Source organism: Agrobacterium sp. a22-2 (assembly GCF_012276985.1).
Lineage (GTDB): Bacteria > Pseudomonadota > Alphaproteobacteria > Rhizobiales > Rhizobiaceae > Allorhizobium.
On record NZ_JAAXMM010000009.1, the window covers coordinates 110,812 to 224,611 of the forward strand.

Below are 113,800 nucleotides of genomic sequence, written 5' to 3' on the forward strand. Positions count from 1 at the left end.
GCGAGATCGGCATCCGGCTGGCAATCGGCGCCGTCGAACAACAGGTGCTGATGCAGTTCCTGGTCGAGGCGGTGACGCTGTCGGTGTTCGGCGGCGTGGTCGGCATCCTGCTCGGCCTCGGCCTTGCCTATACGGCCGTCACCCTTCTGAGCGTGCCCTTCGTGGCAAGCCCCTCGGTCATCCTGCTGGCCTTTGCCTTCTCGGCGGCGATCGGCATGATCTTCGGCTATTTCCCGGCCCGGCGGGCGGCACAACTCAACCCGATCGAGGCTCTGCGGCACGAATAAGCCATTGGGTTTTCTGTTTCGTCTGCAACTTATCGAGGCGCGCTGTGATGGCGCGAACCATCTGTCTCCTGTGGTCCATGGCTTCAGATATATCAGTGAAGTTTGCTATCCTAAACCCGCCATGCGATAATGTGATATATTAGAAACGGGAGGCGACATGGCCGGTCCGCACCAATCGCAGAGCCACCTGGCCTATCGGGCCCTGGAGCACCTGATCGTCACCCTGAAGCTTGCGCCGGGCGCCCTTGTGAATGAACGCGAGTTGATCGAGCGGTCCGGCCACGGACGAACGCCGGTGCGCGAAGCGATCCAGAAGTTGGAATGGCAGGGTTTGATCCTGATCCGGCCGCGCGTCGGGCTGCAGATCGCCGAGATCCATGCGGAAGACCACCAGCAGATCATGGCGGTCCGCAGCAAGCTGGAACCCCTGGCTGCCGGCCTTGCAGCCGCCTCCGCGACGGGGGAACAACGGGCGGCGCTCGTCGAGTGCGCCAAGGCCATGACGGGGGCTGCGGCCGGCGGTGATATCGACGGGTTCCTGGCCGCCGACAAGCTGTTCGACGAGATCCTGGAATGCGCCTGTCCCAATGCATTCCTGATCGCCGCCCTGCAGCCGCTACAGACCCATTCGCGCCGGCTGTGGTATGCGCAGGCGACGCTGGAGAAGATGGATCGTTCCGTGGCGCTGCATGTCGGCGTCATCCGCGCCATCCAGCAAGGCGACGCGAGCCTGGCGCAATCGGCCATGGAAAACCTGATCGGCTATCTCTCGGAGGCGTAAGGGGGTGAGCGTTTGCTGATACACCGAACACCCCTCGCTCCAGACGAGAAAGGGACGGCATTTCGTCACCCTCGGGCTTGTCCCGAGGGTCTGCTGCCGAGCGTCATGAATTGAACTTGGCTGTGAAATCCGACGGTTGCAGATGCTCGGCACAAGGCCGAGCATGACGTCGCAGAACAACAGCGGCCTGCCATCAAACCAAGCCCGGCTTTTCCGCCGGGCTCGCCTCGCTTACATCCTGGACCGATGACGCTTAGCCGACGAAGGCGCGTTCGATGACGAATTCGGCGGGCTTGTTGTTGGCGCCTTCGGTCAGCCCGGCCTTTTCAAGGGCTGCCTTGGTGTCCTTCAGCATGGCGGTCGAGCCGCAGATCATGCCACGGTCGACGGTGGGGTCGAGCGGCGGCAGGCCGAGATCGGCAAACAGCTTGCCATTGGCGATCAGGTCGGTGATGCGACCCTTGAACGGATAATCCTCGCGGGTCACCGTCGCATAGTGCTTGAGCTTGTCGCCGACGATTTCGCTGAGCATCTCGTCGGCCTTGATTTCCTCGATGAGGTCGAAGCCGTATTTCAGTTCCGCCACCTCACGGCAGGTGTGGGTCAGGATGACCTCTTCGAATTTCTCATAGGTTTCCGGATCGCGGATCAGGCTGGCAAACGGCGCGATGCCGGTGCCGGTCGAGAACATATAGAGGCGCCTGCCCGGCGTCAGGGCGTCCAGCACCAGCGTGCCGGTCGGCTTCTTGCGCATCAGCACCCGGTCGCCCGGCTGGATGCGTTGCAGATGCTGGGTCAGCGGGCCGTTCGGCACCTTGATCGAGAAGAATTCCAACTCCTCGTCCCAGGACGGGCTGGCGATCGAATAGGCGCGATAGATCGGCTTACCCTCGACCATCAGCCCGATCATGGCGAACTCGCCGGAGCGGAAGCGGAAACCGGCCGGTCTGGTCATGCGGAAGCGGAACAGATGGTCGGTATAATGGGTGACGCTGAGCACGGTTTCGGCGTAGACGCCTTCCGGCACGATCAGTTCGGCTGTCTCGGTCTTGGCTGGAGCATTCATGCGCGGTCAGTTCCTCAAACGTATGGCTTGCATCTTGGGGGCACGGCGGAATGTTGAACCCTTGCCGAAAGTTTCCCGATGCTTCAAGAGGGCAATTGCAGGATCATGGCCCGTTTGCCGGATCCTGATCTAATTTTGCAGGGCAACATGCCCGAAAGGCGGCCGCTGCTCTTTGACTTCCGTCAACGGCCGCCATTTACATAGCGATATTTTAATATTTTATACAGCCGCCCGCCGGCGCCAGCTATAGGCACCTGCCTCGCCATCACCGCGGGCAGCGGGCTGATAGTGCTCGGCAATGCCGGTCAGGTGGCGGTCGGCCAGACGCTTCAGCGCCGTGGCATTGGTCACGGCGAAACTGTCGAAACCGGTGCGCTGCATCAGCGGGATCTGGTCGATCAGCACGTCGCCGACGGCGCGCAACTCGCCCTGATAGCCGAGACGGTCACGCAACAGCGAGGCCTGGCTGAAGCCGCGGCCGTCGTTGAAGGCGGGAAAGGCGACGGCCACCAGCGCCAGGCGGTCCAGATGCGGCGCCAGGCGCCTGACATCGTCGGCCGGCTTCAGCAGCACGCCGAAATCGCCGTCATTGGTGTCGCTGGCTGCTGCCAGGAAAGCCTCAAGGTCCAGCAGCGGGCGCTGCCCCTCGCCGGCCTTCTGCTCGTCGGTCTCGACAATCCAGGCATCGCTGTCGGCAAAGCCGTTTTCGGTCCAGATACGGGTCATGTCAGGCTCCTCACGCGGCTTCGGCCGCTTCGCCGTAAAGCGCGTCCTTGAAGGGTTGCGGACCCACCCGGCGATAGGCGGCCAGGAAGGTCTCCTTCGGGTCAAGCCGCAGGCCAAGATAGGTGTCGACGATGGTTTCCACCGCATCGGTCACCTTTTCCGGCTCGAAGCCGCGACCGATAATCTCGCCGATCGAGGTGTTCTCGTCACCGGAACCGCCAAGGGTGATCTGGTAGAGTTCGGCGCCCTTCTTTTCGACACCCAGCAGGCCGATATGGCCGACATGGTGATGGCCGCAGGCATTGATGCAGCCGGAGATCTTGATCTTCAGCTCGCCGATTTCCGCCTGACGTGCGGCCGAACCGAAGCGTGTCGAGATTTCCTGCGCGACGGGAATGGAGCGGGCATTGGCCAGCGCGCAGTAATCCAGCCCCGGACAGACGATCATGTCGGTGATCAGTCCGGCATTGGCGGTGGCAAGGCCCGCGGCCTCCAGCAGCGAATAGACCGCGTAGAGATCGGCGCGGGCGACATGCGGCAGGATCAGGTTCTGCTCATGGCTGACGCGGACTTCGTCGAAGGCGAAACGTTCGGCAATGTCGGCGACGGCATCCATCTGGCTGTCGCTGGCATCGCCGGGAATGCCGCCGATCGGCTTCAGCGAAATCGTCACCATGCCGTAGTCGGGATGCTTGTGGGCCGCGACGTTCTGGTTGACCCAGGCCGCAAAGCCGGCATCGGCCTTCTTGGCACGGGCCAGATCGGCCCAGCCTTCCGGCCGGTCGTTGAGTGCTGGCGGCGCAAAATAGGCCTCGATGCTGCGGATATCGCTGTCCGGAAGCTTCAATTCGCCGTGGCGCAGCGCATCGAACTCCGCCTCGATTTCGCGCGTCAGTTCCTCGACGCCGGTTTCGTGCACCAGGATCTTGATTCGCGCCTTGTACTTGTTGTCGCGGCGGCCATGCAGGTTATAGACCCGGACAATGGCCGTCACATAAGACAGCAGATCTTCTTCAGGCAGGAAATCGCGCACCAGCTTGGCGATCATCGGAGTGCGCCCCTGCCCGCCGCCGACATAGACGGCAAAGCCGAGATTGCCGGCCTCGTCCTTCTTCAGATGCAGGCCGATATCGTGGACCTGGATGGCGGCGCGGTCGCTCGGCGCGCCGGTGACAGCGATCTTGAACTTGCGCGGCAGGAAGGAAAACTCCGGATGCACCGACGACCACTGCCGCAGGATTTCGGCATAAGGGCGCGGATCAGCCATTTCGTCGGCGGCCGCACCGGCGAAATGATCGGCCGTGACGTTGCGAATGCAATTGCCCGAGGTCTGGATGGCATGCATCTCGACGCTTGCCAGCTCATCGAGGATATCCGGCGTGTCGGAAAGCTTGGGCCAATTGTACTGGATGTTCTGGCGCGTGGTGAAATGGCCGTAGCCGCGGTCGTAACGGCGGGCGATATGGGCCAGCATGCGCATCTGGCGGCCGTTCAGCGTACCGTAGGGGATCGCGACGCGCAGCATATAGGCGTGCAATTGCAGATAGACGCCGTTCATCAGCCGCAGGGGCTTGAAGGCGTCCTCGGACAGTTCCCCCGACAGCCGGCGTGCCACCTGGTCGCGAAATTGCTCAACGCGCGCAGACACGAAGGCGTGGTCGAATTCATCGTAACGGTACATGATGTTCCTCAGGCAGCGATAAAGTCGGGATCGGCAAAGCCGTGTCCCTCGGCATAGGCCATGGTCGGCCCTTCGGCGCGAATGCGTTCCCGCAGCCGCAGCGGATGCAGACGGCCATTGCGTTCTTCCACATCGATGACATTGACGTCGACGACGAGATTGTCGGCCAGCGCCTGCTTGCCGGTTGCCTCAAGGGCCGCCACGGCTTCCGGATGGCGGGCGACCAGGGCATCCTGCAGCTTCTCATTCCACTGGCCAGCGGCATCGAGCCAGACGGCGATACCGTCGGTCAGGCGATTTGCGGTCAGGACTTTCTCTGCCATCTTCAATAATTCCTCAACACTACAGGCGCGTTTGACGCGGCGCCATTCAACGGCTGCGAGCGGCTGAAATCGGCACCTGCCACCGCATCGCCGATAATCACCATGACCGGGCCGGTCAGTTCAACCCGGGCTTCAAGACCCGGCAGTTCCTTCAACGTACCATGCAGCAGGCGCTTGTCCTGCCGGCCGGCATTCTCGACGATCGCCACCGTGGTGTCTTCGGCAAGACCTGCCGCCATCAGCCGCTCGGCGACCGAGGCCGCAACGGTGCGGCCCATATAGACGGCAACCGTTGCGCCCGAAAGAGCAAGGCTGGCCCAATCTGGAAGAATGTCGCCGGTCAGATCATGGCCCGTGGTGAAGACCAGCGAGGAGGCAACACCGCGCAGGGTCAGCGGCAGTTCGAAATCCGCAGCGGCAGCCAGCGCCGAGGTGATGCCCGGCACGATCTCGTAAGGGATCTCGGCATCGCGCAATGCCGTCATTTCTTCCGCCGCCCGGCCGAAGACCAGCGGATCACCTGACTTCAGCCGCACGACGCGCTTGCCTTCGCGGCCGAGTTCAACGAGCAGATCGTTGATCTCATCCTGCGATTTCGAATGGCAGCCCTTGCGCTTGCCAACCGGAATGCGGGTCGCATCGCGGCGGCCCATGTCAACGACGGCCTGCGGCACCAGCGCGTCATAGACGATGACATCGGCCTCCATCAGCAGGCGATGGGCGCGCAGCGTCAGCAGGTCTTCGGCACCCGGTCCGGCGCCGACCAGGAAGACCCGGCCGATCGGCCGACGCGCGCCGGCCAGCATCAGCATGGTGGCGCCACGACGGGCTTCCGCGATGTCGCCTTTTTCGACGGCATCGGCAATATCGCCCTTGAAGAACGAGCGCCAGAACAGACGGCGGCCGACGCCACGGGGGATGAGGCGGTCGACGGCGGAGCGATAGTCTTCCGCCAACCGGCCGAGGCGACCGAGCGAGCGCGGCAGGCGACGATCGATCTCGGCACGGATCATCTGCGCCAGAACCGGTCCCGCACCTTCGGTGCCGATGGCAATGGCGATCGGGGCGCGATTGACCAGTGCGGGCGTGTAGAAATCGCAATAATCCGGCTGGTCGACGGCATTGGCCGGAATGCGCTCAGAGCGGGCTGCCAAAACGATCTCGCGATCGGCCTCAGCATCGCCGGTCGCGGCAAATACCAAGCTGGCGCCCTGCACCTGTTCGGGTGAAAAGTCGCGGTTGTCGATCTCGATGTCGTGGCGTGTCAGAAGGGCCGCGTAGGAGGCGATCGGATTTTGCGTGAAGGCGACGATGCGTGCCGAGGTATTGCGCAGCAGCCGCGCCTTGGCATAGGCCTCGTCGCCATCGCCGAACACCGCCGCCACCTGGCCGGCGATGCGGAAGAAGGCCGGGAACACGGCAAGCTGATGATCGGATGCGGACACGGGCTCAATCCTTTAGCGATTGGCAGGATAATGGCTAATTCTTGGGATAAATTGAAGAAACAGAAATTCCCCCACCTCTACCGCGGGATATTTCTTTGCTCCGCATTCGCGGATGCTGAGCAAATATCACCGATGCGCGAAACTTGCGAAAATCCGGCCCGTGACGACGCTCCCTGTATCGGGGAAAAATCCGTGCAATGTTCACTTTTCGGTTTTCGCATGGCGAGAGATGCGCATAGGATCGCCGCACATCTTGAAAAAGGACAATTACCTTGACCCAAACGGCCCTCGCCCGTCGCCTGCTCGATGTCATCGAACACGATATCCTGCCGCTGACGGCCAAGGGGGTGGAGGCCGGCAACAAGGTTTTCGGCGCGGCGATCCTCAGGAAATCCGATCTGTCGCTGGTGCTGGCCGAGACCAACAACGAGCTGGAAAATCCGCTCTGGCATGGCGAGGTGCACACGCTGAAACGCTTCTACGAACTGGGCGAGCGGCCCGACACAAAGGACCTGATCTTCCTGTCGACCCATGAGCCCTGCACCATGTGCATGTCGGCGATCACCTGGGCCGGATTCGACAATTTCTATTATTTTTTCAGCCATGAAGACAGCCGCGACGCCTTTGCCATCCCGCATGACCTGAAGATCCTGAAAGAGGTTTTCGGCCTGGAGCCCGGCGGCTATCGCAGGCAGAATGCCTTCTGGCATTGCCATGCCATGGCGGATCTGGTCGCCGTTGAGGAAGCGCCGCTGCGCGAAACGCTGTCGGAGCAGTCGCGCCGCATCCGGCAGACCTATGCCGAGCTCTCGGAGCGCTACCAATCGACCAAGGCCGACAACCACATTCCCCTGAACTAAAAGACTGGCCCCTGAACTAAGAGGCCGGCCGCAAGGCATCGGAGCAAAAGACCATGGACGCATCCCAGGATATTTCACGGCTGATCGAGATCATGGCAGCCCTTCGCCAGCCCGAGACCGGCTGCCCCTGGGACCTGGTCCAGACATTCGAGACGATCAAGCCCTATACGATCGAGGAGGCCTATGAGGTGGCGGACGCGATCGAGCGCAACGATCCCGACGATCTCTGCGACGAGTTGGGCGACCTGCTGCTGCAGGTGGTGTTTCATGCCCGCATCGCCGAGGAAGCCGGGCTGTTCTCTTTCGGCGACGTGGTCGAGGCGATCACCAGGAAGATGATCCGCCGCCATCCGCATGTCTTTGCGGTCTCGGATGCCGACACGCCGCAAGCGGTGAAGCTGCAGTGGGACGAGATCAAACGGGAGGAGAAGCAGGAACGCGCCGAACGCCACGCGGCCCGCGCCAGGGCTTCCGGAAAGCCCGCGCCCGACGATCCGAAGGCCGGATTCCTCGGCTCGGTCCAGCGCAGCTTCCCGGCCCTGACCGAAGCCCTCAAACTCCAGGAGCAGGCTGCCAAGGTCGGCTTCGACTGGTCGGAGGCAGCTCCGATCCTCGACAAGATCGAGGAGGAAATCGGCGAGCTGCGCGAGGCGCTGGCCGAGGGGCATCCCGACAAGGTCAAGGATGAGCTGGGCGACCTGATCTTCGCGCTGGTCAATATCGGTCGGCATGTGGACGCTGAACCGGAACAGGCGCTGCGCGGTACGAATACAAAATTCCGGCGTCGTTTCAGGTTTATAGAGGAAAATCTTAAAGCATCAGGTGAGACGCTGGAAGAGGCAAGCCTGGAGCGCATGGAAGAGTTGTGGCAGGCGGCGAAGCAGCCCAGTTGAGTTGGTCACGGATGGACGGCCGAACAAACGACCATCACCGCCGGTGGTCAAACGGGCAACGCGTTTGATTCTGTTACCTTCGTTTTGAGGATCAGGCAAAAATACCCGCCCTTTTCCAGCCTCTTGCGCGTGTCCTCTCTGGACATCGGCTGATCGCTATCCGTGCATACGTCAAATTTTTGAAGGCTCTCCAGGATAGCCATGGTCGTCTTCTTCGCGTCCCGCCAGAGAGGCACGTGGATGGAAAACAGCACGGCAATGTCCTTGAAGCCTGCTATGAAATCGAGGCTGTCCACGACATCCTGCTCGGCGCCCTCAATGTCGATCTTGATGATGCTGACCTCATTCAGATCCTGGGACCGAATGAATTCCATCATCGACGTGGTCCTGACCTTGGTCTGCCCGCCGCCGATGTGCTTGGTCGACGACCCCTTCTTCTTCGATGCCGCTCCAAAGCTGACGATATCGCCGGAACGTTCGGAGAGGCATAGATTGTAGAGAAGCACGCGGTCTTCGAGGAAGTTCTTCCTGACGTTATTTTTCAACACTTGAAAATTGGCCGGATCCGCCTCTATCACGCTGATCCTGCGCGCGTTGAAGGCGTAGGCAAACAACATGGTGGGACCGATCCAGCCGCCCATGTCGATGACGTCCTTGACGGGCGAAACATATTTTTTATAGAAATCAAAGGCTTCCGGCTCCCACGTGCCCTTGTTGAATTTATACCAAAATTCACTTGGCTCCACCTCGAATGACATGTCATTGACGGTGGCCCTGCGGGTGGACAGAAGTCTTTTTCGAGCGCCTTGCCGGAGTCTGTGGGTGGGGAGACACGAAATCAGAATTTCAGAGAATAACTTTGTCGACAACTGGAAACTCCCCCGAGTTTGCTCCGTTGTTCTTTTAGAGTGTATTTCGCCGCCGTCCGCAAGACACTATCCGATGCTCCGGGCCACTCCATTCCGCCTGCAGCGCATTGACTGGACGCCAGGGTGGCTTCGCCTGGTCGGAGGCAGCTCCGATCCTCGACAAGGTGGAAGAGGAAATCGGCGAGCTTCGTCAGGCGCTGGCCGAAAGCCGTCCGGACAGAGAGCGGACTCTTGAAGCAAATAGTGAGACCCCGCAAGTTGCGAAGCTAGAGCGGGCGAAGGCGCTCTGGCAGGCGGCGAAGAAAGGGGAACCTCGTGCGGATTAGGCGTCTGGAGCGGCCGCGGGACCGTTCAGCCGCTAGTCGAGTCCTGTCCACGCCGCGGATGAGTATGCCTTTGCATCCTCTGGCTCCTCGGGCGCCGGCGAAGGGCTGAACCGGCGGCAGTATGCGTTCATTAGATCCAGCAAGGCGGCATTGCTCAACGTCGCGCCGGTATCTTCGTCGACCAAAAGCCTCATATCGACGGACATGATCGTGCCAGACCCGTTGTTCATTTTGACGACCTTGGAGCGATCCTCATCGTCGAGATCGTCGCGAAACACGACAAAGACACGTCTCGTCAAACTACGGGGACCAGGGGTTTCGAGGATGATGCGCGCGACCCACGGCCAGGGCAGAGGCCTGTCGTCGGCCCGCAGTGGGCGCAATATCCCTTCAGGGGATATCACCAATTGCGTGCGCTTCATGGGGTGGCTGCGCGACAGCCAAGGGGCTAACGAAACGAGCGGCACGAGAAGACTGATCTGTACGAGAACACGGGCCGAAGGCGAAACATCGTCGCCCGTCACGAGTTCGAGCAATCCGAGCGACGCTTGGCACACGACAATCGCCACCACTATCGCCACCAGATAGGCCGCTTTGGAGGAATAGCGGAACCGGATTTCCTTGAACTGCTGAAGATCACCATCCGCCATCAGATACCAAGCCCGGTTTTGTCAGCAGCAGAAAAACCTACCGCTCCCACTCTTCGCGATCAGACTTCTGCCCCGTGCCGAGCTTTCGCTCAAGCTCGTCCGCCTGGCGGGCGGTCAGGCGCAGGTCGAGGCTGACGGAACCGTCTTCGTGGTCTTCGCGGCCGTCGACCACGGCATTTTCATAGGCCCAGGAAATCAGCGCCTGCTTGTCGGCGGGAATGGAGATCGTCGCCTCCGTCAGCACGCCCGACAGGCGCTGCGAGATCACGTCGAGCAATGTGTCGACGCCCTCGCCGCTGACGGCGGAGACCGGGATGACGTTGTCGCGGGTGGCCGCCTTCTGCAGCAGCGCATCGTGCATCTCCGGATCGAGCCGGTCGATCTTGTTCCAGACCTCGATGATGCGCTCGCCGGCTTCTTTATCGTCGATGCCGAGATCGCCGAGAATGCGCATGACATCGCCGGCCTGCGCTGCGTTGTCCGGATCGGCCATGTCGCGCACATGCAGCACCAGATCGGCTTCCAGCACCTCTTCCAGCGTGGCGCGGAAGGCGGCGACCAGATGGGTCGGCAGATCGGAAATGAAGCCGACGGTGTCCGACATGATGACGGTGCGGCCATGGGGCAGCTTCATGCGGCGCAGCGTCGGGTCGAGCGTGGCAAACAGCATGTCCTCGGCCAGCACGCCGGCGCCGGTGATGCGGTTGAACAGCGTCGATTTGCCGGCATTGGTATAGCCGACCAGGGCAACGATCGGATGCGGCACCTTGCGGCGCTTGGCGCGGTGCAATTGCCGGGTGCGCACCACCTGCTCGAGCTCCTTTTCGAGCTTGATGATCTTGTCCTGCAGCATGCGCCGGTCGGCCTCGATCTGGGTTTCACCCGGGCCACCCATGAAGCCGGCACCGCCGCGCTGGCGTTCAAGGTGGGTCCAGCTGCGGACCAGACGGCCCTTCTGATAGTTCAGATGGGCCAGATCGACCTGCAGCGTGCCTTCCTTGGTGGAGGCGCGGCGGCCGAAGATTTCCAGAATGAGGCCGGTGCGGTCGATGACCTTGGCGTTCCATTCCTTTTCCAGATTGCGCTGCTGCACGGGCGTCAAGGGATGATCGACGATGATCAGGCCGGCATCGTGCTCATCGAGCAGCGCCTTGATCTCGGCAATCTTGCCGCTGCCAAGCAGCGTACCCGGACGTGGCTGGCTGACCGGCACGACAAGGCCCTGCACCACGACCAGGTCGATGGCGCGGGCCAAACCCATGGCCTCCTCAAGCCGCGCCTCGCTGGAGCGCGTCGGCGCCGGCGGTGCATCGGACTGGCTCTGGGCGGCGGATCGCGATTGCTTCAAGACCGGTACGATGACCACGGCGCGCATGTCGTCGCGGTGCTTTTCGAGCTCCGGAATAATCGAATCGCTAGTTGTGTCTCTGGTGGCGATAGCCTTGATTCCCGTTACGAAGCGGCTTCTTCGCTTTCAAACATCTGCATCGGCTGGCCCGGCATGATCGTCGAGATCGCGTGCTTGTAAACCAGCTGCGAATGGCCGTCGCGGCGCAGCAGAACGCAGAAATTGTCGAAAGATGTCACGACGCCGGTCAGCTTGACGCCGTTAATCAGGAAAATTGTCAATGAAATCTTTTGTTTGCGAACCGTATTGAGAAATAGATCCTGCAAATTCTGAGAACGTTCCGCCATCGCGCCGCTTCTTTCTTTCTTGCCGGCCCTTCGACCGGTGAATTATCGTATCAAGTCTTTTTGGATCACTGTGGCCCCAAAATGCCCCGTAACGACAAGTTGGTATCAAATCGCAGTCTTTTCCGCAATGTCGAAAAAGGCGCGGGGAATTTTCGGCGAAACCAGGCCTGGGTGGCCGTTATGACGCCATCAGGGGCCTTCCGCACCGCGTCGCGCCAAGCACAAGGCGATGCGCTCTTCGGCTAGAAATATTGAATCGAAACCCGGAACATCTGCTCCACCACGCGCACTGCCCCGGCGGTGGCAAACAGCACCACGCGGTCCTTCGCCTTGATCTTCGTATCGCCATCCGGCCGGATGACGCGGCGATCGCGATAAAGCGCGCCGATGCGGATACCGGCCGGTAGTTCGAGATCGCGAAACGGCCGGCCGACCAGCGGCGAGGTCTCCAGCGCCTCCGCCTCGATCACTTCGGCAGCACCCTTCTGGACGGCATAGACCGAGCGAATGCGGCCCTTGCGCACATGCTGCAGCACGCGCGAGATGGTGACGGCGCGCGGGTTGATATAGGCATCGATGCCCAGCGACGTGGTCAGTTCCTGGAAGGACGGGTTGTTGATCAGCACCATGCCGGAGCGGCAGCCGAGCCGCTTGGCCATGGCAGCGCACAGCATATTGGTCTGGTCGCTGTTGGTCAGGGTGACGACCAGGTCGGCATCCTGGATATCGGCCTGCGACAGGACGTTCTGGTCGAGCGCCGAGCCATGCAGCACGATGGTATGGCGCAACTGGTCGGAAACCACGACGGCACGGTCGCGGTCGCTCTCGATGATCTTCACCTTGGTTTTCGGCTGAAGGTCCTCGATGGTGCGGGCCACGTAATAACCGATATTGCCGCCGCCGGCGATGACGATGCGGCCGGCTTCCTGTTCCTCATGGCCGAACAGGCCGAGGGTACGCCTTGTGTGGCCGCGCTCGCAGATCACATAGGCGAGATCGCCGACCAGCAGCTGATCGGTGGAGCGCGCCACGATCAGCTGTCCGTTGCGATAGATACCGACAACCGTTGCCATCAGGTCGGGAAACAGCTGGCTCAACTGCTGCAGCGGCGTGTTGACGACAGGGCATTCCTCCATGCACTCGATCGCCACCATGGCGATATTGTCTTCGGCAAAGCGGGCCACGTCGGTGGCACCGGGAAAGGAAATGCGCCGCAGCACCATCTTGCCGACCTCGATCTCCGGCGAAATGGTCACGTCGATCGGCATATGGTCGCGGGAAAACAGGTCGGAATATTCCGGCCGCAGATAGTTCTGGGCGCGGATACGGGCAATCTTGGTCGGCACGTTGAACAGGGAATGGGCGACCTGGCAGGCCACCATGTTGATCTCGTCGTAGAGGGTGACGGCGATGATCATGTCGGCCTGGTCGGCACCGGCCTTTGCCAGCACATCGGGATGGGCGCCGTGGCCGACATAGCCGCGCACATCGAGCGTCTGGGTGATATGAGCGACGAGAGAGGCCGAGGTATCGATAACGGAGACGTCATTGTCCTCCTGGGACAGACGCTCGGCAATGCCGTAACCGACCTGCCCCGCACCGCAAATGATGACTTTCATGACGTTTCTTTCATCGAGATGACCGGCATCGGCGCCGCCGCTGCTCGCCTGCTGCGGGACATTCTATACGCCAAGCGATTTCAGTTTGCGATGCAAGGCTGAGCGCTCCATGCCGACGAATTCCGCCGTGCGCGAGATATTGCCGCCGAAGCGGTTGATCTGGGCAATCAGATAGTCGCGCTCGAACATTTCGCGGGCCTCGCGCAGCGGCAGCGTCATGATGTGATAGTCGCTCTTGCCGGACATTTTCGGCAGCATGTCGCCGAGATCGGTCGGCAGCATGTCGGCGGTGATCGGCGCTTCCGGGCTGTCGCTCTGGGCGAGAATCATCAGCCGCTCGATATTGTTGCGCAGCTGGCGGATATTGCCCGGCCAATCATGGGCCTGCAGCACGGCCATGGCGTCCTCGCCAATCTTGCGCTGGCGAATGCCGGCCTGCTCGGAGATCTGGCGGACGAACATGTCGACCAGGAAGGGAATATCCTCGCGGCGCTCGGCCAGCGCCGGCACCCTCACGGGCACCACGGCCAAGCGATGGAACAGATCCTCGCGGAACCGCGCCTCGGCGATCAGGCCTTCCAGATTATAGGCGCTGGACGAGATGATGCGCACATCGACCTTGACGCGCTTCGATCCGCCGACGCGCTCGAATTGCTGGTCGACCAGCACGCGGAGAATCTTGTTCTGGGTCTCCCGCGGCATTTCGCCGATTTCGTCGAGATAGAGAATGCCGCGATGGGCTTCCTCCAGGGCGCCGATGCGGCGTGCCTGGCCCGGTGCGCCCTCGGTGCCGAACAGAGCCACCTCCATGCGGTCCGGCGTGATCGCCGCGGCATTGAGCGTGACGAACGGACCGCCGGCGCGCGCCGACCGCTTGTGGATCATGCGGGCGACCAGTTCCTTGCCGGCACCGGACGGGCCGACGATCATGATGCGGCTGTTGGTCGGAGCGACCTTCTCGATCGTCTGGCGCAATTGCGACACGGCAACAGACGTGCCGATCAACTCGACGGCATCGCCGGTGCGGCGCTTCAGGTCCGAGACCTCGCGCTTCAACTTGGAATTTTCAAGCGCCCGCTCGGCGATCAGGATCAGTCGATCGGTCTTGAACGGCTTCTCGATGAAATCGAAGGCGCCGCGCTTGATGGCCGACACCGCGGTCTCGACATTGCCGTGGCCGGAGATCATCACGACAGGCAAGTCGGGGTGACGCGTCTTGATTTCATCGAGCAGCGACAGACCGTCGAGCCGGCTGCCCTGCATCCAGATGTCGAGAAAGATCAGCCGCGGCACGCGGTCGGAAATGGCCGCGAGCGCACTGTCAGCATCATGCGCCGTGCGGGTTTCATGGCCCTCGTCGCTCAGGATGCCCGAGACGATTTCGCGAATATCTTCCTCGTCATCCACTACGAGAATATCAGAGGCCATATGCTGCTTCCTTGTCAATGTCAGTATCGGCGGCCGACTGCACGGGCTGGCGCGGCAGGATGATGCGGATCATCGCACCTCGGCCATGATCGAATTCCGCCGGTGCATCATGCAGTTCGAGCTGTCCGCCATGCTCTTCAATAATCTTCTTGACGATGGCCAGGCCAAGCCCGGTGCCCTTGTCGCGCATCGTCATATAGGGCTCGAGAATGCGGTGACGGTTCTCGATCGGCAGGCCCTTGCCGTTGTCGATCACGTCGACCACGAAGCGATCCTGCGCCTCGTCGCGCTGCGCCCGGACCAGCACCTTGCCCTGCTGGCGCGGCTGATCGCCGGGCACGGCCTCGATCGCCTCGACGGCGTTCTTGATCAGGTTGCCGACGGCCTGCGACAGCATGCGCGCATCGAACATGCCCTCCAGCGGCTCGTCGCCAAACTCGCGCAGGAACTGGCAGTCGGTATTGCCCATCTCGCGCAGGAAGACCGCGTCGCGCAGAATATCGCGCAGGTCGGACTTCTGCTTGGTCGGCTTGGGCATGCGGGCAAAGGACGAGAACTCGTCGACCATGCGGCCGATGTCCTCGACCTGCCGGACGATGGTGTCGGTGCACTGGTCGAAGACGGCGCGGTCGCTCTCGTCGATCTGCTTGCCGTAGCGGCGTTTCAGCCGTTCGGCAGAGAGCTGGATCGGGGTCAGCGGGTTCTTGATTTCGTGGGCGATGCGCCGCGCCACATCGGCCCAGGCGGTGGAGCGCTGGGCAATCACCAGGTCGGTGATGTCATCCAGGGTGATCACGTAGGAATCGACCGAATTACGGGTCTCCTCACGGGTGACCTGCACGCTCAAGGTCCGTTCCTTGCCGCCACGCATCAGGTTGATCTGCTTGCGGAAATTGCCGCGATGGCGGATCGAGGCCTCGGACAGGACGGCATTGATCTCCGGCGCCACGCGTTCCAGTTTCTCGCCGATCAACTGCTCGGTGCATTGGGCGAGGAACAGTTCCGCCGAAGGATTGACGATGGTGATGACGCCGTCGTCCTCGACGCCGATGACGGCGGCCGTCACGCCCGACAGAACGGCCTCGATGAAGCGGCGCCGGTCGTCCACCTCGTCCTTGGCCTCCAGGATCTCGTCGCGCTGGGTGCGGATCTGGGAAATCATCTTGTTGAAGGTGCGCGACAGGCTGCCGACATCGCCATCGGCGACGCGCACCGGCACGATGACGTTCATGTTGCCGGAGGCGACGTTGTCGGCGGCACTGATCAACAGACGGATCGGCCGGACGATCCGGTCAGCCACCGCGATCGCCGTCCAGATGGCGGCCAGAAGCACGATCAGCGCAAAGCCGAGATAGAGCACGGCAAAGGCAATCTGCAGGGTCGTGCGCCCGGCCTCCATCGACTGGTACTCGGCGGTGTTTTCCTCCATCTCGCGCATCGCCGACATGACCTTCGGATCGACGGCGCGGATCGTGTAGAGGAAGGCGCCGGTGATCGAATCCAGCTTGATGATCGCGCCGACCAGGTTGGTCACGCCAGGGGGAATGAGAGTCGGCTGGCCGGCTGCAGCCTTTTCAAGCGCGTCGGTCGGAATGGCGGGCAGCGGCTTTTCGGTCGGAATGTCGGCTTGCGCCATGGCCGAGCCGTCCTGGCGCACCAGAAAGGCGCCGAGAAGGCCGCGGCCCTTGGCCTGACGGGTCATCAACTGCACGAATCCGGTGCGATCGAGATAATAGAGCGCCCGGTTGCGCTCCAGATCGTTGGCCATCGAAATGGTCTGGCCCTGCAGATAGCTGGCGTTTTCCAGCATATAGGCCTGCGCGACATTCATCGACGAACTGACGATCGACTGGGTTCGGAGCGAAAACCAACGATCGAGCCCGACATTCAGTGTGATACTGGCAAAGATCGCAACAAGAATGGCAGGCGTGATCGCGACGATGGAAAACAGCACGACGATGCGCACATGCAGGCGGGCGGCGGCCCGTCCGCGGGTGCGTGCCTTCAATAGGCGCCCGACCTCGCGGCCGATCAGAAACATCAGGCCGACCACGAACAGCGCATTGAGGACGGCCGAGGCGATCAGCACCTTGGAGGTCGGCTCGATGGGTGTCAGGCCGAGCAGAACGGGCAGTGTGAAGATCGCGCAGAGCAGCGCGCCGCCGGCCAGCAGCAGGCCAGGCAAAGCGAAGGATGCCCGGCGATCCTGCGCGACGGCCAACGCTTCCTCGTCGGCGCTGCTTACGATCTGGCGCTTCGCCATGAAAATTCCACTCCCCGCCCCGAACGATCGTCCGGGGTATCGCCGACATCATTATGGTCAGAAAGCCGGTCAGCCCGGCACACGACCTTTATCGCGATCTCCGCCCGCGCGCTCCCGTCCGGACAACCGGGCAAAGGCGAGTGCGGTCACGGATTATCACGACTGCGTTGCCATTGAGCAACGCAATGTGGCGAAATTGCAACGCAGCTCCGTCGATTGTCAAGCGCCGCGAGAGCTTCTGTAGACCGAAACGCCGAGTTCCCGGATTTTCTTGCGCAAGGTATTTCGATTGAGGCCAAGCAGATCGGCCGCCTTGATCTGGTTGCCGCGTGTGGCCGTCAGGGCGGCCAGAATCAGCGGGTATTCCATTTCGGTCAGAACACGGTCGTAAAGGCCGGACGGCGGCAGGGCATCGCCGAAGCTGGCGAAATAGGTGCGCATGTTTTCCTCGACCGCCTGGGCAATCGACATGGAGCCGCCGCCATTGCCGGTCTTGGCGATCGGGCTGTCGGTGATATCGGAGCGCAATTCCGATTCGATGATCTCCCGGGACATGACATCCTGGGGATAAAGCGCCATCAGCCGGCGGACGAGGTTTTCCAGTTCGCGCACGTTGCCGGGCCAGGCATAGGACTTCATGACCTCAATGGCCTCGGTGTCGAAACGCTTGGAATCCAGGCCTTCCTTCTCACCCTGCTGGATGAAATGGCGGACGAGGTCGGGGATATCCTCGGCGCGATCCCGCAAAGGCGGCAAGCGCAGCGGAACGACGTTCAGGCGATAATAAAGGTCTTCGCGGAACAGGCCCTGATTGATCGAATGCTTGAGGTCCTTGTTAGTGGCCGCAACGATGCGCACGTCGGTGCGGATCGGGGTGCGGCCGCCGACGGTCGTGTATTCGCCCTGCTGCAGCACGCGCAGCAACCGGGTCTGAGCATCCATCGGCATGTCGCCGATCTCGTCGAGAAACAGCGTACCGCCCTCGGCCTGCTCGAAACGGCCGGTGGAGCGGTTCTGCGCGCCGGTGAAGGCACCCTTCTCGTGGCCGAACAGTTCCGATTCGATCAGATCGCGCGGAATGGCGGCCATGTTGATGGCGACGAAGGGACCGTTGCGGCGCTTGCCGTAGTCATGCAGGGCGCGGGCCACCAGTTCCTTGCCGGTGCCCGATTCGCCGGTGATCATCAGCGTCAAATCCGTCTGCATCAGCCGGGCTAGAACGCGGTAGATTTCCTGCATGGCAGCGGAGCGACCGACCAGCGGCATGCCGTCCTGCATGTCGTCATCGAGCCGCGCCGGCTTTCGTTTCGGCTCAGAGAGCGCCCGACCGATGATGGCGATCAGTTCGGTCAGGTCGAACGGCTTCGGCAGATAATCGTATGCGCCCTTTTCCGAGGCCTTGATCGCCGTCATGAAGGTGTTCTGGGCGCTCATCACCAGAACCGGCAGTTCGGGCCGCGCCTTCTTGATGCGTGGCAGCAGGTCGAAGGCGTTCTCGTCCGGCATGATGACATCGGTCACCACGAGATCGCCCTCCCCGGCGGAAATCCAGCGCCAGAGGGTAGCGGCATTGGAGGTGATGCGAACATCGTATCCGGCCCGGGTCAGCGCCTGGTTCAGCACGGTACGAATGGCTGCATCATCATCGGCGACAAGAATCGTGGCAGTCATCAGCGTTTTCCTGTGGATTTCGCAGGGGTGAAGTCGTCAATCACGTCGGCCTTTGAGACCGGCATGAGAACCCGAAATGTCGTGCGGCTGGCCTGGCTGTCGCATTCGACGATACCGCCATGGCCCCCGATAATCTTGGCGACCAGCGCCAGGCCAAGCCCGGATCCGTTGGTCTTGGTGGTGATGAACGGATCGAACAGATGCGGCAGCAGGTCCTCGGGCACGCCGGGACCATTGTCATGCACGCAGAATTCCAGCGGCAGGGAGATCTTCTCGCGCGATCCGGCAACCGACAGGCGGATGCCCGGTCGGTAGGCTGTGGTCAGTTGGATCTCGCCATCCGGCTTGTCGCCGACCGCTTCCGAGGCATTCTTGATCAGGTTGAGGAAGACCTGCACCAATTGGTCGCGATTGGCATAGACCGGCGGCAGGGACGGATCGTAGCTCTCGGTGATCTTGATATTGCGGGCAAAGCCGGCCTTGGCGATGGCTTTGACATGGTCGAGGACCGAATGAATGTTGATCGACATGCGATCGACCGGCCGTTCGTCGGAAAAGATCTCCATGCGATCGACCAGCGAGACAATCCGGTCGGTCTCGTCGCAGATCAGCCGGGTCAGCGCCCGATCGTCGTCCGGCACGGACATTTCCAGTAATTGCGCAGCGCCCCTGATGCCGGACAGCGGATTCTTGATTTCATGCGCCAGCATGGAGGCGAGACCCGTTACCGAGCGGGCGGCGGCGCGATGGGTCAGTTGCCGGTCGATCTTGTCGGCCATGGAACGTTCCTGGAAGACCACGACCACGGCGCCCGGCTCGCTCATCACGGGGGCGACATAGAGGTCCACGAGCTTGTCCTGCCCCAATCGTGGCGAACTGAGATCCACCCGGTATTCGTTGACCGGGGCGCGGCGCTCGCGCACCTGGTCGATCAAGGCCAGCAGCGGACTGCCGAACGGAATGAAGGTGGAGACGCGGTAGCGCGCCAGATGGCTGGCGCTGGCTCCGAAAAAGGCCTCCGCCTCCCAATTGGCAAAGGCGATATGGCCGTTGGCATCGACCAGTATCACCGGGTTCTGGATGGCGTTCAGAACCGCCATGGCCAGCCCGTTGCCGCTTCCCGAGATCACGCCGTCCGCGCTCATGCGGCCTCCTGACACTGTTCGACCGCGCGGCCATCAAGGGCGCGATACAGGCTTTTCTCGACGAAATCCGCATCCCTCGAGGTCATGATCTCGGCCTTCTGCTGCGGATCGAGATCGGCCGCGAAGCGCTCGAGATACCAGCCGAGATGTTTGCGGGCATGGCGAACGCCGACCGCCGCACCATAGTGCTCCAGCATCATGCGGTAATGCTCGACAACGATATCGGCAATCCTATCAGGCGGCGGCGGCGCACCGCCTGCCAGCACGCCGGCATGCCAGGGCCGGCCCTGACAGGCGCGGCCGACCATGACGGCATCGGCGCCCGACCGTTCCAGAATATCAAGCGCGTCCTGACGGCTATCGACATCGCCATTGGCAATCAGCGGGATGGTGACGGCCTGCCGGACGGCGGCAATCGCATCCCAATCGGCGCGGCCTTCGTAAAACTGCATGCGAGTGCGGCCGTGGATGGTGACGGCCTGGATGCCGGCCTGCTCGGCGCGCCGGGCGATATCCGGGGCATTGATCGAATTTTCGTCCCAGCCGAGCCGCATTTTCAGCGTGACCGGCACGCTCACTGCCTTGACCGTGGCTTCGACGATGGCGAGCGCATGATCCGGCTCGCGCATCAGCGCCGAACCCGCATAACCGCCGATCACCTTCTTGGCAGGGCAGCCCATGTTGATATCGATGATATCGGCGCCATTGGCCTCGGCGATTTTTGCGGCTTCAGCCATCCAGTGAGGGTCACGGCCAGCAAGCTGCACCATATGCGGCTTCAGGCCGGCACCTTTCAGGCGGACCCAGGACTCCTCGGCATTATGAACCAGTTCGCGGCTTGCCACCATCTCGGTCACCACAAGTCCGGCACCATATCGCCAGGCAAGGCTTCGGAACGGCAGATCGCTGACGCCCGACATCGGCGCAAGCACGACGCGGTTGCGGATGGCAATGGGCCCGATCTGGAAAGGCGCCTCAAGTTTTTCGGAACACAAATGACTATCTTTCGGGCACGTCACATTTCTGCACGATTTTTAGACAAAGAATAAGCCTTTGCCAAGCGAAATCGCGGCGGGGCGATAATAATCCGGGCAGATGCTGGAATCTTCGCGCCGGAGCCGATAGAGGACTGTCGGGCTCCACCAGCAATTCGGGATTTGCTGTGCATATGCAACATGACAAGGCAAGGTCAACCGGAATCGTCATCGTCGCGGCCGGTCGCGGTGAAAGAGCCGGCGCTTCCGTCGAGGGACCCAAGCAATACAGGATGATCGGCGGCAAGCCTGTTATTACCCACACAATCCAGCATTTCCAGAGCTTTGCCGCTGATATGCCTGTCGTCGTGGTGATCCATCCCGACGACAGAGCGCTGCTCGACAAGGCCCTGACGTTTTTGCCGCAGTGCGAAGGGGATATCAGGATCGTGTCGGGCGGGCAGACTCGACAGGCCTCCGTTCTGGCCGGCCTGCGGGCGCTGCGCGACGTCAGGATCGATACCGTGCTGATCCACGATGGCGTCCGGCCGTTTGTCGAGGCGGATCTGATCGCACGGGTGATATCAGCCCTGGCGGACGGGGCGGACGGCGCGCTGCCTGTCATGCCGGTCACCGATACGCTGAAGCGCGGCACGCCGGACGGGTTGAGCGACGGAACCGTATCACGGGCTAACCTGTTTGCCGCGCAGACGCCGCAGGGCTTTGCCTATGAGGCGATCCTTGCCGCCCACCAACGGGCCGAGACGGATGGCCGGACCGACTTCACCGACGATGCCGCGATTGCCGAATGGGCCGGCCTTACAGTCCGGCTTGTCGAGGGCTCGCCGGATAATGTAAAACTGACCGTCCAGAGGGATATCGCCATGGCCGATGCCAAACTGTCCGCACCTGCCCTGCCCGATGTGCGAACCGGCAACGGCTATGACGTACACCAGTTGGAACCCGGCGATGGGGTGACACTCTGTGGCATCTTCATAAGGCATGACCAGAAGCTCAAGGGCCACTCGGACGCCGACGTGGCGCTGCATGCGCTAACCGACGCGCTGCTGGCAACCTGCGGGGCCGGTGATATCGGCGACCACTTCCCGCCGTCCGACATGCAGTGGAAAGGGGCTGCGTCACGCATCTTCCTGGAGCATGCCGCCAAGATCGTCCGCGACCATGGCGGCACGATCATGAATGCCGATATTTCGCTGATTGCCGAAGCCCCGAAGATCGGCCCGCATCGGCAGGAGATGCGCGAGAAGCTCAGCGAAATCCTCGGCATTTCGCTGGAGCGCTGTTCGGTCAAGGCGACGACCAATGAGACCATCGGCTTTGTCGGCCGGCGCGAGGGCATAGCCGCCATCGCCACGGCGACGGTCGTTTTTGCAGGACAGCCGTCATGAGCCTGTTTCCGGGCGATATCGAAGCGCAGGCAAGGCTGCTCATTGGCCTTTACACCGAACGTCGCCTGACGATCGCCACGGCCGAATCCTGCACCGGTGGCCTGATCGCTGCTGCGCTCACCGAGATTGCCGGATCGTCCGCCGTGGTCGACCGGGGTTTCGTCACCTATTCAAACCAGGCCAAGACGGACCTGCTGGGCGTCAGAGCCGCAACGCTCGACAGCTTTGGTGCGGTCTCGAAGGAAACCGCGCTGCAGATGGCAAAAGGCGCCCTGATGCGGTCCGGCGCGTCAGCCGCCGTTGCCGTCACCGGCATTGCCGGGCCTGGCGGCGGATCGGCGGACAAGCCGGTCGGCCTGGTGCACCTGGCAGCCGTCAGCAGAGGCGGCCAGACGATGCATCGGGAAATGCGCTATGGCGATCTCGGTCGCAACGGCATCCGGCTGGCGACCGTCAGAACGGCTCTCGAACTGTTACGCGAACTCGGTCAGGACTCCGAGTAGATCTTGTCGGCGCGGGCCTCGAAGGCCTCGCTGAACATGCGGAAGGCGCGGTCGAACATCGACCCCATCAAGGCGCCCAGCAGGCGGTTCTTGAACTCGTAGTCGATGAAGAAATGAACGGAACAGCCGCCCTCGCCGGCCGGCTCGAAACGCCAGCGGTTTTCGAGATAGCGAAACGGCCCGTCGATATATTTGACGTCGATGGCGCGCTCGGCGGCGTTCAGCAGCACCTGCGTGGTAAAGGTCTCGCGGATCGCCTTGTAGCCGACCGTCATGTCGGCCACCATCAGCACCTTGCCATCGCGCTCCTTGCGCGACCGGACGACCAGGGCCTCGCAGAGCGGCAGGAATTGTGGATAGCGCTCGATATCGGCGACGAGATCGTACATCCGTTCGGGAGAATGCTTGACGGGACGGCGGGTTTCGAATTGCGGCATGAAACTGAGCTAATGACCGCGATCGAGAATGGCAAGTAGCCGACGGCTCTCCGCATGGGATTTCAACACCAGAACGGGAATTTCAACCGGGAATGCGGCCAACTGCGCCTCGATCCGCGGCGCTGCACTGTTTTCGAAGTTCCAGACGTAGCGCAGAAACTCAAGCGACACGCGCTCTGGGCAACCCTCCGCCATCTCCGGGCGGGACAGGCCTCGGTAGCGGATGGCACGAGAAAAGACACCATACAGCGACACCCAACGCGGCGGCCGCATCCAGATGACAAGGTCGGTGCGTGGCAGACGCAGAGGCAGCGTGCTCGGGTTGGTGCCGTCCATGATCCAACGCAGCCTCGCCACAATCTCCGAAATGCGTTGAACCATCTCCTCGCGCGGCCTCTGTTGCCAGCCGGGCAGCCAGAAGACCTCGCGGTCCATCGACACGTAAGGCAATTCGAGCCTGCCGGCGAGCGCCTGTGACAGTGTGCTCTTGCCGCTGCCCGAGCAACCGATCACGAGGATCCGGTTGGAGGAGCGCAGGTGTTCGGCAGCATCAGTGATTGATATCAAGCGCGCCATCGCCTGGTCGTCTCACGCGGCGCGGACCGGCGATATCTTGTCCAGCCCCTGTGCGGATTTCAGGGCAAGCGATAGGTCATAGGTTCGCTGCAGATTGAGCCAGAATTCTGGGCTGTTGGAGAAATAGCGTGACAACCGCAACGCCATTTCCGCGCTCACAGGCGCGGCGCTGTTATCAACAGCAGTGAGCTCGTGGAGGTCAATCCCGGTATCGGCCGCAACCCTGTCAAGGGTCAGCCCGTAGTCCGCCAGAAACTCTTCTCGCAGTATCTGTCCGGGATGAATGGGGTCCTGGGGAATGTGCAACATGCGTCTCCTCAGTGATAGTCGCAAATTTCGACATCAAGCGCATCGCCATCCAGCCACCGGAAGCAAATCCGCCACTGGTCATTGATACGGATCGAATACTGGCCGGCGCGGTCGCCCTTCAGCAATTCCAGTCTGTTACTCGGTGGCACCCGTAAATCGTCCGGCGAGTTCGCTGCGTTTAGCATCATCAACTTGCGCCGGGCGCGATCAATAATTTCCGTCGACAGTCCTCGGGCCTTGCTGGTGAGGAACAGTTGCTCCGTCCGCTTGTCCTTGAACCCCTTTATCATGAATTACAAGTCGCAGACAGAGCCTCGTGCATCACCGCCCCGCTTGCAGCTTTTCCCGATTGGCCTTCAGCCGGGCAAAGTCGTCGCCGGCGTGGTGCGAGGAGCGGGTCAGCGGGCTGGAGGCGACCATCAGGAAGCCCTTGGTATAGGCGATATCCTCATAGGACTTGAACTCTTCCGGCGTGACGAAACGCTCGACCTTGTGGTGCTTGCGGGTCGGCTGCAGATACTGGCCGATGGTCATAAAGTCGACATCGGCGGTGCGCAGATCGTCCATCAGCTGCAGGACCTGGTTCCGCTCTTCACCAAGACCGACCATGATGCCGGATTTGGTGAACATGGTCGGATCGAGTTCCTTGACCCGCTGCAGGAGACGGATCGAGTGGAAATAGCGGGCGCCCGGGCGAACGGTCAGGTAATTGCCCGGCACGGTTTCCAGATTGTGATTGAAGACATCCGGCTTGGCGGCAACGACGCGCTCCAGCGCACCGGGCTTCTTCAGGAAGTCGGGCGTCAGGATTTCGATGGTGGTTTCCGGCGAGGCGGCGCGGATCGCCCAGATCACCTTTTCGAAATGCTCGGCGCCGCCGTCCGGCAGATCGTCGCGGTCGACCGAGGTGATGACGACATGCATCAGGCCCATCTGCTTGACGGCCTTAGCGACATTCTCCGGCTCGGCCATGTCAAGCGCATTCGGCTTGCCGGTGGCGACATTGCAGAAGGCGCAGGCGCGGGTACAGATCTCGCCCATGATCATGAAGGTGGCGTGCTTCTTGTCCCAGCACTCGCCGATATTCGGGCAGCCGGCCTCTTCGCAGACGGTGACCAGCTTGTGGCTGCGCACCAGATCGCGGGTCTCGGCATAACCCTTGGAGGTCGGCGCTCGCACCCGGATCCATTCCGGCTTGCGCAGCACTTCGGTATCGGGCTTGTGGGCCTTTTCCGGATGGCGCACGCGCTTTTCGTCGAGATTGGTCCTGTCGAGGATGGTCACCATGGTAGCAAAACCCGTCTATCCGCTGTCAGAGAGCGGATCCTTATTCTAGCGCCGCACCAGCTTGACGACGAACAGCAGAATGCTGGCGCCCACGAAGCTGGTGATCAGATAACCGAGCCAGTCGCCTTCGACGCCGATGCCCAGGCGACGGAAGATGGCCGACGCGACGACCGCGCCGACGATGCCGATGAGAATGTTCATCAGGATGCCGAAGCGCACATTCATGAACTTGCCGGCGAGCCAGCCCGCCAGGCCGCCGACGATGATCGTCAGAAACCAGCCAATTTGAAATCCCGTCATAGTCCACTCCTTTGTTGAGGACTCCCGCCGCCTATATAGGCTGCGGAAGCTAGCGTCACAACCAGCCTTTAGGCGTTGAGCGCCCTTCCATAGGCGTCCAGAACGCTTTCCTTCAGGGTCTCGGAAATCGTCGGGTGCGGGAAGATGGTGTGCATCAACTCTTCTTCCGTCGTCTCGAGGTTCATGGCGACCACGAAGCCCTGGATCAGTTCGGTGACTTCCGCGCCCACCAGATGGGCGCCGAGCAGTTCGCCGGTCTTTTTGTCGAAGATCGTCTTGACCATGCCCTGGTCTTCGCCAAGCGCGATCGCCTTGCCGTTGGCGACGAAGGGGAAACGGCCGACGCGGATGTCGCGGCCCTGTTCCTTGGCCTTGGCCTCGGTCAGGCCGACGGAGGCGACCTGGGGATGGCAATAGGTGCAGCCGGGGATCTTTGCCTTGTCCATCGGATGGACATTCGGCAGGCCGGCCAGCTTCTCGACGCAGATGACGGCTTCGTGCTCGGCCTTGTGGGCCAGCATCGGCGGACCGGCGACATCGCCGATCGCATAGATGCCGGGCACGTTGGTCTTGCCATAGCCATCGATGGCGATGAAGCCGCGGTCGGTCTTCACGCCCAATGCCTCAAGGCCGATATTCTCGATATTGGCCTGGACGCCGACGGCGGAAATCATCCGGTCGGCGGTGATCTGTTGAATGGTGCCATCTTTCAGCTCGACATGGGCGGTGATGGAATTGGCGCCCTTTTCGACCTTGGACACCTTGGCTTCGAGCAGGATCTTCATGCCCTGCTTGTCGAACTGCTTCTTGGCGAAAGCCGAGATTTCGGCATCCTCGACCGGCATGACCTGTTTCATCACTTCGACCACGGTCACATCGACGCCCATGGTGCGATAGAAGGAGGCAAACTCGATGCCGATGGCGCCGGAGCCCATGACCAGCAGGGATTTCGGCATCTCTTCGGGCTTCATCGCCTCGAAATAGGTCCAGATCAGCTTGCCATCCGGCTCGATGCCGGGCAGTGCGCGCGGACGGGCGCCGGTGGCGACGATAATGTGCTTGGCGGTATAGGTGCCCTCGCCCAGCGTGTTCTTCGGGATCGGCCCCTGCGGCTCGACGATCTTCTTGGTGGTCTTGGACACAACGATCTCGCCGGGCTTGGAAAGTTTTGCCTCGCCCCAGATGATATCAACCTTGTTCTTCTTCATCAGAAACCCGACGCCGCCGTTCATGCGCTCGGCAATGCCGCGCGAACGCTTGACGATCGCCTTCAGATCCGGCGTCACCGCGCCTTCGATCTTGATGCCGTAATCGCCGGGATGCTGGGCATAATGCAGGATTTCGGCCGAGCGCAGCAGCGCCTTGGTCGGGATGCAGCCCCAGTTCGAGCAAATGCCGGCCAGATGCTCGCGCTCGACGATCGCGGTTTTCAGGCCAAGCTGGGCGGCACGAATGGCGGCAATGTAACCGCCGGGGCCGGAACCGATAATGATGACGTCATAAGCGTTGGACACTGCCTTCATCTCCTCTTGGTCAGGTTCGGGGCCTCACCTTGCGGCCAGACCCCTTGCCCTCGGGATGAAGCAGAAGCCGTCAGGCCTTTGTCAGCATCCCGTAGATTTCGTCCTTCAGAACCACTCTCTGCTTGCGCATCGTTTCCATATGCGTGTCGCCGACCGGTTCCACATCCGTTTCCGCGCGGTGAATGGCGCGGTTGACGTCGTGATATTCCTCAAACAGCTTGGCGAAATGGGTGTCGCTCATTTTCAGGGCGTGCATCCTGGCCGCATGTTCGGGGAATTCTTCCGCCAGTTGGTGCGGGGTGTTCGACATATCGTATCTCCTCTTTCATGACGGTCGATACGATGAGCCTAACCACTCGAACCCTTTACTCCTTGATCTCAATCAATTTTTCTCGTCGTCAGTGCGGTTTGCGCACTGTATTTCCTCAGACGTCAGCGGCCGTCGGCGACCATCAGGACCCAGGCATAACGCCTTGCCTTTTCGAAAAGCGGCACGGCATCCAGACGTGCCCTTTCCGAAAAACCATGGCGCCGATAGAGCGCCTGAGCCACCTCGTTATGGCTCTCGGTGATCAGGCTGACCGGTCGACCGTCGGCCCGTCTCATCTGGTCCAGCAGCAGGCAACGCCCCACACCCTTGCCCCGTTGCTGGCGATAGACGGCCAACGTACTGATGAACCAGCTGCCGACCGCCTGCTTCTGCAACGCCATGACCGGTTCCAGCCTGGCGTGTGCCGCCTCCATATCACGCACTGCTTCCGTCAACCGGTACCCTATCGCCGCCCCGGCAATCTCGCCCTCCAGTTCGGCAACCGTCGCATCCTGCCATGCGCCAATGCCGCCATCCTCGGCCAGCTTCGACCGGCCCTGCTCCAGGGGCGTATCGGCTGTGCCCGTCACCACCGCGCCATGCCAGAGCCAGGAGGCAAAGCCATGGGAGGCGATATCGACCAGCAGCGCCAGATCCGCAGCGTCGCCCCGGGTCGCGTCCCGCAGCGAAACGCGCGACGCGACACAAGGCGCCGTCACATCAAAGCCCCAGCATCATGCGCACCACCGGCTCCACACCACGACCGAGAGCCCTGGTATTGTCCGCATCGAGATGAATGCCATCAAGCGGCGTGGTGCTGGCAACAGATCCGGCATCGAAAAAGCCGCAGCCCGTCTCGTCGGCCAGATCGCGGTAGAGGCTCGCCAGCATGGCCGACTCTTCGAGGCTCCCCTTGAACATCGCGGCAAACGGCGCATTGGCGGTTTCGCAAATGGCCGGCGGCGCAACGATCAGGATTTCCGGCGCATCGTAGTCAAAACCCCATTCATGATGGCGAACGAGCTTGACCAGACGCCCCATGCCCTTGGCCGCGGCAATTGCCGTGCCGGCGATGCCGCGCTTCATGTCGTTGGTGCCGAGCAGCAGGATGACCAGATCGACCGGCGCGTGGGTTTCCAGCACGCTCGGCAACAGTTTCACGCCATTGCGTTCGCAATCGGCGAGATGGTCATCATAGGCGGTAGTGCGGCCGTTCAGCCCCTCGGCAATCACCCTGACGCCGTGTCCGAGCGCCTTTTGCAAGACGCTCGTCCAGCGGTCCTCATAGGCATGACGACCCGGATTGACCGGATCGTATCCCCAGGTGAGGCTGTCGCCGTAGCAGAGAACGGACTTCATGCCGCGCTCACCATCGCGCGACCATGCCTGTTCACGGCGCTGATCTTGAAAAACGACCAGTGCGCGACAATCATGATCAAACCAGGAACAAGCGCCCCAATAAGATAGATCTTTTCAGAGGCGGAGGACGGATCCGCATAATTGTAATACACGTTCAGCACTCCGGCCAAAAACAGCGCCGCCAAACATAGCATCACCAAATCCATAACGTATGGCCTCGCCGCCAATTGCGCAAAAAACGACACGATTCCCAAAGCGATCGACACCGGCGGTACGTTGAAGATCACCATAAAGAAATCCTGATCCACGCTAAGTTTGTCGGTACCATCCGGCGCAAAAAGACCCGCTACAATCCCGAATGCCAGCAAACCGCCAATGCCAGAGAGCACCGATGCAGAAAACGACATCCAGAGTGTACGCTTCAGGCGCATTCCCAAGGATACCGTGTTCTGCAGTTCGGTCATCTTAGCCTCCGGATCAGACCAGCATGCCCAACGGGTTTTCGATCAGGCGCTTGAAGGCACCGAGCAGTTCGGCACCCAGAGCGCCATCGACGCAGCGATGGTCGGTCGACAGGGTCACGCTCATGACATTGGCGATCTTCATCTCGCCGTTCTTGACGACCACCCGCTCCTCGCCGGCGCCGACCGCCAGGATCGTGGCATGGGGAGGATTGATGACGGCGGCGAACTGCTTGACGCCCATCATGCCCATGTTCGACACGGAGGTCGTGCCGCCCTGGTATTCCTCGGGCTTCAGCTTGCGGTCCTTGGCGCGCTTGCCGAGATCCTTCATCTCGTTGGAGATCGCCGACAGGCTCTTGGTCTCGGCCTTGCGGATGATCGGCGTGATCAGGCCGCCCGGAATGGACACGGCCACGCCGACATCGGCATGCTTGTGCTTGACCATGTTGGTCTCGGTCCAGGACACATTGGCATCCGGCACTTCCGTCAGCGCCAGGGCCATCGCCTTGATGATCATGTCGTTGACCGAAAGCTTGTAGGCCGGAGCGCCTTCCTTGCGGGGGGCGGCAGAATTCAGCTGGGCACGCAGCGCCAGCAGCGCATCCAGTTCGCAATCGACCGTCACATAGAAATGCGGAATGGTCTGCTTGGATTCCACCAGGCGCTTGGCAATGGTCTTGCGCATGCCGTCGTGCGGCACGAGTTCGTAGGAACCGGCCTCGAACAGCTTGAGCACGGCCTCGTCCGATGCGCCCTTGGCCATTGCCGGGGCGGCAGCGGCCGGTGTCGCGGCAGACGCCGGCGCCGGAGCGGCCTTGGCAACGCCGCCGGAAACCGCCTTTTCGACATCGCTTTTCACGACGCGACCATGCGGACCGGAGCCGGCGACAGCGGAAATATCCACGCCGGCATCCTTGGCCAGACGACGGGCCAGCGGCGAAGCGAAAATACGTTCGCCAGCGGCCTTGGCCGGTGCTGCCGGAGCCGCAGGTGCCGCGGCTGCAACCGGTGCCGCCGCCGGCGCCGGGGCGCTTGCCGGGGTGGCCGGTGCCGGAGCGGCATCAGCCTTGGCGGGAGCCGGAGCAGCGCTACCGCTGCCGGATGCCGCTGCCGCCACGTCCTCACCGTCGACCGCCAGGATGGCGATCAGGGCATTGACCTTGACGCCTTCGGTGCCGGCCGGAACGACCAGCTTGGCGACGATCCCCTCGTCCACGGCTTCCACTTCCATGGTCGCCTTGTCGGTCTCGATTTCGGCAATCACATCGCCAGACTTGACGGTGTCGCCTTCCTTGACCAGCCACTTGGCCAGATTGCCCTCTTCCATGGTCGGGGAGAGTGCCGGCATCGTGATGTTGATCGGCATGTGCAAACCCTCCCGTTACTTGTAGCAGACGGTTTTGACCGCCTCGACCACTTCGCCGACATTCGGCAGAGCGAGCTTTTCGAGGTTCGCGGCGTAGGGCATCGGAACGTCCTTGCCGGCGACCGTCAGGATCGGCGCATCGAGATAGTCGAAGGCCTGCTGCATGACGCGGGTGGCGATTTCGGTGCCCACCGACGACTGCGGATAGCCTTCTTCCACGGTGACCAGACGGCCGGTCTTCTTGACCGATTCGATCACCGTCGGCAGGTCCATCGGACGGATGGTGCGCAGATCGATGATCTCGACGTCGATGCCGATCTTGGCAAGCTCTTCGGCCGCCTTGACGGAATAGTTCATGCCGATGCCGAAGGAGACGATCGTCGCGTCCTTGCCGACTTTATGGATGCGCGCCTTGCCGATCGGCAGGACGAAATCATCCAGTTTCGGCACGTCGAACGAATGACCGTAAAGGATTTCGTTTTCCAGGAAGATGACCGGGTTCGGATCGCGGATCGCCGCCTTCAGCAGGCCCTTGGCGTCGGCTGCCGTGTAGGGCATGACGACCTTGAGGCCCGGGATCTGGCTGTACCAGGCCGCATAGTCCTGGCTGTGCTGGGCACCAACGCGGGCCGCGGCCCCGTTCGGACCGCGAAACACGATCGGCGCGCCCATCTGGCCGCCCGACATGTAGAGCGTCTTGGCGGCCGAATTGATGATCTGGTCGATCGCCTGCATGGCGAAGTTGAACGTCATGAATTCGACGATCGGCCGAAGACCGGCCATCGCCGCACCGACGCCGACGCCGGCAAAGCCGTGTTCGGTGATCGGCGTGTCGACGACACGGCGCGGACCGAACTCGGCCAAAAGGCCTTGGGTGATCTTGTAGGCGCCCTGATATTCGGCGACTTCCTCACCCATGATGAAGACGTCGGGATTGGCGCGCATTTCCTCGGCCATGGCCTCGCGAAGGGCTTCGCGAACGGTCATCGACACCATTTCGGTGCCGGCCGGGATATCCGGATCGGAGGCGACTTCGAGCTTGGGTGCGGCCGGAACGGTTGCCGGCTTGGTGGCGGTCGGCTCGTCGGTCGCTTCGCGGGCCTTGCCGCCTGCGGCATCCGAGGCAGCAGGCGCTGCGGCTTCTGCCGCCTTCGGCGCGGCGGCGTCAGAGGCGCTTTCGCCGTCCTGCAGCAGGATGGCGATCGGCGTATTGACCTTGACGCCTTCGGTGCCGGCTTCGATCAGCAGCTTGCCGATCACGCCCTCATCGACGGCCTCCACTTCCATGGTGGCCTTGTCGGTTTCGATTTCGGCAATGATGTCGCCGGAGACGACCTTGTCGCCTTCCTTTTTCAGCCATTTCGACAGGGTGCCCTCTTCCATCGTCGGAGACAGGGCGGGCATCAGAATTTGAACGGACATGGGCTAATGCTCCCCAATCACAACAGGATATCGGTGTAGAGCTCGGATACATCCGGCTCCGGATCGGCCTGGGCAAAATCGGCGCTGTCGGCGACGATATCGCGGACATCCTTGTCGATCGCCTTCAACTCGTCCTCGGTTGCCCAGCCCTTTTCAAGGAGCCGCAGCCGCACCTGCTCGATCGGATCATGCTCGGAGCGCATCTTCTGCACTTCGTCCTTGGACCGGTATTTTGCCGGATCCGACATGGAATGGCCGCGATAGCGATAGGTCATCATCTCGATGATGACGGGACCCTTGCCGGCCCGGCAGAATTCGGCCGCCTGTTCGCCCGCCGCCCGCACAGCCCGGACATCCATGCCGTCGACCTGCAGGCCCGGAATGTTGAAGGATGCGCCGCGCTGCGAGAAATTGGTCTGGGCCGAGGCACGCGACACCGAGGTGCCCATGGCGTAGCGGTTGTTCTCGATCACATAGATGACCGGCAACTTCCACAGCTCGGCCATGTTGAAGCTTTCGTAGACCTGGCCCTGGTTGGACGCGCCATCGCCAAAGTAGGCAACCGAAATGCTGTCATTGCCGCGATAGCGGTTGGCGAAGGCCAGACCCGTGCCGAGCGACACCTGAGCGCCGACGATGCCGTGGCCGCCGTAAAAGTTCTTTTCCTTGGAGAACATGTGCATCGAGCCGCCCTTCCCCTTGGAATAGCCGCCCTTGCGCCCCGTCAGTTCCGCCATGACGCCGCGGGCGCTCATGCCGGTGGCCAGCATATGGCCGTGGTCGCGGTAACCGGTGATTACCTGGTCGCCTTCCTTCAGCGCCATCTGCATGCCGACGACGACAGCTTCCTGGCCGATATAGAGGTGACAGAAGCCGCCGATGAAGCCCATGCCGTAGAGCTGGCCGGCCTTTTCCTCGAAGCGCCGGATCAGCAGCATTTCGCGGTAGGCCTTCAATTCGGTGTCCCGATCGAATTCAGCGATCAGACCATCGACGAAATCCTTCTTGGCAGGCTTGGCCGTGGGCTTGCGGCTGGAAGCAGTCGCGGATTTTCGCGGCGCCATATATCCCTCCCTGATATTTGAGATCAAACTCTTTTGTTGCCGACACCATATGCAAGAATAGACCGGTCGGCAATGCAATAAATGCATAGCATCCATTCAGGCTATATTGTTGAAAATAAACGATTTAATAGGATTAACCGAATTTCGGTTAATTAGAAGTAGCTATTAAAGATAACAATCTCGTCGGGGCGAGACACATTCAGCTGGTAGCGCGCCTTCTCATCGATCATATCGCGCTCAAGCGAACCGTCGCTGAGCAATTCGACCTGCTTTTCCAACATCTTGCGGCGGGAAACCAGGGAGGCGAGCTCGGCGCTGCGGGCGCTGCGCAACTGCTCGAACGTCTCGGCGGCGCGCAGACCGTAATCGCCATGCACGGAGTGATAGCCGAAATAGCCGAGAAAGGCCGTGGTGACTGCGGGGAGAATAAGGCGACCGAATTTTCTCTTTTTATGGTGCCGAGTCCACATGCTTGAGATGCCCTGATACGCAAAACTATGAGTACACCGTAGCGTCGATTGTTTAACCGATCGTTGACCACGACGAAGGCGACACGAAAAAGCCCGCGCCTCGATGAAGAGGCGCGGGCTGGTCAAAGCGGTATTTGGGGCGATTATCAGCCGCGCAGGATGGAGGTGCCGGCGTAGCGGGCCTGGGGCCCAAGCATTTCCTCGATGCGGATCAGCTGGTTGTATTTGGCCAGGCGGTCGGAGCGCGACAGCGAGCCAGTCTTGATCTGACCGCAATTGGTGGCGACCGCGAGATCGGCGATGATCGAGTCCTCGGTCTCGCCCGAGCGGTGCGACATGACGGCGGTATAGGCCGCCTTGTGCGCCGTTTCGACGGCATCGAGCGTTTCCGTCAGGGTGCCGATCTGGTTGACCTTGACGAGGATGGAGTTGGCAACGCCCATCTTGATGCCGTCGCGAAGGCGGGCCGAATTGGTGACGAACAGATCGTCGCCCACCAGCTGGCAGGTATCGCCGATCAGATCGGTCAGAGCCTTCCAACCGTCCCAATCGTCTTCGGCCATGCCGTCTTCGATCGAGATGATCGGATATTTGCCGGCGAGTTCCGCAAGGTACTCGGCCATGGCGCCTGATTCGAGCGTACGGCCCTCACCTTCCATGACGTATTTGCCGCCCTTGAAGAATTCGGTCGAGGCGCAATCGAGCGCCAGGCAAACGTCGTCACCCGGCTTGTAGCCGGCCTTCTCCACCGACTTCATGATAAAATCAAGCGCTTCCGGCGCGCTCTTCAGGCCGGGCGCAAAACCACCCTCGTCGCCGACGTTGGTGTTGTGGCCCTGGGCTGCCAGTTCCTTCTTCAGGACATGGAAGATCTCCGAGCCCATGCGCACGGCGTCGCGCAGCGTATCGGCGCCGACCGGCATGATCATGAATTCCTGGAAGTCGATCGGATTGTCGGCATGGGCGCCGCCGTTGATGATGTTCATCATCGGCACCGGCAGGACATGGGCGTTCGGGCCGCCGACATAACGGTAGAGCGGCAGGCCGGAGGCTTCGGCAGCAGCCTTGGCGACGGCCAGCGACACGCCGAGAATGGCGTTGGCGCCGAGTCGCGACTTGTTCGGCGTACCGTCCAGTTCCATCATGATATTGTCGATCTGGATCTGGTTTTCAGCATCCAGGCCACCGATGGCGTCGAACAGTTCGGTATTGACCGCCTCGACGGCCTTTTCGACGCCCTTGCCGTGATAGCGCTTGCCGCCATCGCGAAGCTCGACGGCTTCATGGGCGCCGGTCGAGGCGCCCGAGGGAACAGCGGCACGGCCCATGCTGCCGTCTTCCAGATAGACGTCGACCTCGACGGTCGGGTTGCCGCGGCTGTCGAGAATTTCTCGGCCGATGATGTCGGTGATTGCAGTCATGGGGGGCCTCCCTGCTTCTGTGGGACTTGAGGATGGCCTGTCTTAATCGAAGATGCGGAAAATACAATGGCGGCAATATGACAGAAGCGAACGGCATTTGACGCATCAAAAAACCGCCTACCAACCGAACGCATCCAAACTTCGCCATGCCCATACATATTCCGAAACCCAGATATCGGCTATAAGCCGTCCTTACACATGGCCAGTTCGAAGGGCACACGCCCAATCGACACGCTGCCGCTGCTCGGCAAGCATGGCCTGCCCTTCCCAATCATAGGCAACGGATCTGAATTCGCTATGCCAGCGATCGGACCGCTTTTCGACGATGGCATAGCGGGCATAGGGTGAGCCCGCTTCATTGCGATGCATATAGGGGTGCGCTTCTTGATAAGCCGGCAGCCCGACACTTCCAGGGTTGACGACAAGACGTCCATCGGCCAGGCGCATCTCGCGCGCCAGATGGGTGTGTCCGCACAAGACGACCGCCGCATCGACGCCGGAAAGCCGGTCTTCGACTTCCGCGGGCGTGGCCGCACGACAGCCCTCAGGTTCGACAGTTTCCAGGAGATAGGCAAGATCATTCGACGGCGTCCCGTGAACAAGGAGAACGCCCTGACTGAGGACCAACCGCTCCGGCATGGCTTGGATCCAAGCCAGGTGCTCGCCAGTCAGGACATCCATCGCGAACGTATCGGACAGCCCCAGGTCCGGCACGGCAAATGTCAGGAGCTGACGCTCGTGGTTGCCGCGCACGGTGGGGAAACCGAGCGGCATCAGCCGCTCAGCCGTCTCGCGCGGATGGAGCGGGCCGGAAACGATATCGCCAAGGTTGACAGTCGTGTCGCAATTCTGCCCGGCGATATCCGCCAGGACGGCTTCGAGAGCCGCAACGTTGCTATGAATGTCGGCGATCACCGCTATTCTGTACAGATCTGTCGTCACAATCCTGACCTCGAATGACTTGGAGGGACCGTGACAGTTGCCTGCCGCACCGCCGGTGACAAGCCTTGACGTCGCGTGCTTCGCCGATTGCAGCAAGAAACGTAAACTGGCCCGAATGCGCGATGGCTGCAATGGGACATATCTGTTTATGATCGACACGGTGTGGTCCGGTAACAGGTTGCGAGGAAGGCGATGACGACATTCGTGCTGGTGCACGCCGCGTTTCACGGCGACTGGATCTGGAGCCGCGTGTCGGATCGTCTTCGCCAGATGGGGCACAGGGCGATTGCTCCCTCCTTCGCCGCCGAGCATGCGGGAAACGGAGCAACCTTGTCGTCGCATGTGGCCGAGCTTTTGGACCTACTTTCGCATTTCACGCCGACCCAAGTGGTCCTTGTCGCGCAGAGTTACGGAGGCATCGTTGCAACTGCCGCGGCCGCACGCGTGCCTGCCCAGATCGCGGCGCTGGTCTATATCGATGCTATTCTTCCCGAGCACGGCAAATCCATGCTGGAGACGATTCCCATGGCGTTCACCGATGCGTATCGCGCCCGCCGCGCAGCACATGGCGGCCTGCCTGTTATCCTGCCGGCACCGGGACCCATGTCGGATTTGCGGAATGCCGGTGATCGATCCCTGGTGGCAGGCCGGATATCGCCACAGCCGCTCGCCAGCTTCGACCAACCCGCCGACCTCGTCACGCGAAGTGATGTGCTCGCGGCCATTCCGCGTCACTATATTCACTGCTCGGCACATTCAATTGCGCCATCGGCGTCCCTCTATACCGATTTCGCGCGCCGTGCGGCGACACGCCGAGGCTGGTTCCGTCGGGATCTGCCGGTGGGATTTTATGGGGTACTGAGTTCTCCAGGCAGCGTCGCAGAAGCCATTGTCGAGGCTGTTCACGGCGTCAGCGGCGGATTGTCGGGTCGTTGCTTGCAGCGCGTCCTGGAGGCGGTGGAGGATGGTGCCGGACACCAGATCTCGGTGGCGCAACTCGCGCGCATCGCCGGCTTGAGCCCCTGGCATTTTACCCGTTGTTTCAAGCAGAGCATGGGCGTTCCGCCGCACGCCTATCTGGTGACGCGGCGAATGGAGACGGCGGCGCGGCTGCTTCGACAAGGAGACCTGGCACTCAGGGATATTGCGCGGCAAAGCGGGTTTGGCAGCGCAAGCCGGTTTGCGACTGCCTTCCGCCAGGCAACCGGCATGGCGCCGCACATCTTTCGAAAGCTCCAAATGCGTTGAGCGCGTTGGCGCATCATTCCAAGCGGTGTGCATGATGGTTCAAGGCCGTTAACGGGTTTGTCGCAGGGCGCCGAGGGTGACGACTGGCGTCTGCGACAAACGGGACCCCTATTCCAACGGGTCATGGCCACCACGGCCGAAACTATAGTTTCGGCTGTGGGCTGGCTGGTATTACGCTGCCTTGGCGATCGCGTCGAACGCCAGCAGCTTTTCGAGCAGACGTGGCATGTCCTTCAATGCCACCATGTTCGGACCGTCCGAAGGGGCATTGTCGGGATCCTGGTGGGATTCGATGAAGAGGCCGGCGACACCGACCGCCACGGCCGCACGCGACAGGGTTTCGACGAATTCGCGCTGGCCGCCCGTCGAGCCGCCCTGGCCACCCGGCTGCTGCACGGAATGGGTGGCATCGAAGATCACCGGCGCGCCCATGGCGGCCATGATCGGCAGGGAGCGCATGTCGGAGACCAGCGTGTTATAGCCGAAGCACGCGCCACGCTCGCACAGCATGACGTTCGGATTGCCGCTGGCGACGATCTTGTGCAGCACGTTCTTCATGTCCCAGGGCGCCAGGAACTGGCCCTTCTTGACATTGATGGCGCGGCCCGTCTTGGCGGCGGCGATCAACAGGTCGGTCTGGCGGCACAGAAAGGCCGGGATCTGCAGAACATCCACAACCGGCGCCACGGCGGCGCAATGTTCTTCGGTATGCACGTCCGTCAGGACGGGGAAGCCGAATTCCGTCTTCAGATCGGCAAAGACTTCCAGCGCCTTTTCAAGGCCGATGCCGCGCCCGGCCGACAGCGAGGTGCGGTTGGCCTTGTCGAAGGACGATTTGTAGACCAGGCCGATGCCGAGCTTGTCGCAGATTTCCTTAAGAGCGCCAGCCATCATGAAGGCATGGTCGCGGCTTTCCATCTGGCACGGACCGGCAATCAGCGAGAAGCGGGCACTGTTGGAAAAAGCGACCTGGGTGGCCCCGTCGCCGACGGTGACGGTGGAATTGGTCGAATTGCTCATGGAACCTCCTGGAATAGATAGGGCACGCCCTGCCCGGCTTCGTGCGGCACGACCAGGCGGTTTTGCCGGCTTACAGAGGCCACGCCATTATCAGTCAGCACACGCTCTGTCACTAGCAGATCTGCAACCGAAAACACGATCGCGGCCCCGGCCAACCCCTCGGCAGCCTCCCCTTGCGGCAGGCCCGTCATCTCCATGAGCCCGGCCGGGTCGACGATCTCGATCTGGGCCGCGGCAGTCGAAAAGCTGACGCCGTTCGGTCGGGCTTCGGCCCATCCCTCGCCCAGCGCCACCCGCAGCCAGGGAAGGTAGGAGGCCGGATCCTTCGCCGTCAGAACCACCGAGGCAATGGCCAGCGCACCATTGCCGTGGCGCTCCAGAGCCGCTTTATCAAAGGCAAGCGGCCTGACCCGCTGGCAGGTGAACAGGCAAAAATCCGGCGATCGCGGATCGGCCGAAAAGGCCAGCTTGAAGCCGGCGCGGGCGATCCGGCCGTCTGGCTGCAGAACCGGCCGTTCGAAGGCCAGCATCTCGCCGCCGGACAAACCGTGCTCCAGGAAGCGGGCGTGATCGATTGCCGCATCGGCCGTCGCGCCGACGATCGCCGACAGGCCTTCGGAGTGGCGTCGGCGAAAGTCCTGGTCCCGCGCCACGAAGACATTGCCATGGTCGACAGCCGCCTGGCACTCATCGACGCTTGCGATGGCCAAAGGCTCCAGATAGCTGCCGCTTTTCAGAAAGACGCAGGCATTCTGGGTTCCGAAGGGATGACGGGCATCCGGCGCCACGGTAAAGCCCAGCAGGGTCAATCGCCCCCTCGCCTCTTCCAGCGAGGCCACCGGCAACACCAGATGGTCAATGGCGCGCACCATCTCTGTGGAACCTGTCATATTTGAACTCCGGACCTGAGCGCGACTATCAGCCGCGTCATCGTTGATGGCAACCTTTCAAAAAAAAGTCGAAACGGTCAACGGGATTCACCGCAAATTAGGGACTTGCGGAACACAAATGGAACATATAGTGTATGTTCTGGATTTGTTTCACAAAATTCGGGGATTTGGCCAGATGCTGACGCGCAAACAACAGGAACTGCTTCTGTTCATTCATGAGCGGATGAAGGAGTCAGGCGTGCCTCCGTCCTTCGACGAAATGAAGGATGCGCTGGACCTGGCGTCGAAATCTGGCATTCACCGGCTGATCACGGCTTTGGAAGAACGCGGCTTCATCCGCCGGCTGCCGAACCGGGCCCGGGCACTTGAGGTCATCCGCCTGCCGGAAGCCTATACGCCTAGCCTCCAGCCGCGCCGCGGCTTCTCGCCCAGCGTCATCGAAGGCAGCCTCGGCAAGAACCCGCCGGTTGCCGCCGTGCCGCAAAAGAGTTCCGCCGACGAGGCGTCCCGCTCGACATCGGTACCGATGATGGGCCGCATCGCTGCCGGTGTGCCGATCTCGGCGATCCAGAACAATACCCACGATATTTCGGTGCCGGCGGAAATGCTGGGATCCGGCGAACATTACGCGCTGGAGGTCAAGGGCGATTCGATGATCGAGGCCGGCATTCTCGACGGCGATACCGTGATCATCCGCAATGCCAGCAATGCCAATCCCGGCGACATCGTCGTGGCCCTGGTCGATGACGAGGAAGCCACGCTGAAGCGCTTCCGCCGCCGCGGCGCGTCGATTGCGCTTGAAGCGGCAAACCCGGCCTATGAGACCCGGATTTTCGGCCCCGACCGGGTGAAGATCCAGGGCAAGCTGGTCGGCCTCATCCGCCGTTATCACTGACTGTTCTTGGGCGATAGGGCGGCGCGACGTCGAGATAGGCGTCGGCGCGCCAGTCATAGCGACGATGGACTGACCAGGGTCGATCGGTGGCGCTGAGGGCTGCCCGCTGGACAAGCTCGCGCTTCGACGGGTCGCCAAGGGCGAGTTCGAGTGAGCCGGTGCGGCGCAGCGTTTCAACCGTGATCAGCTGCGCGCCGGAGCGGCATTGAGTGAAACTTGGCCGTTGCGTCGTGACGACGAGGTCGGCCATGTCGCAGGCCATTCCGGCATAGGCATAATGTTCAACCACAATGATGCGCCAGTCGGTTGCGGTTCGCGCCACGCACCAGGCTTTGTCGATGCAGGAAAACTGTCCGGTCGGGGTCTGCCGGACCATTTCGCCCATGGCGGCGCGTGCGGCTTTCAGGGCGGCGTCCTGGTCCTCTTGCCTTGCGGGCTGTGCTTTGATGCGTTCATCGACCGAGGCCTTTCCGGTTGATGGCTCACCGGCCGGGTGCTCTCGGGTCGTGGATTGGCTGGTCGCGGGCTCGGCAGCCGAGCGCAGACCGGCCGGCACGAATCCCTTCGGCTCGACGGAAACCGGCCCGACATGCTTGGCGATGCGCAGGGCGGTCTGCCATTGATGATAGACGAAGTCCGGCGGGCGGCGGCGGTTGGTGGCCATCGCCCCGTCCTGCAAGAGGCCGACGAGTTGGCCATCCTCGGCAATGACGAGATCGGCCGGGCGGGCCGGTGGGACCAGAATCTCGATGGCAACTGCCAGCAGCAGGCAGGCCGTGCCGATGTGGCGGAGATTTGAGCCGAGCAACGTCAAGGCAATGAGGCCGGCGGAGGCCAGCGGCAGGAAGCCGGGAGAGAGCCGGCCGGTTGCCACTTCGCCGCCCCAGCCGGCGACATGCTCGGCAATGACGATCACCAGATCGAGGCCAAATCCCATGACTTTCAAGGGGATGGCATCAAGGCCGAAGGGCATGAGGATCATGCCGATCAGGCCGGCCGGCATGACCAGCAGCGACATGATCGGCATGGCAGCGAGATTGGCCTCGATGCTGTGGGCACCGAGCCTGTGAAAATGCGACAGCGCGAAGATCGACGTCGACAGGCCCCCGATCAACGATGTCAGGAAGATCCCGCCAAACACGGTTGCCACGAGCTTTGCCAGGCGGGCTCCGGGAAGGTTTGCCAGAGCGGTTTCGTATCGCGGCCGCCGGCGCCAGGCCGCATAGCCGGCAATCAGCGCCACGGTGGCGGCAAAGGACATCTGGAAACTGGGTCCGAGGATCTGCGAAGGCGCAATGGCAATCACGACGATGGCGGCGACGGCGGCATTGCGCATGCTGATGACGGGGCGGTCGACGAAGGCGGCGCAGAGCATGATGGCCATCATCAGAAAGGCGCGCTGGGCGGTCACTTGGTAGCCGGAGATCAGAAAATAACCGGTCGTCGTCAGCAGTGCACCGGCTGCCGCGATCTTCTTGATCGGATAGGCCTCCGCCAGCGCGCCGGAAAGGCTGAGGAGAAACCGCAGGCCGACGAAGAACAGGCCGCCGGCCAAAGCCATGTGAAGGCCGGAAATGGAAATGATATGGAAGAGACCCGCCATGCGCAGCGCTTCGTTGGCGTCCTCGGACAAAGCCCGCCGCTCGCCGGTGACGATGGCGGCAGCAAAGGCGCCCGCATCGCCGGGGATCTGACTGCGAATGCGCAGCGTCACCGCGCCGCGTAGCGTCGACAGGCGCGCCTCCGCTTGCGACAGCCAGCCGTTCCCGGCTGGCGCGGCCGTGACCGCAACCGCCTGCGGCGGCCCTAGAAATAGCCGATCGCGCCGATGCCTGAAAAATAGGATGCGAAGGCGAAATCGGTGAGGCCCGGCAGGGCCGGACCGGAGGGCGGCTGCAGCCGGGCCCTGCCGGATATACCCTGCCCCAACAATAAGGGCTGGTGGGCGCTTCGGGCCAACAGGGCAACGCGGGTCGGTGGGCGTTTCAGCACCGGGTCTTTGGTCCCCTCAAGTCGCACGACATAACGCCAGCGCCCGGCGCCGTCCGATTCCCGCGCCTCGATGCTGCCGGTGATCCAGGTGGTGACCGGCGTGTCGATGAGAACCGTGCGCCGCCGCCAGGTCTCAAAATCGGCGAGCAGCATGCCGAGCGCCATCAGCGCCAGGGCGGCAAGCCCGTGGCAGAGGGCACGGTTGCGGCTCCAGGCATAAATCGCAGACGGCACAAGGACCGCAAGGGCGAGGATGACGGCCAGAAAATGCGGTGACGTCCGCGCTGTGAACCAGACGACAGCGCCCAGGCCGAGGCAGACGGGCACAAACAGGAAGGCATGGCCAAAGGCGACTTCCCTGTCCCAGGCGATAGCTGCCCGCCGGGCAAGCCGGCTGATCGGGGAGAGTGCAAGCTCGGACCTTGCGTCATCGGACAGAACGGCAAGCGGACCGGGATCATCATCATCGCCAGGGTCTCCCGACCGCACCAGCAGCGCCTCCAGGCGGGCGGTCATGCCCACCGGAGCTCGCCTGGCTTCGGTCACGAACGGCTCCTGCATGATGCATCGCCCTGTCGACTATCGCGCCGATCTCACGGCCGCTCTGAAAGATAATGGTAACAAGCAACGAGAGCCGAGGAAAGCGGCGGCGGAGAATCGGCAATTGCCCCAAAACGCGAAAATAGTGATCCATAACGATTATATCGCGATGCACAATTTGCCCTTCGGATAGCTTGGCATTAACCTCCGGATCATATAGCTAATTCGAACGCTTAAAACCTGTGGCGCCTCGGGCGCCTTCCCGCCACTTCCGGAGGATTCGCATGACGGACAAAAGCGCTGCACTAAAACTTGGAGACAAATCGGTCGAGCTGACCGTCAAGGGCGGGACCATCGGCCCTGACGTCATCGACATCGGCGCGCTTTACAAGCACACCGGCGCGTTTACCTATGATCCGGGTTTCACCTCGACCGCATCCTGCGAGTCCAAGATCACCTATATCGACGGCGACGAAGGCGTTCTGCTGCACCGCGGCTACCCGATCGAACAGCTGGCCGAAAAGGGCGATTTCCTCGAAGTCTGCTATCTGCTGCTCTACGGCGAACTGCCGACCGCTGCCCAGAAGAAGGATTTCGACCATCGCGTCACGCATCACACCATGGTGCATGAACAGATGAGCAAATTCTTTACCGGCTTCCGCCGCGACGCCCATCCGATGGCCGTCATGGTCGGCACCGTCGGTGCGCTCTCGGCCTTCTATCATGACAGCACCGACATCACCGATCCGCACCAGCGTATGGTGGCTTCGCTGCGCATGATCGCCAAGATGCCGACAATCGCCGCCATGGCCTACAAGTATCATATCGGCCAGCCCTTCGTGTATCCCAAGAACGATCTCGACTATGCCTCGAACTTCCTGCGCATGTGCTTTGCCGTGCCTTGCGAGGAATATACGGTCAATCCGGTTCTGGCCCGCGCCATGGACCGCATCTTCATCCTGCATGCCGATCACGAGCAGAATGCGTCGACCTCGACGGTGCGTCTGGCCGGCTCGTCCGGTGCCAATCCGTTCGCCTGCATCGCGGCCGGCATTGCCTGCCTCTGGGGCCCGGCCCATGGCGGCGCCAACGAAGCGGCGCTCAACATGCTGATGGAAATCGGCACGGTCGACCGCATTCCGGAATATATCGCCCGCGCCAAGGACAAGAACGATCCGTTCCGTCTGATGGGCTTCGGCCACCGGGTCTACAAAAACTACGACCCGCGCGCCAAGATCATGCAGAAGACCATGTACGAAGTGCTGGAAGCCACCGGCCACGGCGACGATCCGCTGATGCAGGTCGCTCTGGAACTGGAAAAGATCGCGCTCAGCGACAGCTACTTCATCGAGAAGAAGCTCTATCCGAACGTCGACTTCTATTCCGGCATCACGCTGCGTGCGCTCGGCTTCCCGACCACCATGTTCACCGTGCTGTTCGCCCTTGCCCGCACCGTCGGCTGGATCGCCCAGTGGAACGAGATGATCGAGGATCCTCAGCAGCGCATCGGCCGTCCGCGGCAGCTCTATACCGGCGCTCCGCAGCGCGATTACGTTCCGGTTTCCAAGCGCTAAGCGCTGGCCATCACCGAAACGACAATGGATCAACAGAGACCCGGCAAGCCAGATGGCCTGCCGGGTTTCTTCTTTTTCAAGCGCCCGCCTTGGCCGCGTTGCGGTGCCGGCGGTCGAGCCATTTGTCCACTTCGCTGACGAGCAGCACCGAAGAGGCGGCCAGCAGAAACAGCAGCCATTCGTACAGGCTGATCGGCGCGATCCCCAGCAGTCTGTTCAGTCCCGGCACATACATGGCGCCGATATGCAGCGCCTGGGCACCGATGATGCTGAACAGCAGGTAGGGATTGGACGACAGTCTCTGGCGGAAGACCGAGCGCCGCTCCGAGCGGCTATTGAGGCACTGGAAGTTTTCAAACAGCACGAAGAGGAGCAGCAGCAGGTTGCTGACCGCAAATGCCGAGACGCCCTGCGAGCTTAGCCAGTAGAACAGTGCGAAACCGCCGCCGCCCATCATCACGGTGGCCGTCACGATCCGCCGCAACATCAAGCGGTCGAAGATCGGCTCGCCGGGGCGCCGCACCGGCTGCAGCAGCTCGTCGCCCTCGGCAGGTTCGGTCACCAGCGCCACGTCCTGCACGCCGTTGGTGACGAGGTTGAGCCACAGAAGCTGCACGGCGGTCATCGGCATCGGCGTACCGGCGATCATGGCCAGGACGAACAGCAGCACCTCGGCCGCCCCTGTCGAAACCAGCATGAAAATGACCTTGCGGATATTGTTATAGGCAACCCGCCCCTCGCGGATACCGGCAACGATCGAGGCGAAATTATCGTCCGTCAGGATGATGTCGGCACTTTCCTTGGCGACATCGGTGCCCTTGCACCCCATCGCCACGCCGACATGGGCATGCTTCAGGGCGGGCGAATCGTTGACGCCGTCGCCGGTGACGGCCACATAATGGCCGTTGCGGGCGAGCGATCGGACGATCGACAGTTTCTGCTCCGGCTTGACCCGTGCAAAAACCCGCACATGGCGCGTCAGCTCGTCCAGCACCGTGTCGCCGGCTGCGCTTGCCTCGGCGACGTGCTCGCCGCTGGCGACATCGCCGTCGCCAAACATCAGGCCGGCCTGGCGGGCGATCACGGCCGCGGTTTTCGGGTCGTCGCCGGTGATGACGGCCACGTCGATGCCGGCGCTGCGGCAGGCAGCCAGGGCAGCCGGCACTTCCGGACGGATGGGATCCTGCATGCCGGCAAGGCCCAGGAAATTGAGGTCGATGAGCACGCGGCCGTCATAGGCAAGGTCGCCGGAACGGGCAATCCGGCCCTCGGCAAAGGCCAGCACCCGCAGGCCCTCGCTGGCCATGGCGTCGATCTGGGCACGTAGAAGATGCTGGTCGAGGGACACGGGTCGGTCGGCGACCTGCATGGTCTCGCACATCGCCATCAGCATATCCGGCGCGCCCTTGACGAAGACCCGCAACGCATCCTGCGCATGGTGGAAGGAGGCGGCATATTTCTGCTCGGGCTCGTAGGGAATGCGGCTGTGCAGCGGGAAGTCTTCCAGCAGCTGCGTCCGCGTGACGCCACCCTTGTGGGCTGCTGCCAGCAAAGCAATGTCCACCGTGTCGCCCATCGGCTCGAACGTGTCATTGCCGCCCGTCAGTTGAGCCTCATTCGGCAGACTCGCCGCCGTCAGCAGACGAGTGACGGCCGCATTCGGCACCTCGTGGACACCGTCATGGCTGCGAATACCGCCGGCGACCGGATCCGTGCCGGTGTCGAGCAGCCAATGGGTGCCGTCGGGCAGCCGGATATCGGTCACCGTCAACTCGTTGAGGGTCAGGGTGCCCGTCTTGTCCGTGGCAATCATCGTGCACGATCCGAGCGCCTCGACCGCCGGCAGGTTGCGCACGATGACATTGGCGCCGGCCATGCGCCGCATGCTGATCGCCAGCGCCACGGTGATGGCAATCGGCAGGCCTTCGGGAATGGCGCTGACGGCAAGGCCGATCGACATGGTCAAAAGGTCGCCGAGCGCCATCTGCCGCAACAGTCCGACCGCCACCAAAAAGATGATGGCGACACCCACCGCAATGGCGATCAGCCGGGTGAAACCTTCCATGCGGATCATCAGCGGCGGCTTGGCGATTGATCGTTCCTGGATCGCGCCGGCGATGCGCCCGAGTTCGGTCTGGCTGCCGGTGGCGGTGACAATGCCGCGCGCCCTGCCCCGCGTGACGATGGTTCCGGCAAAGACCATGTCACCATCCGTCTTGGCAACCGGCCGGGATTCACCGGTATGGGCCGCTTCGTCGCTTTGCAGGCCCTCGACCTCCCGGAGTTTGATATCGGCCGGCACGCGCTCGCCGGATTCAAGCATCACCAGATCACCCGGCACGAGGTCGGCCGCATCGATCATCCGGCGCATTCCGTCGCGCACCACCGTGGCATGAGGCTGTTCCAGGGCGCGCAGCGCATCGGCGGACTTTCCGGCGGAATATTCCTGGATGGCGCCGACAATGCCGTTGATGATCAGCACTACGGCGATGAACAGGGCATCGGTGATTTCGCTCAGCACCATCGACAGGGCCGCCGAGGCCATCAGGATATAGATCAGCGGACTGAGAAACTGCAGCGCCAGGACCTTCAGGAAGGTCGGCGGCGGAACGACCGGAAGACGGTTCGGCCCGAAATGCTGCAATGCTGTCTCTGCCTGACCGGACGTCAACCCGCTCGCTGCTGGCGAAACGGTCTTGCCATCGAGATTTTCCACGCAATCATCCTTAAGCTGGTCACAGGCAGTGTGCGGCGCACTATAGGAGGCAACCCGGCGGCGAGACATTGATATTTGTCAACCGACGCGGACCTCGCTCCACCGTTGCCGCGCCGGTTGTGGCGACAAGGAGACCCGAAAGCCCGCCTCGATCATGTTCGTCCCATCCGCTTTTCACCAAACACGCCTTCATTTCCGTGACAGTTTGATTTAAGGAACGTCAACTGCTTCGCAGGCTTGCGAAGATCATTCATTGAGGTTTGCGTTCCGATGCTCGAATTACTGAGAAAAGCTTCACGTACCTGGTTTGCCAAGGGCCTTCTGCTGCTGCTTGTCGGGTCCTTCGGCATCTGGGGTGTTTCGAGCTCCCTCATTGGCGACAATTCCGATGCCGTCATTACCGTCGGCGACCAGACGATCTCCACCAACGAGTTCAGGCTGGCCTATCAACGGCAGATGTCCGATCTCAGCCGCCGGTTCGGAACCCAGCTGACCACCGAGCAGGCGCGGGCATTGGGCATCGATACGCAGGTCTATGCCCAGCTCGCCGCCGGTGCGGCACTGGACCAGCTCTCCGAAGAGATGCGCCTTGGCCTTTCCAAGGACAGGCTGGCTGGCCTGATCGCCGATGACCCGGCCTTCCGCAACGAGAGCACCGGCCAGTTCGACCGTCAGCTGTTTGCCTCCCGCCTGCGCAATTCGGGACTGCGCGAGGAAGACTATATTCTCGAGCGTTCAAAGGTTGCCGTGCGCAGCCAGATCGTCGAGGCGACCTCGGACGGCTTTACGCCGCCGCAGACGCTGGTCGATGCCCTGCGGCAGTACCGCAACGAAAGCCGCACCATCGACTATCTGCTGCTGACCAGCGCCAATATCGACCCGATCAAGGCGCCGGACGAGGCGACGCTCGCCGCCTGGTTCGAAACGGTCAAGGCCGGCTACCGGGCGCCGGAATACCGCGCCTTTTCCTATGTCAAACTCCAGCCCGCCGATCTTGCCGATCCGGCCAGCATTTCCGACGAGGTGGCGCGGCAGGACTACGAGGCCCGCAAGGCGCGATACGAAATCGCCGGTACACGGACGATCGAGCAGCTGACCTTCGAGAACCGCGAAATGGCCGAGGCCGCCGTGGAAGCGATGAAGGAAGGCACAACGTTCGACCAGCTGGTTGCCGATCAGGGCAAGACCGCCACCGACGTGCTGATCGGTGACTTCACCAAGGACAAGGTTCCCGATCCGGCGCTCGCCGAGGCGGCCTTCGCCATCGAGAAGGAAGGGGCAACGTCGCCGGTCATCGACGGCTCGTTCGGGCCTGTCGTGCTGCGCGTTTCCAATATCAAGCCGGGCCGTACCCAGAGCTTCGAGGAAGTCAAGGACCAGATCCGCGAGAGCCTGGCCACCGCGGCCGCGATCGAGGACATCACCACTGCCCATGACCGGTTCGAAGACCTGCGCGCCTCCGGCTCGTCGCTTGAGGACGCCGCCAAGGAACTGAACCTCAAGCCGGTGATCGTCGACGCCATCGACCGCCAGGGCCTCGACAAGTCCGAGAAGGAGATTGCCGGCATTCCGGAAAAGCAGGCGCTGATTGCCGAAGTCTTCCAGACCGAAGTCGGCGTCGAAGCCCTGCCGCTGTCGATCGGCAACGACGGCTATGTCTGGTTCGAGGTGCGCGACATCGTTGCCGAACGCGATCGCCCGCTTTCCGAAGTGCGTGAAAAGGCTGTCGCCGACTGGACCGCCGAACAGCAGAAGATCGCGCTCGGCGCCAAGGTCGAGAGCCTCAAGGAACGGGCCGAACAGGGCGCGACCCTTGCCGACATCGCCGCGGAACTGGCCATTTCGGTGGAGAACAAGTCCGGCTTGCGCCGCAGCAGCGAGGACGCTGTTCTGGGTGCGGCCGCGGTCGCTGCCGCCTTTACCGGCCCGGTCGGAACGTTCGGCTCGGCACCCGGCAACGATCCGGACACGCAGATCCTTTTGAAGGTGACCGAGATCAATAGCCAGCCGACCACCAATGCGCTGGATGACCAGGAGCAGCAGCTGACGGCCACGGCCAAGGCTGCCGGCGACGACATTCTCGACCAGATGGTCAACCAGTTGCAGGCGGACTACGGTGTCAGGGTCAATCAGGCGCTGGCCGAACAGGCCATGGTTCGCTGATCGACGCGAGTATTTGGGGGGACGCAGCTGATGTCGGGGCTCAAGCCATTTATCGCCAAGGTGGCCAATCGAGACGCGCTGTCGCGGGCCGAGGCCAGCGAGGCATTTGAAATCCTGATGTCCGGCGAGGCGACCCCGGCGCAGATCGGCGGCTTTCTGATGGCGCTGCGGGTTCGCGGCGAGACGGTCGGCGAGATTGCCGGCGCCGTCAGCGTCATGCGCGCCAAGATGCTGCCCGTCGATGCGCCGTCCAACGCCATCGACATTGTCGGGACCGGCGGCGACGGAACGGGAACCTATAATATCTCAACGCTTGCCGCGTTGATCGTGGCGGGCACCGGCCTGCCGGTCGCCAAGCACGGTAACCGGGCCTTGAGTTCGAAATCGGGGGCGGCCGACAGCCTGTCGGCGCTGGGCGTCAAGCTCGATATCGATCCGGCCGGCATTGCGCGCTGCATTTCTAAGGCCGGCATCGGCTTCATGTTTGCGCAGCTGCACCATTCGGCCATGCGCCATGTCGGGCCGGCCCGCGTCGAGCTGGGCACGCGCACCATTTTCAATCTGCTCGGACCGCTCTCCAATCCGGCCGGCGTGCGGCAGCAATTGCTGGGTGTCTTCTCGCCCGACTGGGTGATGCCGCTTGCCGAAGTGCTGCGCGACCTCGGCTCGACAAGCGCCTGGGTGGTGCATGGCAATGGTCTTGACGAGATCACCACCACGGGCATGACCCAGGTGGCGGCCCTGGAGAATGGCCAAATCCGCACGTTCGAACTGCAACCGTCGGACTTCGGCGTCGAAACGGTGGATCTGGCGGCGCTGAAGGGCGGCGACGGCGTAGAGAATGCGGCAGCCCTGACCGCCGTGCTGAACGGCGCCAAAAACGCCTATCGCGATATTGCACTTTGCAACGCCGCCGCAGCCCTGGTCATTGCCGGAAAGGCGTCAACCGTGCGCGACGGCATGGCGATTGCCACGCAGTCGCTCGACAGCGGCGCAACGGCGACGGCGCTTGAAAAACTCGTGGCTGTTTCCAACGCCAGCAATTGAGGTTAGGTTCTAGGCATGACCGATATCCTGAAGCGGATCGAAGAGTACAAGCGCGACGAGATCGCCGCCGCGAAGCTGGCGCGTCCGCTGGCCGAGTTGAAGGCCATGGCTGCCGACCAGGACGCGCCGCGCGGCTTCTATGCGGCGCTGATGGCCCGCCAGGCCGCCGGGCAGTTCGGTCTGATCGCCGAGATCAAGAAGGCCAGCCCGTCAAAAGGCCTGATTCGGCCGGATTTCGATCCGCCGGCGCTGGCGCGCGCCTATGAGGCGGGAGGCGCCACCTGTCTTTCCATTCTGACCGATGGCCCGAGCTTTCAAGGCGCGCCGGAATTTCTACAGGCGGCACGGGCTGCCTGCACGCTGCCGACGCTGCGCAAGGACTTCATGTTCGACACCTATCAGGTGTATGAGGCCCGCGCCTGGGGCGCCGATTGCATCCTGTTGATCATGGCCTCGCTATCCGACAGTGACGCGGCACGGCTGGAGCAGGAAGCCATGGGCCTCGGCATGGACGTGTTGATCGAGGTGCATGACGAAGAAGAGACCGAACGCGCCCTGAAACTCACCTCGCCGATGATCGGCGTCAACAATCGCAATCTGCGGACGTTTGAGGTCAGCCTTTCCGTCAGCGAGCGTCTGGCGCCACTGGTGTCGAGCGACCGCCTGCTGGTCGGCGAAAGCGGCATCTTCACCCATGCGGACTGCCTGCGCATGAAGGAAAGCGGCATTACCACCTTCCTGGTCGGCGAAAGCCTGATGCGCCGGGACGATGTGACCCAGGCGACGATCGAACTGCTGACCGGCACCGCTGGCACCCTGGCGGCCGAATGACCGGCCTCACCCATATCGGCGCCTCCGGCGAAGCCCATATGGTCGACGTCGCCGACAAGGCCGAGACAGTTCGCGTGGCGGTGGCCGAGGGCCATATCCGGATGGCGGCATCGACATTGGCACTGATCCGCGAGGGTAATGCCAAGAAGGGCGATGTCATCGGCACGGCGCGCATTGCCGGTATCATGGCCGCCAAACAGACATCGAACCTCATTCCGCTCTGCCATCCGCTGATGCTCAGCAAGATCACCGTCGATATCGAGGACGATGCCACCCTGCCCGGCCTGCGCGTCACGGCAACCGTCAAGCTGACCGGCAAGACGGGCGTCGAGATGGAGGCGCTGACGGCGGTGTCGATCACCTGCCTGACGATCTACGACATGGCCAAGGCTGCCGACAAATCCATGGAGATCGGCGGTATCCGGCTGATGGAAAAGACCGGTGGAAAATCTGGCCCCTATCGCCGTCCGGAGGCCGCTCCGTGAGCCTGCTGACGGTCGCCGAGGCGCAAGGCCGCCTGCTGGACGGCGTGACCCCGATTGCCGCCAGCGAGACCGTCGGCCTGCACAATGCCGACGGACGGGTGCTGTGCGGCGCCATTGCAGCCAGGCTGACCCAGCCGCCCTTCGACGCCTCGGCCATGGACGGCTATGCCCTGCGGGGTGCCGATGCGCCGCAGCCCGGCGCCATTCTGACGGTGATCGGAGAATCAGCGGCCGGACATGGCTTTTCCGGCTCGGTCGGACCCGGCGAGACCGTGCGGATCTTTACCGGCGCGCCCATGCCGGAGGGCGCCGATACGGTGCTGATCCAGGAGGATGCCGAACGGCTGGACGACGGTCGCCGCATCAAGACGACCTTTCCCATCACCATCGGCCGGCATGTGCGGCCGCGCGGGCAGGACTTTCTTCAGGGCGAAGCCGTGCTTGCCGATGGCACGCCGCTGGATTTCGCCCGCCTGACACTGATCGCTGCGATGAACCATGCCGAGATTACCGTCTACCGCAAGCCGCTGGTGGCCCTTATCGCCACGGGCGACGAACTGGTCCGACCGGGCACGGTTCCCGGTCCCAGCCAGATCGTCGGCTCCAATACGTTCGGGATTGCAGCGCTTGCCCGTCAGAATGGCGCCGACGTGCTTGACCTTGGAATCGTGCCGGACCAGCCGCAAGCCATCGCCGACGCCATCGAGCAAGCCCGGCTTGCCAAGGCCGACATTCTGGTAACGCTCGGCGGCGCCTCTGTCGGAGATCACGACCTGGTGCAGTCGACGCTGATCGCCTGCGGCATGCAGCTCGATTTCTGGAAGATCGCCATGCGCCCGGGCAAGCCGCTGATGGTCGGCTCGCTGGGCGACATGCGCGTGCTGGGGCTGCCGGGAAATCCGGTGTCCAGCATGGTCTGTGCGTTGCTGTTTCTCGAACCGCTGCTCGGCCGGATGACGCGTCTCACGCCTTTCCGGCGCGATGCAATGGCCATCACGGCAACGCCGCTTGCCGCCAACGACAAGCGGCAGGACTATCTGCGCGCCCGGCTTGGGCGCGATGAAGCCGGCGCGCTGATTGTCACCAGCTACGGCAAGCAGGATTCATCGATGATGAAGATCTTTGCGCAGTCCGACTGCCTGATCGTGCGACCACCCGATGGGGAACTCGTCGAGATCGGCGCTGCCGTTCCGGTCATGCTGCTGAGGCCGTTCGTCGGCTGAACGACCCATTCCAGTCCGCACTCACGCCTCGGCCAACCCTGCGGTTGGCGTCCGGTTGTGGATGGCGTCAGGACTTGGTCGTCTTGTCGGCGTCGCGAATGGCCTCTTCATGATACCAGCTTCCGCCCGACGCCGCGTCGCAACGCGTCATCGAAGCGGCGTCGCCCGCCGTGCGTTCGAGGGCCTGAAGATCCCGGAACGCCTTGCGGGCGATCTGCGGGAACTGGTAAATCTTTGCCGTTTCGCGATGGAAACTCATCGTCATTGGGGCGTCTCCTTCTAAAAGCAATGCTACCCTGAATATCTTTTTCAACTCCTAATATAGCAGACCTGTATATCGATTGCATCATCTGCCTAAAAATAAATCATCAATTGCCCATTTATTATGCACCATCGCTATGTGCCGTTTTGCCGAACGCGGAGAGAACGGAATTCTGCGCCTCAGGCACCATTTTGGGCAAATTTGCCGGCCGCTTAAAAAATGACGAGCCTTTTTTGATGATTTTCGTGAGAAAACCGTCCGCAATCGGCCAGAATCCGCCGTTCTGCCGATGTTTTTGCAATATCAGCGGACTCGCAGATAGGTGTCGCCAGGGCTCGACAATGACGACTTTCGACACTTGATTCGCGTGACTCCCAATCTTCCTGAAGTTTTTTCGACACAACCGGTCCGTTTGGCACGTCAAATGCAAGGGACTTCGCGGATGTTGACGGGTGGGATTTGACCGCGGTGCTGGCCGAACGACCTCCCTCACTTCGCATCACTAACCCATGAGAGGTTCGCAATGACAAAATACAAGCTCGAGTATATTTGGCTCGACGGGTACACTCCGGTACCAAATCTCCGCGGCAAGACACAGGTCAAGGAATTCGAGACGTTCCCGACGCTCGAACAGCTCCCGCTCTGGGGCTTTGACGGCAGCTCGACCATGCAGGCCGAAGGCCGCAGCTCTGACTGCGTGCTGAAGCCTGTTGCCGTTTACCCGGATCCGGCTCGTACCAATGGCGTTCTTGTCATGTGCGAAGTCATGATGCCCGATGGCGTCACCCCGCATCCGACCAACAGCCGCGCAACCATTCTCGACGACGAAGGCACCTGGTTCGGTTTCGAACAGGAATACTTCTTCTACGAAGACGGTCGCCCGCTCGGCTTCCCGGAACACGGCTTCCCGGCTCCGCAGGGCCCGTATTACACCGGCGTCGGCTACAAGAACGTCGGCAGCGTTGCTCGCGAAATCGTCGAAGAACATCTCGACCTGTGCCTGGCCGCCGGCATCAACCATGAAGGCATCAATGCCGAAGTGGCCAAGGGCCAGTGGGAATTCCAGGTCTTCGGCAAGGGCTCCAAGAAGGCCGCCGACGAAATCTGGATGGCTCGTTACCTCCTGCAGCGCCTGACGGAAAAGTATGGCATCGACATCGAGTATCACTGCAAGCCGCTCGGCGACACCGACTGGAACGGTTCGGGCATGCATTGCAACTTCTCGACCCAGTACATGCGCGAAGTGGGCGGCAAGGAATATTTCGAAGCGCTGATGGCAGCCTTTGAAAAGAACCGCGAAGAGCACATCGCCGTTTACGGTCCGGACAACCACATGCGCCTGACCGGCAAGCACGAGACCGCCTCGATCCACAGCTTCTCCTATGGCGTGGCCGACCGTGGCGCCTCGATCCGCGTTCCGCACTCGTTCGTCAACAACGGCTATCGCGGCTATCTCGAAGATCGCCGCCCGAACAGCCAGGGCGACCCTTACCAGATCGCTTCGCAGGTCCTGAAGACCATTGCCGAAGTTCCGCTCGGCAAGGCCGCTGCTGCCGCCTAATCGGCGCCTGCAGTCACACTTGAAAGGCGACGGCTTGCAAACAGGCCGTCGCCTTTTTGTTTGTCCCTGCCCTGTCTCTACAACCACGCAAGCAAAAGGCCCGGATCGCTCTGGGCCTTTTGCTTTTCAGAACTGGATTGCTCAGCGCTTCAGACCAGGCGGCTCTGCTCCATGGCAGCACCGATGAAGCTGGCAAACAGCGGATGCGGGTCGAGCGGGCGGCTCTTCAGTTCCGGGTGGTACTGAACGCCGATGAACCACGGGTGATCCGGGTATTCGACCGTCTCGGGCAGCAGGCCGTCCGGCGACATGCCGGAGAACACCAGGCCACAGGTTTCCAGGCGCTCCTTGTAGTCGACATTGACCTCGTAGCGATGGCGATGGCGCTCGGAAATATCCGTGGAACCATAGACTTCGGCGATCCGGGTGCCCTTCTTGAGCGAAGCCTTGTAGGCGCCCAGGCGCATCGTGCCGCCGAGATCGCCCGATTCCGCGCGCTTCTCGAGCTGATTGCCCTTCATCCATTCGGTCATCAGGCCAACCACCGGTTCTTCGGTCTTGCCGAATTCGGTCGAGGAGGCATGTTCGATGCCGGCCAGATGGCGGGCCGCTTCGACGACCGCCATCTGCATGCCGAAGCAGATGCCGAAATAGGGAACCTTGCGCTCTCGGGCAAACTGCGCCGCCAGGATCTTGCCCTCGGAGCCGCGCTCGCCGAAACCGCCGGGCACCAGAATGCCATGCACCTTTTCAAGCCACGGTGCCGGGTCTTCCTTCTCGAAGACTTCCGACTCGATCCATTCCAGCTTGACCTTGACCCGATTGGCGATCCCGCCATGGTGCAGGGCCTCGATCAGCGACTTGTAGGCATCCTTCAAGCCGGTATATTTGCCGACGATGGCAATCGTCACCTCGCCCTCAGGGGTGCGGATGCGGTTGCAGACGTCTTCCCAGGCCTTCAGACGCGGCTTGGGCGCCGGTTCGATGCCGAAGGCAGCCAGCACTTCTGAATCCAGGCCTTCCTTGTGATAGGCGATCGGCACGTCATAGATATTGGCCGCATCAAGCGCCTGGATGACGGCGGACGGACGGACATTGCAGAACAGCGACAGCTTGCGGCGTTCGGCTTCTGGGATTTCCCGGTCGGCCCGCACCAGCAGGATATCGGGATGGATACCGAGGGCCTGCAATTCCTTGACGGAATGCTGGGTCGGCTTGGTCTTCAATTCACCGGCCGCCGGGATATAGGGCATCAGCGTCAGGTGCACGTAGATCGCGGTGCCGCGCGGCAGGTCGTTGCCGAGCTGGCGGATCGCTTCCATGAAGGGCATGGCCTCGATGTCGCCGACCGTGCCGCCGATCTCGCAGATGACGAAGTCGTAATCGTCATTGCCCTCAATCACGAAATCCTTGATTTCGTTGGTGACATGCGGAATGACCTGAACGGTGGCGCCGAGATAGTCGCCGCGCCGCTCCTTGTCGATGATGTTCTTGTAGATCCGACCCGTGGTGATGTTGTCTGTTTTGGTGGCCGAACGCCCCGTGAAGCGTTCGTAATGACCGAGGTCGAGGTCCGTCTCGGCGCCGTCGTCGGTCACGAAAACCTCACCGTGCTGGGTGGGGCTCATGGTGCCGGGATCGACGTTGAGATAGGGGTCCAGCTTGCGAAGGCGAACGCGGTAACCGCGGGCCTGCAACAAAGCTCCGAGTGCTGCGGCCGCTATTCCCTTACCAAGAGAGGAAACCACGCCGCCAGTGATGAATACATATCGCGCCATGGGCTTCACCGGATACCGATTTGAAATTGATTCCACCAGCCCAAAAGAGGATTTACCCCGATTTTTTATCAGCCGGCCGGAATATGGACAAAAGAAAACCGGCGGACTCGATGAGCCCGCCGGAGCTTAGGCGACGAAACGATCAGTTTCCAGTCGGAACGGCGTTCGGATCCGGCTTGGGGGCTGCCGGCGTCGCGGCCGGTGCAGCACCATTGGTGGCCGGAGCTGCGGGAGCGGCGGCGCCCGGAAGCTGATCAAGAACATTGCTGCCCTGGCCCTGCGAGGTACCGGCCGGGATGCGATCGAGAATGTCGGTGGGCTTCGACTCGTAGCGGGCCAGAATGCCGAGGCCAAGCGAAGTCACGAAGAACAGGCCCGCAAGGATGGCCGTGGTGCGTGTCAGCGCATTGGCAGTGCCGCGGGCCGACATGAAACCGGAGCCGCCGCCGATGCCCAAACCACCGCCCTCGGAGCGCTGGATCAGCACGACGCCGACAAGCGCCAGCACGATCATGAGGTGAATGACAATCAATACGGTCTGCATGTGTAATCCGTCCTGCCCTCATCAGGGCAAAATCTTCTAAAGCTTCGGCGGCTCTTTACATGAGGTGACGAGGCATGGAAAGCCCCTCGCCGTCAATTCAGGACACCAGATCCTTGTAGACGCCGTATATGGCGAGGAAATCGGAGGCTTTCAAGCTGGCACCGCCGATCAGCGCGCCATCGACATTGTCGACGGCCATCAGTTCGCGCGCATTGGAGGGCTTGACCGAGCCACCGTAGAGAATACGCATCTTGGCGCCCTCTGCGCCGAAACGCTTGACCAGCTCGGCGCGCATGAAGGCATGGGCTTCAGCGACGTCCCTGGTGGTCGGCGTGACGCCCGTGCCGATCGCCCAGACCGGCTCATAGGCGATCACGGTGGTGTCGGCCATGGCACTGTCCGGCACGGAACCGGCCAGCTGGCGCTTCAGGATGTCGAGGGTCTGGCCGGCCTTGCGCTCGTCCGCCGTCTCGCCGATGCAGATGATCGCCGTCAGCTCGGCCGCATAGGCGGCTTCGGCCTTGGCGCGCACCAGATGATCGGTCTCGGCGTGATCGGTGCGACGCTCGGAATGGCCGACGATGACATAGGTGCCAAAGCAATCGGCAATCATGTCAGCAGAAATCTCGCCGGTATGGGCGCCCGAGACATTCTGGTGGCAATCCTGGGCGCCGATCAAGAGCGGGCTGTCATCGCAAAGGGCCGTCGCCACATAGAGAAGGGTTGCCGGCGGGCAGATCAGCGCATCGACCTTTTCGGCGAGCGGCGACTTGACGCCCTCGGCCATCGCCTTGATCTGGTCGAGCGAAGCACGGGTGCCGTTCATCTTCCAATTACCGGCCACAAGTGGACGTACATCCGGCGTCATATGAGCCCCCAATCCAATTGATTTAAGGGGGAACTAGCAAAAGTCGAGGACAAAGGAAAGGTTATCACCGCGTTTTGGCTGTTAAATCGGCAGATATGGTGAAAATCGAGGCGGAATCGCCTTTTGCGTCAGAATAAAACAGCAAATGCGAGTCCTTTCAGCCCTGCCCTATCAACCAGTTAAGGATCTTTCGCCAGTCCGTCATGCGCACCGGCGTGCCATGCGATCCGGTCTGGAACAGGGTGAAGCGCACGGGGTATCCCTTGGCGTGCAGGCTGTCGTAAAGCGCGATTTGCGTGGGCGCGGCATAGACGCTGTCGGCGCTGCCATGGGTAAAATAGATCGGCAATTTGCGTTTAAACGCAGCACTCCTGGCAAAATCCGGGTCCGTTGCGCCTCCGAGGATGGCCATCCCGGTCAAGACGGACGACGCCGCGGGGTTGCGGGCGATATCCCAGCAGATGCTGCTGCCCATCGAGGCACAGGCCAGCACCACCGGCCGGCCAGGCGACTGCGCCGCGCTATAGGCGATCAGCGCTGCGATATCGGCCACGCCGTTGCTGTCGAAGGAGGTGACGCTCGGCGCGTAATAGATGCCCTGGTTGTCGACGGCGAGGTTCTTCAGCCGGTTGAAATTGCCGCCGAAGGAAAAATCGTTGACGCCAAGCCGCCGGTCGCCGCCGCGGCCGTGAACGAAGATCACCGTGAAGCGGCCGCCCTTGGCCGCGCCGACACGGGCCACCTCCAGCTTGCGCGCGCCGAAATCGAGCACCTCGTTGACCTGGGAGCGGCGGGCGCCCAGCGCGACATAGGCCTGTTTGACGCGGCGCTCGGGGATCTGGTCGCGACCGTTAATATCGCGCATTTCATCGTAATCGATCACTTCGAAATCGCCACCGTCCCGGCTTTCCAGCACGGTCTGCCGGGAGAACAGCTCGTCCTTGAAGGGCTTCAGGACCAGGCTGTCGGCGGCAACAAAGCCTGCCAGTGATAGCCAGGCCAAAAAACCTGCCGCAATGCGGAAATGAGCTGTGGACATCTGCATGACAACGGTGTCTCCCTTGGGCGTCAGCCTTGCCTTTAGAACCGGAGAAACGCAATGCTCTCCCAAAAGCATGCGGGCCCTGCCGGCAAAGTCGCGCACGCGCCGCCTTTCTGGCAAAATCCAGCCGATTCGCAAGACTGACACGGACATGCGGCGAGAGTTGCGCACGGCATTCCGGCCCTCGTGCTGCCAGATGGAACAGATTATTGAACGACGCCATGAACGATGACAGCGATCTCTTTGCCGGCCTGCCGCTTGCCCCCAAGCCGGAAACGACCACCCCTGCCCCGAAAGCGCCAGCCGCTCCGGTCGAAAAGCCGCGCGTGGCGCAGACCAGCAGCGAGAGCGAATACGGCGCCTCGTCGATCCGGGTGCTGGAAGGCCTCGAGCCGGTGCGCATGCGTCCCGGCATGTATATCGGCGGCACGGACGAAAAGGCGCTGCATCACCTGTTTGCCGAAGTCATCGACAATTCGATGGACGAAGCCGTGGCGGGCCATGCCAATTTCATCGACGTTCACCTCGACACGCAAGGCTTCCTGACCGTTACCGACAATGGCCGCGGCATTCCGGTGGAACTGCATCCGCAGGTGCCGGGCAAGTCGACGCTCGAAGTGATCATGACCAAGCTGCATGCCGGCGGCAAGTTTGACGGCAAGGCCTACGAGACGTCAGGCGGCCTGCATGGCGTCGGCGTGTCGGTGGTCAACGCGCTGTCCGACCTCCTCGAAGTGGAAGTGGCCCGCAATCGCAAGCTCTACCGCCAGACCTTTTCGCGCGGCGTGCCGGTCGGCGGGCTGGAGGAGCTGGGCGAAGTCCACAATCGCCGCGGCACGCGGGTTCGCTTCCATCCCGATCCGCAGATTTTCGGCGACCATGCGAAATTCGATCCGGGCCGGATTTTTCGCATGGCACGTTCCAAGGCCTATCTCTTCGGCGGCGTCGAGATCCGCTGGTCCTGCGATCCGGGCATGGTGCCGGAGGGTGGCGACATTCCGGAAAAGGCCGTCTTCCATTTTCCAGGCGGCCTGAAGGATTATCTGGCGGCCACGCTCGGCAAGGACTTTACCGTCACCCGCGAGATCTTTGCCGGCCGGACGGACAAGAGCGGCGGGCATGGCGCCATGGAATGGGCGGTCACCTGGTATGGCGGCGATCCGCAGCTGCATTCCTATTGCAACACCATTCCGACGCCTGAAGGCGGCACCCATGAGGCGGGCCTGCGCATCGCCCTGACCAAGGGCCTGAAGAACTATGCCGAACTGACGCAGAACAAGCGCGCCCGGGAGATCACCACCGACGATGTGATGATTTCGGCGGTCGGTATGCTGTCGGTGTTCATCCGCGAGCCGGAATTCGTCGGCCAGACCAAGGACAAGCTGGCGACCGTCGAGGCGCAGCGTCTTGTCGAAAACGCGCTGCGCGACCCATTTGACCATTATCTCGCCGACAACCCGAACGAAGCGGCCAAGCTGCTCGAATGGGTGATCGAGCGCGCCGAGGAGCGGCTGCGCCGGCGCAAAGAGAAGGAAGTCAACCGCAAGTCGGCGGTGCGCAAGCTGCGCCTGCCCGGCAAGCTGGCCGACTGCTCGCAGAACACCGCCGAGGGCGCCGAACTGTTCATCGTCGAAGGCGATTCGGCCGGCGGCTCGGCCAAGCAGGCACGCAACCGCTCGAACCAGGCCATCCTGCCGCTGCGCGGCAAGATCCTCAACGTGGCGAGTGCCGGTCGCGACAAGCTGACGGCCAACCAGCAGATCGGCGACCTGATCCAGGCGCTGGGCTGCGGTACGCGGTCGAAATATCGCGACGAGGACCTGCGCTACGAGCGCATCATCATCATGACCGATGCCGATGTCGACGGCGCCCATATCGCCTCGCTTTTGATCACCTTCTTCTATCAGGAAATGCCGGAGCTGATCCGCGGCAACCATCTCTATCTGGCCGTGCCGCCGCTCTATGTCATCCGCCAGGGCGCCAAGACCGCCTATGCCCGCGACGACATCCACCGCGCCGAGCTGATGGAGACCATGTTCAAGGGCAAGAAGGTCGAGATCGGCCGCTTCAAAGGCCTTGGCGAAATGATGCCGGCGCAGCTGAAAGAAACCACCATGGATCCGGGCAAGCGCATGCTGCTCAGGGTGGCGATCGACGATGTCGATTTCGAAGGCACGCGCGACGCCGTGGATGCGCTGATGGGCACCAAGCCCGACGCCCGCTTCCGCTTCATCCAGGACCGGGCGGCCTTTGCCGAAAACCTCGATATCTGACGAAACGGCCGGTGCGCTGGGATGGTTCTGTTACGCTCCAGCGCTCGATTTGTCTGCTTTGCGCCGAATATGACAGGATGAAGATAGCCGCGTCGGTTTCCAGATTGGAATTGCGCTGGCAGCCCGAGGATACTATCTCAGGGTCTCGATAGCCGGCGCTTGCGTTGCATCCGCGAAATCGTTCATAGTCTTGGCTGTGCAAACAGGAAGTATTCATCGTGCGAAAAAAAGAGGATCGCAGTCCCCAGGACATGCCGCGCTGGCTGGGGCCGGTAACTCCGAGCCGGACGGCGCTCGTCACGCCGATTTCCGCCGCACGCTGGCTGATGTTTCTGATCGCCGTTGCCGCGATCTACTTCTTTCACGGTTTCATCGTGCCGGTTCTGGCGGCCCTGGTCATCGCCTTTGCCAGCTGGCCGCTCTATCGCAAGCTGCTGGCCAATGTCGGCGGCAATAAAACCATCGGCGCAACGCTTGCGATCCTGCTGATCCTGGCCTTCCTGGTCGTGCCGATCGGCATCGCGGCGACCTATACCGTCGGCGAATTGCGTGTACTGATCGGCTGGGCGATCGAGGCCAACCGATCCGGATCGCCGCCGCCGGACTGGATCGTGGCGCTGCCGCGCGTCGGGATATGGTTGGGCGAACAATGGGACCGGCACATCGGCTCGCCGGGGGCTATCGGCGAGCTTGTGCAGCTGGTCAGCGGCGCCAATATCGGCAATATCTACCGGGCGGTGATTGCGGCGGGTGACGGGGCCTTCCATCTGCTGCTCACCATGCTGTTCATGCTGATTGCCCTGTTCTTCGTCTATCGCGACGGTGCGTCGTTTGCCCGGCAGCTCGACCTTCTCGGCGAGCGCATCCTGCCCTTGCGGTGGGAACGAATGTCGCGGGTGGTGCCGGCGACCATCAGTTCGACCGTGACCGGCATGACGCTGATCGCGATCGGCGAGGGCTTCGTTCTCGGAATCGCCTATTGGCTGGCCGGCGTGCCATCGCCCGTGACGCTGGGTGTCCTGACCGGCGTCCTGGCGCTGGTACCGGGTGGCGCTCCCCTCTCCTTCATCCTTGTCAGCGGCTATCTGCTGGCGCGGGGATCCTATATCGCCGGATTCAGCCTATTCATCTGGGGCACGGTCGAACTGTTCATCGTCGACAAGACGGTGAGGCCGCGTCTGGTCGGTGGACCGATCAAGCTGCCGTTCCTGCCGACCTTTTTCGGGCTCGTCGGCGGCGTCAAGACCATGGGCTTCCTCGGCCTGTTCATCGGCCCCGTCCTGATGGCGCTGATCGTGGCGATCTGGCGCGAATGGATGCGGGAAATCGAACTTTCCGATGTGACGGAGCCGGTTGCCGCACCACCACCGATACCGGACGAGCCACCGGCCGCCAAGAAAGTGTCGTCCGCCTGACCGGACGGCGCCCGGCCAAGCCGAACACCACCGCCTATTCTGCCGCCTGGATGCCAAACTGGGCGTCATAGAGCCGGCTATAGGGGCCCTTGGCGGCAATCAACTCCCGATGGGCGCCGACTTCGGCAATGCCGGTCTCGTCGACCACGACGATCCGCGCGGCGTCGCGGATGGTGGCCAGGCGATGGGCGATGATCAGTGTCGTACGGCCCTTGGCAAGCTCGCCCAGCGATTGCTGAATGGCGCGCTCGGTTTCCGTGTCGAGCGCCGAGGTCGCCTCGTCGAGGATCAGGATCGGCGGGTTTTTCAGGAACATGCGGGCGATTGCCAGCCTCTGCTTCTGGCCGCCGGACAGTTTGACGCCGCGCTCACCGATGACCGTATCGAGGCCTTCCGGCATGGCGGCGATGACGCCGTCAAGCTTGGCGCGGCGAGCCGCCTGCATCACATCCGCGTCGCTGGCTCCGAGCTTGCCATAGGCGATATTCTCGCGCACCGTGCCACCGAACAGGAAGACGTCCTGCTGGACGATGCCGATCTGGCTGCGCAGCGAGGCGAGCGTCATCCGGCGAATATCGATGCCGTCGACCGTGATGGCGCCGCCCAGAACATCATAAAAGCGCGGCAGCAGCGAACAGAGCGTCGTCTTGCCGGCCCCGGAGGGACCGACAAAAGCCACCGTCTCGCCAGCGCGGATCTCCAGATCGATATGGCGCAGCACCGGCTTGCCCTCGCTATAACCAAAGCTGACATCGCGATAGGCAATATCACCCTTGAGCGCCGGCGCCGCGATAGCGTCGGCGGCATCGGCGATATCGGGGGCGGTGTCCATCAACTCGGTAAAGCGGCGGAAGCCGGCAATGCCCTTGGGATAGGTCTCGATCACCGAATTGATCTTTTCGACCGGCCGGAAAAAGACGCCGACCAGCAGAAGGAAGCTGACGAAGCCGCCATTGGTCAATTCGCCCGACAGGACGAAATAGGCGCCGGCGATCATCACGATCATCTGGATCAGCCGCATGCTCATGTAGCTGAGCGAGGTGCTGGCGGCCATGATGCGATAGGCGGCGAGCTTGGTCAGTCGGTAGTTCTGGTTGTCGGTCTCGAACAGCGAGCGTTCGTGGTCCTCGTTGGCAAAGGCCTGGACGACGCGGATGCCACCGACATTTTCCTCGATGCGGGCGTTGAAATCGCCGACGCGACCGTAGAGCGCCCGAAAATTGGCGGTCATGCGGCTGCCGTAGCGGCTGGTGACCCAGGCCGTCAGCGGCACGACGATGGCCGTCAGCACGGCCAGCTGCCAATTGATCGACAGCATCAGCAGGAAGGCGCCGATGAAGGTCATGATGGCGATGAACAGGTCTTCCGGTCCGTGATGGGCGACCTCGCCGATCTCTTCCAGGTCCTTGGTCAGCCTGCCGACCAGATGGCCTGTCTTCTCATTGTCGAAATAGCGAAACGACAGTTTCTGCACATGGCTGAAGGCCAGGCGGCGCATGTCGGTCTCGATATTGATGCCGAGCATGTGGCCCCAATAGGTGACCGTCGCCATCAGGCCCGTGTTGATGGCGTAGATCGCCAAGAGACAGATCGAGGCTGTGACGATCACCGCCCATTCGCCGCCTGGCAGCAGGTCATCGACAAAGACCTTCACGGCCATGGGAAAGCCGAGTTCCAGCAATCCTGAGATGATGGCGCAGGAAAAATCGAGAATGAAAAGCCCTCGATAAGGGCGATAATAGGCAAAAAACCGCCTCAGCATGACTATCGGACTTTCTGCGCTTTGGCCTTGCCGCATGGACGACATGCGTGCGCCGGCGCTCTATCAACAAACTTGTCGTTTCCTCTCATATTTCCGTCGGCAGGCCAAGACCCGGCCGACAATTTGAGAGCAATCGCCGCTTATCGGCCGTATTCGCCTCCACGGTTGGCGCCACCCAAAGCCATCCGGAACGGTCGGTTGTCACCGAATCGACAAGGAACGGTAATACCGCCGACAAGAAAAAGGGGCACGAATGGCGATATGGCAACGGTTCGGCGCGGTCACGCCGACCGATCGCCTCGCCGTTGTCGTCACACCATTTGAGAGAGAGCCATGTTGAGATTGTCGCTTTCCGCCACTGCCCTTTGCCTGATCATCGCCGTGGCTCCGGCCGGCGCGCTGGAGACCGGGAAAAGCTTCGACCTGCCCTGCCCGTTCGGTGACTGCCAGGCGGGCATGGCGCTTGCCTATCTCGGCGAATTCTCGATCCCGACCGGCGAGATGGTCGACGGGATCGAGTTCGGCGGCATTTCGGGCCTCGATTTCGACGCCTCGACCGGCCGGTATATCGCGATCTGCGACGATCGTTCGGAAAAAGGCCCCGCCCGCTTCTATGAGCTGGCCATCGATGCGGATGCCAGCGGCATCAAGGGCGTCACCGTCGCCAAAACGGTCACGCTCAAGGACCGAAACGGCGAGGCCTTTGCCGCCAAGACGGTGGACCCGGAGTCGGTACGCATAGGTTCCGAAGGCCTGTACTGGTCCAGCGAAGGCGACGCGAAGGCCGGCATCGCCCCCTTCGTGCACCTGGCCGGGCGGGATGGCACCTTCCTGCGCGAGTTCAAACTGCCGGACGGCTTTGCGCCGACCGCAGACAAGACCAGCGGCATCCGCAACAACAATGCATTCGAGAGCATGACGCTGCTGCCCTCGGGCGACTTGCTGGTGGCGCTGGAAGCGGCTCTCTATCAGGATGGGCCGGCGGCGACCCTGGTGTCCGGCAGTCTTGCCCGCGTCATCCGTTACAACCCGAAATCCGGTGAGCCGACGGCACAATATGTCTATCCCGTGTCGCCTATTCCCCAGGCTCCGGCCAAGGAAAACGGCTGGAACGACAACGGTCTGCCGGAACTGCTGGCACTCGACGATCATCGCCTGCTGGCCGTCGAGCGCGGCTTTGCGGAGGATTTCGGCAGTTCGATCAAACTGTTCATGACGGATCTCGAGGGCGCGACAGACGTCTCGTCCATCCCGTCGCTTGCCGCCGCCGACAAACGGGTCGTGCCGCTGCGCAAGAGCGAATTGCTGGATCTGCGCGCCGTCGGACTGGTTCCCGACAATATCGAGGCGCTGACCTTTGCCAAGGGTTCAGACGGCACGGACCTGCTGATCCTCGCCTCCGACAACAATTTCAACGCCAGTCAGAAAACCCAGTTCTACGCCTTTCGGGTTTTAAACCGGCCGTAGCCGACAGGATCGTCGTGCCTGCGGACAGTGCAAGGGCACGTCGGTCGTCTCCAGCCTCGAAGGGGCGGCCAATTGCGATATTGTGGACGTTGTTGCGGGAAGGACCGAATCGAAAGGATTTTCGCCTTGGTGCTGCTCGATTGTTCGGCATAACGGGAGTTGCCCGATCCTCGTTGCGAAAGCAGGCCCGATGAATACCGCCCTGATCATGATGACCATTCTCGGCTGTGACGACAGCGTCAGCCAGTGCCATTTCATCGCCAAACCCGAGCAGCACTACGTGTCCGTCGAACTCTGCGACGCGGCATCCGAAAAGGTGCTGGAGCGGTATTCCAATGTCAATTATCCGATGGTCGTGGCGGTGTGCCAGCCTCCCGATGCCAAGGACGGTCCGCAGGTTGCGGGCGCGCCGAAGCCCGTCGAACCCGCTCCGGATCTGGCCGCCCCCGTATCGCCGGTGCCCGAAGCGCCGATCCCGGAAGAGACCAAGCGGACATTCGCGGCCAGGGCCGTGGCGCGCATCCGCGAGGCGCTGCCCGGTCGGTCCGATATCCGCATGGTGTTTGAGACACCCGTGCATGTCATCGCCGACAGCTATTCCTGGGTCGCCAAGAAACTGACGCAATAATATCGCTTGAAAAGCGGTTGCCGCCTCAAGCGGCGGCCAAGGCCAGGCCACTGGCATAATCGCGCGCCTTGCGGCGTTGCTCGTCCATTTCCAGGGCCTCGACCAGGTCGAGAAGTCCGGTCACGGCGGTACTCTGCTCGATTCGACGGCATCGCTCCAGAAGGCGCGCCGAAATGCTCTCCAGTTCCACGTCGACGGCAGACTGAACCGCCTGGCGCCACAGCAAGACGGCCTCGACGAAAATGGGGCTGATGGCGCGATCGAGGGCCGCCGATTCGATCAGCGCGCGAACGGCATGCTGGCGGCCCGTGGCGAGGATTGAGCGGACGCGACGCTCGTCGAGACCCGACAGGGACGTGACCGCGCAGGCAAAGAAATCCGCCTTGCCGAGACACAGGATGCGCATCAGGAAGGCAGGTGTGAGCCGCCCGGCCAGGCGCAGATGGTCGACCAGCGCGGGAATGTCCGCGTAAGGCACATTGCCGACGATGACCGCCGTTGCCGCGGCATCGGCCTCGCGGGTGACGCGCTCGATGCGACGGCTGCCGATCGCGGCCTGGACGAGACGGGATCCGGACAGGGCCGCAGTCACATGCTGCACAAGGAGATGGCGGGCGTCGGCCGGCAGATCGTCGCGCTCGATCAGGGCGCCGCGGATGCTGTCGTCATTGCCAAGCCGTTCGGCGATCCGCTTCAGGGAAAATCGGGATATGGCGGCGCTTTCATTCTCAAGCAACACGGCAAGCTCCGGCACATCGCCGATTTCGGCAAGAGCGGCGGCCACGGCGCGTGACAGGCCGCGGCGGGCGGCAATCAGCGAGCGGGCGCAGACATCGCCGCGGCCGGCCAGATCGACCAGATCCGAATCGGTCAGAACCGGCGAGCGCAGGATGACGGCGCAGGCGATTTCCGTCTGGTCCTGGGCGAGCGACACCAGAAGCGGACGCGGTGCTGCGGCCGAATCGGCCAGCGCTTCGGCCAGAGCCAGGCGAACGCGCGGCGACGGATCATCGAGCAGATAGGTCATTGCCACATAGGCGGCGCGGCGTTCGTCGTCTGCCATCGCCGATGTCAGGTAAGCCCGCCCCAGCGCATTGGCCGCTTTCGCACGCTCGACCGTCTTTGCCGTTTCCGCCCAACGAAGAAAAGCCTGTACTATCACTTTCAGTCCCAACCGGTGCAAAGAGGCGACGCTATGACCAAGTGGCCACGACTTCACGCTACCGATAAAAAGTTTATGATTGGTTCACCATGTTGATTAACCATGACAATGCCCCCTCACCGCATGAAGCCATCGTGATTGCGGGGCGCGTCGTCCGCTCTTTGCTGGCCGTACCGGTCTGTGATGAGACACGCCTGGCCAACGCATATTCGAGCCAAGCGGATGGGCTGGTGGTCGATCTGACGGCGCAGGGTGCCACCATGCCGCGGATTGATCTTGCGGATGATTTGGCGCGGCCGGACCGACCCTTGCTATTCTTCGCCACGAAAAACCATGCCGACAGCGAAGTGATGGCGGCAGAGGTTGCTGCCCTGATGACGTTTAGCCCGGCCGGGGTGATTCTCTGCGGCATTACGGTTGGCGCCGATATCCAGCGACTCGACGTGATGCTGTCCGTTGCCGAGGCCCGACTTGGCAGGGCTGCTGGAACGACCGCCATTCTGGCGCTATGCGGTGACAATCCGGCCGGCGTGCTGGCGGCGCAGCAAGGACATGCCGAGACATCAGCACGGCTTGCCGCACTTGGCTTCCATGCTGGACGGCTGGCGCGCGCCCTGCGTCTCCCCGCGCCGAACCCCGGCACGGCGCTTCCAAACGCGATCACCGTTGCCCGCGGGCTGTTGCAGCTTGCCGCGACATCAGCACGGCTCGGCTGCTTCAACTGGCTCGATCCGCACCTGAGCGGCGACCGGCTGGCGGAAACTTGCAAGACGGCACGCGACGAGGGATTTGCGGCCCTCGTCGGAAGCAGTACCGATCAGATCGAGGCGATCAATGCGGCGTTCCGCAACAGCGGCTGCTAGCGGCTGAAACCGGGCCGCACCGGCCTTAGCAGTTCAAAGGTCTCGCTGACATCGCCGAAATCCATGTAGCCGAGCCTTGCCAGCGGGCGGTTGAGGTCTGCTGCGAACCGGCCGTCGCGGATGGCCTTTTCCTGGATATGGATGCCGACCACCTGGCCGAACACCGCATAGGCCTCGGCCTTGTCGCCCGTGAGCGTTTTCAGCTGATGGATTTCCGTCACCCGGCATTCCAGCGCTGCCAGCGCCTCGCCGACATAGGGCGCATCGACCAATTGCCCCTGGATCGCCGTCAGGCCAGCCAAGGCAAATTCATCGACTCCATAGGGCACAGCCACCGAGGACGCGTTGATCTGGGCTGCCAGATCGTAGCCGGCGAAACTCGTGGTGAAGCAGCCGGTCTCCTCGACATTGCGCAGCGAATCCTTGCGGCCGCTGGAGGAGAACATGACGATCTTCGGCCGATCGCTGACGGCATTGAAGAAGGAATAGGGGGAGAGGTTGATCGAACCGTCCCTGCCCTTCGAGCCGATCCAGCCGATCGGCCGAGGTGCTACGATCGCCTTGAAGGGATCGTGCGCCAGGCCGTGATGATTGCCGTCGGTGTCGTAGAACATCAGTCGTCACCACCGACCCAGCTGGTGACGTCTTCGATGGCCGGACGCGGCCGCTCGACCACGGGGAAGGTGCTGGAGCCGATATGGATGAAGCCGGCGACCTTTTCGCTTTCGGCGATGCCGAGCAAGGGATGGGCATCACGGTCATAGGCAAACCATTCGGTCAGCCAATTGGAGAAATAGCCATGGGCATTGGCCGCCATCAGCAGGTTGAGGCAAACGGCACCGGCCGACATCATCTGTTCCCATTCGGGAATCTTGGCGTGGGAGGCGGCGGTGCTGACCACGGCAATGACGACCGGAGCCCGGGTGAACCGCGTCCGCTCGACCTCGATCATCTCGTCGCTTAGATCGGGCTTTTTGACGAGCGCCATGGCCAGCAGCTGTTCACCGATCTTCACCCGCTCGGCGCCGCGATAGACGATGAAGCGCCAGGGTGCCAGTTTTCCGTGGTCCGGGACCCGGACCGCAAGCCGCAGCATATCCTCGATTTCCGTCCGGGACGGACCTGGTTCGCACATCTGGAAGGCCGGCATGGAGCGGCGGATCTTCAGGAATTCGACAAGTTCGCGATTAACATTCATGTTTCTGTGCTTTCGAGGCTATTGGGACGTTCGCTGTGAATCAATTGTCTTGAAATTGCCACCGCATTGCGGTTGAAGTTGCTAGCATTGCTGAGGAAGTCAACCGGTTGCACATTCAATGACAGTCATACCTTTCGCTGCGCGCCTAGTGCTAGCCCTCACGGCTGCGTTGGCGCCTGTCGTTCATGCGAATGGCCAGGATGCCTTCAAGACCTTCAAGCAGCTCGACAGCACGACGAAGATGCCCAAGCTCAATGCGTTTTCCCCGAGCTTGCCGGGGGCAGCCGCTGCACCACAGGGCCAGAGCATTACGTTCGAGGCACGACTGACCAGCGACGGCGAGCCCATGCAGCAGGGCCTGTCCTGGCGCGTGTTCAGTCCTATTCCTTCCGCCGACGGTAAGCTGCCGCTTTTGGCGAGCGCCGAAGGCGGAACGGCCGATTTCCAGCTGGTGCCCGGCGACTATTTCGTCAACGTCTCGTTCGGCCGGGCCGGCGCCACCAAAAAGCTGTCGATCCACAAGGACGGCACGCTCGACAAGCAGGTGATGGTGCTGGACGCCGGCGGCATGGTTCTGAATGCCGTATCGGGCCCTGACACGCGCATTCCGCCGACCAACCTGAAATTCAAGATCTACTCCTCGGAAGTCCTCGACGATGGCGAACGCGGCCTGGTCATGGACGACGTCAAGGCGAATACGATCGTCAGGCTCAATTCGGGCACCTATCACATCGTGTCCGAATATGGCGACGTCAATGCCGTGGTGCGCGCCGACATCAAGGTCGAGGCCGGCAAGCTGACCGAAGCGACCATCCAGCATCGCGCCTCGCAGATCAATCTGAAGCTGGTGTCCGAACATGGCGGCGAAGCCATCGCCGACACGGCCTGGTCGGTTCTGACCTCGGCGGGCGATATCGTTGCGGAAAGCGTCAGTGCCTTTCCGACCATGGTGCTGGCCGAAGGCGGCTATACCGCCATCGCCCGCAACAAGGACAAGATCTACCAGCAGGAGTTTACGGTGACCGCCGGTCGCAACAGCGATGTCGAGTTGCTGCTCAATCCGTGACAGCCAACCTTAGCTCACCAGGCGCAGTCTGAGCCGACGGCGCACCGGCGCCATGCAAAACACCCGCTCGTAGAGGGTGGCGAGCAGCGCCTTGCGGTCCGACTGTTCGGACATTTCTTCCCACGCGATAACGCCGCCGATCCGCGCGGTAATCGTGCTGCCGGACAGCCGGCGGAATTCGCGGATCAGCAGCGAGATCCGCAGCGTCATCGACAGCTTGCTGGCGATGTGAAACAGCGCGCCGTTCTGGCCTTCAAAATAGACCGGAATGACATTGGCCTTGGCGGCCTGGATGAGTTTTGCCGGAAAGATCTTCCACGGCAGGTCCTGGGCACGGCCGAAACCCTTCTTCGCCGTCGCCACGCCGCCGGCCGGAAAGACGATGACGGTCACGCCTTCCTTCAGCAGCCGCACCGCTTCATGGCGGGTTTGCATATTGACGGCCAGCGCCTCCTTGGTCTCCTCGAAGGATACCGGCAGCGAATAGGGCAGGATTTCCGGCACTTTCAGAAGTTCGTTATTGATCAGCACGCGGAACGGGCGACCAAGCTCTTCCGCCATGGCCAGAACGGCAATGCCGTCGCCGATGCCGAACGGATGGTTGGCGATGATCACCAGCGGACCATCCGGCAGATTGGCCGGCGGCCATTGGCCCTGCAGGTCGAGGCGAATATCGATCAGGTCGAGCATCTTGCCGAAAATGCGATCCGTCTTGCCGACGATGTCGTTGCGCCAGATATCGTAGAGCCGCACATAACGATCGCGGCCGGACAGGCCCTCGATGGAGCGGATGAACCAGCGCTTCAGGCGGGGATCCCGCTCGTTGGCATAGGAAAGCTCTTTGAAACGCATGATCTTCCTCCGGCAATCCGGCATTCTCCCCCGGAGCGCTATAGCAGAGACATGACACGGATGTGACGGATTGTTGACAGGGCCTGTTTGGCAGGCCCTGTCAATGGTGGAAGGTCAGGCGCGGGCGGCGGCCTTTTTGGCGGCCTTGCGCTTCAGATCCGGCGGCGTTGCCTCGTCCGACAGGCTGGCCACGGCGGCATCCAGCGACATCAGCGTCTGGTCCTGCGACCCGAGACGGCGGATATTGACCGTCCGCTCCTCGGCCTCGCGCTTACCGCAGACGATGATCACCGGAACCTTGGTGACCGAATGCTCGCGGACCTTGTAATTGATCTTCTCGTTGCGGAAGTCGGTCTCGACCTGGAGGCCGGCCTCGCGCAAAGCTTCGGCGACTTCGCGGCCATAGTCGTCGGCCTCGGAGGTGATCGTCGCCACCACGACCTGCAGGGGCGCCACCCAAAGCGGCATATGGCCGGCAAAGTTCTCGATCAGGATGCCGAGAAAACGCTCCATCGAGCCGCAGATGGCGCGGTGGATCATCACCGGCTGGGTCTTTTCCGAGTTCTGGTCGATATAGAAGGCGCCGAAGCGCTCCGGCAGGTTGAAGTCGACCTGAGTCGTGCCACACTGCCATTCGCGGCCGATGGCATCCTTCAGGGTATATTCGAACTTCGGACCGTAGAAAGCGCCCTCGCCCGGCAGGATGCCGGTCTTGATGCGCCCGCCGGACTGCTCCTCGATGGTCTTCAATACCTCCAGCATCACGCCTTCGGCGCGATCCCAGAGCTCGTCGGAGCCGACGCGCTTGTCGGGGCGCGTCGACAACTTGACGACCACTTCCTGGAATCCGAAATCCTCGTAGACCGACAGGATCAGGTCATTGATGCGCAGGCATTCGGCCGCCATCTGCTCTTCGGTGCAGAAGACATGGGCGTCGTCCTGCGTGAAGCCGCGCACCCGCATCAGGCCATGCAGCGCGCCCGAGGGCTCGTAGCGATGCACATTGCCGAACTCGGCCAGGCGGACCGGCAGCTCGCGATAGGACTTCAGGCCATGCTTGAAGATCTGCACGTGGCCGGGGCAATTCATCGGCTTCAGGGCAAAGACGCGCTCGTCGTCGGTCTCGTCACCGGCAACCGTCACCTTGAACATGTTGTCGCGGTACCAGCCCCAGTGACCGGAGGTTTCCCACAGCGACTTGTCGAGCACCTGCGGCGCGTTGACCTCCTGATAGGTGCCGGCCAAGCGGCGGCGCATATAGGCAACCAGCGTCTGGAAAATGCGCCAGCCCTTGCCGTGCCAGAAGACGACGCCCGGGCCTTCTTCCTGGAAATGGAACAGGTCCATTTCGCGGCCGAGCTTGCGGTGGTCGCGCTTTTCGGCCTCGGCCAGCAGATGCAGGTAATTGTCGAGCTGTTCCTGCTCGGCAAAGGCCGTGCCATAGATGCGGGTCAGCATCGCATTGTTGCTGTCGCCGCGCCAGTAAGCGCCAGCCACCTTCATCAGCTTGAAGGCCATGCCGATCTGGCCGGTGGACGCCATATGCGGCCCGCGGCAGAGGTCGAACCAGTCGCCCTGATAATAGATCTTCAGATCCTGGTCTTCGGGAATGGCATCGACCAGCTCGACCTTGTAGGCCTCACCCTTGGCCGCAAAGACCTCGCGCGCCTTGTTGCGCGGCCAGATCTCCTTGGTGAAGGGCTTGTTGCGCTGGATGATCTCCTTCATGCGCTTTTCGATCTTCGGCAGATCGTCCGGCGTGAACGGCTCGTTCTTGGCAAAGTCGTAATAGAAGCCATTTTCGATGACAGGGCCGATCGTCACCTGGGTGCCGGGCCACAGTTCCTGCACGGCTTCCGCCATCACATGGGCGGCGTCGTGGCGGATCAGTTCCAGCGCGCGGTCGTCGGTGCGCGTGACGATTTCGAGCTTGCCGGAGGTCACCGGATCGGACAGGTCGCGCAGTTGACCATCGAGCGCAATCGCCACGGCCTTCTTGGCAAGCGACTTCGAGATCGATTCGGCGACATCGCGCCCGGTCGTGCCGGCGTCGTAAACGCGGACAGAACCGTCGGGAAATGTAAGGGAAATGGCTTCTGACATGGGTCTCTCCTTATCCAGTCCCGCCAACCAATGCGGGTGGTAAAAATGGCCGGTTCGAACCGGCTGCTAACGCGCCGCGTGATACTGGCAAAAGCCGACAGAGTAAAGGCTGTCGAGTGAGCAAGCGTCGCCTGATCTATCGCTCGATATCGGACCGGTGCAGGCCGAGCGAAAAATAGCGCCACGGCGTCCACCAGCGATAGCGCGCCTCCAGCGTCTCAGGCACCGGGTCATAGCCCCAGGTGCCGCCCGGCCCGCAGCGCCCGACCCGGAACAGGGTCAGAAAACCGCCCGCCCAGAGCCCATGGCGCGCCACCGCCTCATAGCCATATTCGGAACAGGTCGGCATGTGGCGGCAGGAATTGCCGATGAAGCCGGACAACGTCAGCTGGTAGAGGCGGATGAGGCCCATGCCGAGCAGGCGGTCCGGCGTCTTGCGAAAGGGGCCGGCATAATTGCGGCCTTTGGGTACCGGCTTTTCCGCATCATGGTCGTGGGAGTTGCACATTCAGGCCACACTGGCTTTCGCAAGGCCCGTTGCGGCCTTGGGGGTGCTTTCTTGCTTCATCCGACCTCGGCGACAACAACATTCCTGGCGCCGATCTGGTCGAGACAGTCGACCACGGCATCGAAGGTCAGCATGGTGGAAGCATGGCGGGCCTTGTAGTCCTTGACGGGCTTCAGGTAGCGCATATCCTCAAAGCGGCCGGACGGTCCCTCGCCATCGGATTTCAGCATGGCCAGCATGTCTTCCCGCGCCTGGCGGATCTCGGCGGCGGTGGCGCCGATGACATGGCGGGCCATGACCGAAGACGATGCCTGGCCGAGCGCGCAGGCTTTCACCACATGGGAGAAATCGGAAACGCGCTCACCGTCCATCTTGACGAACACCTTGACCCGCGAACCGCAGAGTTTCGAGTGCTTCTCGGCCACCGCATCGGCGTCATCAAGAACCCCAGTGCGCTCGATATTGCCGGCAAACTCCAGAATTCTGCTGTTGTAGATGTCGTCCATGGTCAAAAGACACTCCAAGGGTCATGTCAGGTCGTTGCCGGTCGAGGCGATTGTCGTCGCCGGCGCAACACTGTGTCGCGCCATCCTTTCTTCACAGGCCGCAAAACCGATCTATATAAGAGAACGTATTATAGAATAAGTGGTGCCGCGGTTCAAAGAGATCAACGGTGTCCATGAGCGTTTGATGCACCCTCAAGAAGGATTGGGCTTGCCAAGATGAGCCGAGTTGCGCATTTACAGGCTGGAAACGCCAAACAGACACGTTCTAAGGTCGCTGACCTGGAGGCCAAGGGCATGGATGCCATTGTGAAGAAATTGCAGCAAGACACCACAAAGCCGAGCCGCGAGGAGGCCGAGGCCGCCGTGCGGGTTCTGTTGCGCTGGGCCGGCGACGATCCGGAGCGCGAAGGCCTGCTCGACACACCGAAGCGGGTCGCCAAGGCCTATGAGGAACTGTTTGCCGGCTATGGCGCCGATATCGAGGACGTTCTCGGCACGACGTTCGAAGAAGTGGCCGGCTATGACGACATGGTGCTGGTGCGCGATATTCCGTTCTTTTCCCATTGCGAGCATCACATGCTGCCGGTGATCGGCAAGGCCCATATCGGCTATCTGCCGGACGGTCGCGTCCTCGGCCTGTCGAAGATCGCCCGTATCGTCGAGGTCTTCGGCCGGCGCCTGCAGACCCAAGAAGCGATGACGGCGCAAATTGCCCTGGCGATCGACGAAAGCCTTGCACCGCGTGGCGTCGCCGTATTCATCGAGGCCGAACATATGTGCATGGCGATGCGCGGCGTCCAGAAGTCCGGATCGACGACGTTGACGACGACGTTCACCGGCATCTTCAAGGACAATGCCACCGAGCAGGTCCGCTTCATGTCCATGGTCCGCGGCCGGTAAACGGTCGCCCTCACGTCCGGAACCCCTTCGCATGGCCATCACCTTCCAAGCCCCGCCTGCCGACAGCCATGCGCTGGAAGCCGCAGGCGCGTTCACGCCGAAATTCGACGCCAACGGATTGCTGACGGCTGTCGTCACCGACAGCCGCGACGGCGAATTGCTGATGGTCGCCCATATGAATGCCGAGGCGCTGTCGCTGACGCTTGAGACCGGCATCGCCCACTATTTCAGCCGCTCGCGCGCAAAGATCTGGAAAAAAGGCGAGACCTCCGGCAATCTGCAGACGGTGACGGAAATCCGGACGGATTGCGATCAGGACGCCATCTGGCTGAAGGTTTCGGTCGCCGGCCACGATGCCACCTGCCATACCGGGCGGCGTTCCTGCTTCTATCGGCGCGTTACGGTCGACGGCGGCGAGGCCCGCCTTGAAATAACCGACAATCACCGGCATTTCGATCCGGATGTCGTCTATCCGGGCGACGATAAAAAATAAGCATCTGCTCATTTGTTGGACGACACCCGGCAGGCGCTAAACGAATTCGTAAACATCTGGTGCTTTGATGCTGCACTGGGAGTCGTTCAGCCAAGAGGGTGTGCAATATGCTGAACTGGAGTTTGAAGGGTCATGCTGCTGCGGTGCCGACGGCACCCAAGGGCGAAACGCCGCTGAAAACCACTCTTCCTCCTGAACAGCTTCCGACACCTCCGCTGAAGACCAAGATCGCACTTGCACTGGGCGGCGGCGCTGCCCGTGGCTGGGCCCATATCGGCGTGCTGCGTGCGCTGGATGAGGAAGGCGTCGAGGTCGGCATGATCGCCGGCACGTCGATCGGCGCACTGGTCGGCGGCTGCTACCTGGCCGGCAAGCTCGACGAACTGGAAGTCTTCGCCCGCTCGCTCACCATGCGCCGCATTGCCTCGCTACTGGATCTGACGATCGGCGGCGGCGGCCTTCTGGGCGGCATGCGGCTGACCAAGCGCATGCAGGAACATCTGGAAGGCTTGAACATCGAGGATCTGCCGCGCCCGTTCGTGGCGGTGGCCTCCGAACTGCACAGCGGCCACGAAGTGTGGATCGACGGCGGCAACCTGGTCACGGCGCTGCGCGCCTCCTATGCCCTGCCCGGCATCTTCGAGCCGGTGCGCTGCAACAACCGCACCCTGGTCGACGGCGCCCTGGTCAATCCGGTGCCGGTCTCCGTCTGCCGCTCCTACGAGCAGCCGCTGGTGATGGCCGTCAACCTGCATTACGACCTTTATGGGCGCTCGGCCGTCGTCAAACACAAGGCGAGCGATCTGGGAATTGTCGATGAAGCACCGCGTTCGCAAGGGCGGCTCGGCATGACCGGCGTGATGGTGCAGGCCTTCAACATCATCCAGGACCGGATCTCGCGGGCGCGGCTGGCCGGCGACCCGCCGGATCTGGCCCTGCATCCGCGCATCAACGATATCGGCCTGTCGGAATTCCACCGGGCCGGCGAAGCGATCGATCGCGGCTATGACGAGGCAAAGGCGAAAATCGCCGAGCTACGCCGCATGCAGGACGCCTACATGCGTTGAGCCGCGACGCGGACTCTTATTCCTTCGCCATTGCCAAAAATCCAAAAAAACCGGCCGCAGACACCCTGCGGCCGGCCCCTATCAGCCGGCGATATAGGCCTTGATCTGCTCGGCTTCCAATTCGATCTCGCGGATACGGGATTTCACCACGTCGCCGATGGAGATGATACCGCACAGCTTACCACCGCTCTCGACCGGCACGTGGCGGAAGCGCCGGGCGCTCATGACTTCCATCAGTTCGTTGACGGTCGCCTCTTCCGCACAGCGATAGACATTGGCGGTCATCATGGTCGAGACCGGTTGTGAAAGACTGTCCTGACCGCCCCGCCCGATCGCGGTTACCACGTCGCGTTCGGTGAAGATGCCGACGATGCGGCCCTCCATTCCCACCACGACGACGGCGCCGATACGGTTTTCCTGCAGAATGCGCGCTGCTTCCGCGAGCGTGATATTCGGACCGACGGTCACGACGTCGCGCCCTTTTTCCTGAAGTATGCTCCTGACTGTAGCCGACATCTTATCCTCCTTCAAAAGGCCGCCGCATGGATCATGCGGCCAAACCACCGCCGCCCCTCCCGCGTCGCTGGTCCGATCCCGAAATGGTGCCCTTATTTAGAAAGGAATGCAATACGAAGTCGCATGCCGCCGGACGCAGGCTTTAAGGTGTGAAGGACCTTGCCGGGCGGTCGAACAGGGCAAACAGCAGGAAGCCGAAGACGAAGCCGCCGATATGGGCATCCCAGGCAACCGCCTGCGACAGATCGCCGAACAGCGGCACACCGACTGCAATCGCTATATTGCCGAACAGCCAAGCGCCGACAAAGACCTGGATCGTGCGATCGCCAAGCGCCTCAAAGACGGAAAGCCGGCGCACTTGAAATCCCATGTCATGCCGGCGGATCTGCCGTCCACCCGCAAAGGCGAAGCGGCAGGCCGCCCCCATCAAGGCCGAAACGACGGCCGAGGCGCCGATCATCAGGGTTGGCTGGCCCCAGTTGACGAGCGCATGCAGCAAGGCGCCAGCGGCCGACGAGGCGATCCAGAACAGAACGAATCGCGTGGCACCGATGCGCCGATAGACCGGGGTACCAAAAGCCGCCAGCCACAAGCTGTTGAACACCAGATGCTCGATTCCGCCATGCAGCAGGGAATAGGTTACCGGTGTCCAGAGCCACTCAAATCCCTGTTCGGACAGCGGATAGACGTAACGCACCGGCGAAAAGCCGAGCGTCGTGACGAACCATTCCTCGGTCGCGGCGTCAAACAGCAGCGATTGGGCGGCATAAATGCCGGCCAGCAGCAGCAGCGACACGAGGATACCGGTCGGCAGATTGAAGACGGGCTCCCGATCCGGCCGCCTTGGCGGCTCGTCGTTGACCGGTCGGTCTTCGCCTTCCGGCGGCTCGGGTATGGCATTCATGGACTGCATCTCTTTCGTGGCGGACGGCGCCGTCAGCCATAGCGCACGGCCGATCGAAAAAAAAGCCGCCCGGTTTGATCCGGACGGCTTCAGGGCCCCCGCAGGATATATCCCGTGCCCGAAAGTCTTGTGCTGGACAACACGATGTCGTGAAGTCTTGACCTGCCAATGCCACATGCCGCCGGCCGGGGCAATCGAAAGGCTTTGTTAACCTTAATTGCAACGAGAAGCGGCAGTTGCACACGAAATCCGAATACTCTCCCAAACCTTCTGTTAACGCCTTGGGAGTAAGACTTTAACCATGGCGCAACGACGCAAGAAGTTATTGTATGTATTCGTTTCAGGCAACGCAGAACAGTAAAACTACGCCCCCCGCCACTCAGCGGGCCTTTCAGCGCGTGACTGTCAATCTGCAGGGGCGCCTGATGCTTGCCAACCAGGACGAGTATGTCTGCTCCGTCGTCGACATGTCGCCGGGCGATGCGCGACTTGCCTGTGCCGGGCGACCGCGCACCCATGAACGGATCATCGCTTATATCGACCATCTCGGCCGGCTTGAAGGCACGGTGCTCAAGCTGACGGAAGACGGCTTCGTCATGTCGCTCGTCGCCACCGAACGCAAGCGCGAGAAACTTGCGGCGCAATTGACCTGGATTGCCAACAAGCACGAACTCGGCCTGCCCGAAGACCGCCGCCACGACCGCCTGACACCCCGCCAGACCCTGACCGAGCTGACGCTCGACGACGGCCGGCGCTATCCCTGCCGGCTGATGGACCTGTCCTTGTCGGGGGCAGCGGTCGATATCGATTTCCGCCCGGCCATCGGCACGGCGGTTCGCCTCGGCAGTATGCGCGGCCGCGTCATCCGCCATTTTCTCGAAGGCGTCGCCATCGAGTTCACCACCTTGCAATCGCGCGAAGCCCTGACAGAATTTCTCTGAGCAGCGCAGTCCGGGCCTTTTGCGGCCCTGTTTCAGCATTTCCGTTTCAGCTCGCCTGCGCCCTGCGCCCGGGAAGAGACCGTTCCGTCGGCCTTTTCCGCAGCACCCGGCCGCATGACCGAAGCCCATCGCCCCAAAATGAACCGGCTCGGGACATTTTCGCCTGGCCAGCCGCACGAATCCTTGGCTATGGGCCAAACTTTTTCGTCTCATTTTGATAACCTATTTCCCTGCAATTTGAATAGAATCGAAGCATTGCCCTAACGGGACCGCGTTCGTGGCGCGCCGTACGGATAGATCGGGGATCTTTCGGGCCTGCCGGTGTCTGTTTTCCTGTTTTGAATTTTCGAAGTTATATTTATATTTTTCAGTATTTTAACGCTGAAATCGACACCGCTGGCCGGCCCGATCGTTCAAATTTTCCGAAAATTTTCGTCAAATGTCCGACAAATACAACTCGAATTTTATTCTCTATTTATTCTTATAACTTCTAGTTTTTACTTGATTTAATACTGTATTTTACCACGATATTTTGCGAGCGATAAAATTGTCGGTGCCATTGTCTCCTCATCACGGGGAGACAAGAAATGACAAACAAGAAGACTTTGGGACTTTCCCTCCTGACTGCCATCATCACCGGCGCCATGACGCTGCCGGCATCCGCCCTGCCCGCCAACATGCGGCTGGCCGGCAAGGCCAATCCACCGATCGGCCACTACGAATTCTGCAAGACATACGGTGACGAGTGCCGAGCCAAGCAATCGGATCCAGGCCCGGCGCCGCTCACCGAAGCGCGCTGGAAGGAATTGCTGGATGTCAATTACACCGTCAACGCGGCAGTCCAACCGCTGACCGACCAGGAGATCTACGGCGTCGAGGAGCGCTGGGACTATCCAAGCAGCGTCGGCGACTGCGAGGATTTCGCCCTGCAAAAGCGCAAGCTGCTGATCGAGCAGGGCTTCGAGCCATCCGACCTGCTGCTGACCGTAGTGCTGCAGCCCAACGGCGAAGGCCATGCGGTGCTGACCGTCAGGACGGATCACGGCGACTTCATTCTCGACAACATGCGCAACAAGGTGCTGCTGTGGTCGGATACGGAATATACCTATCTCAAGCGCCAGTCCTCGGATGATCCGGGGCGTTGGGTCAAGCTCCAGGACGGCCGCGCCACGGCCGTCGGCAGTGTCAAGTCGCAGTAATCCGAGCAGACGACAGCCAATTTTGCCATTGGCCCGGTCAGTCCCCCCCGCATACCCGTCCCCGACCGGAGCCAAGAGCCGGTCCCGCTCCCCGCGGGACCGGCTCTCCCTTTTTCGGCCGTAGCAACCAGATAGCCGCCGCCCGCTTTCGCAGCGCAATCGTCGCGCAAGCCAAGGCGCTCACGTTTACCGCCGATTAACCATATTGCATCAATTTTTGAATTCGCGTGATCGACTCTCCACGGATTCGGCCGGAATGGCCGGCGTTATTGATGGATGCCGTCGATTGCGCCCAGGCGCGGGGCCTTGCCATGGACAATCGCATTTCATCAGCCATTTCCGCGGACGAGTCTCCGCTGGTTTCCAACCGTTTCCTGTTCGGCACGGCTATCGTGATCGGCGTGCTGGCACTGCTGTCAGCCGGCATCAGCGTCGCCGGCCACTGGTTCGGCGAGCGCCTGTCGCTGGCCGGACACAGCGACAGCACAGACATACACGAGGTGACCATCGGCCAGGATCGCCTGCGGCTATCGGCCAACACGATCCGATTCGAAGGCCAGCGGCATGATGGCGTGGCGCAACGGGTGGACCTGCACTTCCTCTGGCCGGAAATGACCGGCTACCATAAGGAGTATCGCCGCCGCTTCGACGATGTCTCGCTGTCCGGCTCCCTGCTCTTCCTGCAGATTTCGCAAAGCACGATGTCGCGCGACATGTCGGGCCGAGTCGGGCCGATCTATTCGCAACTCTTTACCGGACCGCCGGAAAAAGGCCCGCACGGCCTGACGCTGCATCACCTGCGCGGCGAAACCGGCTATGAGAACGAAGTCCTGTTGACGGCGCCGCGCCTTGGACTGCCGGACTATGCGGTGCGCTGCATCCTTCCCAAGCCCGGCACGCCGGCATCGAGCGGCGATTGCCAGCGCGATATCCATGTGGGGCGCGATCTGTCGGTTCTCTACCGCTTCTCGAGCACCCTCTTGGCCGATTGGGACCGCATCGATATTGCGGTGCGCTCCCATATCGAATCCCGGATCAGCGAGGCACCACTTGCCGCGCCAGCGATCGATAAAAATCGAGCGGACAGCGAAACCTAATATTCATCATAAACCACTTGGTAACGCTACCGCCCTACACTCCCCTTTCAACGTCGTCGGGGGGCGGCTGGTTCAAATTCGAATGTCGGGTAAAGAGTTTCGTGGTGAAACATACAAATTCAAGTCTAAATCGCCGGGGTTGCTCCTCCCCCCAAAGATCTCGATTTGCAGCGATCGTCCTGATGCTGATTGCAGCCTGTTTCGTCATGGTGCAGCCCGCCCATGCCGCGGCGCGCTATGCCGGCATTGTCGTCGATGCCAAGACCGGCAAGGTTCTCTATGATGAGAGCGCCGACGAGTTGCGCTACCCGGCGTCGCTGACGAAGATGATGACGCTCTACCTCGTCTTCGAAGCACTGGAATCCGGTCGTGTCCGCCTCGACACCAAGGTTCCCGTTTCGGCCAAGGCCGCGGCCGAGCCGCCGTCGAAGCTCGGCGTTCGCGCCGGCGGAAGCGTTACCATCGAACAGGGCATCCAGGCCCTGGTGACCCGTTCGGCCAACGACATCGCCACGGCGCTTGGCGAATTCATCGGCGGATCGGAATCCCGCTTTGCCCAGCAGATGACCGCCAAGGCGCGGGCTCTCGGTATGACCAAGACCACCTATCGCAATGCCAACGGCCTGCCGAACACCGCGCAGATGACGACGGCGCGCGACCAGGCCCGCCTCGGCATCGCCCTGCGCCAGCATTTTCCGCAGTATTACGGCTACTTCTCGACCCGCAGCTTCAAGTTCGGCAAGCAGGTGATCGGCAATCACAACCGGCTGCTCGGCAATGTGCGCGGCGTCGACGGCATCAAGACCGGCTACACCCGGGCCGCCGGCTTCAATCTGGTGACCTCTGCCGAAGCGGACGGACGGTCGATCGTCGGCGTCGTTCTCGGCGGTCAGTCGGGCGCCAAGCGTGATGCCACCATGCGCCAGCTGGTCGCTACCTACATGCCGAAAGCCAGCCGCTCGGGCGGCCGCAACAACCTGATTGCCAAGCACGGCTCGACACTGCCGAGCAATCCGGGCACCGCCGTCGAAGTGGCCGTTGCCGAAACCGTGGTGACAGACGCGCCATTTGCGCAGGAGCGGTTCGCCCTGCCCAATAACGGGCCTGTGCCCGTGACCCGCTATGACGACGGCAATGGCGAAGTTGCCTATGCCGCCCCCTCGCCGGCCAATGCGGCCGCATCGGCACTGGCCGTGGTGGCAAGCCCGGCGCCAAAGACGGCCGAACAGTCCGTTGCCAAGGCGCCGCCTGCCCAGATCCTGAAGGCGCCTGCCGCTCCGAGCGTTGCCGTGGACCGCACCGTCACCTCTTCGACCGCTCCGCAATCGGGCTGGATCATTCAGATTGGCGCCTCCCCCGACCAGAAGATGGCCATGGATCTGCTGCGCAACGCGCAGGATAAAGGCGGCAAGGTCCTGGGGTCCGCAAAGCCCTTTACCGTGGCCTACGGCGACGGGGCCGATCAGCTCTACCGGGCGCGATTTGCCGGCTTCGACAACCAGAAAACCGCAGTCAACACCTGCAAGGCACTGAAGAAACTTGGAATTGGCTGCTGGGCTGCAATGCAATAGCCCAGCCGTCTCATCAACCCTCGATTTGTATTTCGTACGAGGCATTTGTCATGGCACTGAATGAAGACCACTTGGACATCGGCAACCTGCCGGACCGTTCCAGACGCAATCCGCGTCTGGCCCTCAACCCGCTGCACGAGGCCGCGGTCCGGCTTGCGGATTTCGGCCTCAACCGGTCGCGGTCGCGCACCAAGGACCTGATGAATCTGCTGATCTGCCATGGTGCCCGCGCCTGGCGCTATTCGCAGCCGGAGGCCCGCATTCACCTGCATGTCGGCAAGCAGTCCGGACGCTATCCGGTTGTCATCCGGCTTCGTTGACCGTAATCTGCCTAAGGTCCGCACTGATCAAACGGCCGCCTCATTCGATGGCGGCCTTTTGCATTTTCCGGGAGGGATATATGCCGCTTTACGCTCTTGGTGCCCATGAGCCCAAAACACCGAAAACCGACCGGTTCTGGATCGCCCCGGACGCCCATGTGATCGGGCGGGTCGAACTCGGCGAGGATGTCGGCGTGTGGTTCGGCGCGGTGCTGCGCGGCGACAACGAGCCGATCACCGTCGGCGCCGGCACCAATATCCAGGAGGGTGTCATGGTGCATGTCGATCCCGGCTTTCCCGTTACCATCGGCACGGGCTGCACGATCGGCCATCATGCCATCGTGCATGGCTGCACGATCGGCGACAATTCGTTGATCGGCATGGGCGCCACGGTTTTGAACGGCGTCAGGATCGGCGCCAATTGCCTGGTGGGCGCCAATGCGCTGGTCACCGAGGGCAAGGAATTTCCCGACAATTCGCTGATCGTCGGTTCACCGGCCCGCGCCATCCGCGTGCTCGACGAGGCCGCCATTGCCGGGCTCAGACGCTCGGCCGCCAGCTATATCGGCAATTGGCAGCGATTTTCGAAAGAGTTGCGCCAGCTTTGAACGGTTCCTGTTCGCTCAGGCTCAGGCGCAGGCTTGGCACAGGCCGCGGATTTCGATCGTCGTCTTTTCCGCCTTGAAATGCTGACCCTTGGCCCAATCGGCCAGGCGATGATCAAGGGCGTGATCATGGAATTCGATGACCTGGCCGCAGCCGTTGCAGATGGCAAAGGCCACCGTGCCGTGGCTGCCGCAATTGTCCTGCGGATGGGAGCAGGCGACGAAGGCGTTGATGCTTTCCAGCCGGTGCACGAGACCCAGTTCCAGCAGCTTCTCCAGTGCCCGGTACACCTGCAAAGGCGCGCGAAAGCCGTTGTCGCGCAGCTTGTCCAGAATGGTATAGGCCGAAAGCGGGCCCTCTGCGGTTTCGAGCGCGCCGAAGACCAGCGATTGGTTACGTGTCAGCTTCGGTATCGTCATCGTGTTTTATCCTTTCAGGACCGCGCCATCGGACCGCTTTCGGGCAAACGGCAGCAGGCTTACGACAAACAGGATCAGCGCCGCCACCACGATCGAGGGACCGGATGGCGTATCATAGCTCAGCGATCCGAACAGGCCGCCGACCACCGCGACGGCGCCGATCAGCGAGGCATAGACCGCCATCATTTCCGGCGTTGCGGCAAAGCGGCGGGCGGCGGCGGCCGGGATGATCAACAGCGCGGTGATCAGCATGATGCCGACGATCTTCATGGCGATGGCAATGACCAGCGCCATCAGCAGCATGAAAATCAGGCGGGCGCGCTCGGGCTTCATGCCTTCCGCCTCGGCCAGTTCGGCATTGACGGTGGAGGCCAGCAAGGGGCGCCAGAGCATGGCAATCACGCCAATGACGAACAGGCCGCCGATCCAGATGATCGCCACATCGGTCGGCGTCACGGCGAGGATATCGCCGAACAGGAAGGCGATCAGGTCGATGCGCACCCAGGTCATGAAGGCGACCAGCACGAGGCCGATGGCCAGGGTCGAGTGGCTCAGGATGCCGAGCAGCGCATCGGCCGACAGGCCCTGGCGGCGCTGCAGGGCCATCAGCAGCAGCGAGACGAGCGCCGCGACCAGGAAGACGCTGACCATCAGGTTAAGCGAAAAGAGCAGCGACAGCGCCACGCCGAGCAGCGCCGAATGGGCCATGGTATCGCCGAAATAGGCCATGCGCCGCCAGATGACGAAACAGCCGAGCGGCCCGACGGTCAGCGCCAGGCCAATTCCCGCCAGAAGAGCGCGGATGAAGAAATCGTCAAGCATGGGGATGGTCCTCGTGCTTTGGAGCGGCGGCATGATCGTGATCGTGTCCATGGTCGTGATGATCATGATCGTGAGCATGTGCATGGTCATGATCGTGGTGATGACCGTCATCCGGATGGCAATGGTCGGTGACCGTGCCGTCCTCATGCTGGACGCGGCCGTCGGGCAGATGGGTGTGGTCGTGATGGTGATTGTAGACCGCCAGCGTCCGGCCGGCGGCGGCGCCGAACAGCCGGGTATATTCCGGGCTCTGGCTGACAGCCTCGGGCGTGCCGCGGCAGCAGACATGGCCGTTGAGGCAGATCACCGTGTCGGTCTCGGCCATCACCACATGCAGATCATGGGAAATCAGCAGGATGCCGCAGCCGGTGCGGTCGCGAATCGAGGTGATCAGATTGTAGAGCGCGATCTCGCCGGTAAAATCGACGCCCTGGACCGGTTCATCGAGCACCAGCAGTTCGGGCTTGCGGGCGATCGCCCGCGCCAGCAGCGCACGCTGGAACTCGCCGCCGGACAGGTTCTGCACCTCGGCGCCGGCCAGATGGGCAATGCCGACGGAGTCGAGCACCTCGTCGACCTCACGGGTGGCAAGCTTGCCCGTCAGCGTCATCAGCCGGCGCACGGTCAGAGGCATGGTCCAGTCGACAGCCAGCTTCTGCGGCACATAGCCGACCTTGAAGCCGGGGCGGCGCTCCACCCTGCCCTCGCTCGGCTCCAGAACGCCGATCGCCATCTTGGCGCTGGTGGATTTGCCGGAACCGTTCGGGCCGATCAGGGTGACGATCTCGCCGGGGCTGACCGAAAACTCGACACCGCGCACCAACCAGCGTCCGCCACGCGAAATGCCGGCATTGGTGAGGGAAACGAGCGGCGTCTGACGAAGTGATCGCGGAGCGTCCATGGATTTTCCAAATTTTCGCTGTTGCATGAGGCTATGGCACACGTTATAGCATAACGCAATTGATGTAATAACATTACACCCTCATATCAAGCCGGAGTAACCCGATGCCCCACTCGAAACTGTCCCTGCTGGCCGGCGTGGCCGGTCTGTCGCTCCTGCCGTCTTTGGCACTGGCGGCGGCGCCCGAGGTCGTCGTGTCGATCAAGCCGATCCACTCGCTGGTCGCAGCCGTGATGGACGGCGTCGGCGAGCCGAAGCTGATCGTCGAAGGGGCCGCCTCGCCCCATACCTATACGCTGAAGCCATCGAACGCCCGCGCGCTGCAGAATGCCAATGTGGTGTTCTGGGTGGGACACGGCCTGGAGGCCTTCCTCGAAAAGCCGCTTGAGGCGCTCGCCGGCAAGGCGACCGTGGTGGAGCTCGAAGAGGCGCCCGGTGTGACGACCCTGCCGTTTCGCGAAGGCGGCGCTTTCGAGGCGCATGATGATGGCGACGAGCATGAAGACCATGACGATCATGCCGCTGAAGCAGGCCATGATCATGACACAGCCGAGGCAGGTCACGCCGAGGAAGGTCATGGTGAGCACGACCATGAGCATGGCGGCCAGGACATGCATCTCTGGCTCGATCCGATCAACGCCAAGGCGATGACGGCCGACATCGAAAAGACCCTGTCGGCTGCCGATCCGGACAATGCCGCGACCTATCACGCGAATGCCAAGGCGCTGTCCGACAGGCTGGACGCACTCGACACGGAACTCAAGGCCACCGTTGCGCCGATCAAAGACAAGCCCTTCGTGGTCTTCCATGATGCCTATCAGTATTTCGAGCACCGCTACGGGATCCGGGTGGCCGGATCGATCACGGTGAGCCCGGAGGCAACGCCGGGCGCCGAGCGGATTTCGGAGATCCACAAGAAGGTGATCGAGCTTGGCGCGACCTGCGTGTTCGCCGAACCGCAGTTCGAACCGAAACTGGTCAAGGTGGTGACCGAAGGCACACCGGCCAAGGCCGGCACGCTCGACCCGGAAGCAGCGACCCTTGAGGCCGGTCCGGATCTCTATTTCCAACTGATGCGCGGCATCGGTACGTCGCTGGTCAATTGCCTGTCGCAGACCAACTGAGCAAGCGCTTCATCAACAAGGCGGGCCAACATGCCCGCCTTTTTCAGATACACAGATGTAATACTATTACAATCGAGGTGAAATCGAATGTCAGCCATAGACAAACTGCCCGTGACAGTCCTGTCGGGTTTTCTTGGCGCCGGTAAGACCACCCTGCTCAATCATGTGCTCTCCCATCGCAGTGCGCTGAAGGTGGCGGTGATCGTCAACGACATGAGCGAGGTGAATATCGATGCGGCGCTGGTGCGCGAGGGCGGCGCCAATCTGTCGCGCACCGACGAGCAACTGGTGGAAATGAGCAATGGCTGCATCTGTTGCACGCTGCGCGAAGATCTATTGACCGAAGTGCGCAAGCTGGCGGCGATGAACCGGTTCGACTATCTGCTGATCGAGGCGACCGGCATCGCCGAACCGCTGCCGATCGCCACCACCTTCGACTACCGCGACGAGGACGGCCACAGCCTGTCGGATATCGCCCGCCTCGATACGATGGTCACCGTGGTCGATGCGGCCAATCTGCTGCGCGACTACAGCTCGGCCGATTTTCTCGCCGACCGCGGCGAGACCGCGGACGACGAAGATAACCGCACGCTGGTCGATCTGCTGGTCGAGCAGATCGAATTCGCCGATATCGTCATCCTCAACAAGGTGGGCATCGCAACGCTCGAGACACTCGACGCCGCCCGCAAGATCGTGACCGGCCTCAATCCAGATGCCCGGATCATCGAGACCGATTTCGGCATGGTAAAGCCGGTCGACATTCTCGGCACAGGCCTGTTCGACATCACCAAGGCGGAGACCCATCCGCTGTGGTTCAAGGAGTTGCACGGCTTTAAGGACCATGTGCCGGAGACGGAGGAATATGGCATCCGCTCCTTCGTCTATCGGGCACGCGCGCCGTTCGATCCGGCAAAGTTCCAAACCTTCATCGACAGCGTCTGGCCGGGCGTGATCCGTGCCAAGGGCTTCTTCTGGCTGGCAACCCGGCCTCATCATGTCGGGGAGATCAGCCAGGCGGGGCCGCTGGTGCGCACCGGGCGCATGGGGCTCTGGTGGGCCTCCGTGCCACGTGTGCAATGGCCGGACAATCCGGACTTCCTGCGGGCCATGTCACCCTATCTCGACCCAATCTGGGGAGACCGGCGCCAGGAGATCGTGTTCATCGGCAGCGACCCGATGAACGAGGTCGAGATCACGGAATTGCTGGATGCCTGTCTCGTCGACACGCAAGGCTTTCATCCGGATCGCTGGAAACACATGGCCGATCCCTTTGCGGCCTGGACCCGTGCATAACGCCGTGCCGTAAGATCGGAACGCGCCCGTTCCGGTCTTTGCCAAGGACTTTCCGGGTTAGCTTTGCACAAGGCTTACTGCCTAGCTTGGCAGTCCATCGCAGCGATGATCCGGGAGAATCGGCTTGCCTTTCAACGACAACCTTGCGGACGCGCGCGCCGCCTTCGACGCCGGTGCGTATAACGATGCGCTGACGGCGCTGAACGGACTGATCGCCACCTCCCCCGACCTTGCCCCCGTGCTGCTGCTGGCCGAGACGCTGTTGAAGCTCGGCCTGCCGACCGCTGCGGCAGAGACCTTCGAACACGCAGCCCGGCGCGACAGCGATTCGCCGGAAACGCACCTGCGCCGGGCCGCGCGGCTCTATTTCGACGCTGGCGACGCCGACAAGGCCGCGGCGCTGGCGCTTGACCTGCGTGGCCGGGTTCAGGACGATCCGGAAGCAGCCTATATCCTGATTTCCGTGACGCGGCGGATGGGCCGCGACACCTTCGTCGACGCCATGAAGAACGATCTGGTGGCGAGCGACGACCCGGCGCATCTGGTGCTGGCGGCAGAACTGATCGGCGGCGATAAGCGCAACGAGAACAACCTCATCCTCTACAAGAAGCTGCGCCGGCTGCATCCTGACGATGCCCATATCCGGATGTCGCTTTTGGCCTTTGCCCGCGAGTTCTGCGATTTCGAGGTGCTGGAGACCGAGGAAGCCGCCTTGCGGCTGGAGCTTGCCGAGGGCCGGACCGCGGCCCTTGCCGCCGAGACGCCGCACTACAATCTCATGTGGCTTGGCGACGAGGCGCTCAATCGGCTGGCCAGCAATGTTCCCGTCGCGCCGCCTCCGAGCGATGCCGCAGCCCGGCGCCGCGCCATGCCGCATCGCTGGGGCGACAAGATCCGCATCGGCTATCTCTCCAACGATCTGTGGGACGACCATGCCACGATGCGGCTGTTCCAGAGCGTGCTGACGGCCCATGACCCCGATCGTTTCGAGGTGACGCTGTTCTGCTACACGCCGGAACGCTTCATTGCCTTCGACGGCGGCAACCGCCAGAGCTGGGGACGGATCGTGCGCATCGAGGCGATGGACGATGCCGAGGCGATCAGGGCGATCCGCGCCCGCAACATCGACATCCTCGTCGATCTCAAGGGCCATACCAGCCACACCCGGTCGCAGCTGATGAACCAGCCGGTGGCGCCGGTGCATGTGCAATGGCTGGGCTTTCCGGGCAGTTGCGTGAATGTCGGCTGCGACTATGTGATCGGCGATCCCTTTGTGCTGCCGGACAGTTCGAAACCCCACTATCACGAGAGATTCTGCCGCTTGCCGGAAACCTACCAGCCGAACGACCCCGTGCACCGGGTCTCGCCCATGCCGGCCTCGCGGCGTGCCTATGGTCTGCCGACCGACCGTTTCGTGTTCTGCGCCTTCAACAGCCAGCGCAAGAATTCACCGGAAACCATGGCGCATTGGGCGGCCGTGCTGCGGGCCAATCCCGACGCCATGCTGTGGCTGATGGTCAACGGCAACACGGCGCGCCAGAACACCGCCGATCAGTTCCGCCGGCTCGGCGTCAAACCCAACCAGTTCCTGTTTGCGCCAAAAATGGCCTATGCCGCCCATATGGCGCGGGCGCAGGCGGCCGATCTCGGCCTCGACAGCTTTCCCTATAACGGCCATACGACGACCTCGGACATGCTGTGGGCCGGTGTGCCGGTCGTCACGTTCAAGGGCAGCAATTTTGCCTCGCGCGTGTCGGAAAGCCTGCTGAACGCCGTCGGCCTTGCGGATCTGGTCGCCAAGGATGCCGAGGCATTCGTGACGCTCTGCACTGCCATCGTCAACGAGCCGGGCCGCATCACCGCGATCCGCGAAAAGCTCGCCTACAATCGGTTCCGCGCGCCGCTGTTCGATGCCGAGCGATTCTGCCGGCATCTGGAAACGGCCTTCGAGACCATGGCGGACCGGGCGCGCCAGGGCCTGGCGCCCGAGCATTTCGACGTGCCGGCGCTGGCGCCGCGCGAGGAACCTTTCCTGTAGTTTCAAAGCGGCTCGTAGGTGAAGTGATCGAAATCGGCCGGTTTGCCGCGTCCGCTGGTATCGAAGGCGAATAGTCCGGCAAAGGCGCCGGTGAAGGACCCGTGTTCGCCACGGCCACCCTCATCGGAAATCACGCCGGCGTCGAGCACCGGCCCGATCGGCTGCCAGTCATTGAACCCGGCCGGACGCCAGGCGAACCGCAGGTCATTATCGGAAATCTCCATCGACAGCTCGACCGGCCCCTCCGGCACGGGCACGCCATTGTCGGCTGGAAACTGCATGCGGCTATGGGGAAAATCGCCCGGGCAGGAGAAGATGGTGACCACCCGTCCGAGCTTTTCATGCAGGGTGACTGCCAAAGCATGGAACTTGTGGCGGTTGTAGTAATGGGTGAGGCCCGCCGCCTGCTGATAGGTATCGGGCACAAAATCGACGACGGTCAGGGCGCGGAAACGATGATGCTCCTGGCGGCGGGCGACCAGCGACTGCTCGAACCACGAGCCGATGCTCTCGCGGCCGAACAGGCGCAGATGCCCGGCCCTCGCCTTGAGGCTGAACAGGCGATCGGGCTCGGGGCTGCGCAGCCACTGAAAGTCCATCGGTAAGTCCGCGCTGTCGAAGTCGGTACGCACCGGCGCCGTCTTTACTGCAGAGGATGCGCCACCGGGCGCCTCGACCTTGAGTGCCGGCACGGGACCGCCGTGCTGCAGATAGAGCCAGTCATCGTCTTTCCAGACGCATTTCTGCAAGGCGGTTTCGCGACCCAGCGTGCAGCGCCGCTTCGGCGCCAGGGGACGACCGCAGAGATGGGTGTGATAGGCCTGACCGTCCGGCGTCTCGACATACTGGCCATGGCCGGCCCGCTGCAATGGGGCTTCCGGGTGATCCTTCGACGTGATGAGATGGATGTCGGGATGCATCTCATACGGACCCTCGATGCGCCTTGAGCGGGCCATGGTCACGGCATGATCGTAGCCGGTGCCGCCTTCGGCGGTGGTCAGGTAGTACCAGCCGTTGCGCTTGAACAGATGTGGCCCTTCGACCAAACCGAGCGGGCTGCCGGCGAAAATATTCTTGATCGGGCCGACAAGCGTCTTCTCCTGCGGATCCCATTCTTGGCACAGGATACCGTCGAAGGCCGGATGCTTCGGCGAGCCGCCATAGCTCTCCGTGCGGTGGTTCCACTGCATGTTGAGAAACCACTTGCGACCGTCCTCGTCGTGAAACAGCGAGGGGTCGAAGCCGGAGGAATTGACATAGACCGGATCCGACCAGATGCCATCCACGGTCGGGCAGGTGACGATATAGTTATGGGCGTCCTTGAAATTGCCGTCGAGCCGCTTGACGTCCGTATAGACCAGCCAGAACAGACCATCGGCATAGGAAAGGCACGGCGCCCAGATGCCGCAGCTGTCGGGATTGCCGCGCATGTCGAGCTGGCTCTTGCGCTCCAAGGGCCGGCGCTTGAGCATCCAGTTGGCGAGGTCGCGCGAATGATGGATCTGCACGCCCGGATACCATTCGAAGGTCGAGGTGGCGATATAATAGTCCTCGCCGACCCGGCAGATCGACGGATCGGGATTGAATCCCGGCAGGATGGGGTTTTGGATCATGCGCCTTCTATCCTCCATATGTGGGGCACCCCCCTCTGTCGGCGACGCCGACATCTCCCCCACATGGGGGGAGATGATCCGCCGGCGCCGGCCCCCTGTCGCCGGCATCCCGGCTGCCGTCATCCTCGGCCCTGTGCCGAGGATCCACCGAGATCGAAACCGTCTTCGACCTTGGCAGATGCTCGGGACAAGCCCGAGCATGACGACTTAACTGATGCTATTTCCTGGCCGGCCCCTTGCGTTCGGCAGACGCAGCCCAGAGGTTGATGTCGGCATCCCTGGCATGCACGTCGATCTCGGCCAGCTCTTCCGCCGTGAAATCCGGCCGGTCGAGCGCCTTGACGCAATCCTCGACCTGGGACGGTTTCGAGGCACCGATCAGTGCCGTGGTGATGCGGCCGCCGCGCAACACCCAGGCTAGCGCCATCTGCGCCAGGGTCTGGCCGCGCCGTTCGGCGATGGCGTTGAGCTTGCGGATATTCTCGATGTTGCGTTCGGTCAGAAAATCCTTGTTGAGCGACTTCTCCTGGGCCGCGCGGCTGGTCTCCGGAATGCCGCCGAGATATTTCGAGGTCAGCATGCCCTGTGCCAGCGGCGAGAAGACGATGGAGCCGACGCCCAGCTCTTCGAGCGTATCGACGAGGCCGTCCTCCTCGATCCAGCGGTTGATCATCGAATAGCTCGGCTGATGGATCAAAAGCGGCGTGCCGAGGCGTTTCAGGATCTCGTAAGCCTCGCGGGTACGCTTGGAATTATAGGAGGAAATGCCGATATAGAGCGCCCTGCCCGACCGGACGATGTGATCGAGCGCCGCGCAGGTTTCCTCCAGCGGCGTCTCGGGATCGAAGCGGTGCGAATAGAAAATGTCGACATAATCGAGGCCCAGGCGCTTCAGGCTCTGGTCGCAGGAGGCGATCAGGTATTTGCGGCTGCCCCATTCGCCATAGGGTCCCGGCCACATGTTGTAGCCGGCCTTGGACGAGATGATCATCTGGTCGCGGTAGCCGGCAAAATCGGTTTTGAGGATCTCGCCGAAGGCCGTCTCGGCGCTGCCGGCCGGCGGGCCGTAATTGTTGGCCAGATCAAAATGGGTGATGCCGAGATCAAACGCCGTGCGGCAGATCGCCTGTTTGGTGGCATGTGGCGTGTCATTGCCGAAATTGTGCCAGAGGCCAAGCGAAATGGCCGGCAGTTTGAGGCCGCTCTTGCCGCAGCGATTGTAGGTCATCCGCTCATAGCGGTTTCCGGCCGGAGTATAGTTCATGGATGGTTCTCTCTTAAATGCGGACGATGCCACGCCTTATCTAAGCAAAGCCCGCGCTTCGTCTACCCCGAGCGCCGCTGGTTGCGTGCAGGTGGTCGACAAAGTGACGAATTCACCCGTCTCGCCGGACTTCAGGATGGACACCATCACATCGACGCCGTGCAGGGCGCGGTCCAGCGAGCAGCGCGCATCACGCCCGCCGAGGATCGCCAGCGCCATGTCGGCAAGCCCGGCGGTGCGATAATTGGCCCGCGGGCCGTTGGCGTGTTCCTGGTTGTTGATGCCGAACGGATGATCCCAGTCGGCAAGCGGTGCGATCTCCTTGTTGCGGCCGCTGGCCTCGACGGTGCCGCCGAAGAAATTGGGGTCCGGCACATAAAGCGACCCCTCGGTGCCGTAGAGTTCCATATTGGCATGGCGGTGCGACCAGACATCCCAGCTTGCCGACAGGGTGATCGTCGCACCGTTCTGGAACTCCAGCAGCGCATGGATATTGGTCGGCGTCTTGACCGGAATGGTCTCTCCGCTACGGGGTTGGCTGGTGATCGTGCGGGTCTCAGACGCCATCGAGGTCAGCGCCGCCGCCCGCTTGACCGGGCCGATCAGGTTGATCAGATTGGCGATATAATAAGGTCCGAGGTCGAGGATCGGTCCACCGCCGGGCAGGAAGAAGAAGTCCGGATTGGGGTGCCACATTTCCATGCCCGGGCTCATCACATGGCAGGTGCCCGAGGTGATGCGGCCGATGCCGCCCTGGTCGATGAACTGGCGTGCCAGCTGGTGCGAACCGCCGAGAAACGTATCCGGTGCGCAGCCGACGGAGAGGCCCTTTTCCCTGGCAATGCGCCTGAGTTCCTCGCCCTCCTCCAGACTCAGCACCAGCGGTTTTTCCGAATAGACGTGCTTGCCTGCTTCCAGGATGCGCTTCGAAACCGCGAAATGCGCGTCCGGAATCGTCAAGTTGACGATGATGTCGAGATCCGGGTTGGCGAGCAGTTCCTCCATCGGCTGGGCGATGACGCCATATTCCTCCGCCCGGAGTTCGGCGGCATTCATGTTGAGGTCTGTGCAGGCCAGCACCTTCAGCCCCTTGAACAGCGGGGCCAGCGAAAAATAGGTGGTCGAGATATTGCCGCATCCGATGATGCCGACGCCGAGTTCGCGTGTCATGGGTCTATCCAGTTTTTTCAGATCAGGTTTCGATCAATAGGAATTGAAGGCCGCGATGGAGCGGCTGATCAGGCGGCCGATATCGCTCGGATTGTCATGCTCGACGATGAAATCGCGCACATTGTAGGGTTTCAGCGCTGCCATTAGGCCCTTCCAGTCGACGGTGCCGTGGCCGACATCGGCCCAGCCATCCTCGTCCTTGTTCTCGCCGGCGGCAGCGATATCCTTGACGTGGACGGCGGAAATACGTTTGCCATAGCTCTCGATCCAGGCAAAGGGATCGGCGCCGCCGCGGATGATCCAGGCGATATCGGCTTCCCACAGCAGATCGGGGCCGCCGGCAAAGATCTGTTCCTGCGGCGTCGATTCGTCTTCCAGCGTGGCGAATTCGAAATCGTGATTGTGCCAGCCGAACCGCAGGCCGGCGTCGCGGATCGGCTTGCCGGCCGCCTGCAGGCGCTGTCCGAAGGCAAACCAGCCGGCGGCATCGGTCGGCCGCTGGTCGGGCAGCAGATAGGGGCAATAGACCGCCTCGATGCCGAGCGTTGCGGCAATCTTCAGGACGCGCTGCGGATCGCTTTCGAGCAGATCAAGGCCGAAATGGCCGGTCGGCATGGTCAGGCCGTTCTTGTCGAGATCGGCCTTCAGGGATTGCAGGCCCGCCTCGTCGGCGGCGGCATACATGGCGCCGTAACCCTCGACGGAGGCATATCCCGCTTCCGACAGAAGCGGCAGGATGGCGCTGAAGGGCTGGAAATTGCGGGCGCTGTAGAGCTGGAAACCTAGCTTGGTCATATCGTCTCCTCCTGAAGACTGGTTGCTGCAACGGTCGGGTGCCGATGCTGCTTGTTCCGGTGGGTCATGGCCTACGCTGCCTGCTGGCAGGAATGGAGATCGTAGGCGGTAAATTTCGGCTTCAGGCCGCCCGGCATCGCGGCCGACGGCGTGAACAGGATGCGGCGGCTTTCACCGGCCGTGAGATCGAAGGCATTGTCGGAAAAACGGCCCGGCACATCGCTTGTCATCATCACGAACAGGGCAAGGCCCGTTGCGCTGATGGTCAACTCGTAAGTCTCGCCACGCGCCGCCGCCGTGACCGTCAGGCCGGAGGGTTGAAGCTCCAGCGCCTTGTAGGTGCCGTGCACGTAATGGCCCTCGCCGCTCATGCCGTTCGAGGCGATGAAGCTCCAGGCGATCAACTGACCCGGCTTGATCTCTGCCGCGTCGAGCGTCATCAGCGTGCCGGCGCGATCAGGTTCGCAGACGTCGTTGGCGGTCTTCATGGGCACGCGCAAACCTTCCAGGGTGAGCGCATAGAGATTCATGTCGATCGTCAGGGGTTCGGCCGTATCGTTGGCCATGGAAAAGGCGATGGACCGGCCGTCCTGCGATGGAATGGCGGCAACCGCGACCGGCTGGAAGAAACGGCGCGCCATATAATGCATTGCCTTCCAGCCGCCGCCGTAGTCGAGGCTTGCCCAGGAGGCGACCGGCCAGGTGTCGTTGAGCTGCCAGTAGAGCGTGCCCATGCAATGGGGTTTCAGCGAGCGCCAGAAATCCACCGCCGTCTTGATCGCCAGCCCCTGCTGGATCTGGCTCAGATAGACGAAATTGGCAAAGTCCCTGGGAAAGCGGAAATAGCGGAACATCGTGCCGGCAATGCGCTCGTTGCCGCCGGCGTTCTTCTGATGCAGCTCGATCACCGGCGAGGCGATATTCAGGTCCTTGGCCGCTGCGAAGCTCTCGATGACCGGCAGCGAGGTATAGGACTGGAAGCCGAATTCCGAGCAGAAGCGCGGCCGCACGGTCCGGTAATTGTCAAAGCTCTTGTTCTCGTGCCAGACCGACCAGTAATGCATGTCGCCCGAACCATCGGCATGCCAGGCATCGCCGTAGTCGAGATAGCCGGACGCCGGGCTCGACGGCCACCACAGGGCCTCAGGCGCGGCCTTCTTCAGCCCCTGCTCGATCACCCGGTTCAGGCGGTCATAGGCGACCAGATAGCGGTCGCGGTTGTCGCGCGATGGCTTGAACCAATTGAGCGCTCCAACCAGTTCGTTATCGCCGCACCACAGCGCGATCGAGGCATGGGACGACAGCCGCTTGACCTGATAATCGACTTCGGCCGCAACATTTTCCAGGAAATCCTCGGTGCAGGGATAGAGATTGCAGGCAAACATGAAATCCTGCCAGACCAGCAGGCCGAGCCGGTCGCAGAGATCGTAGAAATGGTCCTGTTCGTAGAAGCCACCGCCCCAGACGCGGATCATGTTCATATGGGCGTCCACTGCCGAGCGCAGCAGATCCTCGGTCTTTTCCGGGCTGGTGCGCGAGAACAGGGCGTCGGCGGGGATCCAGTTGGCGCCGCGGCAAAAGATTTCGCGGCCGTTGATGCGGAAGGCAAAGCGGCTGCCTGCCTCGTCCTTGTCGGTCAGCAGTTCGATGGTTCTGAACCCGATCTGGCGGTGGGCGGTCTCGCCGGGGATGTCGACCTCAAGCGCATAGAGCGCCTGCTCGCCGCTGCCGGCCGGCCACCAGAGCCTGGGGCTGTCGATGTGGAAGACGTGGTTGACCACCGTCTCGCCGGCACCGATGCCGCAATCGAGCCTGAGCCGTTCGCCGTCGAGAGCAAAATGCACCGGCACGATGGCCGGGTCTTCGGAGTAGAGCGTCAAAGCCACATGCAGATCGACGCTGCCGTCGCCATGGTGGACCTGGCGGGTGACCAGATGCTCGATGCGGGCCGGGTCGAGCTTTTTCAGCGCTACGGTGCCGTAAAGACCGAGCGGTGCCAGGGCGATGTTCCAGTCCCAGCCGAAATGGCATTGCGGCTTGCGCAGCATATTGCCATTGGGAATCGGCGAATTGTCGGTGGAATACGGCACGTAGAACGGCTGGCGAGCCTGGCGCTCGGCGCCGGCGGTTATGCTCGAATGGATGTGGATGCGAATGGTATTGTCGCCCGGCTGCAGGGCCGAGGAGACATCGGGCCGGTAGCGGCGAAAACAATTGTCGGCCGACAGCACCGGGATATCGTTGACGAAGACCACCGCGACCGTGTCGAGATAGTCGATATCGAGATACCAGCCGGCCTCGAGGTCGCTCAGCGTAAAGCTCCGCTCCAGGACCCAGTCGCGCTTTGCCACCCATTGCACGTCGATCTCGTTGCGACCCTGGTACGGGTCCTCGATGATGGCGGCCGCCTGCAGCGCCGAATGCACGTCGCCCGGCACGCGCATGTCCGTTGCATGGTCGCCATCCACCGAGCGCAACTGCCAGGTGCCGGAAAGATCGATGGTCTTGGGTGTTTCGGGTGTATTCGTCATGGGTCAATCCAGATCATTCATGTCGGAGCAAGCTCGCCCCCCTCTGCCCTACCGGGCATCTCCCCCACACGGGGGAGATCGTTGTGCCGCGGGCGCTTCATTCCCAGAAGCGCGTCGAGTGGCTTTAGATCCGCTCCTCGGTTGCCGCGTCGAACAGCGAGGCGACCGACATGTCGAAGCTGAGGCGCACCGAGGCGCCCGGCGCGAAGCGGCGCGTGCCGCCGATGCGCACCGACATGATATGCCCGGCATGTTTCAGCCAGAGCAGGTTGTCGGCACCCATCGGCTCCTCGATATCGACCACGGCGGTATGGATCTCGGCACCGGCCGGGATGTCGTCGTCCACCTTGATATGCTCCGGCCGGACGCCAAGGGTCACCTTGCGGCCTGCCTTCAAGGGCTCACCGGCATCATATCCGGCCAGCGAGAAGGTCACGCCACCGGTCTCGAACACGACGGTGCCGTTGCGCTCGACCAGTTCGCCCTTCAGGAAATTCATCGACGGCGAACCGATGAAGCCGGCGACGAAAAGATTGGTCGGGCGATTGTAGATCACCATGGGGTCGTCGAGCTGCTGGATGACGCCGCTTTTCATGATGGCGATGCGGTCGGCCAACGTCAGCGCCTCGATCTGGTCATGGGTGACATAGATCATGGTGTTCTTCAGGGAGTGATGCAGCCGCTTGATCTCGACGCGCAGTTCGGAGCGAAGCTTGGCGTCGAGGTTCGACAGCGGTTCGTCGAACAGGAAGACATCGACATCGCGCACCAGGGCACGGCCGATGGCGACGCGCTGGCGCTGGCCGCCCGAGAGTTCACCCGGCTTGCGGTTCAGCAGCGCCTCGATCTGCAGGATTTCGGCAGCACGCGCCACCTTCTCCTTGATCTTGTCGGCCGGCACCTTGGCGACGCGCAGGCCGAAGGACAGATTCTTCTCCACCGTCATCTGCGGATAGAGCGCATAGGACTGGAACACCATGCCGATGCCGCGGTCCTTGGGCTCTTCCCAGGTGACGTTCTTGTCCTTGATGAAGATCTGCCCCTCGGTCGGCTCAAGCAGGCCGGCGATGCAGTTCAGCAAAGTCGACTTGCCGCAGCCGGACGAGCCGAGCAGCACGAGGAATTCGCCATCCTTGATGTCGAGGTTGAGGGTTTTCAGCACGGTGACGGCACCGAAGCTGAGCGAGAGGTCCTTGATCGATACACTGATGGTCATGGCTTAACCCTTGACTGCGCCGGCAGCGATGCCGCGGACGAACAGACGGCCGGAAACGAAATAGACGATGAGCGGAACGGCGCCGGTCAGCAGCGTGGCTGCCATGTTGACGTTGTATTCCTTCACGCCCTGAACCGAGTTGACGATGTTGTTGAGCTGCACCGTCATCGGGTAATATTCAGGCCGGGTGAAGACGACGCCGAACAGGAAGTCGTTCCAGATGCCGGTGATCTGCAGGATCATCGCGACGACGAAGATCGGCAGCGACATCGGCACCATGATCTGCAGGAAAATCTGCCAGAAGCCGGCACCGTCGATACGGGCCGCCTTGAACAGTTCTTCCGGCAGCGACACGAAGTAGTTGCGGAACAGCAGCGTCAGGATCGGCATGCCGAAGATCGAATGCACGATGATCAGGCCGGTCAGCGAGCCGTAGAGCCCGACTTCGCGGAGCACGATGACGATCGGGTAGATCATCACCTGATAAGGAATGAAGGCGCCGATGATCAGGATGGTGAAGAAGATCTCCGCCCCCTTGAAGCGCCAGTTGGCGAGCGCATAGCCGTTCACCGAGGCAATGGCGATCGACGCGATGGTGGACGGAATGGTGATGCGCACCGAATTCCAGAAGCCGCGCGACAGGCCGTCGCAATTCAGACCCGTGCAGGCCTCGCTCCAGGCCTTGACCCAGGGCTCGAAGACGATTTCCACGGGCGGCGAGAAGATGTTGCCGAGCCGGATTTCCGGCATGCCCTTCAACGAGGTCACGACCATCACGTAGAGCGGCAGCAGGTAATAGGCGGCCGCCACGAACAGCGTGCCGTAGAGCATGATGTTGCGGGCCGAGAGGGTGCGCTTCGGCTTCTTGCCGCGCGGCCCCTCGGCCATACGCGCGCTGCGCCCCGCAGCCATGGTGTTGTCAGCGATGATGTCAGCCACGTTTACGTCCTCCGCCAAATTCCAGATAGGCCCAGGGCACGATGATGATGGCGACCGTCAGCAGCATCATGGTGGAGGCTGCAAAGCCCTGGCCGAGGTTCTGCGCCTGAAACATGTAGTCATAGACATATTTGGCCGGCACTTCCGAGGCGATGCCGGGACCGCCGGAGGTCTGCGCCACCACCAGGTCGTAGACGCGGACGATGCCGCTGGCGATGATCACCAGCGTGGTGATGAACACCGGGCGCATCATCGGGATGATGATGAAGATATAGGTTCGCCACATGGGTATGCCGTCGATGCGCGAGGCCTTCCAGATATCCTCGTCGATGCCGCGCAGACCGGCCAGCATCAGGCACATGACGAGGCCGGTGCCCTGCCACAGCGCCGCGATCAGGATGCCGTAGATGACAATGTCGGAATTGTAGAGCGGATCGAAGGCAAAACTCGTCCAGCCGAGCGACCGCACCACGGATTGCACGCCGAATTCCGGATTGAGGATCCATTGCCAGACGAGGCCGGTGACGATGAAGGACAGGGCGAAGGGATAGAGAAAGATGGTGCGGAAGGTGTTCTCGAAGCGGATCTTCTGGTCCATCAGAGCCGCCAGCACGAAGCCGATGAACAGGCTGAAGATCAGCGAGAAAAGGCCGTAGATCGCCAGGTTCTGGATCGACATGACCCAGCGTGGTGCCGCCCAGAGGCGCTCGTACTGGTCGAGCCCGACAAAGGAAAGGCGCGGCAGGAGCTTGGAATTGGTGAAGGAATAAAACACCGTCCACAGGGTGCCACCCAGAAAGATGACGACGGAGGTGATGATCATCGGGATGGAGGCAATCTTCGAATTCAGATTGCGCAGCCATTGGTTTGGCCGGCCGGTGCGCGCTTGGCCCGTCATGGGTTGGTCCTCCTGGCTCACAACGACTTTCGCAAATGACGCAGACAGTTCCGCAAAAATGCATCACGCTCTACGAGCGGTCGCTTACGGGCGGGCAGTCACAGCAAAAGTGTTTCGGGTTCGACAGCCGGCCCCGCAATGCGGGACCGACCTCTCAAGACAACGAACCTTTAAGTTCAGTCGGCCGCGGCAATGATGTCGGTGAAGCGCTTCTGCGCATCGTCCGGCGTCATCGTGGCAGTGGCGAAGAATTCCGAGAAAAGATCCTCGAGCTGCTTCTGGGTGTCGGCGGATACCAGCTGGTCGGTGCTGGTGATGACATTGCCCTTGGCCAGAATGTCGAGGCCCTTCTTCATGCAGTCGTTCGCAGCCGCCAGATCGACGTCGCCGCGGACCGGCAGCGAGCCTTTCTTCAGGTTGAATGCAACCTGCGTCTTGGCGCTGACCAGTGTGGAGGCCAGAACCTCCTGGGCCTTGGACTTTTCCTCGTCCTTCAGAACCGGGAAGTAGAAGGCGTCGCCACCCGTGGTGATGATCTCGTTGACGCCGAGACCGGGAAGGCAGGTATAGTCGGTGCCTGCGACCTGGCCGGCCAGCTGGAATTCACCCTGTGCCCAGTCGCCCATGATCTGGCCGCCGGCCTTGCCGGTGATCACCATGTTGGTCGCCTGGTTCCAGTCCTGCACATTGCTGCCTTTCGACATGCGACGTGCATCGTCGGCGGCCTTGAAGACCTTGCCGATTTCAGGACCGCCGGCCATTTCGGCGTCCTTGTCCTGGTAGACCTTGAGATAGGCGTCCTTGCCGCCGATGGCGATCATCAGAACGCCGAAGGCACCGGTGGCCTGCCACGGTTGGCTACCCATCGCGAGCGGCCGGATGCCGGCTTTTTCAAGCGCCGGGGCCGCTGCGACGAACTCGTCCCAGTTCTTCGGCACGTCGACGCCGGCTGTCTTGAAGGCCGCATTGGACAACCACAGCCACTGCCAGGAATGGATGTTGACGGGTGCGCAATAGATCTTGCCGTCAATGGTGCAGGAGTCCAGCAGGCTGAGCGGGCGGATGAAATCCTTCCACTTTTCCTTTTCGGCGACATCGGTCAGGTCCCGCATCAGGCCTGACTCGGCCAGTTCCTCGGCCTGGCGGCCGTGATTGAACTGGGTGGCGGCCATCGGGTCGCCGCCGGTAATGCGACTGACCATGATCGGACGGGCGGTACCGCCGGATCCGGCAATGGCTCCATCGATCCATTTGTTGCCGGTGGCATCGAATGCCTTGGCCAATTCGGCGACCGCCGCGGCCTCCCCGCCGGATGTCCACCAATGGGTTACCTCCAGGTCGGCGGCATGTGCCGCCCCGAAAGGCAATACGACGCTTGCGGCTAGAGCTACCGCTACGCTACGAAAATTCATGAGTCTCCTCCCTCACTGAAACGTTGCCGTAAAAACCTAGTCTAATCATTTTGGCGACGCAACCACTCAGAGCGATTTTTTTCTTTCTGCGATTTTATACACTCATTAGGTGTATACGACCTCGATCCTCCCTGCCTCGCAATCGTGCAGTTCTCGCAACGCAACATGTCGTTCTTGCATTGAAAATGCTTCCATAATGCCGCTATCTGGCCAAATAGTTGCCACAAGAACAAAAACAGGCTCTCGCAGCTGCAAAAACACGCAGCCTTTCCGCCGCCATTCAACCCTCGGTAACTCCTTGCCCGGATCCCGGAATAAATCGCTCGACAAATCTACTGTATCGTTACAGATTTGACATTTCCGACAGTCGCCTGACAGGCAACCACACCCGTTTGCAGCAGGGGCAATGACAACTATACTCACGAACAGCAGGCAGTGACGGGGTAGGCATGAAACAGGACATCGAGGGTGACAAGGCCGGCGTCGAGGCGACGTCACGGGAGCGGCCAACGCTCAAAACCATCGCCTTCATGACGGGGCTTGGCATTACCACCGTTTCGCGCGCCCTGAAGGATGCCTCCGATATCGGCGCGGAGACCAAGGAACGGGTGCGCATGGTGGCCCGGCAGCTGGGCTATCAGCCGAACCGCGCCGGCGTCAGGCTCAGGACCGGCAAGACCAATGTCATTGCGCTCGTTCTCAGCGTCGAGGAAGAGGTCATGGGGTTGACCTCCAACCTGGTGTTCGGCATTTCGGAAGTTCTCAACAGCACCTCCTATCATCTTGTCGTGACGCCCCATTCCAACAGCCGCGACCCGATGGTGCCGATCCGCTACATTCTCGACACCGGCTCGGCCGACGGCGTGATCATCTCTCGCATGGAACCGAACGACCCGCGCGTGCGGCTGTTGACCGAGCGGCACATGCCGTTTGCCACCCATGGCCGCACCGACATGGGCATCGTCCATCCCTTTCACGATTTCGACAACGAGCGCTTTGCGCGCGAGGCCGTGGCGCGGCTGGCCGCCAAGGGCTGTCGGCGGATCGCCATCCTGATGCCGCCACCGCAGCTGACCTTCTGGTCGCATACGCGGGCCGGCTATCTCGCCGGGTTGAAGTCGACGGGATGCGAAGAGGTCGCCATACCGACGGTCAATATCGACTCGCGGCTTTCGGCAATCCGGGATGCTGTGGAGCAGGTGATGCAGGGGCCAGATGCGCCTGATGGCTTCATCTCGTGCAGCGGCAATTCAACGATCGCAGTGATGGCCGGCATCGAGGCGGCCGGCAAGGCGATCGGCAAAGATGTCGAACTGGTCTCGAAACAGAACAGCGGCATCCTCAACTGGATCCGGCCGGATATCATCACCATGAACGAGGACATCCGAACAGCCGGCCGCGAACTGGCCAAAGCCGTGATCGGCCAGATCGATGGCGCCGGCCCGCTGACGCTGCAAAGCATCAGCGAACCGAACTGGACGGTCATGGACTAAAGCGTGTCGCGATCTTTCAGATTCGCTCGTCACGCTTTACCTCTTTGCTTTGTCGCATGTCGTCATCCCGAAACCGGTGCCCACTTTCGTGCGACATGCTTTAGGCCGAATGGGCGGGGTTATGCCGCCCCGCTGCCCCAGGGACCATGCGGGCGATCCACGCCGTCGAGGCGCTCGAAGCCATGGGCACCGAAGAAATCGCGTTGCGCCTGGATCAGGTTGGCCGTGCCGCGACCGCGGCGATAGGAATCGAAATAGGACAGCGCCGACGACAGGGCCGGAACGGGCAGACCGTTCAGCGCCGCATAGGAGACGACCCGGCGAAGCGCACCATCGGTGTCCTTGACCATTTTCGAGAAGGCCGGCGTGACGATCAGGTTGGCGACATCGGGCTCCTTGGTGAAGGCCGAGGTGATCTCGTCGAGGAACTGCGAGCGGATGATGCAGCCGGCCCGCCAGATGCGGGCAATGGTCGGCATGGGCAGAGACCAGCCGAAGTCCTTGGAGGCTGCCGCCATCACGGCAAACCCTTGAGCATAAGCGGCAATCTTCGCTGCCAGCAGCGCGCTCTCCAGATCGGCCAGGAAGGCCATGCCGTCATGGTTCTTGCGTTCGACCTTCGGCGGCAGGCCGAAGATCTTTTCGGCAGCCAGGCGCTCCTGGCGCTGCGAGGAGAGTACACGGCCGGCGACGGCCGCCTCGATGGCGGTTGCGGCAACCCCCATGTTCTGAGCCTCGATGACCGACCATTTGCCGGTGCCCTTCTGTCCGGCGCTATCGAGGATCACATCGACCATCGGCTTGCCGGTGACCGGATCCGTGGCTTTCAGAACCTTTTCGCTGATTTCGATCAGGTAGGAATTGAGGCGGCCTGTGTTCCACTGGCCGAAGACATCGCCGATGGCCGAAGCACTCATCCCGAGGCCATCGCGCAGGATGCCGTAGATTTCGGCGATCATCTGCATATCGGCATATTCGATGCCGTTGTGGATGGTCTTGACGAAATGGCCGGCGCCGTCATTGCCGAGCCAGGCGACGCAAGGGTCATCGTTGAACTTCGCGGAAATCGAGGTCAGCACCGGCTCGACCCGCTTCCAGCTTTCTTCCGTGCCGCCGACCATGATCGACGGACCATGACGGGCGCCCTCTTCGCCACCCGATACGCCCATGCCGATAAAGGTCAGGCCGCTGTCCTTCAGCGCGTCAAACCGGCGGATCGTATCGCGGAAATTGGCATTGCCGGCATCGATCATGATATCGTTGGCGGACAGATAGGGTTTAAGAAGATCCATCTGCTGGTCGACCGCGTCGCCAGCCTTGATCATGATGATGATCGGGCGCGGCGGTCGGATCGCCTCGACGAATTCCTCGACGGTGGCGCAACCGATGATATTGCCGGCAAGAGCGCCTGCTTCGGCGACGAATTCCTGCGTCCTGGCCGGCGTCCGGTTGAACACTGCGATCCGGTTGCCCTTTTCCGCAATGTTCAGGGCAAGGTTCGATCCCATGACGCCGAGGCCGATCAGTCCGATTTCCGCCTTTTGCATCCCGCTTCTCCATTTCAATTGAAACACGTCAAATCAAGGTGGCTTTTGTGGCACTCCTTGGACGACGCGGCAAGGGCTGCCGCGCGATGATGCGTAAACTCAGTTTCTGAAAAACGGATGAAACAAAGACGGGAGAAAATGGCCATGCTGCCGCGGTCGGCTCCGTTTTCAGCAGCATGGGATCGCTCGTAATCAGGGCGACGGGCGGTCGTCGTCGTCGTCGAGGGCGCGCCAGGCGGCTCCCTCGAGATCCTCGTACTGGCCGCTTTTGAGCGACCAGAGAAACGCGAACAGCCCCAGACCGCCCAGAAACAGGGCGATCGGAATGAGGTAGACGAGCATGTTCATGACGCAAGCCTTGTGCCGGCGGCCACCACCGGCGGCAGGCGTGGCTCACTGGCCTCCGTCGACCGTTTGAGGTTGAGACGGTTCAATCTCAGGGCATTGACCACGACGATGATCGACGAGGTCGACATGGCAATGGAGGCGATCAGCGGCGTTGCGTAGCCGGCCAGAGCGATCGGCACGGCAATGACGTTGTAGCCGATCGCCAGGGCAAAATTCTCGCGAATCAGCCGGCCGGCGCGGCGGGATGCTTCGATGGCGAAGGGCACGGCTTCAAGGCTTTCGTGCATGAAGACGAAATCGGCGGCCTGACGACCGACATCGGCAGCTGTCGCCGGTGCGATCGACACATGGGCGGCCGACAGGGCCGGTGCATCGTTGATGCCGTCGCCGACCATCAGCAGCTTGTGGCCGCTGTCGCGGGCATCCGTGCAGGCCTCCGCCTTGTCACGTGGCGACAGGCCGGCCCGCCAGTAGTCGATGCCAAGACGCTCGCTGAGCGCCGCCACGACGGCCGGGCGGTCGCCGGACAGGATGCCGACGGAAAAGCCCTTTTGCCTCAGGTCTGACACCGCCTTCTGCGCGCCGGAGCGCAGCGTGTCCTCGAACTGGAAAGTCTGCAGCTCGACGCCGTTCAGCGACAGCACGACCTCGGAGAGCGACGCCGGATCGGCCGTGGCGTCATCCGCATCGCCGCAGGCAAATCGCCGGTTGCCGAGCCGGTACATGCCTTCGGCAGCCTCGGCCTCGACGCCCGAGCCGGGGATCTCGCGAACACCGTCGAAATATTGCATGACGCCTTCGGCCGCCCGGAAGATGGCCCTCGACAGCGGGTGCCGCGAGAGCGATGCCAGGCCGGCGGCAATGGCCAGGTTCTGCGCGCTGACATTGGCCCGATTGACCAGCCGCGGCCGGCCCAGCGTCAGCGTTCCCGTCTTGTCGAAAGCGACCGTATCGATTTCGGCCAGCCGCTCCATGGCCGAGCCGTCCTTGACCATGATGCCGTTCTTGAACAGGCGGCCGGCGGCCACGACCTGGACGACCGGAACGGCCAGACCCAGCGCGCAAGGGCAGGTGATGATCAGCACGGCGATGGCGACCAGCATGGCATGCTTCCAGTCGCCGTCGTAAAGCCCCCAGGAGACGAAGGCGGTGATCGCCAGCAAATGCACGGCGGGAGAATAGTATTGCGCCGCCCGGTCGGCGATGCGCCGATACCGCGCCCTGCCCCCTTCGGCGGCCTCCATCAGGCGGACGATCTCCGACAGGAACGAATTCTGCGCCGTCGCGGTTGCGGAAATCGTCAGCGATCCGGTGAGGCTCAATGTGCCGGCCTGTACAGCAGACCCCACAGTCACCGGCAGCGGCGCGCTTTCGCCATTGACGATCGAGACATCCATGTCGGTGGCACCGGCGATCACCATACCGTCGACCGGCACCCGTTCGCCGGCGGTAATGGCGATATGGTCGCCGACCTTGATGTCCTCGACGGGACGGTATTCGCGCGTACGGTCTGGATTGACGACCATGGCGCCGCGCGGGCTGAGCCGCGCCAGGCCGCTGATCGCCGAGCGGGCCTTTTCGCGCATGATGTGATCGAGCGTCCGGCCGATCAGCAGGAAGAACAGCAGCGATACCGTCGCATCGAACCAGGCATGTTCGCCATGGTAGATCGTCTCCCAGAGCGAGACGAAATAGGAGAGCGTGATCGCCAGCGCGATCGGCACGTCCATATTGGTGCGGGCATGCCGGATGGCGTTCCAGGCCGACTGGTAGAAGAAGCGACCGGCATAGATCAGGGCCGGTGCGGCAATCATCGCCGAGATCCAGTGGAACATGTCGCGGGTCGACGCATCCGCACCCGACCAGACCGATACCGACAGCAGCATGATATTGGTCGCGGCAAAGCCGGAGACGGCAACGGCGCGGATCAGCTTGTTGCGCAGCTCGTCGGCGGCTCCCTCCGCTGCGGTAAACAGATGGGATTCGTAGCCGGTCGCCGCAATCGCCCGCACGATGACGGTCGGATCGGTCGGGATGTCGCCGACCTTGTCCTTCCAGACGACGGCGACGCGCTTCGAGGAGAGATTGACGCGGGCCCGCTCGACTTCGGGCAGCGCCCGCAAGGCTCTTTCCAGGGTGGAGATGCAGGCGCCGCAATAGACGGCGGGGACGCTGAGGTCGATCTGCCACAGACCGTCGCCGAGGTCACGGCTTGAAAGCCGCAATTCCTCCGGGGACGGCAGACCGTGGCTGGCCCGCTCGATATCCAGCGCCCCTTCCGTTCCCGCCGCGCAGCAGCTCATTTTGCCTCTCCAATTACCGCAATACGATTGGCTTCGTGCATGATGGTCTTGTCGCCCTTGATCGCGATCACTTCGACGATCCAGTGGCCGGGCAGTACGTCATGCTGAGCACTGTAGCGACCATTGCCGATCGGCAGCATTTCGGCGATGAAATCCTGATGTTCGCCAACCGGGCGCTTGAAATGGGCCGTGACCTTGTCCGCCTCGACCGGGCCGCTACCGGGGATGGTGAGGTCATAGAGGATTTCGCCCTTCGACACCGTCAGCTTGCCCTTGATGCCGGTTGCCAGCATGTCGCGGATCGCCGCCGCCTTGCCGTTGAATTCCTGGCTGGCGATATAGGTGTTCTTGACGACGAGGCCGCTCCATGTCGTCGTGGCGAAATAGGCCATGGTCAGGTTGACCGAGATGATCGTTCCGAAGAACAGGATCAGCACGCCGAACATGTGCCATCCGGTGAAGACGAAGCCGGCCTTCTCCTCTCTTGCACTCATTTCTTTACTCCTGGTCCGTTGAAGACAGCCGTATAGGCATCCTGTTCCTCGCTGGCGGCATCCTTGGCAATGACCCGGAATTCCTCCGAGGTCCATGCCACCTGATCGCCCGGCATCGTTACGAAGATTTTCAAAGTGGTCGCTTCATCGGGCTCGACCGAGACGGAGAACGAACGCACTTCGTCCGCAGCAAGACCGTTTACCTTCATCGTCGCATCCGGCAGGCCGTCGATCGATACGATGATATTGCGCGGTTCGGGGATCATGTTCAAGATGCGCACGGTATATCCGTTACGGATCGAACCGTCCGATTCCAGCACATATTGCGGGTTGCGATCATGCAGCACGTTGAGCTCAAGCCGGTCGCGACCGAGCAGCGCCACCACGAGGCCGACGCCCACGGCCAGCCACACGCCCATGTAGAGCAGCGTGCGGGGGCGCAGGATGATGCGCCAGTTGAAGTGGCGGACCTTGTCGCTGAAGCTGCCATCGGGCTTGCGGACATTTTCCGGAATGATTCCCGTCGTGCCGTTGTTGGTGGCAAGCGCCATGTTGCCCTGATACTCGTCCAGAGTCGCATAGGCGATCAGGCCGCGCGGCTTGCCGATCTTGTCCATGACGCCGTCGCAGGCGTCGATGCACAGGGCACAGGTGATGCATTCGAGCTGCTGGCCATCGCGAATATCGATGCCCATGGGACAGACCGCCACGCAGGCATTGCAGTCGACGCAATCGCCGATGCTTTCACCGGCCGCGGCCGCCTTCTTGGCATGGCGGGTGCGCGGCTCGCCGCGCCAGTCGTTATAGGTGACGACCAGCGAATCTTCGTCGAGCATGGCTGCCTGGATACGCGGCCAGGGGCACATATAAATACAGACCTGCTCGCGCATCAGCCCGCCGAAGACATAGGTCGTAATCGTCAGGACGGCGACGGTCATATAGGCCACCGGTGCCGCATTGCCCTGGATGAATTCCATCGCCAGATCAGGCGCGTCGGCGAAGTAGAAGATCCAGGCGCCACCGGTCAACACAGCGATGACCAGCCACACGGCATGCTTGGTCACCCGCTTCCAGATCTTGTCGATGGTCCAGGGGGCGGTATCGAGCTTGATCCGCGCATTGCGGTCGCCCTCGATGAACCGCTCGATCACCAGGAAAAGATCGACCCAGACGGTCTGGGGACAGGTATAGCCGCACCAGGCACGCCCGACCGCCGAGGTGATCAGAAAGAGGCCGAAGCCGGCCATGACCAGCAGGCCGGCGACGAAGATGAACTCCTGCGGCCAGATCTCGATGAAGAAGAAATAGAAGCGGCGATGGGCCAGATCGATCAGCACGGCCTGATCCGGCGCATAGGCGCCGCGATCCCAGCGCAGCCACGGCGTCAGGTAGTAGATGCCGAGGGTCACCAGCATGACCAGCCATTTGAACTGCCGGAAACGCCCGGAAGCGCGCTTGGGGAAGATCTTGGCGCGGGCTTCATAAAGCGGACGGCGGGTCTTGGCCGAGTTTACCGCTTCCGCATCCGAACGTTCGACTTCGGCGGATGCCGCCGCCCTGTCATTGGCTTCCTGCAAGTTCATTGGAAAAGACCTCTCGTTCTTTCGCTTCTTCTCCCATTTCCGTTCTTGCCCCGCCTTGACTTATATCAAGCAGCGACCAAGCGTCGCTGCTCGCTGCTGTCACCCTTTACTCGCCGCACCGTCCTCCGCAACGCCGATGGCAGTCAACGCAGCCGCAGCACAGGCAGTTATGGTTTCCATTTGAAAGCTCGCTGGAATCGTGCAACCATCAAACCGGTTGCCAGAGGCTGTAGAATGAGGCACTTGCGGCTCGCTTTCGGCGTTGTCTGGTTGGCGGTTGTCTTCGGGGACGCTGAGATGACGGCGTTTGCAGACGAAACATCAGGTCATGGCGAATTGCTCGGATCGGCAGACGATCTGTCTGGCTTCCTCGGCTCGGATCCGGACAAACTGACGTATTCGCTTGCAGCCCAGCCGCCGCCTGAACTCGCGAATCCCGCCTCCGCAAGAACAATCGCGATCGGTGTCGTGGATTCCGGCGTGAACTTCCTGCATCCCCAGATCGCACCTTATCTTGCGGGAGCCAAATCCTTTACAGATGAGGGCGCCGAGGACACGATTGGCCACGGCACCGCAGTAGCAGCGACGGCGATGAGCGCTAGCGGCGGGTTTGCGGCGCTGTACTCGGCGAAAGTTACGGACAGCGGGCACCGCCCTCAGGTTGCGGCCGTTGTGGATGCCATCGAATGGCTGGCAGCAGTGGATGTCGACGTCATCAACATGAGCTTGGGTTTCGATCCCTCCGTCGCCGAGGTGCATTCGATCTGCGCCAGCATTGCGAGACATCCGACGATCTTTTTCGTCGTGGCAGCGGGAAATCGTGGACCAGACTGGCGGCCGATCCCTGCGGCCTGCGACGGCCCCAACATCATGGTCACCGCCAGCGACGAGCCCAGTTCAGGGACGGGTAGCGTCACGGCTCCGCGGCCGTTGGCAGTGAACCGCATCGGGTTTCTCGTGGCGGCAGCTCAAGCCCGCCTAGCCGCTGGCGACGACCAAGGCACAGTGTCGATGCTCGATGAGGTGCTGCGCAAGGATCCCGATCATTTGTCTGCCCTTTATCTGGATGCCGCCGCCCGGTTCCGGCTCGGACAAACGCAGGAAGCCCTTACGCAGACTGACCGACTGATCGCCCTTTCAGCCGGTACACCCGCCCCACAAGCTCTTTGGCTGAATGCGCTGGCTGCGGCCAATCTTGCTGACGCGCCGAAGGCAATAGCCACACTGCAGCGTCTTCTCGACATCGCGCCGGGAGATCGGCGGGCGGCGGAGCTTCTGGCATTCCTGCAGCAGCCCGACATACAACTTCCGAACGCGCTCGCCGCATTTTTCGAAAAAGAAGAGGATCCCTAAAAATGGATATCACGTCCCTGCCCGCGATCCTGCCGACCTATCCCACCTATATCCGCGCCATTATGGTCGGGACGGCGGTTTTCTGGAGCGTCGCCTATGTCGCCCTGTTATTCAACGCGCCGCCAGCCCCCAAGCCGCAGGTAACGTTGAGCAAGTTCGAACAGGTGTTTCGCGAGGACGCACCTGGCGCCCTTATTTTCGAGGTCATGGTTACAAACAATACAGGCAAGATCTTAGCGATCACCGGTGCGGAGTTGATCTACTACAAGGACAAGCTCGATCTCTCCGGGCTTCAGTCCAACCAGCCGGTCAGCGCAACCTATGTGATCGCCAGGAGCGAGGCGGGCCTCTCCGCGTCGAGCGGCGATGGCATTTCACGAACAGTCACGCAAAATCTCCCATTTGCCGGACAGCCAGTGATGGAAGTCGCGCTGTCGCTGGGCCAGACGGTTGAAAGCGGCAAAGCGGATCGATTCCTCATTATGCTAAAAGAGGGCGATACGGTGCCGCCGGCAGCAAATATGATGCGCGTCACCCTCAAGATGGACGACAAATCGGAACTCAAGACGGACATTTCGCTCACGCGCAAGTAGCAGTGGGGAAGATCGGTGCTGCCCAACCCAAAAAGCGACGTCCTGCCGAAGACGGTTCTCGACCTCGGCAGGACATCTTTCAAGACGGAAACGACGTCGTCCTGATCTCAGCGATCATTCGCCGCCGCCCAACTGGTGGACGTAGATGGCCAGTTCCTTGACGGTGGTCTCTCCCAGGCGCGCGGTCCAGGCTGGCATGACGCCATGCTTGGGTCCGGCGATCTGGCTGGCAATGCCCGCCTCGCCGTTGGCCTTCAGCCAGATGGCATCGGCCAGGTTCGGCGCACCGAAATCACGACCGCCCTTGGCATCTTCGCCGTGGCACGAGGCGCAATTGTCGGCAAACAGCTGCTTGCCCGGCTCAACCATCGCCGCATCGGCCGGCGTTCCGGTCAGGCTGACCACATAGGCGGCGACCTGCTTGACCTGTTGCGGCTCAAGAATGTCGGCAAAGGCCGGCATTTCGGAGACGCGGGTGTCCGGATCGCTTTCATAGCGGATGCCATGGGACAGCGTGGTGTAGATCGATTCCAGATCGCCACCCCACAACCAGTCGTCGTCATTGAGGTTCGGGTAGCCCGGACCGCCGGCAGCACCCGACCCATGGCAGGTCGTGCAGTTCACCTTGAAGGCGGCGGCACCGCCAGCCACGGCGAACTGGGCCAGTTCCTTGTCAGCCACGATCTCGCTCAACGGCAAAGCTGCGATCTTGTCGAGATAGACAGCCTGCGACGCCTTGGCAACCGTCAGTTCCTTTGCCACATCCGCCCGGCTCGAATAGCCCAGAAGGCCCTTTGTCGAGTCGGTCAGCAAGGGGATCGAGGGATAGGCAATGGCGTAGCCGATCGCCCAGACGATGGTCGCATAGAAGGTCCAGACCCACCAGCGCGGCATCGGGTTGTTCAGTTCGCGGATGCCATCCCACTCGTGGCCAGTGGTTTCGACGCCACTGATTTCGTCAATATGCTTTCCAGACATCTCTTAATCCTCCTTGAGAGGGATGCTTGCCGCTTCGTCGGCGGATGACTTTCCGCCGGGCCGAAACGTGAAGAAGATTACGCCAACGAAGAACAAGGCCATGGCCAGAAGGCCCCAGCTGTCGGCGAAGTGGCGCATGGCCGTGTAGGTTTCCATAACAGCCTCCTCAACGATATCCGGTTGCGTCGTCGTAAGTGGTGAAGTCGACCAGCGTGCCGAGCATCTGGAGGTAGGACACGAGTGCGTCCATCTCGGTCAGCTGAGCCGGGTTGCCGTCGAAATCGCCGATCTTGGCCTTGGGATAGCGGGCCAGAAGCCCCGCCGTATCCGCATTCGGGTCAGCCTGCGCTGCCAGATCGGCCTTGGCGTTCTCCACCATCTCATCCGTGTAAGGAACGCCGACGATCGCATTGGCCTTGAGGTCCATGCTGACATCGGTGATCTTCAGCGGCGTCTGCTTCAGGAACGAGTAGCTCGGCATGACCGATTCCGGCACGACGTCGCGCGGCTCGGTCAGATGCTGGACATGCCATTCGTTGGAGTAGCGATCCCCGACCCGGGCCAGATCCGGCCCGGTGCGCTTCGATCCCCACTGGAACGGATGGTCGTACATCGATTCCGCGGCCAGCGAATAATGGCCGTAGCGTTCCACTTCATCGCGGAACGGACGGATCATCTGGCTATGACAGACATAGCAGCCTTCCCGGATGTAG

Annotated in this window: 108 protein-coding genes (2 of these 108 running past the window's edge); 36 read left to right on the plus strand and 72 right to left on the minus strand. The window is 62.0% G+C overall.

What is annotated here, in order from left to right; translation table 11 throughout:
• Together HFC70_RS15355 and HFC70_RS15360 are read left to right on the plus strand one after the other, a co-directional pair.
• Positions 1-287, plus strand: partial view of an ABC transporter permease gene (locus tag HFC70_RS15355; RefSeq protein WP_168474141.1) — the end only. It extends 919 nt beyond the left edge of the window; 287 of the gene's 1,206 nt are visible here — the last part of the coding sequence; its start codon lies beyond the left edge, outside the window; its stop codon occupies positions 285-287.
• A gap of 157 nt (positions 288-444) precedes the next feature.
• Positions 445-1,068, plus strand: a complete 624-nt coding sequence (locus HFC70_RS15360) for a GntR family transcriptional regulator (protein ID WP_168474143.1) — start codon at positions 445-447, stop codon at positions 1,066-1,068.
• Between the two features lie 253 nt (positions 1,069-1,321).
• On the opposite strand, the gene HFC70_RS15365 is transcribed toward HFC70_RS15360, so the two are convergent.
• From HFC70_RS15365 to cysG, 5 genes are all read right to left on the minus strand, one after another.
• Complete coding sequence (locus tag HFC70_RS15365) at positions 1,322-2,134, minus strand: ferredoxin--NADP reductase (protein ID WP_168474144.1); 813 nt, start codon at positions 2,132-2,134, stop codon at positions 1,322-1,324.
• 219 nt (positions 2,135-2,353) lie between these two features.
• Complete coding sequence (locus HFC70_RS15370; protein WP_168474145.1) at positions 2,354-2,860, minus strand: DUF934 domain-containing protein; 507 nt, start codon at positions 2,858-2,860, stop codon at positions 2,354-2,356.
• Positions 2,861-2,870: 10 nt separating this feature from the next.
• Complete coding sequence (locus HFC70_RS15375; protein ID WP_168474146.1) at positions 2,871-4,541, minus strand: nitrite/sulfite reductase; 1,671 nt, start codon at positions 4,539-4,541, stop codon at positions 2,871-2,873.
• 8 nt (positions 4,542-4,549) lie between these two features.
• Complete coding sequence (locus tag HFC70_RS15380) at positions 4,550-4,864, minus strand: DUF2849 domain-containing protein (protein ID WP_168474147.1); 315 nt, start codon at positions 4,862-4,864, stop codon at positions 4,550-4,552.
• 2 nt (positions 4,865-4,866) lie between these two features.
• Positions 4,867-6,309, minus strand: a complete 1,443-nt coding sequence (cysG, locus tag HFC70_RS15385; RefSeq protein ID WP_168474149.1) for a siroheme synthase CysG — start codon at positions 6,307-6,309, stop codon at positions 4,867-4,869.
• Between the two features lie 272 nt (positions 6,310-6,581).
• Between cysG and HFC70_RS15390 the strand changes: the two genes are divergently transcribed.
• Positions 6,582-7,169, plus strand: coding sequence for a deaminase (locus HFC70_RS15390; protein ID WP_168474150.1), 588 nt, complete (start codon positions 6,582-6,584; stop codon positions 7,167-7,169).
• Between the two features lie 53 nt (positions 7,170-7,222).
• Positions 7,223-8,062, plus strand: a complete 840-nt coding sequence (gene mazG / locus HFC70_RS15395) for a nucleoside triphosphate pyrophosphohydrolase (RefSeq protein WP_168474151.1) — start codon at positions 7,223-7,225, stop codon at positions 8,060-8,062.
• Positions 8,063-8,109: 47 nt separating this feature from the next.
• On the opposite strand, the gene HFC70_RS15400 is transcribed toward mazG, so the two are convergent.
• From HFC70_RS15400 to dusB, 10 genes are all read right to left on the minus strand, one after another.
• Positions 8,110-8,820, minus strand: a complete 711-nt coding sequence (locus HFC70_RS15400) for an FkbM family methyltransferase (RefSeq protein WP_168474152.1) — start codon at positions 8,818-8,820, stop codon at positions 8,110-8,112.
• Positions 8,821-9,289: 469 nt separating this feature from the next.
• A complete protein-coding gene (locus tag HFC70_RS15405; RefSeq protein ID WP_168474153.1) occupies positions 9,290-9,907 on the minus strand; it encodes a hypothetical protein in 618 nt (205 codons plus the stop codon).
• 37 nt (positions 9,908-9,944) lie between these two features.
• A complete protein-coding gene (gene hflX, locus HFC70_RS15410; RefSeq protein WP_168474154.1) occupies positions 9,945-11,282 on the minus strand; it encodes a GTPase HflX in 1,338 nt (445 codons plus the stop codon).
• A gap of 77 nt (positions 11,283-11,359) precedes the next feature.
• Positions 11,360-11,602 carry an RNA chaperone Hfq gene (gene hfq, locus HFC70_RS15415; RefSeq protein WP_003539403.1) on the minus strand — a complete coding sequence of 81 codons (243 nt, stop codon included), beginning with the start codon at positions 11,600-11,602 and terminating at the stop codon, positions 11,360-11,362.
• Positions 11,603-11,844: 242 nt separating this feature from the next.
• The gene (gene trkA / locus HFC70_RS15420) at positions 11,845-13,221 is read right to left on the minus strand and encodes a Trk system potassium transporter TrkA (protein ID WP_168474155.1); all 1,377 of its coding nucleotides are present in this window, start codon (positions 13,219-13,221) and stop codon (positions 11,845-11,847) included.
• A gap of 63 nt (positions 13,222-13,284) precedes the next feature.
• Positions 13,285-14,649, minus strand: coding sequence for a sigma-54 dependent transcriptional regulator (locus HFC70_RS15425; protein ID WP_168474156.1), 1,365 nt, complete (start codon positions 14,647-14,649; stop codon positions 13,285-13,287).
• Positions 14,639-16,912: a PAS domain-containing sensor histidine kinase gene (locus HFC70_RS15430; RefSeq protein ID WP_168474157.1), complete on the minus strand. Its 2,274-nt coding sequence runs from the start codon at positions 16,910-16,912 to the stop codon at positions 14,639-14,641. The genes HFC70_RS15425 and HFC70_RS15430 overlap by 11 nt, the downstream gene beginning before the upstream one ends.
• Positions 16,913-17,131: 219 nt before the next feature.
• Positions 17,132-18,583: a nitrogen regulation protein NR(I) gene (ntrC, locus tag HFC70_RS15435; RefSeq protein WP_168474158.1), complete on the minus strand. Its 1,452-nt coding sequence runs from the start codon at positions 18,581-18,583 to the stop codon at positions 17,132-17,134.
• A complete protein-coding gene (locus HFC70_RS15440; protein ID WP_210259282.1) occupies positions 18,583-19,728 on the minus strand; it encodes a nitrogen regulation protein NR(II) in 1,146 nt (381 codons plus the stop codon). Before HFC70_RS15440 ends, ntrC begins: the two co-directional genes overlap by 1 nt.
• Positions 19,725-20,747, minus strand: coding sequence for a tRNA dihydrouridine synthase DusB (gene dusB, locus HFC70_RS15445; protein WP_168474159.1), 1,023 nt, complete (start codon positions 20,745-20,747; stop codon positions 19,725-19,727). The genes HFC70_RS15440 and dusB overlap by 4 nt, the downstream gene beginning before the upstream one ends.
• A 149-nt stretch (positions 20,748-20,896) precedes the next feature.
• On the opposite strand from dusB, the gene HFC70_RS15450 reads away from it, so the two are divergent.
• Positions 20,897-22,111 (plus strand): bifunctional 2-C-methyl-D-erythritol 4-phosphate cytidylyltransferase/2-C-methyl-D-erythritol 2,4-cyclodiphosphate synthase, encoded by a 1,215-nt coding sequence (locus HFC70_RS15450; RefSeq protein ID WP_168474160.1) that lies wholly within the window; start codon positions 20,897-20,899, stop codon positions 22,109-22,111.
• Positions 22,108-22,614: a CinA family protein gene (locus tag HFC70_RS15455; protein WP_168474161.1), complete on the plus strand. Its 507-nt coding sequence runs from the start codon at positions 22,108-22,110 to the stop codon at positions 22,612-22,614. Before HFC70_RS15450 ends, HFC70_RS15455 begins: the two co-directional genes overlap by 4 nt.
• Here HFC70_RS15455 and HFC70_RS15460 read toward each other — a convergent pair.
• The 17 genes from HFC70_RS15460 to HFC70_RS15540 all read right to left on the minus strand — a co-directional run bounded on the left by HFC70_RS15460 (position 22,599) and on the right by HFC70_RS15540 (position 35,852).
• Entirely contained in the window at positions 22,599-23,051 is a 453-nt protein-coding gene (locus HFC70_RS15460; protein WP_168474162.1) for a type II toxin-antitoxin system RatA family toxin, read from the minus strand. The two genes, HFC70_RS15455 and HFC70_RS15460, sit on opposite strands and share 16 nt — an antisense overlap.
• 9 nt (positions 23,052-23,060) lie before the next feature.
• Positions 23,061-23,627, minus strand: a complete 567-nt coding sequence (locus tag HFC70_RS15465; RefSeq protein WP_168474163.1) for an AAA family ATPase — start codon at positions 23,625-23,627, stop codon at positions 23,061-23,063.
• A 12-nt stretch (positions 23,628-23,639) separates the two neighbouring features.
• Positions 23,640-23,936: a HigA family addiction module antitoxin gene (locus HFC70_RS15470; protein ID WP_168474164.1), complete on the minus strand. Its 297-nt coding sequence runs from the start codon at positions 23,934-23,936 to the stop codon at positions 23,640-23,642.
• Between the two features lie 8 nt (positions 23,937-23,944).
• On the minus strand, positions 23,945-24,226 hold the full coding sequence (locus tag HFC70_RS15475; RefSeq protein WP_168474165.1) for a type II toxin-antitoxin system RelE/ParE family toxin: 282 nt from the start codon (positions 24,224-24,226) through the stop codon (positions 23,945-23,947).
• Between the two features lie 31 nt (positions 24,227-24,257).
• The gene (gene lipA, locus HFC70_RS15480) at positions 24,258-25,223 is read right to left on the minus strand and encodes a lipoyl synthase (protein WP_168474166.1); all 966 of its coding nucleotides are present in this window, start codon (positions 25,221-25,223) and stop codon (positions 24,258-24,260) included.
• Positions 25,224-25,268: 45 nt separating this feature from the next.
• On the minus strand, positions 25,269-25,523 hold the full coding sequence (locus HFC70_RS15485; RefSeq protein WP_168474167.1) for a GlsB/YeaQ/YmgE family stress response membrane protein: 255 nt from the start codon (positions 25,521-25,523) through the stop codon (positions 25,269-25,271).
• 68 nt (positions 25,524-25,591) lie between these two features.
• Complete coding sequence (lpdA, locus tag HFC70_RS15490; protein ID WP_168474168.1) at positions 25,592-27,037, minus strand: dihydrolipoyl dehydrogenase; 1,446 nt, start codon at positions 27,035-27,037, stop codon at positions 25,592-25,594.
• Between the two features lie 79 nt (positions 27,038-27,116).
• Positions 27,117-27,356: a YdcH family protein gene (locus HFC70_RS15495; protein ID WP_168474169.1), complete on the minus strand. Its 240-nt coding sequence runs from the start codon at positions 27,354-27,356 to the stop codon at positions 27,117-27,119.
• Between the two features lie 122 nt (positions 27,357-27,478).
• A complete protein-coding gene (locus HFC70_RS15500) occupies positions 27,479-28,075 on the minus strand; it encodes a GNAT family N-acetyltransferase (RefSeq protein WP_168474170.1) in 597 nt (198 codons plus the stop codon).
• A gap of 1 nt (position 28,076) precedes the next feature.
• On the minus strand, positions 28,077-28,715 hold the full coding sequence (locus tag HFC70_RS15505) for an SGNH/GDSL hydrolase family protein (RefSeq protein ID WP_168474171.1): 639 nt from the start codon (positions 28,713-28,715) through the stop codon (positions 28,077-28,079).
• Positions 28,712-29,179, minus strand: coding sequence for a hypothetical protein (locus HFC70_RS15510; protein ID WP_168474172.1), 468 nt, complete (start codon positions 29,177-29,179; stop codon positions 28,712-28,714). The genes HFC70_RS15505 and HFC70_RS15510 overlap by 4 nt, the downstream gene beginning before the upstream one ends.
• A 13-nt stretch (positions 29,180-29,192) precedes the next feature.
• On the minus strand, positions 29,193-30,545 hold the full coding sequence (locus HFC70_RS15515; protein WP_168474173.1) for a pyruvate dehydrogenase complex dihydrolipoamide acetyltransferase: 1,353 nt from the start codon (positions 30,543-30,545) through the stop codon (positions 29,193-29,195).
• 15 nt (positions 30,546-30,560) lie between these two features.
• Positions 30,561-31,967: a pyruvate dehydrogenase complex E1 component subunit beta gene (locus HFC70_RS15520; protein WP_168474174.1), complete on the minus strand. Its 1,407-nt coding sequence runs from the start codon at positions 31,965-31,967 to the stop codon at positions 30,561-30,563.
• 17 nt (positions 31,968-31,984) lie between these two features.
• Positions 31,985-33,031: a pyruvate dehydrogenase (acetyl-transferring) E1 component subunit alpha gene (pdhA, locus tag HFC70_RS15525; RefSeq protein WP_168474175.1), complete on the minus strand. Its 1,047-nt coding sequence runs from the start codon at positions 33,029-33,031 to the stop codon at positions 31,985-31,987.
• 152 nt (positions 33,032-33,183) lie between these two features.
• Positions 33,184-33,501 (minus strand): septum formation initiator family protein, encoded by a 318-nt coding sequence (locus HFC70_RS15530; RefSeq protein ID WP_168474176.1) that lies wholly within the window; start codon positions 33,499-33,501, stop codon positions 33,184-33,186.
• 146 nt (positions 33,502-33,647) lie between these two features.
• Entirely contained in the window at positions 33,648-34,922 is a 1,275-nt protein-coding gene (gene eno, locus HFC70_RS15535; protein ID WP_168474177.1) for a phosphopyruvate hydratase, read from the minus strand.
• A gap of 192 nt (positions 34,923-35,114) precedes the next feature.
• Complete coding sequence (locus tag HFC70_RS15540) at positions 35,115-35,852, minus strand: metallophosphoesterase (protein WP_246735815.1); 738 nt, start codon at positions 35,850-35,852, stop codon at positions 35,115-35,117.
• Between the two features lie 204 nt (positions 35,853-36,056).
• Here HFC70_RS15540 and HFC70_RS15545 point away from each other — a divergent pair, with 204 nt between their 5' ends.
• On the plus strand, positions 36,057-37,112 hold the full coding sequence (locus HFC70_RS15545; RefSeq protein ID WP_168474179.1) for an alpha/beta fold hydrolase: 1,056 nt from the start codon (positions 36,057-36,059) through the stop codon (positions 37,110-37,112).
• 171 nt (positions 37,113-37,283) lie between these two features.
• Here HFC70_RS15545 and kdsA read toward each other — a convergent pair whose 3' ends face one another.
• Entirely contained in the window at positions 37,284-38,132 is an 849-nt protein-coding gene (kdsA, locus tag HFC70_RS15550) for a 3-deoxy-8-phosphooctulonate synthase (protein ID WP_168474180.1), read from the minus strand.
• Positions 38,129-39,022, minus strand: coding sequence for a VOC family protein (locus HFC70_RS15555; RefSeq protein WP_168474181.1), 894 nt, complete (start codon positions 39,020-39,022; stop codon positions 38,129-38,131). Before HFC70_RS15555 ends, kdsA begins: the two co-directional genes overlap by 4 nt.
• 175 nt (positions 39,023-39,197) lie before the next feature.
• On the opposite strand from HFC70_RS15555, the gene lexA reads away from it, so the two are divergent.
• Positions 39,198-39,917, plus strand: coding sequence for a transcriptional repressor LexA (gene lexA / locus HFC70_RS15560; protein ID WP_168474182.1), 720 nt, complete (start codon positions 39,198-39,200; stop codon positions 39,915-39,917).
• On the opposite strand, the gene HFC70_RS15565 is transcribed toward lexA, so the two are convergent.
• Together HFC70_RS15565 and HFC70_RS27010 are read right to left on the minus strand one after the other, a co-directional pair.
• The gene (locus HFC70_RS15565) at positions 39,898-41,631 is read right to left on the minus strand and encodes a ComEC/Rec2 family competence protein (protein ID WP_368669670.1); all 1,734 of its coding nucleotides are present in this window, start codon (positions 41,629-41,631) and stop codon (positions 39,898-39,900) included. The two genes, lexA and HFC70_RS15565, sit on opposite strands and share 20 nt — an antisense overlap.
• Positions 41,632-41,723: 92 nt before the next feature.
• Positions 41,724-42,455 carry a DUF4131 domain-containing protein gene (locus tag HFC70_RS27010; RefSeq protein ID WP_246735808.1) on the minus strand — a complete coding sequence of 244 codons (732 nt, stop codon included), beginning with the start codon at positions 42,453-42,455 and terminating at the stop codon, positions 41,724-41,726.
• 278 nt (positions 42,456-42,733) lie between these two features.
• Here HFC70_RS27010 and gltA point away from each other — a divergent pair, with 278 nt between their 5' ends.
• Positions 42,734-44,023: a citrate synthase gene (gene gltA, locus HFC70_RS15570; protein ID WP_168474183.1), complete on the plus strand. Its 1,290-nt coding sequence runs from the start codon at positions 42,734-42,736 to the stop codon at positions 44,021-44,023.
• A gap of 76 nt (positions 44,024-44,099) precedes the next feature.
• Here the strand turns inward: gltA and HFC70_RS15575 are convergent, their stop codons facing one another.
• Entirely contained in the window at positions 44,100-46,739 is a 2,640-nt protein-coding gene (locus HFC70_RS15575) for a cation-translocating P-type ATPase (RefSeq protein ID WP_368669671.1), read from the minus strand.
• Between the two features lie 270 nt (positions 46,740-47,009).
• On the opposite strand from HFC70_RS15575, the gene HFC70_RS15580 reads away from it, so the two are divergent.
• Genes HFC70_RS15580 through glp form a run of 5 tightly spaced genes read left to right on the plus strand, consistent with a single transcriptional unit; the run spans position 47,010 to position 52,488 of the window.
• Entirely contained in the window at positions 47,010-48,902 is a 1,893-nt protein-coding gene (locus tag HFC70_RS15580) for a peptidylprolyl isomerase (protein ID WP_168474185.1), read from the plus strand.
• Between the two features lie 30 nt (positions 48,903-48,932).
• Positions 48,933-49,949, plus strand: a complete 1,017-nt coding sequence (gene trpD / locus HFC70_RS15585) for an anthranilate phosphoribosyltransferase (protein ID WP_168474186.1) — start codon at positions 48,933-48,935, stop codon at positions 49,947-49,949.
• A gap of 15 nt (positions 49,950-49,964) precedes the next feature.
• The gene (gene trpC / locus HFC70_RS15590; RefSeq protein ID WP_168474187.1) at positions 49,965-50,780 is read left to right on the plus strand and encodes an indole-3-glycerol phosphate synthase TrpC; all 816 of its coding nucleotides are present in this window, start codon (positions 49,965-49,967) and stop codon (positions 50,778-50,780) included.
• Entirely contained in the window at positions 50,777-51,265 is a 489-nt protein-coding gene (moaC, locus tag HFC70_RS15595; protein ID WP_168474188.1) for a cyclic pyranopterin monophosphate synthase MoaC, read from the plus strand. The genes trpC and moaC overlap by 4 nt, the downstream gene beginning before the upstream one ends.
• Positions 51,262-52,488, plus strand: coding sequence for a gephyrin-like molybdotransferase Glp (gene glp, locus HFC70_RS15600; protein WP_168474189.1), 1,227 nt, complete (start codon positions 51,262-51,264; stop codon positions 52,486-52,488). The genes moaC and glp overlap by 4 nt, the downstream gene beginning before the upstream one ends.
• Positions 52,489-52,555: 67 nt before the next feature.
• Here glp and HFC70_RS15605 read toward each other — a convergent pair whose 3' ends face one another.
• Positions 52,556-52,753, minus strand: a complete 198-nt coding sequence (locus HFC70_RS15605) for a DUF2735 domain-containing protein (protein ID WP_168474190.1) — start codon at positions 52,751-52,753, stop codon at positions 52,556-52,558.
• A 520-nt stretch (positions 52,754-53,273) separates the two neighbouring features.
• Here HFC70_RS15605 and HFC70_RS15610 point away from each other — a divergent pair.
• Positions 53,274-54,311 carry a glutamine synthetase beta-grasp domain-containing protein gene (locus HFC70_RS15610; protein WP_168474191.1) on the plus strand — a complete coding sequence of 346 codons (1,038 nt, stop codon included), beginning with the start codon at positions 53,274-53,276 and terminating at the stop codon, positions 54,309-54,311.
• 149 nt (positions 54,312-54,460) lie between these two features.
• On the opposite strand, the gene HFC70_RS15615 is transcribed toward HFC70_RS15610, so the two are convergent.
• The 4 genes from HFC70_RS15615 to HFC70_RS15630 form a co-directional block, all read right to left on the minus strand.
• A complete protein-coding gene (locus HFC70_RS15615; RefSeq protein ID WP_168474192.1) occupies positions 54,461-56,089 on the minus strand; it encodes a CTP synthase in 1,629 nt (542 codons plus the stop codon).
• Positions 56,090-56,231: 142 nt separating this feature from the next.
• Complete coding sequence (secG, locus tag HFC70_RS15620) at positions 56,232-56,633, minus strand: preprotein translocase subunit SecG (protein ID WP_168474193.1); 402 nt, start codon at positions 56,631-56,633, stop codon at positions 56,232-56,234.
• A gap of 97 nt (positions 56,634-56,730) precedes the next feature.
• Positions 56,731-57,501 carry a triose-phosphate isomerase gene (gene tpiA / locus HFC70_RS15625; protein ID WP_168474194.1) on the minus strand — a complete coding sequence of 257 codons (771 nt, stop codon included), beginning with the start codon at positions 57,499-57,501 and terminating at the stop codon, positions 56,731-56,733.
• A 157-nt stretch (positions 57,502-57,658) separates the two neighbouring features.
• A complete protein-coding gene (locus HFC70_RS15630; protein WP_168474195.1) occupies positions 57,659-58,546 on the minus strand; it encodes an alpha/beta hydrolase in 888 nt (295 codons plus the stop codon).
• A gap of 218 nt (positions 58,547-58,764) precedes the next feature.
• Between HFC70_RS15630 and parE the strand changes: the two genes are divergently transcribed.
• Both parE and HFC70_RS15640 read left to right on the plus strand, forming a co-directional pair.
• Positions 58,765-60,816 carry a DNA topoisomerase IV subunit B gene (parE, locus tag HFC70_RS15635; protein ID WP_168474196.1) on the plus strand — a complete coding sequence of 684 codons (2,052 nt, stop codon included), beginning with the start codon at positions 58,765-58,767 and terminating at the stop codon, positions 60,814-60,816.
• 251 nt (positions 60,817-61,067) lie between these two features.
• Positions 61,068-62,231: an AI-2E family transporter gene (locus HFC70_RS15640; protein ID WP_168474301.1), complete on the plus strand. Its 1,164-nt coding sequence runs from the start codon at positions 61,068-61,070 to the stop codon at positions 62,229-62,231.
• A 34-nt stretch (positions 62,232-62,265) separates the two neighbouring features.
• Here HFC70_RS15640 and HFC70_RS15645 read toward each other — a convergent pair whose 3' ends face one another.
• Positions 62,266-63,993, minus strand: a complete 1,728-nt coding sequence (locus HFC70_RS15645) for an ABC transporter ATP-binding protein (RefSeq protein ID WP_168474197.1) — start codon at positions 63,991-63,993, stop codon at positions 62,266-62,268.
• Positions 63,994-64,326: 333 nt separating this feature from the next.
• Here HFC70_RS15645 and HFC70_RS15650 point away from each other — a divergent pair, with 333 nt between their 5' ends.
• Together HFC70_RS15650 and HFC70_RS15655 are read left to right on the plus strand one after the other, a co-directional pair.
• Positions 64,327-65,460 carry an esterase-like activity of phytase family protein gene (locus tag HFC70_RS15650; protein WP_168474198.1) on the plus strand — a complete coding sequence of 378 codons (1,134 nt, stop codon included), beginning with the start codon at positions 64,327-64,329 and terminating at the stop codon, positions 65,458-65,460.
• Positions 65,461-65,650: 190 nt separating this feature from the next.
• Entirely contained in the window at positions 65,651-66,088 is a 438-nt protein-coding gene (locus tag HFC70_RS15655; RefSeq protein ID WP_168474199.1) for a hypothetical protein, read from the plus strand.
• Between the two features lie 25 nt (positions 66,089-66,113).
• Here the strand turns inward: HFC70_RS15655 and HFC70_RS15660 are convergent, their stop codons facing one another.
• The gene (locus HFC70_RS15660; RefSeq protein ID WP_168474200.1) at positions 66,114-67,250 is read right to left on the minus strand and encodes a DUF2336 domain-containing protein; all 1,137 of its coding nucleotides are present in this window, start codon (positions 67,248-67,250) and stop codon (positions 66,114-66,116) included.
• Between the two features lie 89 nt (positions 67,251-67,339).
• Between HFC70_RS15660 and HFC70_RS15665 the strand changes: the two genes are divergently transcribed.
• The gene (locus tag HFC70_RS15665; protein WP_168474201.1) at positions 67,340-68,113 is read left to right on the plus strand and encodes a hypothetical protein; all 774 of its coding nucleotides are present in this window, start codon (positions 67,340-67,342) and stop codon (positions 68,111-68,113) included.
• Here HFC70_RS15665 and HFC70_RS15670 read toward each other — a convergent pair.
• Positions 68,110-68,727 carry a flavin reductase family protein gene (locus HFC70_RS15670; protein WP_168474202.1) on the minus strand — a complete coding sequence of 206 codons (618 nt, stop codon included), beginning with the start codon at positions 68,725-68,727 and terminating at the stop codon, positions 68,110-68,112. The two genes, HFC70_RS15665 and HFC70_RS15670, sit on opposite strands and share 4 nt — an antisense overlap.
• Positions 68,727-69,311 (minus strand): nitroreductase, encoded by a 585-nt coding sequence (locus tag HFC70_RS15675; protein WP_168474203.1) that lies wholly within the window; start codon positions 69,309-69,311, stop codon positions 68,727-68,729. The genes HFC70_RS15670 and HFC70_RS15675 overlap by 1 nt, the downstream gene beginning before the upstream one ends.
• A 118-nt stretch (positions 69,312-69,429) precedes the next feature.
• Here HFC70_RS15675 and HFC70_RS15680 point away from each other — a divergent pair, with 118 nt between their 5' ends.
• Positions 69,430-70,377, plus strand: a complete 948-nt coding sequence (locus HFC70_RS15680; protein ID WP_168474204.1) for a hypothetical protein — start codon at positions 69,430-69,432, stop codon at positions 70,375-70,377.
• Positions 70,378-70,386: 9 nt separating this feature from the next.
• Here HFC70_RS15680 and HFC70_RS15685 read toward each other — a convergent pair whose 3' ends face one another.
• The 4 genes from HFC70_RS15685 to HFC70_RS15700 all read right to left on the minus strand — a co-directional run bounded on the left by HFC70_RS15685 (position 70,387) and on the right by HFC70_RS15700 (position 74,346).
• Positions 70,387-71,229, minus strand: a complete 843-nt coding sequence (locus HFC70_RS15685) for a lysophospholipid acyltransferase family protein (protein ID WP_168474205.1) — start codon at positions 71,227-71,229, stop codon at positions 70,387-70,389.
• A 114-nt stretch (positions 71,230-71,343) separates the two neighbouring features.
• On the minus strand, positions 71,344-73,332 hold the full coding sequence (gene thrS / locus HFC70_RS15690; protein WP_168474206.1) for a threonine--tRNA ligase: 1,989 nt from the start codon (positions 73,330-73,332) through the stop codon (positions 71,344-71,346).
• A gap of 136 nt (positions 73,333-73,468) precedes the next feature.
• Positions 73,469-73,840, minus strand: a complete 372-nt coding sequence (gene yidD / locus HFC70_RS15695) for a membrane protein insertion efficiency factor YidD (protein ID WP_168474207.1) — start codon at positions 73,838-73,840, stop codon at positions 73,469-73,471.
• 56 nt (positions 73,841-73,896) lie between these two features.
• A complete protein-coding gene (locus tag HFC70_RS15700) occupies positions 73,897-74,346 on the minus strand; it encodes an iron-sulfur cluster assembly scaffold protein (RefSeq protein ID WP_168474208.1) in 450 nt (149 codons plus the stop codon).
• A 294-nt stretch (positions 74,347-74,640) separates the two neighbouring features.
• Here HFC70_RS15700 and folE point away from each other — a divergent pair, with 294 nt between their 5' ends.
• The 3 genes from folE to HFC70_RS15715 all read left to right on the plus strand — a co-directional run bounded on the left by folE (position 74,641) and on the right by HFC70_RS15715 (position 76,806).
• Positions 74,641-75,246 carry a GTP cyclohydrolase I FolE gene (folE, locus tag HFC70_RS15705; protein ID WP_168474209.1) on the plus strand — a complete coding sequence of 202 codons (606 nt, stop codon included), beginning with the start codon at positions 74,641-74,643 and terminating at the stop codon, positions 75,244-75,246.
• Between the two features lie 31 nt (positions 75,247-75,277).
• The gene (gene hisI / locus HFC70_RS15710) at positions 75,278-75,739 is read left to right on the plus strand and encodes a phosphoribosyl-AMP cyclohydrolase (protein ID WP_168474210.1); all 462 of its coding nucleotides are present in this window, start codon (positions 75,278-75,280) and stop codon (positions 75,737-75,739) included.
• A 107-nt stretch (positions 75,740-75,846) separates the two neighbouring features.
• Positions 75,847-76,806: a patatin-like phospholipase family protein gene (locus HFC70_RS15715; RefSeq protein ID WP_168474211.1), complete on the plus strand. Its 960-nt coding sequence runs from the start codon at positions 75,847-75,849 to the stop codon at positions 76,804-76,806.
• An 81-nt stretch (positions 76,807-76,887) separates the two neighbouring features.
• Here HFC70_RS15715 and HFC70_RS15720 read toward each other — a convergent pair whose 3' ends face one another.
• Both HFC70_RS15720 and HFC70_RS15725 read right to left on the minus strand, forming a co-directional pair.
• The gene (locus HFC70_RS15720) at positions 76,888-77,322 is read right to left on the minus strand and encodes a CBS domain-containing protein (protein WP_168474212.1); all 435 of its coding nucleotides are present in this window, start codon (positions 77,320-77,322) and stop codon (positions 76,888-76,890) included.
• Positions 77,323-77,464: 142 nt separating this feature from the next.
• Positions 77,465-78,226 (minus strand): rhomboid family intramembrane serine protease, encoded by a 762-nt coding sequence (locus HFC70_RS15725; RefSeq protein WP_168474213.1) that lies wholly within the window; start codon positions 78,224-78,226, stop codon positions 77,465-77,467.
• Between the two features lie 329 nt (positions 78,227-78,555).
• Here HFC70_RS15725 and HFC70_RS15730 point away from each other — a divergent pair, with 329 nt between their 5' ends.
• From HFC70_RS15730 to HFC70_RS15755, 6 genes are all read left to right on the plus strand, one after another.
• Positions 78,556-79,167: a PilZ domain-containing protein gene (locus HFC70_RS15730; protein ID WP_168474214.1), complete on the plus strand. Its 612-nt coding sequence runs from the start codon at positions 78,556-78,558 to the stop codon at positions 79,165-79,167.
• Between the two features lie 644 nt (positions 79,168-79,811).
• On the plus strand, positions 79,812-80,366 hold the full coding sequence (locus tag HFC70_RS15735; RefSeq protein WP_246735819.1) for a transglutaminase-like cysteine peptidase: 555 nt from the start codon (positions 79,812-79,814) through the stop codon (positions 80,364-80,366).
• Positions 80,367-80,638: 272 nt separating this feature from the next.
• Positions 80,639-81,463, plus strand: coding sequence for a hypothetical protein (locus HFC70_RS15740; RefSeq protein ID WP_246735809.1), 825 nt, complete (start codon positions 80,639-80,641; stop codon positions 81,461-81,463).
• A gap of 182 nt (positions 81,464-81,645) precedes the next feature.
• A complete protein-coding gene (locus HFC70_RS15745) occupies positions 81,646-83,034 on the plus strand; it encodes a D-alanyl-D-alanine carboxypeptidase (RefSeq protein WP_210259285.1) in 1,389 nt (462 codons plus the stop codon).
• A 50-nt stretch (positions 83,035-83,084) separates the two neighbouring features.
• Complete coding sequence (locus tag HFC70_RS15750; protein ID WP_168474217.1) at positions 83,085-83,354, plus strand: hypothetical protein; 270 nt, start codon at positions 83,085-83,087, stop codon at positions 83,352-83,354.
• A gap of 80 nt (positions 83,355-83,434) precedes the next feature.
• The gene (locus tag HFC70_RS15755; RefSeq protein ID WP_168474218.1) at positions 83,435-83,962 is read left to right on the plus strand and encodes a gamma carbonic anhydrase family protein; all 528 of its coding nucleotides are present in this window, start codon (positions 83,435-83,437) and stop codon (positions 83,960-83,962) included.
• Between the two features lie 21 nt (positions 83,963-83,983).
• Here the strand turns inward: HFC70_RS15755 and HFC70_RS15760 are convergent, their stop codons facing one another.
• The 3 genes from HFC70_RS15760 to HFC70_RS15770 are packed head-to-tail and all read right to left on the minus strand — an operon-like array spanning position 83,984 to position 86,102.
• Positions 83,984-84,379 carry a Fur family transcriptional regulator gene (locus tag HFC70_RS15760; RefSeq protein WP_168474219.1) on the minus strand — a complete coding sequence of 132 codons (396 nt, stop codon included), beginning with the start codon at positions 84,377-84,379 and terminating at the stop codon, positions 83,984-83,986.
• Positions 84,380-84,385: 6 nt separating this feature from the next.
• The gene (gene znuB, locus HFC70_RS15765) at positions 84,386-85,201 is read right to left on the minus strand and encodes a zinc ABC transporter permease subunit ZnuB (protein WP_168474220.1); all 816 of its coding nucleotides are present in this window, start codon (positions 85,199-85,201) and stop codon (positions 84,386-84,388) included.
• Positions 85,194-86,102, minus strand: coding sequence for a metal ABC transporter ATP-binding protein (locus tag HFC70_RS15770; RefSeq protein ID WP_168474221.1), 909 nt, complete (start codon positions 86,100-86,102; stop codon positions 85,194-85,196). Before HFC70_RS15770 ends, znuB begins: the two co-directional genes overlap by 8 nt.
• 104 nt (positions 86,103-86,206) lie before the next feature.
• Here HFC70_RS15770 and znuA point away from each other — a divergent pair, with 104 nt between their 5' ends.
• The 3 genes from znuA (at position 86,207) to HFC70_RS15785 (ending at position 90,557) form a co-directional block, all read left to right on the plus strand.
• Positions 86,207-87,226 (plus strand): zinc ABC transporter substrate-binding protein ZnuA, encoded by a 1,020-nt coding sequence (znuA, locus tag HFC70_RS15775; protein WP_168474222.1) that lies wholly within the window; start codon positions 86,207-86,209, stop codon positions 87,224-87,226.
• 87 nt (positions 87,227-87,313) lie between these two features.
• Positions 87,314-88,519 carry a GTP-binding protein gene (locus HFC70_RS15780; RefSeq protein WP_168474223.1) on the plus strand — a complete coding sequence of 402 codons (1,206 nt, stop codon included), beginning with the start codon at positions 87,314-87,316 and terminating at the stop codon, positions 88,517-88,519.
• 124 nt (positions 88,520-88,643) lie between these two features.
• The gene (locus HFC70_RS15785) at positions 88,644-90,557 is read left to right on the plus strand and encodes a tetratricopeptide repeat protein (protein ID WP_246735810.1); all 1,914 of its coding nucleotides are present in this window, start codon (positions 88,644-88,646) and stop codon (positions 90,555-90,557) included.
• 2 nt (positions 90,558-90,559) lie between these two features.
• Here HFC70_RS15785 and HFC70_RS15790 read toward each other — a convergent pair whose 3' ends face one another.
• The 9 genes from HFC70_RS15790 to HFC70_RS15830 all read right to left on the minus strand — a co-directional run bounded on the left by HFC70_RS15790 (position 90,560) and on the right by HFC70_RS15830 (position 102,395).
• Complete coding sequence (locus HFC70_RS15790; RefSeq protein ID WP_168474224.1) at positions 90,560-92,170, minus strand: glycoside hydrolase family 43 protein; 1,611 nt, start codon at positions 92,168-92,170, stop codon at positions 90,560-90,562.
• A 217-nt stretch (positions 92,171-92,387) separates the two neighbouring features.
• Positions 92,388-93,434, minus strand: coding sequence for an L-glyceraldehyde 3-phosphate reductase (mgrA, locus tag HFC70_RS15795; protein WP_168474225.1), 1,047 nt, complete (start codon positions 93,432-93,434; stop codon positions 92,388-92,390).
• 36 nt (positions 93,435-93,470) lie between these two features.
• Positions 93,471-94,604: a Gfo/Idh/MocA family protein gene (locus HFC70_RS15800; RefSeq protein WP_168474226.1), complete on the minus strand. Its 1,134-nt coding sequence runs from the start codon at positions 94,602-94,604 to the stop codon at positions 93,471-93,473.
• 33 nt (positions 94,605-94,637) lie between these two features.
• Positions 94,638-95,399, minus strand: a complete 762-nt coding sequence (locus HFC70_RS15805) for a sugar phosphate isomerase/epimerase (RefSeq protein ID WP_168474227.1) — start codon at positions 95,397-95,399, stop codon at positions 94,638-94,640.
• Between the two features lie 71 nt (positions 95,400-95,470).
• A complete protein-coding gene (locus HFC70_RS15810; RefSeq protein ID WP_168474228.1) occupies positions 95,471-97,930 on the minus strand; it encodes a glycoside hydrolase family 2 protein in 2,460 nt (819 codons plus the stop codon).
• A gap of 124 nt (positions 97,931-98,054) precedes the next feature.
• The gene (locus HFC70_RS15815; RefSeq protein ID WP_168474229.1) at positions 98,055-99,146 is read right to left on the minus strand and encodes an ABC transporter ATP-binding protein; all 1,092 of its coding nucleotides are present in this window, start codon (positions 99,144-99,146) and stop codon (positions 98,055-98,057) included.
• Between the two features lie 3 nt (positions 99,147-99,149).
• Positions 99,150-100,085: a carbohydrate ABC transporter permease gene (locus tag HFC70_RS15820; RefSeq protein ID WP_168474230.1), complete on the minus strand. Its 936-nt coding sequence runs from the start codon at positions 100,083-100,085 to the stop codon at positions 99,150-99,152.
• Complete coding sequence (locus HFC70_RS15825) at positions 100,078-100,983, minus strand: carbohydrate ABC transporter permease (protein WP_168474231.1); 906 nt, start codon at positions 100,981-100,983, stop codon at positions 100,078-100,080. Before HFC70_RS15825 ends, HFC70_RS15820 begins: the two co-directional genes overlap by 8 nt.
• Before the next feature lie 176 nt (positions 100,984-101,159).
• The gene (locus HFC70_RS15830) at positions 101,160-102,395 is read right to left on the minus strand and encodes an ABC transporter substrate-binding protein (RefSeq protein ID WP_168474232.1); all 1,236 of its coding nucleotides are present in this window, start codon (positions 102,393-102,395) and stop codon (positions 101,160-101,162) included.
• Between the two features lie 449 nt (positions 102,396-102,844).
• Here HFC70_RS15830 and HFC70_RS15835 point away from each other — a divergent pair, with 449 nt between their 5' ends.
• Positions 102,845-103,888 (plus strand): LacI family transcriptional regulator, encoded by a 1,044-nt coding sequence (locus HFC70_RS15835; protein WP_168474233.1) that lies wholly within the window; start codon positions 102,845-102,847, stop codon positions 103,886-103,888.
• A gap of 119 nt (positions 103,889-104,007) precedes the next feature.
• Here HFC70_RS15835 and gndA read toward each other — a convergent pair whose 3' ends face one another.
• From gndA to ccoG, 5 genes are all read right to left on the minus strand, one after another.
• Positions 104,008-105,435 carry an NADP-dependent phosphogluconate dehydrogenase gene (gene gndA, locus HFC70_RS15840; protein ID WP_168474234.1) on the minus strand — a complete coding sequence of 476 codons (1,428 nt, stop codon included), beginning with the start codon at positions 105,433-105,435 and terminating at the stop codon, positions 104,008-104,010.
• 192 nt (positions 105,436-105,627) lie between these two features.
• A complete protein-coding gene (gene ccoS, locus HFC70_RS15845) occupies positions 105,628-105,783 on the minus strand; it encodes a cbb3-type cytochrome oxidase assembly protein CcoS (RefSeq protein ID WP_168474235.1) in 156 nt (51 codons plus the stop codon).
• Positions 105,780-108,086 (minus strand): cation-translocating P-type ATPase, encoded by a 2,307-nt coding sequence (locus HFC70_RS15850; protein ID WP_168474236.1) that lies wholly within the window; start codon positions 108,084-108,086, stop codon positions 105,780-105,782. Before HFC70_RS15850 ends, ccoS begins: the two co-directional genes overlap by 4 nt.
• Positions 108,083-108,580, minus strand: coding sequence for a FixH family protein (locus HFC70_RS15855; protein ID WP_168474237.1), 498 nt, complete (start codon positions 108,578-108,580; stop codon positions 108,083-108,085). Before HFC70_RS15855 ends, HFC70_RS15850 begins: the two co-directional genes overlap by 4 nt.
• Positions 108,577-110,163 carry a cytochrome c oxidase accessory protein CcoG gene (ccoG, locus tag HFC70_RS15860; protein WP_168474238.1) on the minus strand — a complete coding sequence of 529 codons (1,587 nt, stop codon included), beginning with the start codon at positions 110,161-110,163 and terminating at the stop codon, positions 108,577-108,579. The genes HFC70_RS15855 and ccoG overlap by 4 nt, the downstream gene beginning before the upstream one ends.
• Before the next feature lie 297 nt (positions 110,164-110,460).
• On the opposite strand from ccoG, the gene HFC70_RS15865 reads away from it, so the two are divergent.
• Both HFC70_RS15865 and HFC70_RS15870 read left to right on the plus strand, forming a co-directional pair.
• Positions 110,461-111,516: a S8 family serine peptidase gene (locus HFC70_RS15865; RefSeq protein ID WP_168474239.1), complete on the plus strand. Its 1,056-nt coding sequence runs from the start codon at positions 110,461-110,463 to the stop codon at positions 111,514-111,516.
• A gap of 2 nt (positions 111,517-111,518) precedes the next feature.
• On the plus strand, positions 111,519-112,109 hold the full coding sequence (locus HFC70_RS15870; protein ID WP_168474240.1) for a hypothetical protein: 591 nt from the start codon (positions 111,519-111,521) through the stop codon (positions 112,107-112,109).
• Between the two features lie 114 nt (positions 112,110-112,223).
• Here the strand turns inward: HFC70_RS15870 and ccoP are convergent, their stop codons facing one another.
• The 3 genes in view from ccoP to ccoO are tightly spaced (at most 10 nt apart) and all read right to left on the minus strand, a layout consistent with a single transcriptional unit that may run on beyond the window.
• The gene (gene ccoP, locus HFC70_RS15875) at positions 112,224-113,087 is read right to left on the minus strand and encodes a cytochrome-c oxidase, cbb3-type subunit III (RefSeq protein ID WP_168474241.1); all 864 of its coding nucleotides are present in this window, start codon (positions 113,085-113,087) and stop codon (positions 112,224-112,226) included.
• Between the two features lie 3 nt (positions 113,088-113,090).
• Positions 113,091-113,243, minus strand: a complete 153-nt coding sequence (locus HFC70_RS15880; RefSeq protein ID WP_168474242.1) for a cbb3-type cytochrome c oxidase subunit 3 — start codon at positions 113,241-113,243, stop codon at positions 113,091-113,093.
• Between the two features lie 10 nt (positions 113,244-113,253).
• On the minus strand, positions 113,254-113,800 hold the 3' portion of the coding sequence (gene ccoO / locus HFC70_RS15885; protein WP_168474243.1) for a cytochrome-c oxidase, cbb3-type subunit II. It continues 185 nt past the right edge of the window; 547 of the gene's 732 nt are visible here — the last part of the coding sequence; its start codon lies beyond the right edge, outside the window — the gene reads right to left on this strand; its stop codon occupies positions 113,254-113,256.

Bases quoted from the DNA above. Each gene is read 5' to 3' on its own strand.
- HFC70_RS15360 (WP_168474143.1), top strand. From the start codon at position 445: ATGGCCGGTCCGCACCAATCGCAGAGCCACCTGGCCTATCGGGCCCTG.
- HFC70_RS15365 (WP_168474144.1), bottom strand. From the start codon at position 2,134: ATGAATGCTCCAGCCAAGACCGAGACAGCCGAACTGATCGTGCCGGAA.
- HFC70_RS15370 (WP_168474145.1), bottom strand. From the start codon at position 2,860: ATGACCCGTATCTGGACCGAAAACGGCTTTGCCGACAGCGATGCCTGG.
- HFC70_RS15375 (WP_168474146.1), bottom strand. From the start codon at position 4,541: ATGTACCGTTACGATGAATTCGACCACGCCTTCGTGTCTGCGCGCGTT.
- HFC70_RS15380 (WP_168474147.1), bottom strand. From the start codon at position 4,864: ATGGCAGAGAAAGTCCTGACCGCAAATCGCCTGACCGACGGTATCGCC.
- mazG (WP_168474151.1), top strand. From the start codon at position 7,223: ATGGACGCATCCCAGGATATTTCACGGCTGATCGAGATCATGGCAGCC.
- HFC70_RS15400 (WP_168474152.1), bottom strand. From the start codon at position 8,820: ATGTCATTCGAGGTGGAGCCAAGTGAATTTTGGTATAAATTCAACAAG.
- HFC70_RS15405 (WP_168474153.1), bottom strand. From the start codon at position 9,907: ATGGCGGATGGTGATCTTCAGCAGTTCAAGGAAATCCGGTTCCGCTAT.
- hflX (WP_168474154.1), bottom strand. From the start codon at position 11,282: ATGCGCGCCGTGGTCATCGTACCGGTCTTGAAGCAATCGCGATCCGCC.
- hfq (WP_003539403.1), bottom strand. From the start codon at position 11,602: ATGGCGGAACGTTCTCAGAATTTGCAGGATCTATTTCTCAATACGGTT.
- trkA (WP_168474155.1), bottom strand. From the start codon at position 13,221: ATGAAAGTCATCATTTGCGGTGCGGGGCAGGTCGGTTACGGCATTGCC.
- HFC70_RS15425 (WP_168474156.1), bottom strand. From the start codon at position 14,649: ATGGCCTCTGATATTCTCGTAGTGGATGACGAGGAAGATATTCGCGAA.
- HFC70_RS15430 (WP_168474157.1), bottom strand. From the start codon at position 16,912: ATGGCGAAGCGCCAGATCGTAAGCAGCGCCGACGAGGAAGCGTTGGCC.
- ntrC (WP_168474158.1), bottom strand. From the start codon at position 18,583: ATGACTGCCACGATTCTTGTCGCCGATGATGATGCAGCCATTCGTACC.
- HFC70_RS15440 (WP_210259282.1), bottom strand. From the start codon at position 19,728: ATGAGCGCGGACGGCGTGATCTCGGGAAGCGGCAACGGGCTGGCCATG.
- HFC70_RS15450 (WP_168474160.1), top strand. From the start codon at position 20,897: ATGCAACATGACAAGGCAAGGTCAACCGGAATCGTCATCGTCGCGGCC.
- HFC70_RS15455 (WP_168474161.1), top strand. From the start codon at position 22,108: ATGAGCCTGTTTCCGGGCGATATCGAAGCGCAGGCAAGGCTGCTCATT.
- HFC70_RS15460 (WP_168474162.1), bottom strand. From the start codon at position 23,051: ATGCCGCAATTCGAAACCCGCCGTCCCGTCAAGCATTCTCCCGAACGG.
- HFC70_RS15465 (WP_168474163.1), bottom strand. From the start codon at position 23,627: ATGGCGCGCTTGATATCAATCACTGATGCTGCCGAACACCTGCGCTCC.
- HFC70_RS15470 (WP_168474164.1), bottom strand. From the start codon at position 23,936: ATGTTGCACATTCCCCAGGACCCCATTCATCCCGGACAGATACTGCGA.
- HFC70_RS15475 (WP_168474165.1), bottom strand. From the start codon at position 24,226: ATGATAAAGGGGTTCAAGGACAAGCGGACGGAGCAACTGTTCCTCACC.
- lipA (WP_168474166.1), bottom strand. From the start codon at position 25,223: ATGGTGACCATCCTCGACAGGACCAATCTCGACGAAAAGCGCGTGCGC.
- HFC70_RS15485 (WP_168474167.1), bottom strand. From the start codon at position 25,523: ATGACGGGATTTCAAATTGGCTGGTTTCTGACGATCATCGTCGGCGGC.
- HFC70_RS15495 (WP_168474169.1), bottom strand. From the start codon at position 27,356: ATGTCGAACACCCCGCACCAACTGGCGGAAGAATTCCCCGAACATGCG.
- HFC70_RS15505 (WP_168474171.1), bottom strand. From the start codon at position 28,715: ATGAAGTCCGTTCTCTGCTACGGCGACAGCCTCACCTGGGGATACGAT.
- HFC70_RS15510 (WP_168474172.1), bottom strand. From the start codon at position 29,179: ATGACCGAACTGCAGAACACGGTATCCTTGGGAATGCGCCTGAAGCGT.
- HFC70_RS15515 (WP_168474173.1), bottom strand. From the start codon at position 30,545: ATGCCGATCAACATCACGATGCCGGCACTCTCCCCGACCATGGAAGAG.
- HFC70_RS15520 (WP_168474174.1), bottom strand. From the start codon at position 31,967: ATGTCCGTTCAAATTCTGATGCCCGCCCTGTCTCCGACGATGGAAGAG.
- pdhA (WP_168474175.1), bottom strand. From the start codon at position 33,031: ATGGCGCCGCGAAAATCCGCGACTGCTTCCAGCCGCAAGCCCACGGCC.
- HFC70_RS15530 (WP_168474176.1), bottom strand. From the start codon at position 33,501: ATGTGGACTCGGCACCATAAAAAGAGAAAATTCGGTCGCCTTATTCTC.
- eno (WP_168474177.1), bottom strand. From the start codon at position 34,922: ATGACTGCAATCACCGACATCATCGGCCGAGAAATTCTCGACAGCCGC.
- HFC70_RS15545 (WP_168474179.1), top strand. From the start codon at position 36,057: ATGACGACATTCGTGCTGGTGCACGCCGCGTTTCACGGCGACTGGATC.
- kdsA (WP_168474180.1), bottom strand. From the start codon at position 38,132: ATGAGCAATTCGACCAATTCCACCGTCACCGTCGGCGACGGGGCCACC.
- HFC70_RS15555 (WP_168474181.1), bottom strand. From the start codon at position 39,022: ATGACAGGTTCCACAGAGATGGTGCGCGCCATTGACCATCTGGTGTTG.
- lexA (WP_168474182.1), top strand. From the start codon at position 39,198: ATGCTGACGCGCAAACAACAGGAACTGCTTCTGTTCATTCATGAGCGG.
- gltA (WP_168474183.1), top strand. From the start codon at position 42,734: ATGACGGACAAAAGCGCTGCACTAAAACTTGGAGACAAATCGGTCGAG.
- HFC70_RS15580 (WP_168474185.1), top strand. From the start codon at position 47,010: ATGCTCGAATTACTGAGAAAAGCTTCACGTACCTGGTTTGCCAAGGGC.
- trpD (WP_168474186.1), top strand. From the start codon at position 48,933: ATGTCGGGGCTCAAGCCATTTATCGCCAAGGTGGCCAATCGAGACGCG.
- trpC (WP_168474187.1), top strand. From the start codon at position 49,965: ATGACCGATATCCTGAAGCGGATCGAAGAGTACAAGCGCGACGAGATC.
- moaC (WP_168474188.1), top strand. From the start codon at position 50,777: ATGACCGGCCTCACCCATATCGGCGCCTCCGGCGAAGCCCATATGGTC.
- HFC70_RS15605 (WP_168474190.1), bottom strand. From the start codon at position 52,753: ATGACGATGAGTTTCCATCGCGAAACGGCAAAGATTTACCAGTTCCCG.
- HFC70_RS15610 (WP_168474191.1), top strand. From the start codon at position 53,274: ATGACAAAATACAAGCTCGAGTATATTTGGCTCGACGGGTACACTCCG.
- HFC70_RS15615 (WP_168474192.1), bottom strand. From the start codon at position 56,089: ATGGCGCGATATGTATTCATCACTGGCGGCGTGGTTTCCTCTCTTGGT.
- secG (WP_168474193.1), bottom strand. From the start codon at position 56,633: ATGCAGACCGTATTGATTGTCATTCACCTCATGATCGTGCTGGCGCTT.
- tpiA (WP_168474194.1), bottom strand. From the start codon at position 57,501: ATGACGCCGGATGTACGTCCACTTGTGGCCGGTAATTGGAAGATGAAC.
- HFC70_RS15630 (WP_168474195.1), bottom strand. From the start codon at position 58,546: ATGCAGATGTCCACAGCTCATTTCCGCATTGCGGCAGGTTTTTTGGCC.
- parE (WP_168474196.1), top strand. From the start codon at position 58,765: ATGAACGATGACAGCGATCTCTTTGCCGGCCTGCCGCTTGCCCCCAAG.
- HFC70_RS15640 (WP_168474301.1), top strand. From the start codon at position 61,068: ATGCCGCGCTGGCTGGGGCCGGTAACTCCGAGCCGGACGGCGCTCGTC.
- HFC70_RS15645 (WP_168474197.1), bottom strand. From the start codon at position 63,993: ATGCTGAGGCGGTTTTTTGCCTATTATCGCCCTTATCGAGGGCTTTTC.
- HFC70_RS15650 (WP_168474198.1), top strand. From the start codon at position 64,327: ATGTTGAGATTGTCGCTTTCCGCCACTGCCCTTTGCCTGATCATCGCC.
- HFC70_RS15655 (WP_168474199.1), top strand. From the start codon at position 65,651: ATGAATACCGCCCTGATCATGATGACCATTCTCGGCTGTGACGACAGC.
- HFC70_RS15665 (WP_168474201.1), top strand. From the start codon at position 67,340: ATGTTGATTAACCATGACAATGCCCCCTCACCGCATGAAGCCATCGTG.
- HFC70_RS15670 (WP_168474202.1), bottom strand. From the start codon at position 68,727: ATGTTCTACGACACCGACGGCAATCATCACGGCCTGGCGCACGATCCC.
- HFC70_RS15675 (WP_168474203.1), bottom strand. From the start codon at position 69,311: ATGAATGTTAATCGCGAACTTGTCGAATTCCTGAAGATCCGCCGCTCC.
- HFC70_RS15680 (WP_168474204.1), top strand. From the start codon at position 69,430: ATGACAGTCATACCTTTCGCTGCGCGCCTAGTGCTAGCCCTCACGGCT.
- HFC70_RS15685 (WP_168474205.1), bottom strand. From the start codon at position 71,229: ATGCGTTTCAAAGAGCTTTCCTATGCCAACGAGCGGGATCCCCGCCTG.
- thrS (WP_168474206.1), bottom strand. From the start codon at position 73,332: ATGTCAGAAGCCATTTCCCTTACATTTCCCGACGGTTCTGTCCGCGTT.
- yidD (WP_168474207.1), bottom strand. From the start codon at position 73,840: ATGTGCAACTCCCACGACCATGATGCGGAAAAGCCGGTACCCAAAGGC.
- HFC70_RS15700 (WP_168474208.1), bottom strand. From the start codon at position 74,346: ATGGACGACATCTACAACAGCAGAATTCTGGAGTTTGCCGGCAATATC.
- folE (WP_168474209.1), top strand. From the start codon at position 74,641: ATGGATGCCATTGTGAAGAAATTGCAGCAAGACACCACAAAGCCGAGC.
- hisI (WP_168474210.1), top strand. From the start codon at position 75,278: ATGGCCATCACCTTCCAAGCCCCGCCTGCCGACAGCCATGCGCTGGAA.
- HFC70_RS15715 (WP_168474211.1), top strand. From the start codon at position 75,847: ATGCTGAACTGGAGTTTGAAGGGTCATGCTGCTGCGGTGCCGACGGCA.
- HFC70_RS15720 (WP_168474212.1), bottom strand. From the start codon at position 77,322: ATGTCGGCTACAGTCAGGAGCATACTTCAGGAAAAAGGGCGCGACGTC.
- HFC70_RS15725 (WP_168474213.1), bottom strand. From the start codon at position 78,226: ATGAATGCCATACCCGAGCCGCCGGAAGGCGAAGACCGACCGGTCAAC.
- HFC70_RS15730 (WP_168474214.1), top strand. From the start codon at position 78,556: ATGTATTCGTTTCAGGCAACGCAGAACAGTAAAACTACGCCCCCCGCC.
- HFC70_RS15735 (WP_246735819.1), top strand. From the start codon at position 79,812: ATGACGCTGCCGGCATCCGCCCTGCCCGCCAACATGCGGCTGGCCGGC.
- HFC70_RS15740 (WP_246735809.1), top strand. From the start codon at position 80,639: ATGGATGCCGTCGATTGCGCCCAGGCGCGGGGCCTTGCCATGGACAAT.
- HFC70_RS15745 (WP_210259285.1), top strand. From the start codon at position 81,646: ATGCTGATTGCAGCCTGTTTCGTCATGGTGCAGCCCGCCCATGCCGCG.
- HFC70_RS15750 (WP_168474217.1), top strand. From the start codon at position 83,085: ATGGCACTGAATGAAGACCACTTGGACATCGGCAACCTGCCGGACCGT.
- HFC70_RS15755 (WP_168474218.1), top strand. From the start codon at position 83,435: ATGCCGCTTTACGCTCTTGGTGCCCATGAGCCCAAAACACCGAAAACC.
- HFC70_RS15760 (WP_168474219.1), bottom strand. From the start codon at position 84,379: ATGACGATACCGAAGCTGACACGTAACCAATCGCTGGTCTTCGGCGCG.
- znuB (WP_168474220.1), bottom strand. From the start codon at position 85,201: ATGCTTGACGATTTCTTCATCCGCGCTCTTCTGGCGGGAATTGGCCTG.
- HFC70_RS15770 (WP_168474221.1), bottom strand. From the start codon at position 86,102: ATGGACGCTCCGCGATCACTTCGTCAGACGCCGCTCGTTTCCCTCACC.
- znuA (WP_168474222.1), top strand. From the start codon at position 86,207: ATGCCCCACTCGAAACTGTCCCTGCTGGCCGGCGTGGCCGGTCTGTCG.
- HFC70_RS15780 (WP_168474223.1), top strand. From the start codon at position 87,314: ATGTCAGCCATAGACAAACTGCCCGTGACAGTCCTGTCGGGTTTTCTT.
- HFC70_RS15790 (WP_168474224.1), bottom strand. From the start codon at position 92,170: ATGATCCAAAACCCCATCCTGCCGGGATTCAATCCCGATCCGTCGATC.
- mgrA (WP_168474225.1), bottom strand. From the start codon at position 93,434: ATGAACTATACTCCGGCCGGAAACCGCTATGAGCGGATGACCTACAAT.
- HFC70_RS15800 (WP_168474226.1), bottom strand. From the start codon at position 94,604: ATGACACGCGAACTCGGCGTCGGCATCATCGGATGCGGCAATATCTCG.
- HFC70_RS15805 (WP_168474227.1), bottom strand. From the start codon at position 95,399: ATGACCAAGCTAGGTTTCCAGCTCTACAGCGCCCGCAATTTCCAGCCC.
- HFC70_RS15810 (WP_168474228.1), bottom strand. From the start codon at position 97,930: ATGACGAATACACCCGAAACACCCAAGACCATCGATCTTTCCGGCACC.
- HFC70_RS15815 (WP_168474229.1), bottom strand. From the start codon at position 99,146: ATGACCATCAGTGTATCGATCAAGGACCTCTCGCTCAGCTTCGGTGCC.
- HFC70_RS15825 (WP_168474231.1), bottom strand. From the start codon at position 100,983: ATGACGGGCCAAGCGCGCACCGGCCGGCCAAACCAATGGCTGCGCAAT.
- HFC70_RS15830 (WP_168474232.1), bottom strand. From the start codon at position 102,395: ATGAATTTTCGTAGCGTAGCGGTAGCTCTAGCCGCAAGCGTCGTATTG.
- HFC70_RS15835 (WP_168474233.1), top strand. From the start codon at position 102,845: ATGAAACAGGACATCGAGGGTGACAAGGCCGGCGTCGAGGCGACGTCA.
- gndA (WP_168474234.1), bottom strand. From the start codon at position 105,435: ATGCAAAAGGCGGAAATCGGACTGATCGGCCTCGGCGTCATGGGATCG.
- ccoS (WP_168474235.1), bottom strand. From the start codon at position 105,783: ATGAACATGCTCGTCTACCTCATTCCGATCGCCCTGTTTCTGGGCGGT.
- HFC70_RS15850 (WP_168474236.1), bottom strand. From the start codon at position 108,086: ATGAGCTGCTGCGCGGCGGGAACGGAAGGGGCGCTGGATATCGAGCGG.
- HFC70_RS15855 (WP_168474237.1), bottom strand. From the start codon at position 108,580: ATGAGTGCAAGAGAGGAGAAGGCCGGCTTCGTCTTCACCGGATGGCAC.
- ccoG (WP_168474238.1), bottom strand. From the start codon at position 110,163: ATGAACTTGCAGGAAGCCAATGACAGGGCGGCGGCATCCGCCGAAGTC.
- HFC70_RS15865 (WP_168474239.1), top strand. From the start codon at position 110,461: ATGACGGCGTTTGCAGACGAAACATCAGGTCATGGCGAATTGCTCGGA.
- HFC70_RS15870 (WP_168474240.1), top strand. From the start codon at position 111,519: ATGGATATCACGTCCCTGCCCGCGATCCTGCCGACCTATCCCACCTAT.
- ccoP (WP_168474241.1), bottom strand. From the start codon at position 113,087: ATGTCTGGAAAGCATATTGACGAAATCAGTGGCGTCGAAACCACTGGC.
- HFC70_RS15880 (WP_168474242.1), bottom strand. From the start codon at position 113,243: ATGGAAACCTACACGGCCATGCGCCACTTCGCCGACAGCTGGGGCCTT.